Genomic DNA, 114099 nt, shown 5'->3' on the forward strand with positions numbered 1-114099 from the left:
CCGTCAGGTCCGCCGCCCCGCACACATGGCCGATTTGTCCGGCTGGCGTTTATGGCGTGATCGCGGAAGCGAGACTCCACAGCTGACTTGAGAGAGGGGATAATAGCGGGATTCACGGGCACAAAGCTCGTGGCTCTATAGTGTGATGGCGGCAAGTCCTCCACCCTCACATGCGCTGGCGACGGTGTCGCGGGTTCACAGCATCAAACCTCCAAAGGAAAGAAGCTCAACAACGAGAGGAGAGAGCGTGAATGTACCTATCCGACTTTTCAAGACATGCGAACCACGCGGCACGGGAACGTCGCAGAATAGCAATGCGAGGTGTCGTTCCAAATGGCGCGAGCGTCTGGAGCGAGGCTGAGGACGCAACATGCCGCCGTCTGCATCCCGACTACGCCACGCTGGTAAAAGCGCTCCCGAGCCGTACGCGCAGGGCAATCCAGATGCGGTGTGGCATTTTAGGTCTCTGCGCGGGCTCGACGCCATGGACAGGTAAAGAGCGAACACAGTTTCGAAAAATGTATGCCAGCACACCACGCGAGCAACTGCTGCAAGCGTTCCCGAATCGCACCCAGAGGAGCCTAGAAAGACAGGCGGCAAGGATGGGGCTGCTTCGGGCGAAGCCCGGATACAAACCAACGGGGAATGAACTCCTGGATCAACTGCGTGAACAGTGCTTCCGTCAAAAAATCACAATGGTCGATCTGGACACCTTCGCGAACACCAAACGGTATTTCACAGGCAAATGTTGGAGAGGTAACCGGGGGACGTACAATTATCGCGCAATCCTCCAATGCATCAAGGCTTTAGGTGGTCGGCTCACGATCGAATGGATCGACTTATGAGCGCCTTCTTTCGACGCAGGGTCGAGGCGACGATCGAGCACATGATCGGAATGCTGGACGAGATGGATGGCGACACCGATCGAGAGCCTGAGCCTACTGAGGAGCAACACGACCGCGAGGCTGTTCCGCTGGGGGCGTCACCGGATTTCGTCTTGGCCGCGGTTGGACGGCGATATCGAAAAACCCGTCACTGACGGCAACAAGAGACCGGCGGCATGTCCGCCGGTTTTCTATGGCACCGGCCCTGATGCTGCCTCACGGAAATCGAGGGCATTATGATGTCAATTCGGTCGCAACCCCTCAAAACTCATGCCGGCAAAAACGGCAAATCCGCGCGTCGGCCTTCACTAGTTCTGCGCAGTCCGGGCACTTCCTCTCCAATATCGGACCGAAGGTTTTTGATCCTGGGTCTCCCTCTACCACCTGCCCCGCCTGGTATTTGACTAGACCTGGCATTCCCAAGGGCGAGCATGAGGAGACCGGCAAGCAGTGGCGATATGAGAAGCGATAAAATGAACCAGCCGGCGCCGCTGCGGTCTCGTCTGCCGGCGGCAATGCCGACGATCACCGAGAGACCAACCCAGAAGATCAAGATCCCCATCATTTCCCCCTAGCTTCTCGGGAACTCCCGCCGAATCCTCGCGATTACCCCCCTCACTTGGCGCCGAGGCGCCCAGTGATGACGGCCGAAGGTATCTTCAAAGCCGACATCTAGGACATCTTCATCTCTGAGACTTTGGTGTCGGAACCCGAGCCGGGCGCTGAACGTCTCTCCAACGTCCAGTTTCTTGGGCAGTCCTCCGCTGAATGGTCCTTCAGTAAAATCCATCCGATTGGGAAAATCGGCCAGCGGATTCAGCAAACCATATCGACTACCAACTCTAAACAGGGGCCTGAGAAAGTAGGGCAGGCTTCCTTGTTCTTCCTTGGGCCGAATGACCGCTGCGTGAAGTGTGACAGCACCGGGTCCATAGTTTGTGGCATTTAGATTTAAGAAAGGAGGCGACTGACCGGCATTGGAAATCACATTCATTACTGAAAATGAAGTTCGCACCTTCGCCTTCGGGTAGATGAATTTTGACCAGACGTTCCAGATGAAACTGGCCGCCGAAACACTGGCTGACAATAGACTGATGAGTAGCGCCCAATCCGCAGTTGTCACAAGAATCCCCCTAAAGATCACCATCGGGCAACTTTGGCGCGCACGCAAGCCGGCTCCCCGAGGGGAGTGCTTGACGAAATCGGCGAATAAGCGGAACGTGTCCGTGGGCTTGAGAACCCGGATCGCGATAGGCAGAACCAACGATTGGCGTCGTGGGTCTTGCTGAGGCGCTAGAGGCCTTGGCGGGCTTCGATGCGCATGCAACGCCTTGGCGGGCGTTCCACTGGCTGATTTATGGCCGGGTGCGAACGCTATGTCCAGAGCGCAAGCTTAAAATCGTTCGGCCTGTCTCGCGACAGGTTCTCAACCCCGGCTTTCGGTCCGCCACCGATGATTGGATCAAGCGCAAATATGCGCCAGGTCCGCCGGCCTTGAGAAGCTGGTTCTAATCGCGAGAAAACCACCATGACGTACCTATCCATAGCCATGCTGCTTGCCGCAGCGGGCCTCCGCACGCGCCTTGGCCGCGGAAGCCTCGCCTACCTGCTGCTGAAGACGTCGAACGCCCTGCACGACGCTGGCGCCCGCGTGATCGACAACCTGGAGGCCGACCTCCATGGATGACCTCCAGCTTACCAAGAAGGCCGAGGCCTACATCGCCGCGGCGAGCCAGAACGCTCAACCCGAAATAGGCCGCTTTGACGGTGCCCTATACCTGATCATGGCTGACAACGATCGGCGGGCTATAGCAACCTCGATCGAGCGGCTGATCGACATGCTCGACGCGATGTCGCCGGATCCTGACCTCGAGGATGGCGCCGACGACGAGCCGTCGCTTGGTTGGGGATATCGCGGGGGGCAATCTTTCCCGTCGGGCATCGCTCCCAACCTGCCGCCCGGCGACTCATATGACCTTGAGCTCGACAACAGCGACGACGAGGACGCCGGCGACAGTGAGCCGACCATGGGCGCCATCGAACGCCATCCAACGTCACGGGAGAGCCCCTGGGGCCGCTGTGGTGAGTTGACTGTCATGCGCTACGGCAGCAACTCGCAAGAGGACTGGGCGGGCTCCCGTGCCACCGCTCCAGGCCGTGACGAATGCGAGGCGGAAAACGAGCATGGGGGCGACGTGCTGGACGAGCCGCACGACAGGCAGGCCGATGAGCCGTCGCTAGGCTGGACGAACCATATCGACCAGCGGGTCTGCATGAAGGTCGACGAAACCGCGTGGATTGAGGACGGAGAGCAGGACGGCGGCGATATGCGGGAACTTGACGACGAGCGGGAACAGGACGCCACCGACTACGACTTCCCCGGCTTCATCTCAGGAGGGCAAGGCCTGTAATTTATCACGCTGATAAGTTTGGCCCGCTGCCTCACGGTAGCGGGCTTTTCATTTGACCCCTGATAGAACCCCCTGCCCGAAAACGCCAAAATAATCAGTAGGTTTTTGCATACAAATGCTTGATTTTGTTGCATTATTTGGTGAGCGCGATGGGATTCGAACCCATGACCTACTGATTAAAAGTCAGTTGCTCTACCGGCTGAGCTACGCGCTCCCGCGGGCGCGAAAGGCGGCCCTCGAAATTGCGCGGAACATAGGGAGACTGCCTCGACCGGTCAACCGGAAAAAGAGCTCCCGCAAACCAGACTCTTCAAGCACCGCCACTGTGCCTCGCTGGCCGCTCCGATCACCAGCGGCACACTGCTGTCGACGCGATGGTACTCCCTCTCGTCGACGCCGCTGACAGGCCCGAGAAACATTACAAATCAGCAACTTGGCATCTGTCGAGGAACCTTCCCCCACATCGCCCGTTGTCTCGCCACAAGGGACGTCAATCACCCTTTCGAAGGAGAAGACAATGAACAAGATCGTATCGGGTATACTGGCGGCCACACTGTCGGTTTCGTTTGCCGCGACCGCCATGCCTGCCAATGCAGCGCAGATGTTCGTGCCGCAGGCTGCATCAGCTTCGAGCGATGTGCAAACCGTTGACTACAAGCCGTGGATGAAGAAACACCACAATCGCAATTTCAGCGGCAATCGGAACTTTACGCGAAACAGCGGCAACAGCGTCTACTGGAACGGTCATCGCGGCTATCGCGAGTACCATCGCGGCTATCGCCGACATGGCGACAACTGGTTCCCGCTGGCTGCATTCGCCACCGGTGCCCTGATCACCGGCGCCATCATCAATAGCGAGAACAATCGCGTCTATGAAGGCAACGCGCATGTCCAGTGGTGCTACGATCACTATCGCAGCTACCGCTCTTCGGACAACACCTTCCAGCCGAACTACGGCCCTCGCCGGGAATGCCGCTCCCCCTACTGATCCGGGCTGAGCATTGATTGCTGACGAACGAAGGCCCGCGCCGGAAACGGTGCGGGCCTTCGTTATGCGCTCAGCGTCCTGCGCACCGCATCGCGCCAGCCCGCCAGCTTGGCGGAACGCGTCGAAGCATCCATGTCCGGCTGGAACCGTCGCTCCAGCGCCCAGCTTTTCGCGAATTCCCTGGCCCTTGGCCAAACGCCGGCTTTCGAACCGGCCAGCCAGGCGGCACCGAGCGCTGTCGTCTCCAGAATGGTCGGGCGGTCGACCGGCGCGTCGAGGATGTCGGCCAGTCGCTGCATGGTCCAGTCCGATGCCACCATGCCGCCGTCGACCCGAAGCACGGTCTTGGCCGAGGCCCCCTTCCAGTCCTTGCGCATGGCGTCGAGCAGGTCGCGCGTCTGGTAGGCCACGGCTTCGAGGGCGGCGCGCGCAAACTCCGCCGGTCCGGAATTGCGAGTCAGCCCAAAGATGGCGCCGCGTGCTTCGGCGTCCCAGTGCGGTGCGCCGAGCCCGACAAAGGCCGGCACCAGATAGACGTTTTGCGTCGGATCGGCCTCGGCCGCCAACTTGCCGCTCTGCTCGGCCTTGCCGATCACCTTGATGCCGTCGCGCAACCACTGCACGGCAGCACCGGCAATGAAGATCGAGCCTTCCAGCGCATAGGTCGTCTTGCCGTTCAGCCGGTAGGCGATGGTCGTCAGCAGCCGGTTCTTCGAGCGTACCAGGTCGGCACCGGTGTTGAGCAGCGCGAAACAGCCGGTGCCATAGGTGGACTTCATCATGCCCGGCTCAAAGCAGGCCTGGCCGATGGTGGCGGCATGCTGGTCACCGGCGACGCCGAGGATCTTTATTTCGGCACCAAAGAGGTTTTTCTCCGTGATTCCATAATCATCGGCGCAGTCTTTGACCTCAGGCAGCATTTTGGCAGGGATGTTGAGGATAGACAGCAGCTCGTCGTCCCAGGCATTCTCTGCGATGTTGTAGACCAGCGTGCGCGAGGCGTTGGTGGCGTCCGTGGCGTGGACCTTGCCGCCGGTCAGCCGCCAGATCAAAAAGCTGTCGATGGTGCCGGCCAGCAGTTCGCCCTTCTCGGCGCGTTTTCTGGCGCCCTTCACCTTGTCCAGCATCCACGCGATCTTGGTGCCGGAGAAATACGGATCGAGCAGCAGGCCGGTCTTTTTCGTGAATGTCTTTTCCAGCCCCTGTTTCTTGAGCTTGTGGCACAGCGGCGCGGTGCGCCGGTCCTGCCAGACGATGGCATTGTGGATCGGCTTGCCGGTCGCCCTGTCCCAGATGACGACGGTCTCGCGCTGATTGGTGATGCCCAGCGCCGCCATCTCGGAAGCATGCCGGCCCGCCTTCTTCAGCGCCGCCTTCACCGTCGCCACGACGCTCGCCCATACCTCCTCTGGATCGTGCTCGACCCAACCGGACGCCGGATAGTGCTGGGTGAATTCCTTCTGGCCGCTGCCAACGACTTTCATCTGGCCGTCGAACAGGAGCGCCCGGGTCGATGTTGTTCCCTGGTCGATTGCCAGCACAAAACCGCTCATTCCCACGTCCTCCGCCCTCACACAAACAGGGGAGACGGCAACATGCCGCCTCCCCCAATTTCACACGGACGCCAACGCCCGCATAGACAGTCCTATTTCTGCCAGCTCTTCACCAGTTCGTCGTAGTTAATGGTGATCGGCTTTTCCTTCTCGTTCTCGATCTTCAACTGAGGCGCGAGATTGCCTTTCTTGACCGCGTCGGCGTTCCAGTAGGCGAGATCATGCTCTTCGGCCATCTTCGGGCCGATATCGCCCTGGACGCCCGACTTCTCGATGCGGCTCATGACCTTTTCCTGCTCGCCGCACAGCGAGTCCATCGCTTCCTGCGCCGTCTTGGCACCCGACGACGCATCGCCGATCGCCTGCCACCAGAGCTGTGCCAGCTTCGGATAGTCCGGCACGTTGGTGCCGGTCGGCGACCACTGCACACGGGCCGGCGAGCGGTAGAACTCGATCAGACCGCCGAGCTTGGGCGCACGTTCAGTGAAGCTCTTGTCGTGGATCGTGCTCTCGCGGATGAAGGTGAGGCCGACATGGCTCTTCTTCACGTCCACGGTCTTCGAGGTTACGAACTGCGCATAAAGCCAGGCGGCCTTGGCGCGATCCGTCGGCGTCGACTTCATCAGCGTCCAGGAACCGACGTCCTGATAGCCGAGCTTCATGCCGTCCTTCCAGTAGACACCGTGCGGCGACGGAGCCATGCGCCACTTCGGCGTGCCGTCGTCGTTCAGCACCGCCTTGGCGCCCGCGTCGACCATCGAGGCGGTGAAGGCAGTGTACCAGAAGATCTGCTGGGCAACCGCGCCCTGCGCCGGGACCGGTCCCGATTCGGAGAAGGTCATGCCCTGGGCTTCCGCCGGAGCGTAGGCCTTCAGCCAGTCGAGATACTTCTGAATCGAGTAGACGGCAGCCGGACCATTGGTGTCGCCGCCGCGTGCCGTGCAGGAGCCGACGGGCCGAGAATTCTCGTCGACCTTGATGCCCCATTCGTCGACCGGCAGGCCGTTCGGAATGCCCTTGTCGCCATTGCCGGCCATGGACAGCCAGGCATCGGTGAACCGCCAGCCAAGCGACGGGTCCTTCTTGCCGTAGTCCATGTGGCCATAGACCTTCTTGCCGTCGATCTCACGGCCGGTGAAGAACGCGGCGATATCCTCATAGGCAGACCAGTTGACCGGAACGCCGAGGTCGTAGCCGTACTTGGCCTTGAAATCGGCCTTGTTCTTCTCGTCGTTGAACCAGTCGTAACGGAACCAGTAGAGGTTCGCGAACTGCTGGTCGGGAAGCTGGTAGAGCTTCTTGTCCGGAGCCGTCGTGAACGAGGTGCCGATAAAATCCTTCAGGTCGAGGTTCGGGTTGGTAACATCCTTGCCGTCGCCCGCCATCCAGTCGGTGAGATTGCGCACCTGCTGGTAGCGCCAGTGGGTGCCGATCAGGTCGGAATCGTTGACCCAGCCGTCATAGAGATTCTGGCCGGTCTGCATCTGGGTCTGGATCTTCTCGACGACGTCGCCTTCCTGGATGACGTCATGCGTGATCTTAATGCCGGTGATGGCGGTAAAGGCCGGCGCCAGCACCTGCGATTCATACTGGTGCGTGGCGATGGTTTCGGAGACGACCTTGATGTCCATGCCGGCGAACGGCTTGGCTGCGTCAATAAACCACTGCATTTCGGCTTCCTGGTCGGCGCGCGAAAGCGTCGAAAGCGGGCCTATCTCCTTGTCCAGAAAGGCTTTTGCTTCGTCCATCCCCGCGTAGGCATTGCCCGCGCCCAGCAATAGGACAAGGGCAGTCGTTGATGTTAAAAATTGCCGTCGCATGTGTTTCCTCCACTGTTTCAGGTTTCAAGTGCGATCTGGAGCGGCGGCCGGCACGCTGTCGCTCCAACAGTTTCCCCCTCTATACGTAGCGGAACACGCCAATGGCGTAGACTACGGAGAGAGCGAGAGCCCACCACAGGTTGGATCCGACAAGACCCAGCCAAGCGAGATGGATAAAGGCGCTGCCGAGCAGCGACAGGAAAAGACGGTCGCCGCGCGTCGTCTCGAAGCGCAGGATGCCGACGCGCGGATTGCCGCCCGGCGCGGCGTACTCCCACACCGCCATGCCACACAGCAGCAGCAGGATGGTTGCGAAGAAGGCCGCCGTCGGCCACGTCCACGCCATCCAGGTGAGGTCGAAATTCATGGTCATACCCTCCCCAGGGCGAAGCCCTTGGCGATGGTGTTGCGGATGAACTCATGCGTTTGTTTCATCACACTCTCCCCAGGGCGAAGCCCTTGGCGATGTAGTTGCGCACGAACCAGATGACCAGCGCGCCGGGGATCAGCGTCAGCACACCGGCGGCGGCGAGCAGGCCCCAGTCCATGCCGGCGGCCGATACCGTACGCGTCATTGTGGCGGCGATCGGCTTGGCATCGGTGGTCGTCAGCGTGCGCGCGATCAAGAGTTCGACCCACGAGAACATGAAGCAGAAGAAGCAGGCGACGCCGATGCCGCTCGCGATCAGCGGCATGAAGATCCTGACGAAGAAGCGTGGGAATGAATAGCCGTCGATATAGGCGGTCTCGTCGATTTCCTTCGGCACGCCCGACATGAAGCCCTCGAGGATCCACACCGCCAGCGGCACGTTGAACAGGCAGTGCGCCAGCGCCACCGCGATATGCGTGTCGATCAGGCCGAAGGCGGAGTAGAGCTGGAAGAACGGCAGCGCGAACACTGCCGGCGGCGCCATGCGGTTGGTCAGCAGCCAGAAGAACAGATGCTTGTCGCCAAGGAAGCGGTAGCGCGAGAAGGCGTAGGCGGCCGGCAATGCAGCCGCCACAGAAATCACCATGTTCATCACCACATAGGTGATCGAGTTGATGTAGCCCGAATACCAGGACGCATCGGTGAAGATAGTGACGTAGTTGCCGATCGTCGGCGCGTGCGGGTAGAGCGTCAGCGACGAGACGATCTCCGCATTGGTCTTGAAACTCATGTTGATGAGCCAGTAGATCGGCAGCAAAAGCACGATGATGTAGAGCGTCGGCACGATCCACCACCAGCGCGATTCCTCGCCGCGGCGGCGCATGCGCCTGTCGAGATCGCTATGCGACAGCGCGCTGGCGAGGCCTTCCGTGGCGGCGGATCCGTTCATCGCATTCCGCTCGGTTCTTTCATTGGCGCCGCCCATCTCAGCGCTCCGCGTCGTAGTTGGTCATCACGGTGTAGAACACCCATGACAACAGGAGGATGATGAGGAAGTAGACGAGCGACATGGCCGCGGCCGGACCGAGGTCGAACTGGCCAAGCGCCGTCTTGACGAGGTCGATCGACAGGAACGTCGTCGAATTGCCCGGACCGCCGCCGGTGACGACGAAAGGTTCGGTGTAGATCATGAAACTGTCCATGAAACGCAACAGCACGGCGATCAGAAGCACGCGGTTCATCTTGGGCAATTGGATGTAGCGGAACACCGCCCAGCGCGAGGCGCCGTCTATCTTGGCCGCCTGGTAGAAGGCGTCGGGGATCGAGACCAGGCCGGCGTAGCAAAGCAGCACGACGAGACTGGTCCAGTGCCAGACATCCATGACGATGATGGTGACCCAGGCGTCGAACGGGTCCTGCACATAGTTGTAGTCGATGCCCAGCGCGTTGACGTAGTAGCCCAGCAGGCCGATGTCGTTGCGCCCGAATACCTGCCAGATGGTGCCGACGACGTTCCACGGGATCAGCAGCGGCAAAGCCATAAGCACCAGGCAGACCGGTACGCCCCAGCCCTTCTTCGGCATGTTGAGCGCGATGAAGATGCCGAGCGGCACTTCGATGGCGAGGATGATGAAGGAGAAAATCAGGTTGCGGGTCATCGCCTCCCAGAAGCGGCTCGACGACAGCAGTTCCTCGAACCACTCCGTACCTGCCCAGAAGAAGACGTTGTTGCCGAACGTGTCCTGCACCGAATAGTTGACGACGGTCATCAGCGGTATGACGGCCGAGAATGCCACCAGCACCAGCACCGGCAGCACCAGGAACCAGGCCTTGTTGTTCCAGGTCTTGTCCATCTAGGCCTCCATCTCGACACGCCAGGAATCGGCATAGATGTTGATGCCGGCTGGGTCGAACCGCACCCTTGGTTCAGCGGGCACGGTTTCGTCCTCACCGATCACGGCAGAGATATCGCGGCCTTCGAGCTTGGCGCGGACCACCTTGTGGCGGCCGAGATCCTCGACCTTGCTGATGGATACGGACATGCCGTCGCGACCAAGTCTTACATACTCGGGACGGATACCAAGCTCGATGGCTCCGCTGTCTGCATTGGGTGCGCCGGGCAGTTCGATCCGTTGCGAGCCGAGGGTCGCCGTCTTGCCGTCGATCGCCACCGGCATGACGTTCATGCCGGGAGAGCCTATGAAATAACCGACAAAGGTGTGGCGCGGCCGCTCGAACAGTTCGGCCGGCGTGCCGATCTGGACGATGCCGCCGTCATACATCACCACGACCTGGTCGGCGAAGGTCAGAGCCTCGGTCTGGTCGTGGGTGACGTAGACCATGGTGTAGCCGAAGCGGCGATGCAGCTGCTTGAGCTGCGAACGCAGCACCCATTTCATATGCGGGTCGATGACGGTCAGCGGCTCGTCGAACAGGATGGCGTTGACGTCGGAGCGCACCAGACCGCGGCCGAGCGATATCTTCTGCTTCTGGTCGGCGGTCAGGCCCCTCGCCTTCTTCTTCGCCCACGACGCCAGGTCGATCATCTCCAGCGTCTCGCGCACCTTGCGGTCGACGTCTGCTTCCGGCACGCCGCGGTTGCGTAGCGGGAACGCCAGATTGTCATAGACGGTCATGGTGTCGTAGATGACCGGGAACTGGAACACTTGCGCGATGTTGCGCTCCTGCGTCGACAAATTGGTCACGTCTTTGCCGTTGAACAGCAACTGGCCATGCGAGGGGTGCAGCAATCCCGAAATGATGTTGAGCAACGTGGTCTTGCCGCAGCCCGAGGGCCCGAGCAGCGCATAGGCACCGCCGTCCTCGAAGGTGTGATGCACTTCCCTGAGCGCGAAATCGGCATCCTTGCGCGGGTTGGGCAGATAGGAATGCCTGACATGGTTGACGTCGATGCGCGCCATCTCTTTCCCCTCAAGCCGCCAGCTTCGGCGCGCTCACGGCGCGACCGTGCTCGTCGAAAACCATGATGTGGCGCGGATCGATGAACACCTCGACCACCTCGTCGGTCTCGAAATCGCGAATGCCGTGGGTCAGCATGACCCAGCGGACGTCGGCGAAGTCGAGATGGATGAAACTCTCCGACCCGGTGATCTCGGTGATCGTCACCTTCGCCCGCACCGGCACCGCCAAGGCGTTGGGTCGCTCTAGCGATAGATGGTGTGGCTGGAAGCCGACCGTATAGATGGCGTCGGCAATGCCGGAGAGTTCGGCCGGCACCGGCAGGTTCACGCCGCCCTCGAGCAGGAAATCCCGGCCCTTCTTGGCGAGCACGATGGTGTTGAGCGGTGGATCGGAAAACGTCCTGGCCGTCACCAGGTCGGCCGGCTTGCGGAACACCTCGATGGTCGGTCCGAACTGGGTGATGCGGCCTTCCGACAACGTCGCCGTGTTGCCGCCGAGCAGCAGCGCCTCGTGCGGCTCGGTCGTGGCATAGACGAAGATGGTGCCGGCAGCGGCGAAAATCCTCGGCAATTCGGCGCGCAGTTCCTCGCGCAGCTTGTAGTCGAGGTTGGCCAGCGGCTCGTCGAGCAGGACCAGGCTGGCGTTCTTGACGATGGCGCGCGCCAGTGCGGTGCGCTGCTGCTGGCCACCCGACAGATTGAGCGGCGTGCGGTCGAGATAAGGTGTCAGCTTGAGCAGCGCTGCAGCTTCGCGCACCTGGCTGTCGATCTTCGCCTGATCGGTGCCGGCCACCCGCAGCGGCGAGGCGATGTTCTCGTAGACGGTCATCGCCGGATAGTTGATGAACTGCTGGTAGACCATGGCGATCTTGCGCTTCTGCACCGGCACCCCGGTGACATTCTGGCCGTCGAACCAGACCGAACCGGAGGTCGGCACATCGAGGCCGGCCATCAGCCGCATCAGGCTGGTCTTGCCGGAAAGTGTGGGTCCGAGCAGAACGTTGAGCGAGCCGTGCTGAAGCGTCAGCGACACATCGCGGATATGCTCTGCCGCACCGACCGTCTTGGTGACGTTTCTCAGTTCCAGCATGACGCCTCCTCCCAGGCTTTCCGCATCAGCTCCAAGCCTTCTTCATTCGGCAGCCGCGACATGCCGCCGGCTTATCCCGCGCATGAATTCATCAAGCGCCGCCGCCTGTTCGCGGCCGAGATGCAGGCCGCGCTTGGTCCTGCGCCATAGCACATCGTCGGCCGTGACGGCCCATTCGTTTTCAACGAGATAGCGCACCTCGGCTTCGTAGAGATCGGCGCCGAAGCTGCGGCCGAGATCGGCATTCGACCTGGCAAGGCCGAGCAGTGTCCGGGCGCGTGTCCCGTAGAGCCGGGTCAGCCGGCGGGCCATGCGCGCATCCAGGAACGGATAGGCCGACTTCAGTTTCGCCACTTCGGCGTCGAAACCGGTTGCGGGAAAATCGCCGCCCGGCAGCGGTGCGTTTGCCGTCCATGGCTTGCCACGCTTGCCGAGGAAACCCTCGATCTTCTCCAGCATCGATTCCGACAGCCGGCGATAGGTGGTGATCTTGCCACCAAAGGCATTGACGATCGGGGCCGTGCCCTCGCCGCCATCGGCCTTCAGCACGTAGTCGCGCGTTGCCTCCTGCGCCTTGGAGGCGCCGTCATCGTAGAGCGGACGGACCGCGGAATAGGTCCAGACGATGTCCGGCCGCTTGACCGGCTGCGCGAAATACTCGCTCGCCGCGGCACAGAGATAATCGATCTCGGTCTCGCTGATCTTCACGTCGTGCGGATCGCCGGGGTAGTCTTGGTCGGTGGTGCCGATCAGCGTGAATTCGTCCTCGTAAGGAATGGCGAAGATGATGCGGCCATCCTTGTTCTGGAAGAAATAGGCGCGCGGATCGTCGAACTTCTTAGCGATAACGATGTGGCTGCCCTGCACGAGGCGGACATTGTGCACATCGTTCAGGCCGACAACGCCTGAAAGCACATGATCGACCCATGGTCCGGCGGCATTGACCAGCAGCCGTGCCTTGATCTCTTCGATCTCCCCGGTCTGCAGGTTTTCGATCTTGATTGTCCACACGCCACCTTCGCGGCGCGCTCCAACCACCTTCGTGCGGGTTCGGATCGTTGCGCCCCGATCGGCGGCATCCCGGGCATTGAGCGCCACCAGGCGCGCATCGTTCACCCAGCCATCCGAATACTCGAAGGCCTTCTTGAAAAGCGGTTTCAGCGGCTTGCCGGCCGGGTCCCTGGCCATATCCAGGGTCTTGGTCGCCGGCAGCAGTTTGCGCCCGCCAATGTGGTCGTAGAGAAAGAGACCGAGCCTGATCAGCCAAGCGGGCCGCAGGCCTTCGGCATAGGGCAGCACGAAACGCATCGGCCAGATGATATGTGGAGCATTCTTCCACAGAACCTCGCGTTCCATCAGCGCCTCGCGCACCAAACGAAACTCATAGAACTCAAGATAGCGCAGGCCGCCATGGATCAGCTTGGTCGAGCCCGAGGACGTCCCGCTGGCCAGGTCATTCATCTCGGCAAGAAAGACGGAAAAGCCACGTCCGACGGCATCGCGGGCAATGCCGCAACCATTGATGCCGCCACCTATGACGAAAATGTCACGGATCGGAGATGCGTCCACAAGTTCCTCCAACGATTTCGCATTGCACCATTTTTGGCTTTTTACGAAACCGTGGCGGAATTATTTCGAAATAAGAACGAATGTCAAACGAAATATCACAAGCACGTGAGAGGCTCGTAATGACGCCCTGAAAGCCGCTAACCGACGGACGTCTCGATGAGCTGAACCTCCGCTTCCTGGCAGATCTTGCGCACCGACGGGATGTCGCAACGGTCGGTGATAAACGTGTTGACCTGCGACAGATGGCCAATGCGCACCGGCGCCGTACGCTCGAACTTGGTCTGGTCGGAAACCAGAATGACGTGCCTTGCATTGGCGATGATCGCCTGCGCCACCTTGACCTCGCGAAAGTCGAAATCGAGCAAGGCGCCGTCATGGTCGATCGCCGACGCGCCGATCACGGCATAGTCGACCTTGAACTGCCTGATGAAATCGACCGCCGCTTCGCCGACAACGCCGCCATCGGAGCCGCGTACAACCCCGCCGGCGATCACCACCTCGATCGAGGGATATATGCGCATCCTATTGGCAACATTGATATTATTGGTGATGACCATCAGGCCGTTGTGATCCAGCAATGCCTTGCTGACCGCCTCCGTCGTCGTGCCGATGTTGATGAACAGGGAGGCGTTGTCGGGAATCAGCCTTGCCGCCGCACGGCCGATCGCCTCCTTCTCATCGGCGGCGATCTTGCGCCTGGCCTCATACTCCATGTTCTCTATGCCGGATGGAAACAGCGCACCGCCATGGATGCGGGAAAGCAGCCGCTGGTCGCACAGGTCGTTGAGATCCTTGCGTATGGTCTGCGGAGTCACGTTGAAATGGCTGGCCAGATCTTCGACCAGCACGCGACCATGGTCCTTGGCCATCTGGATGATTTCGGCATGGCGTGGCGACAGATACATACGGCAAGCTCCCGTTTTCGTTTTTCTTGTCTATAGTCGAAAACGAAACAGATGAAAAGGGATAAGCCGGCTAATGAAAATCACATGATTGCAAAAGCAAACACCAACGCAATCCCGGCCAGGCCCGATCAAGCCACGCCGCGCGCGATTTCAGTGATGACGACGAAAGCCGCATCGACGTCAGTAGCGGTCGCTTCGAACTGGCCGACCTGGAACCGGATTGCCACCCTTCCATCGACCCTCGTTTGCGTCAGGTAGATGCGACCATCATCGTTGATCGCATTGACCAGCCGCAGATTGTGCTCGTCCGCATCGGCGCTGGCTGCAGCTTTGTGCCGGAACGAAAACAGCGACAGCATCGGCTGGCTGACGATCTCGAAATCCGGCTCCCTTGCCAGCCGTTCGGCAAGACCCTCGCTCCACGCGACATGATTGCGGATCATGGTCCGCAGGCTTTCCAGCCCGTGCGCACGCAGCAGGAACCACAATTTGAGCGCGCGGAAGCGCCGGCCCAGCGGTACCGACCATTCGGAATAGTTGATGATGCCGTCATGGCCGTGAGTCCTGAGATAGTCCGGCTTGATGGCCAGCGTCCTGACATGGCTTTCGGGATCGCGCAGGAACTGGATCGAACAGTCGAACTGCGCGCCCAGCCATTTGTGTGGATTGAAGACGATCGAATCGGCGCCTTCGACGCCGGCCCAGAAATGCCGGTACTCCGGGCAGATCATCGCCGACCCTGCCCATGCCGCATCGACATGAAGATAGAGCCCGTGCCGTCTCGCCACCTCGGCAACCGCCGCAATGTCGTCGGTGCCGCCCGTGCTGGTACCGCCAACGCAGGCGATGATGCCCGCGGGCAGCATTCCGGCTTGCCGGTCGGCGACGATTGCCGCTTCGAGGGCCGCGGTATCCATGGCGCGAAAACGGCCGGCGACCGGGATACGTACGAGATTGTCCTCGCCGATGCCCGACACCCAGATTGCCCGGTCGATCGAGGTGTGCACCTGGTCCGACGAATAGATGCGCAACCGCGCCTGCCCGGCCAGTCCCCTTTTGTTGCCTTGCCAGTCGAGCGCTCGCTCGCGCATGGTCAATACCGCGGCCAGTGTCGCCGACGAGGCCGAATCCTGGATCACCCCCGAGAAGCCTTCCGGCAGGCCGAGCGCCTGGCGCATCCAGTCGACGGTCCGCGTTTCGAGTTCGGTCGCCGCCGGCGAGGTCTGCCACAACATGCATTGGGCTGCCATCGCCGACACCAGATACTCCGCCACCACCGAGACCGGCGCGGCATTCGCCGGGAAATAGGCAAAAAAGCGGGGATGCTGCCAATGCGTCATCCCCGGCAGAACCTTCTCCTCGAAGTCGGCGAAGATCCTGTCCATCGGCTCCGCGTCTTCAGGCGGCGAAGCTTCGATGCTTCTGAATATGTCGCCCGGCTTGACCAGCGGCCGCACCGGCCGGTCGCGCAGTGTGTTGCGGTAGTCGGCGCCCCAGTCAGCGGCGCGCCGCGACCAATGCCGGAATTCATCGTTGTTCATCTTGTCCTCCCGACATGATCCCTCGCCGCCATCCGTCGCGGTTGGGTTCCTCAAGATCAATACATGTGAAATACAAGCAACCGCCAGTCAGGCGCCGCTAGCCAGGGAAATCCGGCAGGCTGGCAAAGGCCGACTTCAGTGCATTCGACCAGCCGTCCGAGATGGTGCGGTAATACTGGTCGTCCTGGCTGATCCGCCTCTTCAACCCGACCTTGAAAGCATCCTTTTCCAGGAAGAGCATGTCGAGCGGCAGACCGACGGACAAATTCGACTTCAGCGTCGAATCGAACGACACCAGAAGCAGCTTCACCGTCTCGGCAAGGCTCATCGTCTTTTCATAGGCGCGGATGATGATCGGCTTGCCGTATTTGGTCTCGCCGATCTGGAAGAAAGGCGTGTCGTCGGTCGATTCGATGAAATTGCCTTCGGGATAGATCATGAAAAGCCGCGGCTCGCTGCCCTTGATCTGACCGCCGAGAATGAAGGAAGCATTGAAGTAGGAATCCGCCTTTTCGCCGGCCGGTGACGAACTGGCGATCACCTCCTTGACGGTATCGCCTACCATCCGCACCGTCTGGTACATGGACGGCGTTTCCAGCAGGGTGGAGTGTCGCTCGGAGATAGCCTTGGTGCGCTCGTCGAGCAGGCTGACCACCGCCTGCGTCGTCGCCAGATTGCCGGCCGACATCAAGACGATGACGCGCTCGCCGGGCTCTTCCCAGACATGCATCTTCTTGAAGGTGGAGATCGAATCCATGCCGGCATTGGTGCGCGTGTCCGACATGAACACGAGCCCGCGATCGATCTTCAGGCCGACGCAATAGGTCATGGAATCTCTTCTAGCGGCAATCCTGGGGGATTACTGCTCCACAGTGACGGTGACCGCAAGCTGTTCTTCCGCCTGTCCCAGTCGAATCCCCGAAACCGGTGTGGCGTCGCGGTAGTCGCGACCAGTTGCCACCTTTACATAGCGTTCGTCTGGAGAAATGCCGTTGGCGGCATCGAAAGCGACCCAGCCAAGACCCGCGACATGCGCCTCGGCCCAGGCATGGCTTGCCGCCTGCTCAACCGTCGCGTCCAGCATCAGATAACCGCTGACGTAACGGGCCGGAAAGCCCATGGCGCGCGCGCCGGCGGCAAAGATGTGGGTGTGATCCTGGCAGACACCGCTCTTGAGCGCCAACGCTTCCTCTGCCGGCGTCGTCGCGGTGGTGCTGCCCGGCGTGTAAGCGACGCGTTCACCGATGATCGCCATCAGCCTGTGCAGCCTTTCGATATCAGTGCCCTTGTCGACCGATGCGGCGAGTCCGCGAATGCCGCTGCCGATCGCCGTCAATGGCGTTTCATGGCTGTAAAGCCAGAGCGGCGTAAAGCCCTGGTGTGGTCCGGAGACGCCGGCGGTGTCGCGCGTCACCACTTCGCCGGCAGCTTCCACCGTGATGAAGTCACGCTCGCCCTCGACGCTCAACAGCCGTGTATCGTTGCCGAAATGATCAACAAAACGAACCTCTTCACGCGCGCCTTCGATGACCAGAGCCCAGGACAGAACGGTCTGCGTCGATCCGCTGACCGGAAGCAGCCGCAGCCGCTGCAACAAATATTGCACCGGCGCATCATAGCGGTACTCGGTCCTGTGGGTGATCTTCAACCGCATGCTTTTTTTCCGTTTGTGAGCATGATCTTGCCCGAAAACCGGTTCCCACTTTTCGCTGACGCGGTCCTCCGGTTCGGGATCATGCTCAATTGAACCGGTAATCTTGCGCGATCTCGTTGCCGAGCTTGGTGTTGTCGCGAATGAAGTTGGCCAGGAACTCATGCAGGCCGGCGTCGAATATGTCCTTGATCGACCCGGCTCTCAGCATCGTCTGCGTCTTCTCGGCCGTCGCGTGGCAGGCATGACGTTCGCCGTAGTCGTCGCCGAGGAACTTCAGGTGTTCGGACAGGAAGCGGTAGCAGAAGGTCAGCGAACGCGGCATGCGGACATTGAGGATCAGGTAGTCGGCAATGTTGGTCGGCTTGTAGTCGGCGTCATAGACCCAGCGGTAGGAACGGTGCGCCGATACTGAGCGCAGGATCGATTCCCACTGGTAGTTGTCGAGCGTAGAGCCGACCCAGGAAATCGACGGCAAGAGCACATAGTATTTCACGTCCAGAATGCGTGCCGTGTTGTCTGCGCGCTCGACATAAGTGCCGAGCTGCGAGAAGTCGAAGATCTCGTTGCGCAGCATGGTGCCGTAGAACGAGCCGCGGATCAGCGCCGTCTCGCGCTTGATAGCGTCGAGCACGCTGGGCAGGTCGCGCTCGTCGATAGGCTTGGCCAGCATCCGTTTCAGCGCCATCCAGGCTTCATTGATGCTTTCCCAGGTTTCGCGCGTCAGCGCGGTGCGCACCATGCGGGCATTGTTGCGGGCTGTCTCGATCGCCGCCATCGTGCTCGATGGATTCGACGTGTCGCGCAGCAGGAAGTCGGCGACGTTGGCGGCGGTATAGTCAGAATATTTCTGGCTGAAGGTGACGTCCGAACCGGCACTGAGCAGCACCGAACTCCACTCTTCCGAGGCGCTCTGCGTGCGGGTCAGCGCCATGCGCAAGCCGGCATCGACCAACCGCGCCATATTCTCTGCGCGCTCGATATAGCGGTTCATCCAGTAAAGCCCGTTGGCGGTCCGGCCTAAAAGCATCCAAAAACCTTCAAATGAAAATCAGTCATCCAGCACCCATGTGTCCTTGGTGCCGCCGCCCTGCGAGGAATTGACGACCAGCGAGCCTTCCTTGAGCGCGACGCGCGTCAGCCCGCCGGGCACGATCTGGATGCGGTCGGAGACCAGCACGTAAGGCCTGAGATCGACATGGCGCGGCGCCAGCCCCTTGTCGGTCAGGATCGGACAGGTCGACAGCGCCAGTGTCGGCTGGGCGATATAGTTCGAGGGCTTTGCCTGGAGTTTCTTGGCAAAAGCCTCGCACTCCTTCTTGGTCGCCGCCGGGCCGACCAGCATGCCGTAGCCGCCGGAACCATGCACTTCCTTGATCACCAGCTCGTGGATGTGCTCGAGCACGTATTTCAGACTGTCGGGCTCGGAACAGCGCCAGGTCGGGATGTTGCCCAGGATCGCCTTGCGGCCTGTGTAGAACTCGACGATCTCGGGCATGTAGGAATAGATCGCCTTGTCGTCGGCGATGCCGGTGCCCGGTGCGTTGGCGATGGTGATGTTGCCGGCCCGGTAGACATCCATGATGCCGGGAACGCCAAGCGCCGAATCCGGCCGGAAGGTCAGCGGATCGAGGAAAGAATCATCGACGCGACGATAGAGCACGTCGATCTGCTTGTAACCTTCGGTGGTGCGCATCGCGACATGGCCGTCGACGACGCGCAGATCCTGGCCCTCGACCAGTTGAACGCCCATCTGATCGGCAAGGAAGGCGTGTTCGAAATAGGCGGAATTGTAGCTGCCGGGCGTCAGCACGGCGATGGTCGGCGCGCCCTTGGTGCCTTGCGGGCGCACCGCCGCCAGCGATTGGCGCAGAAGCTGCGGGTAGTTCTCCACCGGCCGCACTTTGATCTTCTGGAACAGCTCCGGGAACAGCTGCATCATCGTCTCACGGTTTTCCAGCATGTAGGAGACGCCCGATGGTGTGCGCGCGTTGTCCTCCAACACGTAGAATTCGTCCTCGCTGATGCGGACGATGTCGACGCCGATAATGTGGGTGTAGACGCCAGCCGGAGGCCGCACGCCGATCATTTCCGGCAGAAAAGCCTCGTTCCTGGCGATCAACTCCGTGGGAACGCGCCCGGCGCGCAGGATTTCCTGGCGATGGTAGATATCGTCGAGGAAAGCATTCAGCGCCTGCACCCGCTGCTCGATGCCCTGCGTGAGGCGTCGCCATTCATTGCCTGAAATGATGCGTGGAACGATATCGAACGGGATCAGTCGTTCGGATGCTTCCTGCTCGCCATAGACGGCGAAGGTGATGCCGGTCTTGCGGAAGACGCGTTCTGCGTCCTGCATCTTCTCGGTAAGTCTCGCTGGATCCTGCTCCTTCAGCCAGCGATCATAAGCCGAATACGGTCTTCTCAATCCGGAGACTTCCGGAAGCATTTCGTCGAACGCTGCCAATCGCATACTCCCCTGTGACGCCATTTCACTGGCGTCGCCGGAGAAAATCAAGCGCAATCGGTGATTTGGGAGATCCGGACGATCAGTATGTCGCGCCTGCCTAAAGTTTAGGCAGCTGAAATACGACCTTGGTCAGGCTTTGCCTCGTGCCCGGGCAAGTGCGCTCAGCGGCTGGAGCATGATCCCAAACCGAAGGACCGCGTCAGCGAAAAGTGGACCCCGCTTTTCTCGGACAAACGGTTCCCGTTTGTCCAGAGATCATGCTCAAACAAACAGATAGGCCCATCTCGATTCTATCGGGATGGAACAGGTCTAGAAGGCGCGGAACGTGACGACCGTGAATGTGTCCTTGATGCCGGGGAGAACCTGCACCTTCTCATTCACGAAATGCCCGACGTCTTCCTCGTCGTCGACATAGAATTTGGCAAGCAGATCGTAATTGCCGGCGGTGGAGTAGATTTCCGAAGCGATCTCGGCATCGGCGAGCGCGCTGGCAACCTCATAGGATTTGCCCAGTTCGCATTTGATCTGCACGAAAAACGCCTTCATGGCTTCGTCCCGCTAAACTTCCAAGTCCAAGCGGCCCTTCTGGCAGACTGGAGGCGGGCTTTCAAGCGCTGGAATCCGTACTCAGCCGGCGGTGACCGCCGGAGTATTCTTCGCCCAAGCCGGCAAAGGGGCCAAGACGGCAAGGCTGGCAACACCCTTCAGCAAAAAGGCGCCGGTCGACAGGCTGTGTGAACATCCTTCGTCCATGAGCTTAGTGCTCTCGCCGCAGACCACGATGAGCGACCCGCCTTAATGGACGCTGAAGCATAGGAAATGCGCCGAGGCGAGACGAATATTCGCCATTGCTGAAACCGTGAAGCGCCGCCACGCGTATGTTAGGATGCCTCCTGGAACAGCTTTTCTGGAGGCGGCTTTTCGAGGACAACGGAGACAGGCCATGCGCCGCATGTTTTTTGCATTCGCGTTCGTTCCGTTCATCCTGGCCTCGTCGGCCTTTGCCGGCGATGCCGAGGTCAAGGCGGCGCAAGCGGCCATAGACGGCCAGTTGCAAGCGTTCATCGCCAATGACGGCGCCACCGCCTACAGTTTCGCGGCGCCGAACGTGAAACAGATCTTCCCCACCGTCGACACCTTCATGAACATGGTGACCAACGGCTACCCGCCGGTGCGCAAGCCGCGGACCTATTCCTTCGGCAAGGTCGAGGAGACGGGTCCGGGTTCGATCGTCCAGCAGGTGCTGATCGTTGGGCCGGATGGCAAGGACTACGAAGCGGTCTACACGCTGCAGCAACAGCCCGACGGCACGTTCCAAATCACCGGCTGCAGCCTGCGCGCGTCGAATTCGCTCAGCACCTGAGCGCCGGTTACATCGCTGGAATATCGCCCCTCGCCCAGCCTTCGGAAATCTCCGCCGCGCGGGTCTCGAAGGAGCCGGCCTCTATCGCGGCGCGGATGTCCTGCATCAGCTTTTGATAATAGGAAAGATTGTTCCAAGTGAGCAGCATGGCGCCGAGTGCCTCTTGCGAGCGCACCAGATGATGCAGGTAGGCTCGCGAGTAATCCCGGGCGGCGGGGCAGTCGCTTTGCTCGTCGAGCGGACGTGGATCGTCGGCATGGCGGGCGTTGCGCAGATTGACCTTGCCGCGCCTGGTGTAGGCAAGGCCATGCCGGCCAGCCCGTGTCGGCATAACGCAATCGAACATGTCGATGCCGCGCGCCACGGATTTCAGGATATCGTCTGGCGTGCCGACACCCATCAGATAGCGTGGCTTGTCCGCCGGCAGTTCGGGACAGGTGATGTCGAGCATCTCGAGCATCACGGCCTGCGGCTCGCCGACGGCCAGGCCACCAACGGCATAGCCCTTGAGCTCCATCGCGCTCAGCGCCTGCGCCGACCGCACCCTGAGTGCCGCATTGTCGCCGCCTTGCACGATACCGAACATTGCCTTGCCCGGCTGGTCGCCAAACGCCGTCTTGCAGCGCTCGGCCCAGCGCAGCGAAAGCTCCATCGCGCGCTCGATCTCCTTCATCTCGGCCGGCAGCGCCGTGCATTCGTCGAGTTGCATCTGGATGTCGGAATCGAGCAGCCCCTGGATCTCGATCGATCGCTCCGGCGACATCTCGTAGGCCGCGCCGTCGATATGCGAGCGGAAGGTGACGCCCTTCTCGGTCAGCTTTCGCAGCTTCGACAGCGACATCACCTGGAAGCCGCCGCTGTCGGTCAGGATCGGATGCGGCCAGCGGGCGAATTCATGCAGGCCGCCGAGCCGCGCGACACGCTCGGCGCCGGGCCGCAGCATCAGATGGTAGGTATTGCCAAGGATGATGTCGGCGCCAAGGTCGCGTACCTGATCCATGTACATCGTCTTGACGGTGCCACCGGTGCCGACCGGCATGAAGGCCGGCGTGCGGATCTCGCCGCGCGGCATGTCGATCACACCGCGTCGCGCCTTGCCGTCAGTCGCCAGAACCTTGAAGGTGAACGGCTTAGCCATTGAATTCCTTGTCATGTAGTGGCGCACCCGCAGCCTGTTCGTCGAGCGACTGGCGGTAGCGGATGCAGCCGCGCATGAATTTTGGCCACGGCGGCACGGCGATCGCCGGCTCGGTCTTTTCCGGCAGAAGATTCCACAGATCGGGATGATGCCAGCACAGATCATGCCCGGTGGCATCACGATGCTGGCGAATGCCGGCGCGCAATTTCCTGACTTCCACGATCAGTGCGTCTCGGTCCAGGCCGTCGAGATCATCGTCCATCGCTCGTCTCCGCTCGATAAAGCAGGCTTGCGTCGCCATAGGAATAGAACCTGTATCGGTTCTCGATGGCATGCGCATAGGCCGCTCGCATCGTGTCGAGGCCACTGAAGGCGGAAACCAGCATGAACAGCGTCGAGCGCGGCAGATGGAAATTGGTCATCAGCATATCAGCGGTGCGAAAGCGGTAGCCGGGCGTGATGAAGATGTCGGTCGGGCCGGACCAGGCAGCCAGAGTGCCGTCCTCACGCGCGGCACTCTCCAGCAGGCGCAGCGAGGTCGTGCCGACGGCGATGATGCGTCCGCCCCTCGCCTTGGCCACGTTCAGCGCGACGGCGGTGGCCTCGCTGACCGAACCGGTCTCGGCATGCATCTTGTGATCGGCGGTATCGTCTGCCTTCACCGGCAGGAACGTACCGGCGCCGACATGCAAGGTGACGAAGCGGCGCTCGATACCCTTGGCGTCGAGCGCGGCAAACAGCTCGGGCGTGAAATGCAGGCCCGCCGTGGGTGCCGCGACGGCGCCTTCTTCCCTGGCATAGATGGTCTGGTAGTCGGCCCGATCACGCTCGTCATCATCGCGCTTCGAGGCGATATACGGCGGCAGCGGAATGTGGCCGACCGTATGCAGCGCCTCGTCCAGGAAGGGGCCCGACAGATCGAAGCCAAGCAGCGCCTCGCCGCCCTCGCCTTTCTCGATCACCGTGGCATCGAGCTGGCCGAGGAAACAGGAATTGCCGTCATGGCCGAAATGGATGCGGTCGCCGGCGGCAATGCGCTTGCCCGGCCGCATGAAGGCCAGCCAGCGGTCCGGAGCCATGCGCATGTGCAGCGTGGCTTCGACTTGCGCCACTGCTTCGCCGCGCCGTCTGAAGCCTTTGAGCTGAGCCGGAATGACCTTGGTGTCGTTGAAAACCAGCACGTCGCCGGTGCGGAGCAAGGAAGGCAAATCGCCAACCGTCCGGTCATCGAGCCGCTCGCCGGGCTTGACCACCAGCATCCTGGCGCAATCGCGCGGCTCTGCCGGGCGTAGCGCGATGCGCTCCTCCGGCAGATCAAAGTCAAAGAGATCGACGCGCATCAGTAGAGCCGGACGAGCAGCGCTCCGGCCAGCAGCAGCACCGCACCGGCGACGCGGCCGAGCGAGATCTCACGCACCGCGACGCCCAGAAAGCCGACGCGGTCGATGAGCATGCCAGCCAGCAACTGGCCGGCTACGAGAAACGCCATAAGGGCGGCGGCACCGATGCGCGGCGTCAGGATCGTCGACAGCGTGACATAGAAGCCGCCGAGCATGCCGCCGGCCACGAACAGCCATGGTGCCGGCGCCTTCCAGTCAAGTGAGATGCCTTGCAGTTTCACCACCGTGACGGAAATGATGCCGAGCACGACCGCGCCCGACAGGAACGAAAACGCCGCCGCCGCGACCGGGAGTCCCAGGTCGCGCGCCAGCTGCGAATTGATCGGCGCCTGGATGGCGATGAAGGCGCCGGACACGATGCCGAGAAGCGACCAGACGACGCCCATCATTGTCGTTTCGCCTTACTTGACGTCTGCCGCGACCTTCAGCGACACGATCTTGTCGGGATCCTGCACCGGCTCGCCGCGCTTGATCTTGTCGACATTGTCCATGCCTTCGATGACCTGGCCCCAGACCGTGTACTGGCGGTTGAGGAAGGCGGCGTCGTCGAAGCAGATGAAGAACTGCGAGTTGGCCGAATTCGGGTTCTGCGAACGGGCCATCGAGCAGGTGCCGCGGCCATGGTTGGCGTTGGAGAATTCGGCCTTCAGGTCCGGCTTGTCGGAGCCGCCCATGCCGGCGCGCGACGGCGCGAAGGAGGGCTTGCTGGAATTGCCGAACTTGACGTCGCCGGTCTGCGCCATGAAGCCTTCGATGACGCGGTGGAAGACCACGCCGTCATAGGCGCCTTCGCGGGCCAGTTCCTTGATGCGGCCGACATGGCCGGGCGCCAGGTCTGGGAAAAGTTCGATGACGACCTTGCCCTTGGTCGTTTCCATGATGAGCGCGTTCTCGCGGTCCTTGATTTCGGCCATGTCAGATATCCTTTTGAGAAAACAGATTTATTTGTCGGCGGCGATGCGCACCTTGATCATCCGGTCGGGGTCGGTGACCGTACCGTTGTCCGCTTCGTCGCCCTTCTTGATATGGTCCACCAGTTCCATGCCGCTGACGACGTTGCCGACGATGGTGTACTGGCCATCGAGCGGCGGCGCCGGCGCGAACATGATGAAGAACTGTGAATTGGCGGAGTTGGGGTCCTGCGAGCGTGCCATGCCGACCACGCCGCGCTTGTAGTGCTCGGTCTGCGAGAATTCGGCGGGCAGGTCGGGCAGATCGGAGCCGCCGGTGCCGACGGCCTCGGCGCTGAAGCCCTTCTTCATGTTGCCGAACTTGACGTCGCCGGTCTGTGCCATGAAGCCGTCGATGACGCGGTGGAAGGCGACATCGTCATAGGCGCCCTGGCGCACCAACTTCTTGATCTGGGCGACATGCTTGGGCGCGAGGTCGGGCCTGAGCGCAATGGTGACGTCGCCGTCCTTCAGCGTGATGATCATGGTGTTTTCCGGATCGGCGGCGAAAGCCGAAACCGATGCGGTCATCAGACCGGCAAGCACAACGAGGAACGAGGCGAGCTTTTTCAGCTGCATGGTCTTCTCCGAGAAACTTATTTTGCGAATTTGGCGGTGAGCGCACCAGCAACCGCCGCGGGCACGAAGGGGCGGATATCGCCTCCCATCGAGGCAATCTGGCGGACAAGTGTGGCGGTAATGGTGCGCACGGACGGACTGGCGGGCAGAAAAACCGTCTGCAGCTCAGGCGCCATGGTCTCGTTCATGCCGGCCATCTGCATCTCATAGTCGAGGTCGGTGCCGTCGCGCAGGCCGCGGATCATGATCGAGGCGCCCTGTTTCCTGGCGGCATCGATGACCAGCCCGTCGAAGGCGACAACCTTGATGCGGGCGCCATCGTGGCCGAATTCCGCATTGGCAGCCGTCTCGATCAACCTCACCCGTTCCTCGAAGGAAAACAGCGGTGTCTTGCCGGGATGGATGCCGATCGCCGCGTAAACGATGTCGGCCACGGCCAGCGACGCCTTCAGCACGTCGAGATGGCCGTTGGTCAACGGGTCGAAGGAGCCGGCATAGAGGGCGATGCGTTCGATCATGGCTGGTGCTTCTAGCGAGCCTCTCTCGCAAAGGCAAATCCGATTGGCGCGCCGGCCGTGAACCTTTTCCGCCACATGAACGACAGATGAACACGCTGATCACGAAGCCTTCACGCAGCGTTCACTAGGTTGCACCTTAATAAGATGAAACCAAAATCCCATCTATCCGTTGTAAGGCGCAGGAGAACACGCACATGCTGATCTACATGCTCGCCACCGCAATGACCGTCGCCATGCTGATCGCCACCGTATTCGGGCTGCATCAGGAGGCTCAACGCGTCCGCGTCAAGGCCAACACCAAGCGCTTCGAAGGCTTCGGCCCCCGCAAGCCGTACCGTCACTACTAATATCGCCTGAACGTGCTGCCGCGCCGCCCCATGGGCCGGCGTTGCTATGTCAAAACCCGCAGCCGGACTTCACTCCGCTCCATCCGGGCCAGTGTCCGCCACCGGATCGGTCAAGGCAACACCTTCGACACTCTCTTCGGTTTCCTCGTCCGCTTGCGGTTCCGATATTCGTTCGACCGAAACCACCTTTTCACCTTCAGCGGTGTTGAAAATGGTCACGCCCTTGGTGGCGCGGCTGGCGAAACGGATGCCGTTGACCGGCACCCGGATGACGGTGCCGCCGTCCGACACCAGCATGATCTGATCGTCATTGCCGACCGGGAAGGTCGCAACCAGCCTGCCGATTTCGGCCGTCTTCGAGACGTCGGTGGCACGAATGCCCTTGCCGCCGCGCCCCGTCAGTCGGAAGTCATAGGACGACGAGCGCTTGCCGTAGCCATATTCGGTCACCGTCAGCACATATTGCTCGTGTGCCTTCAGGAACTCGTAGCGTTCGTCGGAAAGCTCCGTCTCCTCGCCGACCTCTTCGTTGGTCAGCGCGATCTCTTCCTCTTCGCCGGCGGCGATACCGGCGGCAAGCCGCCGTTCGGCCGCCGCTCGCCTGAGATAGGCAGCGCGTTCGGCCGGCGGCGCATCGACATTCTCGATCACCGCCATGGAAATCACCCGGTCGGTTTCGGCCATGGCGATGCCACGGACACCGACCGAGTTGCGGCTCTGGAAGACGCGCACGTCGCCGACCGAGAAGCGGATGCACTGGCCGGAACTGGCGGTCAGAAGCACGTCATCATTGTCGGTGCAGGTCTCGACGCCGAGGATCTCGTCGCCCTCCTCCTCCAGCTTCATGGCGATCTTGCCGTTGCGGTTGACCTGGACGAAGTCGGAGAGCTTGTTGCGGCGCACGGTGCCCCGCGTGGTGGCGAACATCACGTCGAGCTCGCCCCAGCTCGTCTCGTCCTCGGGCAACGGCATGATGGTGGTGATGCGTTCGCCTTGCTCCAGCGGCAGCATGTTGATCAACGCCTTGCCGCGCGACTGCGGGTTGCCGATCGGTAGCCGCCAGACCTTCTCCTTGTAGACGATGCCGCGCGAGGAGAAGAACAGCACCGGCGTGTGCGTGTTGGCGACGAACAGCCGGGTGACGAAATCCTCTTCCTTGGTCGACATGCCGGAGCGGCCCTTGCCGCCGCGGCGCTGCGCCCGATAGAGCGACAACGGAACGCGCTTGATGTAGCCGGAATGGCTCACCGTCACGACCATGTCCTCGCGCTGAATCAGGTCCTCGTCTTCCATGTCCGCGCCGCCGTCGGTGAGTTCGGTGCGGCGTGGCGTGCCGAACTCGTCGCGCACTGCGGCAAGCTCGTCCTTGACGATCTGCTGGACGCGGGATCGAGACGACAAGATGTCGAGATAGTCGATGATTTCGGCGCCGATCGTGTTCAACTCGTCGGCGATTTCGTCGCGGCCGAGCGCGGTCAGGCGCTGCAGGCGCAGCTCGAGGATGGCGCGCGCCTGCTCCTCGGACAGATTGTAGGTGCCGTCCTCATTGATACGATGGCGCGGATCGTCGATCAAAAGAATCAGCGATTCGACATCGCCGGACGGCCAGCGCCGCTCCATCAACTGCTCGCGCGCCGTCTGCGGATCGGGCGCGGTGCGGATCAGTTTGATGACCTCGTCGATGTTGGCGACGGCGATGGCCAGGCCGACCAGCACATGGGCACGATCACGCGCCTTGCGCAGCAGGAATTTGGTGCGCCGGGTGATCACCTCCTCGCGGAAGGCCACAAAGGCCTTCAGCATGTCCGTCAACGTCATCAGTTCCGGCTTGCCGCCGTTCAGCGCCACCATGTTGGCGCCGAAGGACGTCTGCAGCGGCGTGAAGCGGTAAAGCTGGTTGAGAATGACGTCGGCGACGGCGTCGCGCTTCAGCTCGATCACGACGCGGTAGCCCTGACGGTCGCTCTCGTCGCGAATGTCGGAAATGCCCTCGATGCGCTTGTCGCGAACCAGCTCGGCCATCTTCTCGATCATCGACGACTTGTTCACCTGGTAGGGAACCTCGGTGATGATGATCGACTCGCGGTCGTTGCCGCGCTGTTCGATGTTGACCTTGCCGCGCATGACGATCGAGCCACGGCCGGTCGCATAGGCGCTGTAGATGCCGGAACGCCCAAGCACGATACCGCCGGTCGGGAAATCCGGTCCCGGGATGATCTCCATCAGCGCCGGCAGGTCGATCGCCGGATTGTCGATGATGGCGATCGCGCCGTTGCAGACTTCGCCGAGATTGTGCGGCGGAATGTTTGTCGCCATGCCGACGGCGATGCCGCCGGAGCCATTGACCAGCAGATTGGGGAAGCGTGCCGGCAGCACTTTCGGTTCACTGCCGGAGGCATCGTAAGTGTCCTGGAAATCGACGGTGTCCTTGTCGATGTCCTCGAGCAACTCATGCGCGACCTTGGTCAGTCGCGATTCGGTGTAGCGCATCGCCGCCGGCGGATCGCCGTCGATCGAGCCGAAATTGCCCTGCCCGTCGATCAGCGGCACGCGCAGCGACCAATCCTGCGCCATGCGCACCAAGGCGTCATAGATGGAGGCGTCGCCATGCGGATGGTATTTACCCATCACGTCGGCGACCGGGCGGGCCGACTTCACATACTTGCGGTTCCAGTGGTAACCGCTCTCATGCGAGGCAAAGAGAATGCGGCGATGCACCGGCTTCAGGCCGTCGCGCACGTCAGGCAACGCGCGGCTGACGATCACGCTCATGGCGTAATCGAGATAGGAGCGCTGCATCTCCTCGACGATGGATATCGGCTCAATGCCGGTGGGGCCGCCCTCGGCGCCGCGCGGTGTCTTCTGGTCGGTCAAATCGGGTCACAATCTAATCAGGAATCACTTGACGCTTATATAGGAAGCAAGCCCGAAACTCCAATGTTCGCGGCACTTTTCCAGTGTCATTTTTGGTGGTAATTTCAAAAGGATACCACTAATTGCGACGATATGGCCGAGGTGCTTTTTGCGACCACCGAAGCAAAGGCCAAGGTGGAGCGTGTTTCTCGAGCGAGGACCACAAGCGTGACGAACTGGACCTCGTGGCTGCCGTTCCGCTCGCTGAGTGGGTGGACGCCGAAATATCTCAATGGTGATCTCGTCGCGGGTTTCACATTGGCCGCGATTGCCATTCCCGAGCAGATGGCCACGGCTCGTCTGGGCGGCTTCGCACCCGAGATCGGCTTTTTCGTCTTCGTCGCCGGATCGCTGGCCTTTGCTGTCTTCGGCGCCAGTCGCTACCTTTCGGCCGGCGCGGATTCGACCATCATGCCGCTGTTCGCGGGCGGTCTTGCCTTGCTTGCCGCCAGCGGCTCGCCCCAGTATCTGGCGCTTGCCGCGACACTGGCGGTGATGGTCGGGTTGGTGGTCATTCTTTGCGGGGCCTTGCGCCTCGGCTGGATCGCCGACCTCTTGTCGGTGCCGGTCACGACCGGCTTTCTGGCCGGCATCGCCATCCACATCATCGTCTCGCAACTGCCAGGGCTGCTTGGCTTGCCCGCCGAAAGCGGCGAAACCTTGCGGCGCGTCGGTGAGATCGCCGCCAACCTTCATCTCACCAACCCCTACAGCCTGGCATTGGGCCTCGGCGTGTTCGCCATCATCTTCCTCGCCGAGCGCGTCAGCGCCCGTATCCCCGGCGCGCTGATCGGCCTTGTGCTGGCGACACTGGCCGTCGTCGCCTTCGGTCTCGCGGATCGGGGCGTCGCCGTGCTCGGCGCCTTGCCGCACGGCCTGCCGCGTGCCGGCTTGCCGCTGGTCCGCCTCGACGACATCCAGGCGCTGGTTCCGCTGGCGTTGCTGATTGCCATCGTCGTCATGGTGCAGACGGCGGCCACCGCCCGCTCTTTCGTCCCGCAACAGGGCGAGGCCCCGGACGTCAACCGCGATTTTGTCGGCGTTGGCGCCGGCAGCATCGCTTCGGGGCTGTTTGCCGGCTTTCCGGTCAATGCCAGCCCGCCGCGCACGGCCATCGCCGCCCAGACCGGCGGCCATTCGCAACTGGCAGGCCTCTTCGCCGCCGCAATCGTGCTGGCGCTCGGCGCATTCGGTGGCGGCTTGCTGGCCAACGTCCCGCAGGCGGCCCTGGCGGGCGTGCTGTTGTTCGTGGCTCGGCGTATCCTGCGTTGGCAGGTGTTCGCCAATGTCTACCGGCAGGCGCCGCTCGAATTCCTCCTGATCCTCATCACCATGGCGGCTATCGTCGTGCTCCCCATACAGGTCGGTGTGGCGATCGGCATCGGCCTTTCGCTGCTGCATGGGGTGTGGAGCGCGACGCGCACGCAGCCCATCGAACTGGAGCAGGTTCCCGGCACATCGGTCTGGTGGCCGCCGACCGTCGGAAATGCCGCTGAACGGCTGCCCGGCGTGCTGGTCGTCGCGTTTCAGGCACCTTTGTCCTTCGTCAATGCCGATCGCTTCAAACGCGGCTTCCGTGATCTGGTCGACGCCGGCAATGGACGCGTGAAACTGGTCGTGCTGGAGGCCAGCAGCATCGTCGAAATCGACTACACCGCCGCCCAGGCACTGATCGAAACCATAACGCATTGTCGCAAGGCGGGCGCGATCTTCGCCGTTGCCAGGATGGAGTCACTGCGCGCCCAGGCGGCGCTGGCGCGATTTGGCATCATCGACCTCGTCGGCCCGCAACGGATATTCCACAGCGTCGACGCGGCCGTGAAGGCGCTGCATTCCGGTCAGCAGTCGCCGAAACAGGAGAGCCGGACATGACCACCCAAAGAGAGCATCTGCTGAACGCCGTCGCCGTCAAGGATTTGCGGCCGACGCAGATCACCGTTGGTATGCGGGAAGTGGCCTTGAAACGCCAGATGATCCGGTCGCAGAGTGCCAGGAAGACCGGCACTTTTCTCGGCAGGCACATGGTCCCCGTCGTGCTGGGGCCAAAGAAGCGCAACTACGTCACCGATCACCACCATCTCGCCCGCGCCCTGCTCGAGGAAGGTATCAAGGATGTCTTCGTCACGGTGACCAGCGACCTGTCGTCGCTCGACAAGGATGCCTTTTTCGTTGTGCTCGACAATCGCGGCTGGATGCATCCGTTCGACGAAACGGGTCGGCGGCGCGACTACGGCGCCATTCCGAAAACCATGGCTGAACTGGTCGACGATCCCTACCGAAGCATGGCGGGTGAGTTGCGCCGGCAAGGCGGCTTCGCCAAGGACACGACCCCGTTCAGCGAATTCCTGTGGGCGGATTTCCTGCGCCGGCGCATAGACCCGGACGTCGTGGGGAAAAACTTCGACAAGACGATGAAGGAGGCAGTGACGCTGGCCAAGGGCAAGGACGCGGACTATCTGCCGGGCTGGTGCGGCCCGACGTCGGACTGACCTGGCAGGGCCGCGACGGCGGATGTGGCCGGCAAGGCGCTGTTTGGCCGGCGGGTGCGATAGTCGCCGGGCGTCTCACCCATGACGCGCCGAAAACGACGGTTGAAAGTCGACAGATCGTTGAAGCCGGCCTCGAAGGCGATCACCGAGACCGTCTCGTTCGCCATACGCAGCCGCACCGCCGCGCGATGCAGCCGTGTCCGCAGCAGGAATTGGTAGGGCGTCATCCCGGTGACCTGGCGGAAAATCCGCAGGAAATGATAGGGGCTGGTCGCCGTCTCCTCGGCAAGCGCCGAAAGCGAGACCAGCCCGTCGGCATCCAGTTCGATCCGCCGCACCGCTTCGGCAACCCGTTTCTGATCACGGCGGCTCGGCGCGCGCCTGACAGGCGTGGCGTCGGTGGCGGCCGTCACTGACGCACCTGCGATGCGTAGGGAAAGTTCCTCGAAGGCGTCGTTGTCGGCCATGTCTCGCGCGGCTTCCGCCGTGGCCAGCAGTGGCGCCAAGGCCGGCAAGGGCGGCAAACGTGCCGCCTCGAAGGCCAGTTTCCTGGCGCCCGGCACGTCGGCGGCGATCCGCTCCATGTAGGCCGGCCCAAAATGGAACGAGAGGCAACGGTCACCGCTGCCATGCTCGTGCCCGCACTCGTAGCATGTGCCGGGATTGCCAAGCAGAAGGGAACCGGGCGCCAGCATCGCCGTACCTTGTTGCGCGCGATAACGGAACGTGCCGCTGGTGACCAAGGCGACGCAGAAATCCCGGTGTGTTTCCTCGAATGGCCGGTCGCCGGCTCCGGCTGTGCACACCACGTCCGACACCTGCCAGCCGGGTCCGGATGCGAGTGCGTGCGTGGTCGCTGTCATGGCCGAACTATAGCAATTTTTCCCAAGCCCAGAACCCCGTCACCGCCTACCCTTCCGGGTCTCCTGACAAGAAGAGACTGTAACCATGTTCGACCAATCCTCCTTTGCCCAATCTTCCTTTGCACAAGCCTTGCACAGCCCAGGACCAGCAGAAGGGCTTGCCGAACAACTGAACCTTTACGGCCGCTTCGTCGGCGCCTGGACGTTCGAGGCATCGCGTCATCTCGAGGACGGCACCGTTCTGACCGGGCGCGGCGAGGTGCATTTCGGTTGGGTGCTGGAAGGCCGCGCGATCCAGGATGTGTGGATCCTGCCCGCGCGCGACGCCGGCCCCTCGCCCTCGCTCGGCAAATGGACTTTTTATGGCACGACGCTGCGGGTCTACGATCCTGGCGCGGACGCCTGGCACATTTTCTGGAGCGATCCGCGCAACCAGTATTTTAGCCGCCAGCTCGGTCGCGCCGAGGGCGACACGATCGTGCAGGTGGGCGCCGACGGCACCGGCTCTTCGGTGCGCTGGAGTTTTTCCCGCATCACCGACAGCAGCTTCCGCTGGCTTGGCGAACGCTCACAAGACAACGGCGAGACATGGCGGCTGGAGGTCGAGTTCCTGGCGCGCCGAGCGACAACAACCTGACGCCACAAGGCATTGTATCAATGGAGAAAAATATGTTCGATCACATCTCGATCGGTGTCCGCGACGCGGCAACATCCAAGCGTTTTTATGACGCCGCGCTGAAGCCGCCTGGCTACAGCTGTCTCAGCCAATCCCCGGGCTCGCTCGGCTATGGCGCACAGAGCGTCGCGCTATGGGTCAACGAAGCGCCGCAGCCGGTACCGGCAGACGAAAAGTCCGGCCTGCATTTCTGCTTCGCCGCGCCAACGCGAGGCGGCGTCGATGCCTTTTATGCCGGTGCACTGCGCGAAGGTGGCAGCGACAATGGAACGCCGGGCCTGCGCGCCGACTATGGTGAAAACTATTATGCCGCCTTTGTCATCGATCCGGACGGCTATCGCCTCGAGGCCTATTGCAGCGCTGCCGGCTGAAACCAGTCAAGTCTCCAGTATCGTCGCTCCGACAGTTCCCACCGACCGGGCTTTGCTCTACCAATACCATGGTGCGGGCTCTGCCCGGTGGGAGGGGTCAGAGATGCCGAATTTCGACAGCCTGTTCAACGCCTTCGTCACCATTCTCGTGACCATCGATCCGCCTGGCCTGGCGCCGCTTTTCCTCGCCGTGACACGCGGCATGAACCGCGAGGAGCGCCAGCAGGTTTCCGTCCGCGCCTCGATCATCGGCTTCCTGGTGATGGCGCTGTTCGCGGTCGCCGGCGCCTCGATCCTGTCGGTGTTCGGCATCACGCTCCCGGCCTTCCGCGTCGCTGGCGGCTTCCTGCTGTTCTTCATCGCCTTCGAAATGGTGTTCGAGCGCAGGCAGGACCGCAAGGAGAAGATCGGCGACGTCGCCATCACCAAGGACATGATCCACAACATCGCCGCCTTTCCGCTGGCGATCCCGCTGATCGCCGGCCCCGGCGCCATTTCGGCGACGGTGCTTTTGTCCGGTTCATTCCAGGGATTTGGCGCCCAAGCGGCGCTGGTCGGCATCATCTTCGTCTGCCTCGCCATCACCTATCTGGTGTTCGTGCTGTCGGAACGCATCGACCGCATCCTCGGCCAGACCGGCCGTTCGATCCTGACGCGATTGCTCGGTGTCATCCTGGCGGCGCTTGCCGTGCAGTTCGTCGCCGACGGCATCAAGGCGCTGATGGCAGGGTAGTGCGCGACCAACCCTGAGGCCGGCCCCTACTTCGCCGTCGTATCGATCACTTCGAAATCATGGGTGATGGTGGCGGTCTTGGCCAGCATCGCGGAGGCTGAGCAGTATTTTTCGATCGAAAGGTTGATCGCCCGTTTGACCTTGTCGGTGGACAGCGACCGGCCCTTGACGATGAAATGCATGTGGATGCGCGTGAAAACCCTGGGCTCGGTTTCGGCCCGGTCGGCGTCGAGCTCGACGACGCAGTCCTCGACCGCCTCGCGCCCCTTTTCGAGTATATGCACCACGTCATAGGCCGAACAGCCGCCGGTGCCGATCAGCACCAGTTCCATCGGGCTGGGGCCTGGCGTCTTGCCTTCCGGTCCAAACGCGGTTCCCAGCACCAGTTTGTGACCGCTAGCGGACTCACCGACGAAGGTGCGCTCCTCGACCCATTTGACCCGTGCTTTCACAGAACTCTTCCTTTCACCATATTTCCTTGATCGCTAAGTCAGCGCTCAATTCGACAACGCAAAACCCCGAAAGTCCATGAACGACTCTCGGGGCATTGCGCTTGACTTAAGCCAAAAATGGCGTTCGACGTTGCGATCAGAACGGGATTTCGTCATCCAGCTCGCGCGACGAACCGCCGCCACCCTTGGGAGCGCCGCCGCCACGATTGAAGCCTTCGCTCGGGCTGGACTGGCCGAAATCGGAACCACGGTTGCTGCCGCCACCGGAATAGCCGCCGACCTGGCCACCTTCGCCCTGCCCGCGCGCGTCGAGCATCTGCAGCTCGCCACGGAATTTCTGCAGAACGACTTCCGTCGTGTACTTGTCGTTGCCGGTCTGGTCCTGCCATTTGCGCGTCTGCAGCTGGCCCTCGACATAGACCTTCATGCCCTTCTTCAGATACTGCTCGGCCACCTTGGCGAGCTGGTCATTGAAGATGACGACGTTGTGCCACTCGGTCTTCTCCTTGCGCTCGCCGGAATTCTTGTCACGCCAGCTTTCCGACGTCGCAATGCGAATGTTGACAACCGGCTCGCCGGAGTTCAGCCGGCGGACTTCAGGGTCCGCGCCGAGATTGCCGACCAGAATGACTTTGTTGACGCTACCCGCCATCTTACTTCTCCGCGCTCATCCGAAACAATTTTTTATTGGCGCACCTTACAGGCTCCGGCCGAACCTCGCCTGCTGTGGCTGCCTTTTCCCACAAGGTTTTTGTTCCCTTTTCGTTCCTATATGCAGCACCGCTGATTGTCAAGGAATGGCAGCAATGCCCGAGCCCTCATATGGGTTTCAAAACAGTGCTTGCCAAATCGATAAGTATCGACTTATGTTTTGCCATGATCGAAGCAGAGATTTTCCGGGCCCTGGCCGACCCGACGCGCCGCGCCGTCTACGAGCGCCTCGCCACCAGCGAGATGAGCGTGTCGGAACTGCGCAGCGGCATGACGGTGTCGCAGCCGGCGGTGTCGCAGCATCTGGCGGTGCTGCGCGGCGCTGGCCTGGTGGTCGAGCGGCGGGCCGGCCGCAACGCCTACTACCGTGCCGATCCGCAAGGGCTTGCCCCCCTGCTCTCCTGGATCGAACGCTACCGGACCTTCTGGCCCGAGCGCATCGAGAGGCTGAAGGCGGTTTTGAAGGACATGGATCAATGAAGGACACGGGATCAATGACCGGCGAAAGCCAAAGCGAAGTCGCTCCTGATGCACTCGAGTTCGAATATGACCTTGCCGAGCCGCCGGAAAAGGTGTGGCGGGCGCTGACTATGCCGGAACTGCTCGCCGCCTGGATGATGCCGAACGACATCAGGCCGGAGATCGGCAATCGTTTTGCCTTCGCCGGACCGGGTGCGCCGATCGAATGCGAAATTCTCGACGCCGAGCCCGAACGACTTTTGCGTTATTCCTGGCGCGAGCGGCCGCAGCCAGGCGATGCCGCGCCGCAGGACCCGCTCGACAGCACCGTCACCTTCACACTCGCCCGCACCATTTCCGGCGGCACGCATCTGCGCATTGTTCATGATGGCTTTGCTCGCAAGGCGATGCCCGCTGTTGCCATGGCAGGCGCCGGCTGCCGGCTTTCGCTGGGGTTGCGCAAGGCCCGAAAACCCATCGCCGCGAACACGCCTCTGCTGATGCAGCGCGCGGCCTGAACAAGGACAATGGAGAAGACTATGAGCGGTGTTGCCAATCTGGTGCCGATGGTGATCGAGCAATCGAGCCGCGGCGAACGCGCCTTCGACATTTTCTCGCGGCTGCTGCGCGAGCGCATCGTCTTCATCAACGGCGAGATCAACGACGACGTCTCGGCGCTGGTCTGCGCGCAACTGCTGTCGCTGGAATCGGACAATCCCGACAAGGAGATTTCGCTCTACATCAACTCGCCCGGCGGCGTGGTGACCAGCGGTTTCGCCATCTACGACACGATGCAATACATCAACTGCCCGGTGTCGACCGTGTGCATGGGCTTTGCCGCCTCGATGGCCTCGTTCCTGCTGATGGCCGGCACCGCCGGGCGGCGGATCTCCCTGCCGAACGCCACCATCCTGCTGCATCAGCCGCTGGGCGGATTCCAGGGTCAGGCCTCCGACATCCAGCGCCATGCCGAGCGCATCGGCCAGACGAAGCGGCACATGGCCGAACTCTATGCGCAGCATTGCGGCCGCACCTATGAGGAGGTCGAACGCACACTCGATCGCGACCACTTCATGACGGCCAGCGAGGCCCAGGCCTGGGGCATCGTCGACCATGTTTTCGATACGCGCAAAAAGGCGGCGTGACGGCGCGCAGCCGCCGAGCTGAACCGAGGTCGATCGACCAACGGCGATTTTTGCCGCCGCCGCTCTGGTTTCAGCCCGGTCGCGGCACTATAGTTGGCCAATGCTCCTCAAGGTTTCACGCACTGGTTTGAACCGGCTGATTGCTGGCGTTGCCGCCGCGGCCATGACGTGCTGCGCTGCCTTTGCCGAAGACAGTTCGGCAAATCCACAGCAAGGAGCCCTGCCCGGCGTGACAAGCGATTATCGCATCGCCAAGCCGGCCCCCGAGCCCGAACCCGACGATGCGGTCCCCAGCAATGGGAACGGCCAGTTCAAGATCGGCGATACCGATGTCAGGATTTCCGGCAGCATCACTATCGATATGGGCGCTGGTGCAACCGGGCTGCCGCGTCACTGACGTTGCGCATGCAAGGGGGACTGTAGCGCAAAAAAACAGCCCCGCCGTGCTTTGAGCAACGGACGGGGCTTTTCTGGATCTAAAATCCATATTTTACCGGGAGTGTACTGCCGGCGTTTGATTTCGGATGCTTCGCGGCATTCAACCGACGATCCGACTAGCAGTCTCTGATTTTTGTGGGATATGGCAGGTCACGGTTTGTCGGGCGGCGCAAACGCCTGGCCCTGGCACTTATGCCTGCCGCGGCTCCAGCGACACGTGGAGCCTCAAGGGACTGTCCGGTGGCGTCATGCTCCGCTCCTTGTCCGTTGCGACGTTGTCGTCCCGAAGCGCTAATCGCGAATGCCTGCGGCGTCTCGCAGACCGCCTTTGAGCGGCGAGGCCATCGAAAGACGGCCGGCTCCGTTGACTGTCGGAGTCTGCTCCCCTGAGTCGGGGACGTCAACCTTTCAATAGCCGATTACGAAAAATGTGATCGCCAGGCCCGCCGACCAACATGGGATGCACAGCTTTTGTCAGGAGCATGTTCGGCCTTTGTTCTTTCTGCTTGCCCCTTCGCGCGAAAGACGGTTAAACGCTTCTGATCGAGAGTTTGTGGCGTCTCTCGACGTGGCGGCAAAAAGACCTACATAGGGGATGGCCGGGAGATACCCGCCAATCCCACGAATTCCAGATTTGAGGCGGCGACCGGCGATGGCCGACCATAAGTACCTTTCCATTCGCGGGGCGCGCGAACATAATTTGAAGAATGTCGATCTCGACCTGCCGCGTGACAGCCTGATTGTCATGACCGGCCTGTCGGGTTCCGGCAAATCGTCGCTTGCCTTCGACACCATCTACGCCGAAGGCCAGCGCCGCTATGTCGAAAGCCTTTCGGCCTACGCGCGGCAATTCCTCGAAATGATGCAGAAGCCGGACGTCGATCAGATCGATGGCCTGTCGCCCGCCATCTCCATCGAGCAGAAGACCACCTCGAAGAACCCACGTTCGACGGTCGGCACCGTCACCGAGATCTACGACTATATGCGCCTGCTCTTCGCGCGCGTCGGCATCCCTTATTCGCCGGCTACCGGCCTGCCAATCGAAAGCCAGACGGTCAGCCAAATGGTCGACCGCGTGCTGGCCGTCGAGGAAGGCACGCGCCTGTTCATCCTGGCGCCGATGGTGCGCGGCCGTAAGGGCGAGTACCGCAAGGAATTGCTGGAGTTGCAGAAGAAGGGCTTTCAGCGCGTCAAGGTCGACGGCGTCTTCTATGAGATCGCCGACGTGCCGGCGCTTGACAAGAAGTACAAGCACGACCTCGACGTCGTCGTCGACCGCATCGTCGTGCGCGGCGATCTGGCGACCCGGCTCGCCGACTCCATCGAGACGGCGCTGAAGCTGGCCGACGGGCTGGCGGTGGCCGAATTTGCCGACAAACCGCTCGACGCCAGCCAGACCGGCGAGGATTCGGTCAACAAGTCGAAGAACGAGACGCATGAGCGCATCCTGTTCTCGGAAAAATTCGCTTGCCCAGTCTCCGGCTTCACCATTCCCGAGATCGAGCCGCGCCTGTTCTCCTTCAACAACCCGTTCGGCGCCTGCCCGACCTGCGACGGCCTCGGCAGCCAGCGCGCCATCGATCCCAACCTCGTCGTGCCCGACGAGAACGTATCGCTGCGCGACGGCGCCGTCAGCCCGTGGGCGAAGTCGACCTCGCCCTACTACGCACAGACGCTGGAAGCACTCGGCAAGGCCTATGGCTTCAAGCTCGGCGACAAATTCAAGGACCTGACGGTTGAAGCTCAGGAAGCCATCCTGCGCGGCACCGGCGAGCGCGAGATCACCTTCCAGTATGATGACGGCCTGCGCTCCTACAAGACGACCAAGACTTTCGAGGGCGTCATTCCCAATCTCGAGCGACGCTGGAAGGAGACCGAATCCGCCTGGATGCGCGAGGAAATCGAGCGCTTCATGTCGGCCACCCCTTGCCCGGTGTGCAAGGGCTATCGGTTGAAGCCCGAGTCGCTGGCCGTGAAAATCGCTGGCAAGCATATCGGCGAAGTCACCGAGCTTTCCATCCGCAAGGCCGACCAGTGGTTCACTGACCTGCCGGCGTCGCTCAACGACAAGCAGAACGAGATCGCGGTGCGCGTTCTCAAGGAGATCCGCGAGCGGCTGCGCTTCCTCAACGATGTCGGGCTCGACTATCTGACGCTGTCGCGCAATTCCGGCACGCTGTCGGGCGGCGAAAGCCAGCGCATCAGGCTGGCCTCGCAGATCGGCTCCGGCCTCACCGGCGTGCTCTATGTTCTGGACGAGCCGTCGATCGGCCTGCACCAGCGCGACAACGCCCGCCTGCTCGACACGCTGAAGCACCTGCGCGACATCGGCAACACGGTGATCGTCGTCGAGCATGACGAGGATGCCATCCTGCATGCAGACTATGTCGTCGACATGGGTCCGGCCGCCGGCATCCATGGCGGCGAGATCATCGCCCAGGGAACGCCGCAGCAGGTCATGGCCAATCCCAATTCGATCACCGGCAAGTACCTGTCGGGCGCATTGGAAGTGGCGACGCCCGGTGTGCGGCGCGAGGCCAGGAAGAACCGGCGCCTGAAGATCGTCGGCGCGCGCGGCAACAATCTGAAGAACGTGACCGCCGAAATCCCGCTCGGCACCTTCACCGCCGTGACCGGCGTGTCGGGCGGCGGCAAGTCGACCTTCCTGATCGAGACGCTATTCAAGGCCGCGTCGCGCCGCATCATGGGCTCGCGCGAACATCCCGCCGAGCACGACCGCATCGAGGGTCTCGAATTCCTCGACAAGGTCATCGACATCGACCAGTCGCCGATCGGACGGACGCCGCGCTCCAACCCGGCCACCTATACCGGTGCCTTCACGCCTATCCGTGACTGGTTCGCCGGCCTTCCCGAAGCCAAGGCGCGCGGCTATCAGCCCGGCCGCTTCTCGTTCAACGTCAAGGGCGGCCGCTGCGAGGCCTGCCAGGGCGACGGCGTCATCAAGATCGAGATGCACTTCCTGCCCGACGTCTACGTCACCTGCGACGTCTGCCACGGCAAGCGCTACAACCGCGAGACGCTCGACGTCCTGTTCAAGGGCAAGTCGATCGCCGACGTGCTCGACATGACGGTCGAGGAAGGCGTCGATTTCTTCGCCGCCGTTCCCGGCGTGCGCGACAAGCTCGACACGCTGAAGCAGGTCGGCCTTGGCTATATCCATATCGGCCAGCAGGCGACGACGCTGTCCGGCGGCGAGGCGCAGCGCATCAAGCTCGCCAAGGAACTGTCGCGCAAGGCGACCGGCAAGACACTCTACATCCTCGACGAGCCGACCACCGGCCTGCATTTCCACGACGTCGCCAAACTCCTGGAGGTGCTGCATGAACTGGTCGACCAGGGCAACACGGTGGTGGTCATCGAGCACAATCTCGAGGTGATCAAGACCGCCGACTGGGTGCTGGATCTCGGCCCCGAAGGTGGCGACGGCGGCGGCGAACTGGTGGCGTCCGGCACCCCGGAAGCGATCGTGCGCGAAAAGCGCAGCTACACCGGCCAGTTCCTCAAGGAGCTTCTGGAACGGCGCCCGGGAGGCAAACGCGAAGCGGCGGAGTGATGGTCGAACCGGCTGGCGCCTGGAGAGCTTTTGAATGACCATCAGAAGAGCGCTTGCCGGTGATCTCCAAACTGTCATCTCGCTGACTACGGCGGCCTACGCGCCCTACACCGCGCTGTTCGGTGCACCGCCGATCCCGGTCACCGAGGATTATGCGCCGCGCATCGCGCGCGGTGAGGTCTGGCTCTTGGAGAATGGCGGGGAGTTGGCTGGACTGCTGACGCTCGAACGGCATGACGATCACGCGATGATCTTCTCCGTTGCCGTCGCCCCCGGCTTTCAGGGCAAAGGTTTCGGCATCGCGCTGCTCAAGCACGCGGATGAGCAAACCCGCCTGTGGGGCTTGCCCGAGGTGCGGCTCTACACCAACGCCAGGATGGAGCGGAACATCGCGCTCTACCTGGCCTACGGTTTCCACGAAACGGGTCGCCGGCCCAATCCCTACCGGCCAGGATGGATGCTCGTCGACATGGCAAAACCGGTCGACGAAACCACGACGGCCTGATTTTTCTGAACACGGGAGGATGACATGAGCAAATCGGGAAAGATCCGCGCCGGCATGGGCGGCTGGACCTTCGAGCCCTGGGACACGTCCTTCTATCCCGACAAACTGTCGAAGGCGAAGCAACTGCACTATGCCAGCCGGCAAGTGCCGAGCATCGAGGTCAACGGCACCTATTATTCGAGCTTCAAGGAGCCGACCTTCGTCAAATGGGCAAGCGAGGCGCCGGACGGATTCGTCTATGCGCTGAAGGGCAACCGCTTCGTCACCAACCGCCGCGTGCTCGGCGAGGCCGGCGAATCGATGATGCGTTTCCTTGGCTCGGGCGTTGCCGCACTCGGCGAAAAGCTCGGACCGATCCTGTGGCAGTTCGCGCCGACCAAGAAATTCGATCCCGATGATTTCGAAGCCTTTCTGAAACTGCTTCCGGCAAAGCAGGACGGTGTTGCGCTGCGCCATGCGGTCGAGGTCCGCAACGACAGCTTCATCGTGCCGGAATTCGCCGCGCTTGCCCGCAAATACAAGGCGGCAATCGTCTATGCCGACCATGCCAAATATCCTGCAATCGCCGATGTCACCGGCGATTTCATCTATGCCCGGCTGCAGACCGGTAGCGATGACAATCCGGACTGCTACACGCCGAAAGGTCTCGATGAGTGGGCAGCGCGAGCAAAGACATGGGCAGAGGGCAAGGTGCCAACCGACCTGCCGCGCGCCGATCCCGCCACCGAGGCGCCCGTGCAGCCACGCGACGTGTTCGTCTACTTCATCACCGAGGGCAAGGTCCGCGCGCCGTTCGGGGCGATGGCGCTGATGAAACGCGTGAGCTAGAGGGCGGGGACGACTGCCCTTCAGCTTCTTCTCTTTAGCATCGGATCCCAAAACCGGTTTCCACTTTGAGTCAGATGCTTTGACGCAGCGGAATCGCGCATCTTCGCCCTCATCGTAACCTTATCGATACCTCCTTGCTGCATGAATCCAGCGCGGCCAAGTCGCATATCCGGGACCGCCGCGGGCAAGGAACGAGGGGCATGTCGCTCGACTACAACTCACTTCTGCTGGCAGTTGGTTTTTCGGCTGCCTGCCTGAGCCTGACGTTGTTCGGCACGTGGCTGACCGCTCGTACGGATAAGTTCCTGCTGACATGGGCGATCAGCGCATTGCTGGTGGTCGGCGACGTCTTCACCTACGACGCCTATATCGCCACGCCCGGACGTATCCTTGGGTTGGCCGCCTTCACCTTGCTGCTTGTCGGCTTCTCGATGATGCTTGGCGCTGCCCATCAGTTCAGAAGCGGCGGCTCACCCATGCCACGTATCCTGATGGGCAGCGGCATTTCGCTTGCGGTGACGCTGCCGCCCATGGCGTTAGGCTATGACGGTCTCGGTTTCATGTTCGAGAACCTGTTCGCCGCGCTGCTCTTGTTCGCGACGGCCGCCGAATACTGGAAGGGGCGTGCCGAGGCACCTGCCCTGGCGATCGGTGCCGCCGCGCTCTATTCGGCCACGGCCATATCCTTCGTGCTGTGCGCGGCGGTTCTGGCATGGGATGGCAGACTGATCCTTGGACATGCACCAAGCAACTGGGCAGAGGATCTGAGTCTCATCGTCGTCATCGCCAGCATGACAGGTATCGGCGCATTGTCGCTGGCGCTCAATCAGGGACGCTTGGCCAGGCATCACCGCCGCAATGCGCTGACCGATCCCTTGACCGGCCTGCTTAACCGCCGCGCCTTGTTCGACCTGCATGGCAATGTACCGGTCGGCGCATTCACCGCTGTGGTCGTGTTCGATCTCGACAGCTTCAAGGCCATCAACGATGAATTTGGCCACGCCGCGGGTGATGAAGTCCTGAAGGTATTTGCCGGCGAACTCGCCGCCAATCTTCGGCCGACCGATGTCGCCGCACGCATGGGCGGCGAGGAATTCGCGCTGGTGTTGAAACGGACCTTGCCCGAAACGGTGGAGGCCACCGCCGAGGCAATACGGGCAGCTTTCGCCGCGTACCGCATCGAAACCGAGGCCGGACCCCTGACATGCACGGTCAGCGCTGGATTTGCTTTCGGCACCAAGGAAGGCCTCAGCTTCGACAAGGTGCTCAGCGCCGCCGACAAAGCGCTCTACGCCGCCAAGCGCGGCGGCCGCAACCGGGTCACCGCCTCGGCATTGCGCCGCGCGGGCTAGAGTGGTCGGCCTTATTGCCAATTATCCGTGACCTCCCGCATGGTCACTGCCTCGACCTGCTCACTGAACCGCGAACAATAGAGTTCCATCAGTGCGTCGTGCGTCTCATCTGCAGAACTGCAGATGGCGTCGGTGACGAGAACAACGCGAAAGCCACGATCGATGGCGCCAAGTACGGTGGCGAGCACACAGACGTCGGTTTCACCTCCCGTAATCACCAAGGTATTTACGGCTGAGCCATGCAGTAGGGCGTCGAGGTGCCCTTCAGTCCATGGCGAATAGACACGCTTGTCGACAAGTTTGGCCGGCGGCACAAAACGTCGAAGTTGAGGCATGAGCTCGATCAGACCTGGGTCGATACGTGAAAGCGTCACTTCCGCCCATCGGCGATAGTAGCTCGCCCACATTCCAGGGCCCTCGCCCGGACGCTTGGCGGGAATAAAGCGGGTGAAAAGTGTTCGCTCCGGCTGTCTGGCGACCAGCTCCTCTATGGCCGGCACGACTTTCTCGGTCCATGGCACGGCCCAAGGCCCATCCACTCCGAACAGGCGCTGCATGTCGACGCAGACATGCAGGCAGTTTTCGCCAAGAGGTCCGTGAACTAACCCTCGTGCGGCCACGGCTGGTCTCCATCAACCATGCCCTGCCGACTAGCCTGCCTGGCCGCTCTCGCCTCGGCCACGTCAACCACAGAGGAGCTCGCCGTTTTCGCTGGATACACGAACCAGCCAACCGGACAGATCGTCCGGGCCGGTCTGCAAGTCGACCAGTAGATCGACTGCACAGCGGATTGCCTCCGACCGGGCGGCATCAAGGCTCGGCATCCTGGACGGAGGTATCCGTCGGATGGCCTCTCCGTCGCGATATTCAAAGATATACGCATCACCAATCCCGTCACTTGCCGCCGTGACGGCAAGCTCATCAAAATTGCCGTTGCTATTCGCATCATAGTCGTTAGCGGCAAGGCCGAACGTAGCAGTCTGAACCAGGATCGCCTTGGCGCGAGTTAGCACGTCTTCCTCGCTCTTTCCGTCGGAACCAGCCATGTCCACGATGACACATTCACTGCCCTCACCGTGGAACATGACGCGACGGACCGACCGACCATCTAGGGCCGCGGCATTCGTGACTTCGGTTCGAATGATTTGCACGGCGGACTCCTGTCTTCCTCACAAAATCGGGGCCGACCGCAGCCAAGCCCTATTTGATCTTCAATCCTGATGCTCCGGCATCTCTTTGAGCTGATCCTTCGTCCATGTGGTGACCGCGTGAACATCGCCGGCCTCGTCACGCATGAAGTCCAACTGGTTGGCAGGCACAGCAACAGGTTTTGCCCCCATGCCGAGGAAGCCGCCCACATCGATGACGACCTGGCTGCCGTGCAGATGGGAGACCGTCCCGACCTTCTCGTCGTCGGCGGCGTAGATGGTCGCGCCGTCGAGTATCTCGGAGGTCAACTCATTGCCGGAAAGGCGTACGTGGTTGGTGTGATCCATGGCTGCATCTCCTGTTGTGTGGAACTGTTGCAACCTGCGACACGACGAACAGTTCCGCGTGGATCGGTGCCGCGTCACAAAATTCGGAGGCAGACCTCCATTCTGAGGTCTCGGTCAGCGCCGATGCGTTTCAAGCGCAGCTGAACCAGCGGATCGCTCGGCATCCGGCATGAACCACTTCATCGCCGCAGGCTAAAATCCAACCTGCCAACTCAACGGCGCGCTGAAAAAGCGTTCATACCCTTCTTGATGGCCTTGCGAGCTTCCGCAGCATTTTGCCAACCCTTGAACTTGATGGTTTTGCCGGTCCCAAGCACCGACGAGGCAAAGAACTGCTCGATTTCACGTCGCAAATCCTCTCGAACGTAATCCGCTGCAACGAGTTCGTCGGGAGCATCCTCCCTATGCGGACAGAAGACATAACGGTCGTTGCGCAGGACCTCGCCGCCTTCGTCCTTCTGCTTGACGCGCAAGGCACCTAGCAGGTTGCATTTGATCACCACGCCGGGGGCTGTTGCTGCCTGATGGATGACAAGCCCGTCGAGAGGATCACCATCTTCACCCAACGTCGAAGGGATAAAGCCCCAATCGTAAGGATACATCATTCCAACCGGCAAGGGACGGACATAGCCGAACATCTGCGTTTCCGGGTCGAAAGCCAGTTTCGCCGTCGCGCCACGTGGAGTTTCGATGATCACTCTAATGAGGCCCTTCGTGGTTGCCGGCAGCTTCAGAAAATTGGGCATCCAGGTGCCTCGTCTCGGTTAAGCCCCCATCTTCGCGAGATTCCGTTGCTATTCGCATGGCACGGCGGCAGGCGATGGAACTTCACAACGCAAAAAATGTTCCGAAGAAGAAAGCCCTTCAGGAGAGTCCAGGCATGACAAAAGCTTCTCTGCACCTACTGAAGGGGGTAGGCTATTTGATCTCTACCGCGAGCGTAATCCTGCTCGCCATCGTGAGTTGGTCAAGCGCTTCGGAAAGCGCTTTGCTCACCGCCTGCTTGATTGGCGGCGCAGCGTTCTCCATCGTTGGAATGTTCTGCCGCTGGCTGACATACCAAATTGAAAAGCACCGGAGCGGCGAGTAGAAGACCGAAAGCATCCCTCATGCTGGGGACCATGATCAAGCCGGCGTACAGGATCGGCCGGCATCGCCGCGTGTCCAACAACTATTGCAGGTCGGCGACCAGAGCGCATCTTGTTCAAACGATTGGCTTGCCGCAGGGGGCATGCGCCGGTAACCCCATCGCTTGCAACGATGGGGATCGAAGCGCTTTCTACGCCGCCATCACGATTTCATTGAAGGCATCGAGGTCGACATAGAAGACCTTGGTGATTTCCTCGATCAGCTCGTCGTAGTCGTACCCCTGGGACCTCAATATGTTGATGGCGGTGATGATGTCGACGCGCTCCGTAAGCCGCCGCTTCTGGTAATCTTCGACATAGCGTTCCATGGCTGTCCCTTGGCCTGTGTGCCCAAACGCGTTGAACGACAAACAGATCGCAGGAGGGAAGCTAGGGAGCCTTGCTTGCGTGGAACTTGCCGGCTGGAGCCTGCACCTTCCCCTGATCTGCAACCAACCAGACTGATACGGGAAGCGGCCGACTCACCAAGGCCAAATAAAGACTAACACGCCATGGTCGACGTGCCAGAGTTGCGCAGGGGTCTTTGAAGAAAGATTGGGGCGCCACCGCGCGGGTGACGACCAGACGGACTACACCGTCAGGAATTTGCGAACGTCCGCCCTGTCGAGATCTTCCGCCGGACCAGTGTGGACGATCAGCCCCCGGTCCATGATGTTCACCTCGTCGGCGAGTTCGCGACAGAAATCGAGATACTGTTCGACCAGCAGCACGGCAATGCCGGCCTGGTCGCGCAAATAGCGGATGGCACGGCCGATATCCTTGATGATCGACGGCTGGATGCCTTCCGTCGGCTCGTCGAGCACCAGCAGTTTCGGCCGCATCACCAATGCCCTGCCAATAGCGAGCTGCTGCTGCTGACCGCCGGAAAGGTCACCACCACGGCGACCCAGCATCTGCTTCAGGACTGGAAACAGCTCGAAGACATGGGCGGGCACATTTCGGTCGGCCCGTTTCAGCGGCGCGAAGCCTGATTCGAGGTTCTCCCGCACCGTGAGCAGCGGAAAGATCTCCCTGCCCTGCGGTACGAATGCGATGCCCGACCGGGCGCGGTCATACGCCGCGCTCCGGTCGAGCGCCTTCCCCTCGAAGGCAACACTTCCGCTCGTCAGCCGATGGTGGCCAACGATCGATCTCATCAAACTGGTCTTGCCGACGCCGTTGCGGCCGAGCACGCAGGTGATCTTGCCGGCACCCGCCTTCAGCGACACGCCACGCAGCGCCTGGGCGGCGCCGTAGTGAAGCGTGGCGTTCGAAACTTCGAGCATGTCAGCGCCTTCTCCAGAACCTGAGGAAGGACAAATCGAAGCGATGGAATTGAACCCGCCACACCATGCTCATCTCCCCAGATAGACTTCGACGACGCGCTCGTCGGCCGAAACGAAATCGAGCGTGCCCTCGGACAGTACCGCGCCCTCGTGCAGGCAAGTGACCTTGACGCCGAGCTCGCGAACGAAATGCATGTCGTGCTCGACGACGATGACCGAATGGTCGCGTGCAATGTCCTTGAGCAGCCGTGCGGTTTCCTCGGTCTCGGCATCGGTCATGCCGGCAACCGGCTCGTCGACCAGAAGCAGCTTCGGGTCCTGCGCCAGGAGCATGCCGATCTCCAGCCACTGCTTTTGGCCGTGGCTGAGATTGGTCGCCAGTTCGTCGCGCTTGTCGCCAACCCGGATGATGCCGAGGATGTCGTCGATCTGCCGCGCCTCCGCGGCCGAGCGCCGGTGGAACAGCGCCGGAAAGATCGAGCGCGGCCCCTTAAGCGCCAGCATCAGGTTCTCCTCGATCGTGTGGCTCTCGAAGACGGTCGGCTTCTGGAATTTGCGGCCGATGCCCATCATGGCGATCTCGGCTTCGTCGTGCTTGGTCAGGTCGACCTGGCCGTCGAAGAACACCTCGCCCTCGTCGGGCCGTGTCTTGCCGGTGACGATGTCCATCATCGTCGTCTTGCCGGCGCCGTTGGGGCCGATGATGGCGCGCATCTCACCCTTGTCGAGCACCAGCGACAAATTGTTGATGGCGCGAAAACCGTCGAACGAGACCGAGACGCCGTCGAGGTAAAGGATGGTGTTGCTCTTCGACATGGCCCCTTACTCCGCCGGCTGTGGTTCGGGGTTGGACGAGGACCATTCGCCCGGTGTTCTTGCCGCTGCCCGGACGATCTTCGGTGGCGCCGGGTCGACATAAGTGCCGGCTTCTTCGGCGGCAGATGCCGCCCGCAACGCCCTGGCGTTGCCGCGCCAGGAATCCCACATGCCGATGATGCCCTTGGGCAAGAGCAGCGTGACTGCGACGAACAGGCCGCCCAGCGCAAACAGCCAGAATTCCGGCAACACACCGGTGAACCAGGATTTGCCGGCATTGACGAGCAAAGCACCGACGATCGGTCCGACAATGGTGCCGCGACCGCCGACGGCCGCCCAGATCACCACCTCGATCGAATTGGACGGTTCGAATTCGCCGGGGTTGATGATGCCGACCTGCGGCACGTAGAGCGCGCCGGCTATGCCGGCCATGACGGCCGAGACCGTGAAAGCGAACAGTTTGACGTTCTCGGCCCGCCAGCCGAGGAAGCGCGTGCGGCTCTCGGCGTCACGCACCGCCATCAGCAGCTTGCCGTATTTGGAGCCGACGATTGCCCAGGTTACGAAGACAGCAAGTGCGAGCATCACCGCGCTGGCAGCGAACAGCGCCGAGCGCGTCGCGTCGGCCTGCACGTTGAACCCTAGAATATCCTTGAAATCGGTCAGGCCGTTGTTACCGCCGAAGCCCATGTCGTTGCGGAAAAAGGCGAGCAGCAGCGCATAGGTCATCGCCTGGGTGATGATCGAGAGATAGACGCCGGTGACGCGGCTGCGGAAGGCGAACCAGCCGAAGACGAAGGCGAGCAGGCCGGGCACGGCCAGCACCATGATCGCGGCGACCCAGAAATGGTCGAAGCCGTACCAGAACCACGGCAATTCCTTATAGTTCAGGAACACCATGAAGTCCGGCAGGATGGGGTTGCCATAGACGCCGCGCGAGCCGATCTGGCGCATCAGATACATGCCCATCGCATAGCCGCCGAGCGCGAAGAAGGCGCCATGGCCAAGCGAGAGAATGCCGCAATAGCCCCAGACGAGGTCGAGCGCCAAGGCAAGCAGCGCATAGCAGAGATATTTGCCGGTCAGTGCGACGATGTAGGACGGGACATAGAAGGCACTCGTCGGCGATACGACGAGATTAAGCAGCGGCACGATGATGGCCACCGCCAGCAGCATGAAGATGGTGATGGCGATGCGTCGGTCCGCGCCCGCGGCAAAGAAGCGTCCGGTGATCATGCTTCCACCGCCCTGCCTTTGAGCGCGAACAGGCCGCGCGGGCGCTTCTGGATGAACAGGATGATCAGCACCAGCACGACGATCTTGCCAAGCACTGCGCCGGCATAAGGCTCGAGGAACTTGTTGACGATGCCGAGCGAGAAGGCGCCGACCAGCGTGCCCCACAGATTGCCGACACCGCCGAAGACGACGACCATGAAGCTGTCGATGATGTAGCCGCGGCCGAGATTGGGCGAGACGTTGTCGATCTGGCTGAGCGCGACACCGGCGATACCGGCAATGCCGGATCCGAGCGCGAAGGTCAGCGCGTCGACCCATGGCGTCCTGATCCCCATCGAAGAGGCCATGCGCCGGTTGGCGGTGACGGCGCGCATCTGCAGCCCCCAGGGCGTGCGCTTCATCACATAGAGCAGCACCGCGAAGACGCTGAGCGCGAAAACCAGGATCCACAGCCGGTTCCAGGTGATCGCCAGCTGTCCGACGTTGAACGAGCCCGACATCCACGACGGATTGCCGACCTCCTGGTTGGTCGGCCCGAATATGCTGCGCACCGCCTGCTGCAGGATCAGCGAGACGCCCCACGTCGCCAGCAGCGTTTCCAACGGCCGGCCGTAGAGGAAGCGGATGACGCCGCGCTCGATGGCAAGGCCGACGAGCGCGGCGACCAGGAAGGCGAGCGGCAGGGCGATTACCAGCGACCAGTCGAACAGGCTGGGAAAGGATGTGCGGATCACCTGCTGGACGACGAAGGTGGTGTAGGCGCCGAGCATGACCATCTCGCCATGCGCCATGTTGATGACGCCCATGACGCCGAAGGTGATGGCAAGCCCGATCGCGGCGAGCAGCAAGACCGAGCCCAGCGAAATGCCGTACCAGATGTTCTGGCCGGCATCCCAGAACGCCAGCGTCGAATTGATGTTGCGAATAGCCGCTGTCGCCGCTTCCTTGACCGCGTCCGGGGCGTTCGCCTCGACCGAGGTGAGCAGCGAAACCGCATCGCGGTCGCCCCGTGCGCCGATCAGCGCGATTGCGGCGAGCTTGTCGGCATCCGGCCGGTCGGAGACCAGGACGGAGGCGGCGCGGGCCTGTTCGAGCAGGGCCTTGACGCTTGCCACGGTCTCCTTGGCGATCGCTGCGTCGAGCGGCTCGATGTTTGCGGCATCGGGCGTCTTGAACATGGTGTCGGCGGCGGCGCCCCGCACGGCCGGGTCCTTGGCGCCAAGCGTCAACGTGCCGAGCGCATCGCGGATGACGCGGCGCAGCGTGTTGTTGACCTTGATCTTGGCGATGTCGTCCTTGGCGGCGTCAGCCGACTTCTCGCCGCTTAGCGGGTCGAGCAGCTCAACGCTGTCGCCAGTCTCCTTGCCGACAAAGACCAGGGAATCGGCCTTGCGGATATAGAGATTGCCGTCGGCAAGTGCCGCAAGCGGCCGTTCGACGGCCGGGTCGCCTGTTGCCGCCAGTTCGTGAACGACAGCCCCTGTCTCCGAAAAGCCCTTGGCCGTCGCGAATTTGGCGATGATGCCACGCAGATCGGCTTCGCTTGCACCCGATGACGACAGCGTCGCCAGCAGGACCAGCAGTGTCAGGCCAATCGCACGGAACAGGTTCATTGGCTTCAGGCAGCTCCTGAAAGGTTGATTTCGCGCCCGGGCGGACTGGAGGACGAAGCCCGCCCGGAGCGCTTGGGGGGCACGGACCTGAAGGTCCAGCCCCGGGGAGGATCAGTTTGTGCCCTTGCCGCCGCACTTGCCGGTGGCGACATTGAAGTTGCCGCAGGACAGTGGCGCGCGCCAATCGGAGATCAGGTCCTTGGAGTCAGGCAGGTAGTCGGACCACTCGTCGCCCATCACCAGACCTGGCGTGCGCGAAACCGTCTCGAACTGGCCATCGGCCTGGATTTCACCGATCAGCACCGGCTTGGTGATGTGGTGGTTCGGCATCATCGTCGAGTAGCCGCCGGTCAGGTTCGGGACCGAAACGCCGATCATGGCGTCGATGACCTTGTCCGGATCGGTGGTGCCGGCCTTCTCGACGGCCTTCACCCACATGTTGAAGCCGATATAGTGGGCTTCCATCGGGTCGTTGGTGGTGCGCTTGTCGTTCTTGATGAACTTGTGCCAGTCGGCGATGAACTTCTTGTTCTCGGGCGTGTCAACGCTCTCGAAATAGTTCCAGGCGGCGAGATGGCCGACCAGCGGCGCGGTGTCGAGACCGGCAAGTTCTTCCTCGCCGACCGAGAAGGCCATAACCGGAATGTCCTCGGCCTTGATGCCCTGGTTGCCGAGTTCCTTGTAGAACGGCACGTTGGCGTCGCCGTTGACGGTCGAGACCACGGCGGTCTTCTTGCCGGCCGAGCCGAATTTCTTGATGGCCGAAACTTCGGTCTGCCAGTCGGAGAAGCCGAACGGCGTGTAGTTGACCATGATGTCTTCCGCCGCGACGCCCTTGGCCTTCAGGTAGGCCTCGAGGATCTTGTTGGTGGTGCGCGGATAGACGTAGTCGGTGCCTTCGAGCACCCAGCGCTTCACCGAACCGCCGTCTTCGCTCATTAGATAGTCGACCGCCGGGATTGCCTGCTGGTTCGGAGCGGCACCCGTGTAGAACACGTTGCGCTCGCTTTCCTCGCCCTCATACTGGACGGGATAGAACAGAATGTTGTCGAGCTCGGAGAACACCGGCAGCACCGATTTGCGCGACACCGAGGTCCAGCAGCCGAACACCGCCGCGACCTTGTCCTTGGAGATCAGCTCGCGCGCCTTCTCGGCGAACAGCGGCCAGTTGGAAGCAGGGTCGACGACGACGGCTTCGAGCTTCTTGCCGAGCAGGCCGCCCTTGGCGTTCTGTTCGTCGATGAGCATCAGCATGGCGTCCTTCAACGTCGTCTCCGAAATCGCCATGGTCCCCGACAGCGAATGGAGAATGCCGACCTTGATCGTGTCGTCAGCCGCCTTGGCGGGCACGGACATCAACAGGCCTGCCGCGACCACGCTCGCCGAAAACATTTTTGTAATTGTCGAGAAATTACCCCTCATGCCTAACACTCCCAAGCTGGTTGATTGCACCGCAACACTACGATGCAACCCCCATGCCAATCGCCAAGGTGGTGCCGATGAAGGGATGATAATGCAATATTATCAATTGCTTGATATATTAGAGTTCTGCAAACAAAGAGAGCCGGTTAAAAATTGATTGAGAGAAAATTGCGCAACGCGCAGGGCTTTTGCCTAATTTTCGCCCAATTTGACCACGTGCCTACATTTTGATCGTCAAGCGCGGCACCGCAGACAACAAATGTTGCGGCACAGCGCAAAAATAGGGCAAGCTCGCCGCTCAAGCGAGCACGTCATGGCATACAGAATCTCACGCATTTTCATCGGCATATTGCTTCTTGCGGCGGCGACCGGCACCGCACGAGCCGACTTCAGCGATGGCAAGATGCCGGATGGCACCTATCATTGCGAGGTCTACCTGCTCGGCCTGTTCCTCAATCTCGGCGACATCACCATCAAGGGATACGTCTACAGCGGCCCGGTCACCTTTGGGACCGCCCAGCAGGCTTACAATTATCAGATGGATGCAAACGGCGTGATCTCCTGGCTGGGACCGTTGGGCGGCTACACCGCCGGCGGCAACTCGATCTCGCTGACCCAGGCCACGCTTGACGGCGAGACCCCGCCCTCCTTCGACATCATCATGAAGCAACCCGACGGCGCCTTCACCGCCTCGACCTGCACGAAGAACTGAGACGCCCCATCGAAAAAGGCGCGGAACCTTGTTGGGTTCCGCGCCTGCAGGCGGTCGGGAGGATGCGCTCAGATGGTCTTGGCCGACATCTGCGCAGCGATGTAGTCGGCCTGGCGTATCGCCAGCGACACGATCGTCAGGGTCGGGTTTTCGGCGGCACCCGTCGTGAACTGGCTGCCGTCCGACACGAACAGGTTCTTGATGTCGTGCGCCTGGCCATGCTTGTTGACGACGCCGTCGGCTGCTTTCTCGCTCATCCGGTTGGTGCCGAGATTGTGGGTCGACGGATAGGGCGGCGTCGGGAAGGTGCGCGTGGCGCCGACCGCGGCGTAAAGCGCCGAGGCTTGCTTGTAGGCGTGGTTGCGCATCGCGGTGTCGTTCGGATGATCGTCGAAATGCACGTCGGCGATCGGCATGCCATGCTCGTCCTTCATGTCGGCATGCAGCGTGATGCGGTTCTCCGCGCGCGGCATGTCCTCACCGACGATCCACAGGCCCGCCATATGGTCGTAATGGTCGAGCGCCGTGGTGAACGACCGGCCCCAGCCGCCCGGATCGAGGAAGGCCGCCATGAACGGCAGACCGAGCGACAGCGTCTCGAACTCGTAGCCGCCGACGAAACCGCGCGACGGATCATGGCGCGCCTCGTCGCGGATGATGCCGGCCATGGTGGTACCGCGATACATGTGCACCGGCTTGTCGAAGATGGCATAGACCGATCCGGTGGTGTGGCGCATGTAGTTCTTGCCCACCTGCCCCGACGAATTGGCGAGGCCGTGCGGGAACTTGGCTGATTCGGAATTCAGCAACAGGCGCGGGCTCTCGATGGAGTTGCCGGCAACAGCGACGATGCGGGCCTTCTGTTCCTGCAGCTTGCCGTCCTTGTCGGCATAGACGACGCCGGTCACCTTTCCGCTAGCGTCGTGGTTGATCTTGATCACCATGGCGTTCGGCCTGACCTCGAGATGGCCTGTCGCCTCGCCCTTGGGGATTTCGGTGTAGAGCGTCGACCATTTGGCGCCCCATTTGCAGCCCTGGAAGCAGAACCCTGTCTGTTGGCAGGAATTGCGGTCATCGCGCTGAACCGAGTTTATCGCCATGTTGCCGGTGTGACATTCCTTGTAGCCGACCTTGTCGGCGCCCGCCTTCAGCACCTTGAAGTTGTTGTTGCCCGGCAGTCTCGGCCAGTCGTTGGTGCCGGTCACGCCCATCTTGGCTTCGGCCTTGGCGTAGTAGGGTTCCATCTCGGCCAGCGTGATCGGCCAGTCGAGCAGGTTGGCGCCCTTCAGTTTGCCGTAGGTCGACAGCGTCTTGAACTCATGCTCCTGGAAGCGCAGCGAAGCTCCGGCCCAGTGCGTGGTCGAGCCGCCGACCGACTTGACGATCCAGGCCGGCAGGTTTGGGAAATCCTTGGCCACACGCCAGTCGCCGGACGTGGTGCGTTTGTCCTTCCAGGCGAGCTGGGTGAATGAATCCCACTCGTCGTTGATGAACTCCTCGTATTCGTGGCGTGCGCCGGCCTCCAGGATGACGACATCGACACCCTTCTGGGCAAGTTCGTTGCCGAGCGTGCCGCCGCCGGCGCCCGAGCCGATGATGACGACCACACCGTCGTTTTTGAGATCAAATGAAGCTGCCATGGTTTCCTCCCATGATTTTCTGTTTGCGGGGTCTCGGGACGAAGGGGCTCAGAGCCACTCGATGTCGTTGAAACCGCGCGCGATATAGCCGCCCTTGGAATAGGACTCGCCCTCGTAGCCGAAGATCGGCCATACCTCTTTCTGGTTGTAGAGGCCGACGACGAGACCGCCACGGATGGCCTGGAAGAATGGCGTCGCCTCGATCTGCTTCAGCACCGCGACGCGCTGGTCTTCCCAGCCAAGAGCCCGGTAACCTCCCTCGCCCGACTTCTTGTCGAGATCGGCGATGCCATCTTCGATCATCGCCTTGTGGGCGGCGTCCTTGCCGGCCTGCTCGTCATGGCCCTTCACGGCAATGGCGTAATATTTGTCGGGGACCTGATCGTGCGGATAGATGTCGCGCGCCATCTGGATCAGCGTCGCCATCGTTTCGGGCTTGAGCGCCGATGTCTCGAGGCCCCAGGCATGTTCGGGGCTGATGACGGCGCTGCCCGAAATGACGAGCAAAGCGCCGATGCCACCGCGTTTGAGAAGCTCACGACGTGAAAGTCCAGGCTTCCCGTCATAGATCGTGACCATGTATTCCTCCCTGCTTGCTATTTGCACCCCTTGAGGGTGCCGTTGCTGGCGCCGCGCCTCCCGGTGCGGCTGCGATGTCTCCTATTTGAAGCGGCCTCCGCGTTGCAGAACCTCGATCTTGTAGCCGTCCGGATCTTCGATGAAGAAGAAGCGGGCGATCAGCGAACCGTCGCGGTTGAACTCGACGATCTTTTTGGGATTGAGCCCAAGCGCGCCGAGACGATCATGTTCGCTGTCCAGGTCGACGACCGAGACCGCGAGGTGGCCGTAGCCGTCGCCAAGCACATAGGGCTCCCGCCGCCCCTTGTTCACGGTCAGTTCCACCTCGAACCCTGCCTCGGCATTGCTGAGATAAATGAGCGTGAATGTCTCGAAGTCCAGCCTGTCGGCGACATCGAGCCCGAAGGCATGTCTGTAGAAGTCGACGGATCGGGTCTCCTCGAGAACCCGGATCATGCTGTGAATCGCCTTTGCCAAATCAGTCTCCGCCGTGGTGAACGGAAGCAATTATGGGCGGCGCGGGCAAAAGATGGTGGCAGCCGGTTACCACGCCCAGACTCGTGAAATGTCCCGCCCGCCCCATCAGGGACGAAAGTCCGATTGCCGTACCGGCATTTTTGCCTGAAAGTAGTATTGGGGACGAGCAGTGCGGCAGTGCGGCGCGTCCACCCAAAACCAACAATCATGGGAGGTTTGTCGGATGTGCAGGGTATTTGCGGGCCAGGACCCCGAAGGCTATCGCCAGATCAACCGGTCGATCCGCATTGACGGACATTCGACCAGCATTCAGCTCGAGGCGACATTCTGGGCGCTACTTGACGAGATTGCCGAAAGCCAGGGTCTGACGACGCCGAAATTCATTTCGAAGCTCTATGACGAAGCCATCGAGATCAACGGCGCCATTCCAAACTTCGCGTCGATGCTGCGCACCACCTGCGCCCTCTATCTGCGCGGCCATCGGCCGGGCATGGAGGAGCAGATGGCGCCGAAGCGGCAAGCCGCCTAGACTAGCGTCCCTCTACGGCGACAGCGAGCGCCAACCGGCTCATATCGGTGAAGAGCGTCTGGCGCTCGGAATAGTCGGTTTGTTCGCCGGTGACGATATTGTCTACCACGGTCAGGATCGACAGCGCCCGGGCGCCGAAATAAGCCGCAATGCGATAAAGCGCGGCGGTTTCCATATCCACGGCCAGAGCTCCGGCTGCCTGCGCTTCGACAAAGCGGACACGGCCTTCCGGATGATAGAAGATATCGCTGCAAACCGTCAGGCCTGCGCGGTGGTCGATGCCAAATTCGGCCGCCTTGGCCAAGGCGCGGGCAAGCAGCACCGGATCCGGGCCGGTAACGGCTTCGTAAAGGCCGAAAACCTGACCGCTTTGAGCGCTTTCCGCTCGTGCTGATTGCGAGATGACAAGGCTGCGCAGTTTTGTCTTGGCGGTCAGGCCGCCGCAGGTGCCGGTGCGGATCAATGTCCGGGCACCATAGAAATCCAGCAGCTCATGCGCATAGATCAGAAACGACGAGACGCCGATGCCCGTCGACTGAATGCTGACCGGTTTGCCGCCAAACAATCCGGTGAAGCCAAGGGCGCCCCGCCGGCGATTGATGCAGCGCGGCGCTTCCAGGAATGTTTCCGCCATCCACTCGGCGCGTTGCGGGTCGCCCGGTAGCAACACCGTACCGGCATAGTCGCCCTTGGCTGCCTCGATATGTGGCGTCAACCGCTGCTCCCCCAAGCCCGCTTGCCGTTTCGCCCACAATCATGGCGTTGTCACGGCATTACGCAAGGGCAGAGTATCAGAAGCACCTAGGATTCCAGCACGTCCTTGACGATGGTCGCCAGTTGCTTGAGCGAAAACGGCTTCGGCAGGAAGCCGAAATGCGCGTCTGCCGGCAGGTTTCTGGCGAAGGCGTCCTCGGCATAGCCGGACACGAAGACGAACTTGATATCCGGTTGGCGCTTGCGCAGTTCACCAAGCAGCGTCGGCCCGTCCATCTCCGGCATCACCACGTCGGACACGACGATGTCGACCTTGCCGCCCAGAGCCTCGAACACTTCCAGCGCCTCGACACCCGAGGATGCCTCGTGCACGGTATAGCCGCGCGACACCAGCGCCCGCATGCCGCCCATGCGCACGGCGTCCTCGTCCTCGACGAGCAGCACCGTGGCGGAGCCTGACAGATCCTTGGCCGTATCGACAACCTTCGCCGGCACCGCCGGCACATCGCCGGGTTCGCCCGCCTTCTTCACTTCCGCGATGTGGCGCGGCAGGAAGATGCGGAAAGTTGACCCTTTGCCGACCTCGGAATCGCAGAAGATGAAGCCGCCGGTCTGCTTGATGATGCCGTAGACCATCGACAGGCCGAGGCCGGTGCCCTTGCCCACTTCCTTGGTGGTGAAGAAGGGCTCGAAAATCTTCTTCAGCACGTCGGGCGCGATGCCGCTGCCGGTATCCTCGACTTCGACCACGACATAGTCGGCAGGAGTGAGTTCGCGGTAGGAAAAGGCCTTGCATTCCTCGGCGGTCACATTGCGGGTGCGCACGGTGAGATCGCCGCCGGCCGGCATCGCGTCGCGGGCGTTGACCGCAAGGTTGACCACCACCTGTTCAAACTGCCCGATGTCGACCTTGACCGGCCACAGGTCGCGGCCATGGTCGACCTTCAGCTTGATGTCATTGCCGACAAGACGGGCCAGCAACATCCTGAGGTCGGCGAGCACGTCGGTCAGGTTGAGCACCTCGGGCCGCAGCGTCTGCTTGCGCGAGAACGCCAGCAGTTGCCGCACCAGCGAGGCTGCCCGGTTGGCGTTCTGCTTGATGTTCATGATGTCGGGGAAGGATGGGTCCGACGGGCGGTGGTTGGTCAACAGCAGGTCTGAGGCCATGATGATGGCGGTCAGCACATTGTTGAAGTCGTGCGCGATGCCGCCGGCAAGTTGGCCGACCGCCTGCATCTTCTGGCTTTGCGCCATCTGGCCTTCGAGTGCCTTCTGCTCCGTGGTCTCGACGGCGTAGACGATGGCCGACTCTTCGGCGCCCTCGCCGCCGGTCCCGTCGGCGACCGCGTTGACGTAGAAACGGATGTGCCGTTCATCATTGCCGGGCAACAAGGTGTCGATCGGCTCGATGTCGGCCTGTCGCTGCCGGGCTTTTTCGAAAGCGGAGGCAAAAGCCGGCCGGTCGCGCTCGTGGATCACCGTGTCCAGCCGCACGCGGCGATCGACCGCGTCCCCATCGACGACGGAGGAAAACAGCGACAGGAACGGCGCGTTGGTGCGCAGGATGCGCCCGCTCTTGTCGACGGCGGCAATGGCCATCGGCGTCGAATTGAAGAAACGGGTGAAGCGGACCTCGGAGGCGCGAAGATCGGCGGAAGCATCCTCGCCCTGGGTCCGGTTGAGCACGATCGTGCGCGTCGGGCCGTTGACGCCTTCGCGGCTGGCTGAAACGCGATGCATGAAGCGTACCGGCAACGCCTCGCCTTTCGTTGTCGTCAGATCGAGATCGAGGACCGCGTTGCGTGTGGTGCCCGGATCGGCCTTGACCGAGCGGACCAGTGCCATGCCATCGCCGGCCACGATCTCCGGCAAGGTGACGGAGCCGGGCGTGAAACTGGTAAGGTCAATACCCAGCCATTCGGCAAGCGTCGCATTGATGTAGGTGACACGGCCATCCTGGTCGGCCGAAAAGAAGCCGGCCGGCGCGTGGTCGAGGTGATCTATCGCCTTCTGCAAGTCGAGGAAGAAGCGCTCCTGCTCGGCCCGCTCCTGCGAAATGTCGGCAAGTTGCCAGGCCAGCATCGGCAGCCGCTGACCCGGCACGCTGAAGGTGCGGGCGCGGGCCCGGTACCAGCGGGCGCCTGGTTCGGCACCTGGCCGAATGGACTGTGCGAGCCGAAACTCGCCGTCACCCGGCTGGCCGTCGCGCAGGCCGGACGCCAAGCGATAAATCGTGACGGAAGCTTCGGGAACATCCGAGAGCAAGCCCTCGACCGTCTTCAGGTCAGCCGCCGACGACGCTCCGGTCATGTCGGCATAGGAGCGATTGGCGTAGACGACACGGCCCTTGGTATCCGTCACCAGAAGGCCCTGCGACATCGAATCAACGAATGCCTTCGACAGTTCATCACCTGTCGAGCGTGGCGTGACCTGCACGAAGCCGATCGCCGTGGCGAACAGGAAGCCGACACCGATCATCGCCAGCACGCCGAGCATGCCGAGCAGGAAAGGATCGCCGAGGCGCTCGCGGAAGAGGCCGAAGATGATCGCGGCTCCCGTCAGAACGACGATGAAAATGATAAGCCGGGTGACCGCGCCCGGTCGCGTGTTCTGGTCGACGATCGGTACCGGATAGAAATCGCCGCGCGCTTCCTTGGCCATGTGCCCCCTGCTCGTGAATTCCGGTGTCCGACACCCGCCCCTAGCGGGTTGAATCACATTCTCCTAGTCCGGAAAAGGCCTGGGCGGCAAATGTCAGATAAAAATGATGTCCTTCGGCCTTCGGAGTTTTCAAGCTGTTCACGAGCATGAATGGCAACTTGCGGTAGCCAGTCGCTACGGTCTAGAGTCGCATCACTTCCAAAGTCCAAAGGCGATCAGGGGAAACCAATGCAGTGGCTGGATAGCGTGGCGGGCCCCGGATATGCCGCGGCACTGCTGTGGACCTTTGCAGCTCTTATTCTGCTGGTCATCGTTCTCGTCATCATCAAGCTCGTGCGCAACTTGACCTTCGGAACCTTTGTCGCCGGCGGCAGGAACCGCAAGACGCGGCTGGCCGTCATGGACGCGACCGCCGTCGACAGTCATCGGCGCCTGGTGCTGGTGCGCCGGGATGATATCGAACATCTGATTCTGATTGGCGGCCCGACCGACGTCGTCGTCGAACGCGATATCCGGCTTTCGGCGCCGCGCCGTCCGGCGCTGACCGGAGATGGCGGCTTGCAGCCGGTCCAGGCCACCGCCGCCCCGGCGGCACGGCCGCGTGCGCCTCAACCCGCTCCACCGCCTCCAAGGCAGGCCCCCGCTCCGCAGCCGGTGACCACGGCGGCGCCGGCCCGGCCGCGTCCGGCCGCGCCGGCTCCAGCGCCAGCCCCGAAGCCGGTGACGCAAAGCTACCAGCCAACCAACGTCACGCCGTTGCCCGCCTATGGGTCAGCGAACGCCAATATCATTCGGCAAGTGCCGCCGCCGCCAAGGCAGGACAGCATCGACGATACGCTGATGAAGGAACTCGAAGTGTCGCTCGACCAGCCCCGTTCAGGCGGCCCGGTGGGCAAACCGGCGGCAAAGGCACCGCCGTCGCTCGACGATGAAATGACCAAGCTTCTGGGCGAACTCGCCAGCCAGAAGAGATGATCAGCTCCGGAGCCGCCGCCGGCCAGGGGAATTGGACTGGTCGGGACCTTGGGCTTGCTTTCGCTTGTTTGCACTGGATGTGTGGCATGCCAACGGAAATGGCCGGAAAGCCGGCCATTTCAACATCAACATCGCTGCAAAACTGTCCTGGGCGCAGCCCTTTTTGGGCGATGCGTCAGTCGTCGCGATAGACTTTTTCGCGGCGCTCGTGCCGCTCCTGCGCTTCGATCGACAGCGTCGCGATTGGACGCGCATCGAGCCGCTTCAACGCGATCGGTTCACCGGTCTCCTCGCAATAGCCATAGGTGCCTTCGTCGATGCGCTGCAAGGCGGAATCGATCTTTGCAATGAGCTTGCGTTGACGGTCGCGGGCCCTGAGCTCGATGGCGCGGTCGGTTTCCGAAGAGGCCCGGTCGGCGAGATCGGGGTGGTTGGCGTTTTCCTGCTGGAGAATTTCGAGAGTTTCGCGCGCTTCGCGCAATATGTCATTCTTCCAAGTGACGAGCTTCAGGCGGAAGTAGGATTTCTGCCGCTCGTTCATGAACGGCTCGTCTTCGGAGGGTACGTAATCGGCGGTAACGATGTCGTTCATTCGACTCACCCAAAATGCCCCAAATTTGGGGCCTATATATTCGCCGCCAGACGCCTGCACAAGCGCAATCGGCCGCCGTCTCACGCAATTGTTAATGTCAGGCGGCGGGGTATCAGCGGCGTCTTTTGCGAGATCGATGCGAGCGAATTAACACGTGATTCGTTGTGCTTGATGGGAAAGGGCCATTGTGCGCCCGGCCTTTCTCATGGCTAATCCGGCGACGTCTTGGGCTTCGCTACGCGACACCAACGGGGGTTCGGTGAGCAGACTTTATCTGTTGAGACATGCCAAGGCCGGTTGGGCACTGCCAGGCGTGCGCGATTTCGATCGTCCGCTCGATGCATCGGGCCGCGCCGATGCCGAGGCAATGGGCGCGGCCATGAAGGCCAGAGGTTATATTCCGGACCTCACCCTTTGCTCCAGTGCCAAACGAGCACGCGAGACGCTGGAGGGGCTGGCCAACCAGACCGATACTGGCAAGGTTTTGTTCCTCGATACGCTCTACAGTGAAGACGCCGCCGGATACCTGTCGATAATACGAGGCAATGGCGGCTCAGGCTCGTTGCTGGTCATCGGCCACAACCCGATGACGGAAGATCTCGCCTTGGCGGTTTCGGGCGACGGCGACGAGACGGCCCGGGCGATGCTGAGCCACGGTTTTCCGACTTCGGGACTGGCGGTCGTCCGCTTCGGTGCCGATCTGGCGAAAGCCGCCCAGGGCGCCGGCTATCTCGAGGCCTTCCTGACACCGGCCGATCTCTGATGTCGATCTCCGGCGCCATTTCAAAGCCGGGTTCCAGAGCCTATATCGGACGGACCGAAGCCCGAAAGATCATGTTTTGGCATCATCGCTGACCACCTTCACCGACGAGGCGAAAATTGCGCTCGACACACTGTCGGGCCGCGCCACCGGGCTTTTTTCTCCATCGCTGCGCCTTGGCGTGACGGGATTATCACGCGCCGGCAAGACGGTCTTCATATCCGCCTTTGTTCACAACCTGATCCATGGTGGGCGCCTGCCGCTGTTCGAGGCGCAGAAATCCGGGCGCATCGCCCGCGCCTTCCTTGAGCAGCAGCCGGACGACGCCGTACCGCGCTTCCAGTACGAAGATCACATCGCCGCCTTGGTCAACGAGCGTGCCTGGCCTGACTCGACACGCGCCATTTCGGAGCTGCGGCTGACCATCGAATATGAATCGGCCTCCGGTTGGAGCCGCATGTTTTCCTCCGGCAAACTGTCGGTCGACATCGTCGACTATCCAGGTGAGTGGCTGCTCGACCTGCCGCTGCTGGGCAAATCCTTCGCCGATTTTTCGCGCGAGGCGCTCGAACTGGCCGCTCTGCCGGTGCGCGAGGATCTGTCGCGGGCCTGGCGGGCGATCTCAGCCGAAATCGACCCGAACGCCGACGCCGACGAGATGACCGCGCGCCGTCTGGGCGAAAGCTTCGCCGGCTACCTGAAAGCTTGCAAGCTCGACGAGCGGGCGCTTTCGACCTTGCCGCCCGGGCGCTTCCTGATGCCTGGCGATCTCGAAGGCTCTCCGGCGCTGACCTTCGCGCCCCTGGCCGATGTCGGCGACAGGCGCCCACGTCACGGGTCGCTGCACGCCATGATGGAAAGGCGCTACGAGGCCTACAAGACCCATGTCGTCAAGCCCTTCTTCCGAGAACACATCGCACGTCTCGATCGCCAGATCGTGCTGATCGACGCCATGCAGGCGCTGAACGCCGGCCCTGGCGCCATGGCTGACCTGGAGCGCGCGGTGACAGAGATCCTCAGCTGTTTCCGTCCTGGCCGGGGCAGCTTCCTCACCGACCTGTTTTCGCGGCGCATCGACCGCATTCTGGTTGCCGCGACAAAGGCCGATCACCTGCACCATGAAAGCCATGACCGTCTGCAGGCGATCGTACGGCGGCTGGCCGACCGCGCCGTGGCGCGTGCGAATTTCACCGGCGCCGATGTCGACGTGGTCGCCATGGCGGCCGTGCGCGCGACGCGCGAGGGCACTGTCAAGCAAGGCCGAGAGACGCTTCCGGTCATCATCGGCACGCCGATCGCTGGCGAGAAGATCAATGGCGAAACGTTTGATGGAAAGACGGAAACGGCCATATTTCCCGGTGACTTGCCGGAGAGAATTGATGCAGTATTCGATGTTTCGGGACCCGACCACAGGCAGGACTCTGCCGATCCGACTATCCGCTTTGTCCGCTTCCGCCCGCCAAAGCTCGAACGCACGGCCGAAGGCGTTACGCTGTCGCTGCCGCATATCCGGCTCGACCGCGCCTTGCAGTTCCTGATTGGAGATCATCTGGCATGACCGCGCCCCGCAAGCCGGCTGCATTCCGAATCGAGCCGGAAGCCGTATCAGGACAAGAGGCGCCGGAGGCGCGCCGCGCCCGGGCCGAAACCCAGCGCAAACCCCGCGCGATGAAGGCCGACACCGCGCTGGTCATACCGGCAAAGGTCGACGTCTTCGATGAGCCCGACATTGTCGCCGCCGAACCGCCACCGGCGATCGCCCCCAGAAAACGCTCGCTGCTCGGCAGCATCTTCTTCGGCGCGTTCGGGGTGCTGGTTTCGCTGGCCGTCGGCCTGTGGACCGATCAGCTGATACGCGAGCTGTTCGCGCGCGCCGAATGGCTGGGCTGGCTGGCCGCCGGCATGGCGGCCATCGCCGCACTGGCACTCCTGGTCATCCTGATTCGCGAGTTCCTGGCCATCGCCCGCCTCGCCGAAGTCGAAAAGCTGCAAAAGCGGGCGCTCGATGCCATCGCGCGTGACGATCCCAGGGCGGCACGGTCGGTTGTCGACGAGCTGTCGGCCTTTGTCGCGGCCAAACCCGAGACCGCGGCCGGACGGCGAGCGCTCGCCGAACTGCGCGGCGAAATCATCGACGGCGGCAATCTGGTGCGCCTGGCCGAAGCGGAAATTCTCGGCCCTCTCGATGCCAGGGCAAAGGTGATGATTCTCGAGGCCGCCAAACGCGTCTCGCTGGTGACGGCGGTCAGCCCGCGCGCGCTCGTCGATGTCGCCTATGTCGTGTTCGAGGCCGGGCGCCTCATTCGCCGCCTCTCGGAGCTCTATGGCGGGCGGCCTGGAACGCTGGGTTTCTTCCGCCTGGCACGCAGCGTGCTCGCCCATCTGGCGGTCACCGGCTCGATCGCGGTTGGCGACAGTTTTGTCCAGCAGATCGTCGGCCACGGCCTGGCGGCACGCCTTTCGGCCAAGCTTGGCGAGGGTGTCATCAACGGCATGATGACGGCGCGCATCGGCATCGCCGCGATGGAGACGGCAAGACCCCTGCCCTTCAGCGCCGCCAGGCGTCCAGGACTGGGCGATTTCCTGTCCGCGCTGACATCGTTTGCAACAAAGAAAGACGCCGAAACAACCGAGCCCGGCAAATAACGCCCGCGCCTTCCGCACGGTTACCGGATTGCGGTTTCGATGCCCGGCAGTGACGAAGCATTAACCAATCTTGTTCATGGTCAGACGGGTTTCAAACAGCCTCTTTGTTGCCGGGTGTCGTCGATGAAAAGCGTAATACTGTCCAGCGTCCTGCCCTTGGCGGCCGCGATCACCACAGTCGTCGGTATTGCCTCAGCGGCTTCCGCGGCGGAACCGGACAAGCAGTTCTTCCAGTCGGCCGAAGGCAAGTGGGTCGGCCCAGGCGAAATCGTCGCCGGCAAGTACAAGGGCACGAAATTCAACTGCAGCTTCACCGGCTCGACGCCCGACGGCAAGATGGGCATGACGCTCGATGGCGGCTGCCGGGTCGGCATGTTCACCCAGCAGATGTCGGCCAGGATCGAGCGCAAGGGCCGCGAGGGCTACAGGGGCAGCTTCATGGGTGGAGCGGCCGGTGCCGGTCTTGATATCGTCGGCGGCAATGTGGTCGATGCCCGCAAGGTGGTTTTCACCATCAATCGCAATCAGTTGCGCGGTGTCATGCAGGCTCGCATTCCCGACGACAATTCGATGACGGTGACCGTTGCGGTCCGAGTCTCCGATCAGCTGGTACCGGTGATCGGCATGAGCCTGAAGCGGGTTGATACGGTCCAAGTCGGCTCCATCGCGCCGAACTGAACAATCATCGGTCGCCTGAAACAGAAAAGGCGGCGACCCAACGGTCACCGCCTCGTTGAAACCGTTTTGATCAGGGCGCTTAGCCCTTGATCGCGGCCGTCACCTCGTCATAGGCCTTGCAGGCGTCGGCCAGTGTCGTGGCGCCCTGATACTTGGTTGTCACCGCCTGTACCTTGGCCGTCAGATCAGCCGCCTTGGATGGATCCTTGGTGATCGCCTCCTGCAGCGCGGCAGCCATGTCCTGCGCCTTCTTGGTCGCGATCTCGGCCGTGCACTCCGGCGCCTTCGAACAAGCCGAACCGGCAAGCACCGCCAAGCCGACGGCAACAAACAAAAACTTCTTCATGTCAGTCATCTCCTCAAAAAGGGCACGACTTGATCGTCGCTCGCCCTCCAATGGCCGAAGCCAGTCGTCCTTAGCCTTCGATTGTGGCAACAAGCAACGCGCGTCTGGCGTAAACTTGTGCAACGCGCCTACAACATTGCCGGTGGGATTTGCACTGTCCCCCTGCTGAAGCTCTTATCCCTGCCGATTGGCGCATACCTGTGAAAATCGGAATCGATTTTCGCTGGGATCCATGTGCAAAAACAAAATGCTGCCTTACGAAAATCGGAATCGATTTTCGCTGGGATCATGCGCAAAATTGAATGCTGCAGCGTCATTTGGATGTCCGCGAGGACTGTCTTGTGCCGCAGCTCCGACTGCATAAGGCTGCGGTCCTCAAACAAGCGGAATGGCGGGCATGGCGGTAGAGGCATCGAGCAGCGATCTGGTCCAGGTGGTGGCACTACTTGCTGCCGGCGTCGTCGCCGTTCCCATCTTCAAGCGCATGGGCCTTGGCTCCATTCTTGGCTATCTGGCCGCCGGCGTGGTGATCGGCCCGTTCGGTCTTCGCATCTTTTCCGAATCGGGAGCCATTCTTCATGTCGCCGAGCTCGGCGTGGTGATGTTCCTGTTCATCATCGGGTTGGAAATGCAGCCGTCACGGCTGTGGGGCCTGCGCCGCGAGATCTTTGGCCTTGGTGCACTGCAGGTCGGCGTCTGCGCCGTTTTGCTGACCGGTGTCGGCGTGGCCGGAGGCTTTCCAATCTCGCAATCCTTCGTCGCCGGCGCCGGCTTCGTGCTGACCTCGACGGCAATCGTCATGCAACTGCTCGAGGAGCGCGGCGAAATCGCCGCGCCGAAAGGCCAGCGCATTGTCTCCATCCTGCTGCTCGAGGATCTGGCGATCGTGCCGCTGCTGGCCCTGATTGCATTCCTGGCACCCGGCGGTGCCGATACCAGCCTGGCGGAACGCCTGACCGAGATCGGCATCGGTCTTGCCGCGATCGTCGGACTGGTGCTGGCCGGACGCTATCTGCTCAATCCTTTCTTCCGCATCCTGGCGGATGCCCGTGCCCGCGAGGTGATGACGGCGGCGGCACTTCTGGTCGTTCTCGGGTCCGCGCTCGCCATGCAGCTCAGCGGCCTGTCAATGGCGATGGGCGCATTCCTGGCCGGCGTACTTCTGTCCGAATCGACCTTCCGCCATCAGCTCGAAGCCGACATCGAACCGTTCCGCGGCATCCTGCTCGGCCTGTTCTTCCTTGCGGTCGGCATGTCGCTCGACCTGCATGTGGTGGTCGAGAACTGGCGGCTGGTCGCCATCTATGTCGTCGCCTACATGGTGATGAAGGCGCTCGGCATCTACATCGTCGCCCGCATCCTGAAAACCGGCCACCGCGAAGCTCTGGAACGTGCGGTCTTCATGGCGCAAGGCGGCGAATTCGCCTTTGTCCTCTATTCCGCCGCCGCCGCGGTCGGCATCATCGACAGTCAGGCCAACGCGACGCTGACCGCGATCGTCATCATCTCCATGGTGCTGACGCCACTGGCGATCGTCGCGCTGCGGTACCTCACGCCGCGCGACGAGCAGTCGCTCGATGGGGTCGATGTTGCGGACGGCCTCACCGGAAGCGTCCTGATCATCGGCTTCGGCCGCTTTGGCCAGATCGCCAGCCAGCCGCTGCTGCTGCGCGGCATCGATGTGTCGATCATCGACAATGAGGTCGAAATGATCCAGGCCGCGGCCGATTTCGGCTTCAAGGTCTATTATGGCGACGGCACGCGGCTGGACATCCTGCATGCTGCTGGCGCCGGCCGGGCGCGCGCCGTGCTGATCTGCGTCGACAAACCCGATGTCGCCGTTCGCATCGCCCAGCTGATCAAGGCCGAATTCCCTTTGCTAACGGTGCTGGCACGGGCTTTTGACCGCGGAACAGCGCTGCAGCTCATTCGCGCCGGCGTCGACTTCCAGCTGCGTGAAACCTTCGAATCGGCGTTGGTTTTCGGCGGCTCGGCCCTGGAATCACTCGGCGTCGATCCGGAAGATGTGGCCGACGTCATCGAGGATGTCCGCCGCCGCGACGCGGCCCGCTTCGAGACGCAGCTCGCCGAAGGCATCCGCGCCGGACAGCGCTTCCTGAAGGGCAATATCGGCACACCCATCCCCACGCCCCTCACGCAGCCGCGCCGCGCCGGCCAGGCACTCAACGAAGAGACGGCCGACGTGCTGCACAAATCCGAACCTGCGGACTAAACAAGGAACCAAGCATGGAATTGGACAGCAGAGCCCTGTCGGTCACCAAATTCTGGCGTGATGCCGGCGAGGATGCATGGTTCGAGAAAAACGAGGCTTTCGATGCCGACTTCCGCAACCGCTTTCTCGACCTGCACTATGCAGCCGCGCGGCGTGAATGCGACGACTGGTCGGCGCATGCCGAGGGTTCGCTGTCGCTGATGATCCTGCTCGACCAGTTTCCGCGAAACTGCTTTCGCGGCACCGGCCACATGTACGCGACCGACCAGCTCGCCAGATATTTCGCCGGAAAGGCGATCGCGGCCGGCCATGATCTGGAGCTCGACGAAGAAATCCGCGTCTTCCTCTATCTGCCGTATGAGCATTCGGAACTTCTCGCCGACCAGCAGATATCGGTCGATCTGACGCAGGCCAGGGCCGAACCCTATCTGAAGTACGCTGTCGAGCACCGTGATATCATCCTGCGTTTCGGCCGCTTTCCGCACCGAAACAGGATGCTAGGCCGCGAGACCACACCGCAGGAGCAGGCGTTTCTGGATGGCGGCGGATTTTCGGGTTAGAAGGGTCCCGTTGCCGCCTCGCCTCTGGCCTCAGACCAGCCACCAATCCCGGCCGGATGGCAATCGCTCGATACCAGAGGTGTCGACGGCGACCAGCCGATCCGTGATGCTGCGACCGCCGACAACCAGGCCGGGCGCGATCTCGGCCAGCGGCGCCAGCACGAAGGCGCGCTCCAGCATGCGCGGGTGCGGTACTTCCAGCCCAGTCTCGTGAATGACGCGTTCGCCAAACACCAGAATGTCGATATCGATCAACCGCGGCCCCCAACGCTCCTCGCGCACCCGCTTCAGCTTGTGCTCGGCATCGAGACAGAGGTCGAGCAAGGCACGCGGCGCAAGCCTGGTGGAAATTTCGGCAGCCGCATTGAGAAAGTCCGGCTGATCGAGCTTGCCCCAGGGCGGCGTGCGATAAAGCGAGGAGACGCCGGTGACGCGCGTGTCGCCATCGGCATCCAGCATGCGCAGCGCCGCGCCCATTGACTTCGCCGGGTCGCCAAGATTGCCGCCAAGGCTGAGGTAGACCGTGCTATTCGGGCCAGACAACGGTCACCTCGACGTAATCGAGCACGCCGGGCACCGGGGCGTTGGGCTTGCGCACCGTGATCTCGGCTTTTTTGATCTGCGGAAAACGCGCCGTCAGCGCACGGGCCACTTCGAGCGCCAAGGCCTCGATCAGAAAGCGCCGCTGCCCCGTAATGATCTTTTCGATCACCGTGAAGGCGATACCATAGTTGACGGTGTCCTCGATGGAATCCTCGACGAGGGCCCGGCCGGGATCAACCGTGAGAGCGGCATCGACATAGAAGCGCTGACCGAGCCTTTCCTCCTCGTCCAGCACGCCGTGCCGAGCAAAGAAGGCGCAATTCTTCATGCGGATGACATACATTGCTCAGCAGCCTGCTCGCTCGGTTTCACGCGCCAGCATAGCATCTGCGAGCGCCAGCGCGTCCACGTTGAATGCGACATCATGGACGCGAAACAGATCGGCGCCCTTGAGCCTCAGGATAACGCTGGTCGCCGCCGTCCCAGCAGCTCTGTCGGCCGCGTCACGGCCGGTGACGGTACCGATGAAGCGTTTTCGCGACGTGCCGGCCATCAGCGGAAAGCCGAGCGCGGTGAGTTCGGAAAACCGCGCCATCAGGTCGAGATTTTCCTCGGCCGTCTCCTTGGCAAAGCCAAATCCGGCATCAAGCACGATGTGGTCGTCGGTAACTCCGTGTCGGCGGGCGATCTCCAGCGATTTTCCGAGGAACGCCAACTGGTCGGCGATCACATCCGGCAGCTTCTCGCGATCTCGCCCTGTATGCATGATGACAAGGCCGGCGCCGGTGTCGGCGGCGACACGCGCAATGTCGGGCTCGCGCTGCAGCCCCCAGACATCGTTGACAATATGCGAGCCGGCGGCGACGGCAAGCCGGGCAGTGTCCGCGCGATAGGTGTCGACCGAAATAAGCACCTCGCCGGAGTTCGCCAGCGCCTCGATCACGGGCAGGATGCGGGCCTGCTCCTCGCGGGCCGATATCGCGGCAGCACCGGGGCGGGTCGATTCTCCGCCGACGTCGACGACCAGCGCCCCTTCCCCCACCATTCGGCGTGCCTGGACCAGCGCCTTTTCGGGCGCATCGAACAGACCACCGTCGGAAAAGCTGTCGGGCGTGACATTGAGGATGCCGACGACCACCGCCTTGCCGCCAAGCTCGAGATGGCGTCCATGCGCCAGTTGCCATCGCCTGGCCGTCATTGCTCAGCAACCATGGGGCTCATCAACCATGTGTGATCCGCAGCGGATCAATTCCGTTGCGTCGGCAACGGCCGTAACGCAAGGTGGCCGAAGAGGCAACATGATGAAACGATCCATGCTTTGCATGAAACGATCCCTGCTTGGCGCACTGCTGCTTGCCGTGACCCCGCTCCCGGCGGGCGCCGCCAATCTCGTCAAGACATACAGCTATTTTTCCATTGACGGCAGCACGCTCGACGATATCGAGATGCAGCTCTCCAAACGTGGTCCCGAGGTGAAAAGCACGGGGGGGCGGCACCCGGGCGCCACGCAGATGGCGTTCACGACCCGCACCAGTTATGCGCAGACATCGAACTCCTGCCGGATCGCCGACGCGGTGGTGACCGTCAAGGTGAAGGTGATCCTTCCCAGGTGGCGCCGCCCACGCAAGGCGGATGCCGATGTGAGGCTGTTCTGGGATACGTTGTCCGCCGACATCAAGCGCCATGAGGAGCGCCATGTGGAGATTGCCAGGAACCATGGCCGCGAACTCGAAGATGCCCTGAAAGCAACCTACCCGCAAAGGAATTGCGAGGCGGCCAAGGCCAAGGCCGCCGAAATCACCGCGGCAGTGCTCGCCAGGCATGACCAGGATCAATTGCGGTTCGACCGCGCCGAAAGCGTCAATTTCGAAAGTCGCATCCTGCGGCTGCTGCGCTACCGGACGCAGCGCATCGACAACGGCCGGCTGCCACCGCCGACCTAGGTCGTGGCGATGCGTTCAACGGTGGCGGCGCGAGCCAATTCAGCCGAAGCATGGTGCCAGCTTCGGAAAATTTTCGAGCACCGGTCGAAATCCGCCTATACGGGACGACATATGTCAGGTTCGCGATGCGAACCTCGAAAGATCAATGCGACTAACCCGGTCAACGCACTGGGATGGCTGAATGAGGCCGCCAGCCGCAAGCATACGGATGATTGGACATGGACCAGACTGTCGGCAAACAGACGGCGGTGAAGACGGATGCGCCACTCAGCGAAGGCGAAAAGAATGCCATCATCGGCGGCGTTCTCCTGTCCATGCTGCTGGCCGCGCTCGATCAGACCATCGTCGCGCCGGCGATGCCGACGATGGCGCGCCTGCTCGGTCATGCCGAATATCTGCCCTGGATCGTCACCGGTTATCTCCTGACCGCCACGGCGGTGGCACCGCTCTATGGCAAGATCTCGGACGTCTACGGTCGCCGGCCGACGGTTTATGCAGCGATCCTCATATTCCTTGCCGGATCCCTGGTCAGTGCCATGGCGCCCAACATGCTGGTGCTGATCGTCGGCCGCGCGATCCAGGGCGCCGGCGGCGGCGGCCTGTTTGCGCTGGCGCAGACCGTGATCGGCGACCTCGTACCGCCACGAGAGCGTGCCCGTTACACGGCGTGGATCTCGGGCACCTGGGCGGTCGCCAGCATCGCCGGTCCGCTTCTGGGCGGCACATTCGCCGAACATCTGCACTGGTCTTTGATCTTCTGGATCAACATTCCGCTTGGTCTCGTCGCCATGGCCATGATCAACAAACCACTGAAGAAGTTGCCGATCGCCGCGAAACATCATCGCATCGATGGCCTCGGCGCGCTGCTGCTCGTCGCGGCCACCGCCTTGCTGCTGCTGGCGTTGAACTGGGGCGGCAGCGAATATCCATGGCTGTCACGCGAAATCCTCGGACTGCTCGCCAGCTCGGCGGTCGTCTGGAGCTTTTTTGCGCTTCGGTTGCTGCGCGCCGCCGAGCCACTGGTCTCGCTCGAAGTGCTTGGCAACCCGATCGTCCTTGCCGGCACGCTCTCGATGTTCCTGCTGCAGGCCGCCAATATCGGCCTGGCGGTCTACCTGCCGGTCTACCTGCAGTCGATCCTGGGGCTGTCGGCCAGTGCATCGGGAACCGCAATGCTCGGGCTCATGCTCGGCACCGTTGCCGGCGCGACACTCAGCGGTCGCACGATTCAGCGTTTCGTTCACTACAAGCGGATCGCGATGATAGGGGTGACCTTCGCCATCCTGTGCCTCGGCGTGCTCAGCCTGGTAGCGGGACATGCTTCGCTGCTGATCGTCGAGATCCTGACGACCTGCGTCGGCCTGGGCAGCGGGACGACATTTCCGGTTGCCACCGTGTCGGTCCAGAACGCCGTCGATCAGGCCCATCTGGGCGTCGCCACCGGCGTGTTGACCTTCCTTCGCTCATTGGGCAGCGCACTTGGCGTCGCCGTCCTTGGCGCGGTCGCGCTCGGCTACGGCCTGCCGCTGGCCAGCGAAGGCGTGCAGGCGGCCAGTGCCGCCGTCGAGGCCGCGGCATTCGTCATGATCTTCCTCACCGCGGCGGCAATGTTGTTGATGGCGCTCGTAGCGCTCGGGCTGATGCCGGAGAAGCCGCTGCGCGGCCACCCCGCGGCTCCTGTGCTGGCTGATTAGAGGTCAGGCCTCCACGACGCCAAGCTTCTTCTGCAGGCTCGTGGACGAAGTCGTGTACTGGAACACGATGCGCTCGCCGGGGCTGATGATGCGCTTGGCGGCCTGCGCCATCAGCGCCACTTCGTGGAAGCCCGACAGGATGAGCTTCAGCTTGCCCGGATACCAGTTGATGTCGCCGACCGCGAAGATACCGGGCACCGATGTCTGGAACTTCTCGGTATCGACCGGGATGAGGTTCTCGTGAAGATTGAGCCCCCACTCCGCGATCGGTCCGAGCTTCATGGTCAGGCCGAAGAACGGCAGCATGCGCGTACAGGGCACCTCGACATCGCCGTCCGGCCCCTTGATGACGGCAGATGAGAGCTTGCCGTCGGCGCCGGTCAGCCCGGTCACTTGCCCGACCTGGAACGTCAGCTGCTTCATCTCCTGCAAGGCATACATCTTGTTGACGCTATCGGGCGCCGCGCGAAATTCCGGCCGCCGGTGGACCAGAGTCACGCTCTTGGCCACAGGCTGCAGGTTCAGCGTCCAGTCGAGCGCCGAATCGCCGCCACCGACAATGACGAGGTCATGGCCGCGAAAGTCCTCCATCCGGCGCACCGAATAGAAGACACTTTTGCCTTCATAGGGTTCAATGCCCGGGATCGGGGGACGCTTCGGCTGGAAGGAGCCACCGCCGGCGGCAATCACCACCACCTTGGCCTCGAACACCTCGTTCTCGTCGGTGGTGACGCGAAAACTGCCGTCCTCCAGCTTTTCGAGGCTGGAAACCATGCGGTTGTAGGTGAAGTCGGGCTTGAACGGTGCGATCTGCTCGAGCAGCTTGTCGACCAATCCCTGCGCCGAGATCGAAGGCCAGCCGGGAATGTCGTAGATCGGCTTCTCCGGATAGAGTTCCGCGCACTGGCCGCCCGGCCGGTCGAGGATATCGATCAAATGGCATTTCATGTCGAACAGGCCGAGTTCGAACACGGCAAACAGGCCGACCGGCCCTGCTCCGACAATGAGGACGTCTGTCTTGGTGATGTCGGTCATGCGATGGGCCTCGCTGTGTGTTGTCGAGACACTGCATGAGCAATCCGCCGCTGCCAAGCAGCAGTCGGCAAAAAACCGATGTCTCAGCCCTGGCGGGCGGGCACGCGGACAACCAGGCCGTCAAGCGCGTCGCGCACCTTGATCTGACACGATAGCCGCGAGTTCGGCTGGACGTCGTAGGCGAAGTCCAGCATGTCCTCTTCCATGGCTTCCGGTTCGCCGACTAGCGCCGTCCACGCTTCGTCGACATAGACATGACAGGTAGCGCAGGCGCAGGCGCCGCCGCATTCCGCCTCGATCCCCGGCACCGCATTGCGGATCGCGTTCTCCATGACCGTCGAGCCGTTTTCGGCGTCCATGTCGAAATGTGTGCCGTCATGGGCAATGAAAGTCAGCTTGGTCATTTGTCACCTGAAGGGAGTCCCAGCCGAGATAATCACTCCGGCAGACAAGTCAACTGCCGCGCGAAAGCGCCGCTGCTTGACGTTTTTCCGCAAACCGGGCTCAGCGATTGATGGCGGCTATAAAATCGCGCACTTCGTCGATCAGCCTGCCAAGCCGCCTGAGCGTCTGATCGTCTTCCGGCCGATGCTCGATCTCGGTGGCGCAATCGGCAATGGCAAACGCACCCACGCCCCGTGCCGACCCCTTCAGCCCGTGAGCGAGCAGCAGGCGGTCCTTGATATTGGCGTCGACTATTCTGTCGCGCACCGACAGCGCCTGTTGTACAAAGAGCGCCAGCACCTCCTGTTCGAGGCTGCGGTCGCCCATCGTCTGGCGGGCAAGATGTGCCAAATCGACCGGCCGTGATCGTCTTGGTCCCGATACGTCGCCCCCGGGCATTGAGAAGGCAATGCCGCTTTCGCCACGCATGAACTCGAACTCCGTTTCTTCGACCGCCCGAATACCTAGGCGAATCCAGTGGACAACGGGTTAATGAGTGGCCCGGAAAAATGTTGCGAAAGCGGCGCCGAAATCACGGTTCTGTTAACCTTATATTTAAAGTTTTACACATCTCGTGGAATGCATGTTTTCTTTACCCCCCTGTGTCATTACGATACGAGGGGTCCATTTTCAGCCTCCTGCGCGAGGGTACGACAAACAGAATTATAAGCCCGCGGCAGCTAGTACAGGGTAGCGAAGGCATGGCGAAGAAACCAACGACGACGAGAACTCTCGACAACGACGTGGCCAGGGAACTGGAAAAGGCGCTCGATATCGACCTCAGCGGCGATATCGGCGGCGGCGACCTCGACATCGCGGCTTCGATGGAAGATCTGGAAGCGCAGATATCCCAGGCCGCCGACGAATTGGCGCGCGAGGGACGCAATCAGAAGCCGGAGCCCGCCGTCAATCAGAGCCAGGTTGCGAAACCCGCGCCCCAGGCCAAGCCTGCCGAATTGCGTCCCGTTGAAACACGCAATGGCGCCCAGCCCGCCGGTTTCGCGCCAGCCAATGACGATCGCCAGAAGGACTACAAGACGCTCCTTCACGGCCTCAACAGGCGTGCCTCGAACACCATTTACTGGGTCGTTGCCTTTGTCTCGCTCGCCTGGATCGCCGGCGCCGGCGGATTGGCCAATCTCCTTTTCGGGCCGAGCATCTGGAGAATCCGTACGCTCGACCAGTTTTTTGCCCGTCCCGAACTGATCGGCCTCGCGGTCGCGGCGGTTGTGCCCGTCATCCTGTTCTGGGCCTTCGCGGCGATGATTCGCCGCGCCCAGGAAATGCGCATTGCCGCCCAGTCGATGACTGAAGTGGCGTTCCGCCTGACCGAGCCGGAAAACCTTGCCCAGGACCGCGTCATGATGATCGGCCAGGCCGTTCGCCGCGAAGTCGCGGCCATGGGCGAAGGCATCGAACGCACCCTTGCCCGCGCCGTGGAGCTGGAAACGCTGGTCCACAGCGAAGTCAACCAGATCGAACGCTCCTATTCGGAAAACGAATCCCGCATCCGTTCGCTCGTCGACGGGCTCGGCAGCGAGCGCGAAGCCGTTGTCACCCACGCCGAGCGGGTCCGCGCCTCGATCACCGGGGCGCATGAGACGCTGAAGGACGAGATCGGCGCCGCCAGCGACATCATCCGCGACAGCATCCTCAATGCTTCGACCAAGCTGTCGATGACGATCACCAATTCCGGCGACACCCTCATCGACCGTATCAATGAAAGCTCGATGTCGATCTTCGATTCGGTGGAAGGCCGGCTCGATTCGATCACCGACCGGCTGTCGACCTCGGGCGAGGCCTTCGCCAGCCTTCTCGACACGCGCATTGCCAAGTTGACGGACACCACCGACGGTCTGACACGGTCGTTGACCGACCTGCTCGACGATCGCACCACCGGCATGGTGTCGCTGCTTGGCGGCGCCGCGCGCACGCTGAGTTCCGAATTCGAAGCCAGCCTCAGCGGCATCGAGCGGACGCTGGCCGAACGCGGTCAGGCGCTGATCAGCGAATTCCAGACCCGCGCCGAGGCGCTGGACACCGGAACGCAGAAGCTCAATGCGGCGCTCGAGGCCCGCGCCCGCCAGATCAACGAGACGCTGGTCGAACGCGCCCGCGAAATCGCTCATACCTTTGCCGAGAGCAAGGACACGCTGTCGGCGATGATCGATCAGGGCAAGACCCAGATCGGTGCCGACATGGCCGACATCGTCACGTCGACCTCCTCCATGCTCGAAGCCCGCGCCAGCGATTTCGCCGGCCGCATGGAAGCGGCGCGTCATGTCGTCTCGCGCTCGTTCGACAGCGACATCCAGCGGCTTGCCGATGCCCGCGTCGGCATCGAAGAAGCCGTCGAAAATCACAGCCGCAAACTTTCCGAAAGCCGCGACCGCATGGCCGCGGCCATGGAGGCCGACCTGGCGAAGTTCGCCGAGGGCCGCGCCGGTATCGATGCGGCGGTAACCAACCAGGTGCAGAAGCTGGCCGAAGGCCGCAACCTGATCTCGCGTGCACTCGAAGAAGATCTGCGCAAGGTCAATGAATCGAGGGCAGCCATCGACGCGTCGCTGGGCAGCCATCTCGAAAGGCTGGAAGAAGGCCGCAACAGGCTGTCCAGCGCCTTGAATGAAGACTCCGGGAAATTGGTGCAAGCCCGCACGATCATTGATGAAATGGTTGCCGGACATGTCGGAAAACTGGCTGAAGGCCGCAACATCCTGTCGCGCGCCCTGGAGGCTGATCTCGGCAAATTGTCCGACAGCCGCGCCAGCATCGACGGCCTCGTCGCCGGCCAGGTCGAGAAGATCGCCGAGGGCCGCGCCGTGCTCGCCAAGGCGCTGGAAAACGACATCATCGGCATCAAGAGCCTCATCGAAACCCATTCCGCCAAGCTGGCGGAGGACCGGACGCAGCTTTCCCGCTCGCTCGACGATGATCTGTCCGGCATACGTGGCCTGATCGAGGGCCATTCAGGGCGGCTGGCCGAGGACCGCAGCTTGCTGTCGCAGACACTTGAGGCCGACCTTGCCAAGCTCGCCGAGAGCCGCTCGAGCATCGACGGCCTCGTCGCCGGCCAGGTCGAGAAGCTGGCCGAGGGCCGTGATATCCTCAAGCGAGCCCTTGAATCCGACCTGAACACGATCAAGGGCGTCATCGCCAGCCAGTCGGAAAAGCTGGCCGACGATCGCGGGCAGCTTTCGCAGGCCCTGGAAACCGATTTGCAGAATGTGAACAGTGTCATCGCCGATCACATGAACAGGCTGGTTCAGGATCGCTCGACCTTGTCGAAGGCACTCGAGGAGGACCTCGCCAAGCTGGCCGAGAGCCGCTCCAGCATCGACGGTCTGGTCGCCGGCCAGGTCGAGAAACTGGCCGAAGGCCGCGACATCCTGCGGCGGGCGCTGGAAGCCGACCTCAATGCGGTCAAGAGCACCGTTGCCGACCAGTCGCAGAAACTGATCGACGACCGGGCACAGTTCGCGCGGGCGCTCGAAGCCGACCTCGAAAGCGTCAACGGCCTGGTGAACAGCCATTCCGAACGGCTCGCCCAGGACCGTTCGACGCTGTCGAAGGCGCTCCAGGCTGATCTTGAAAACGTCGGCGGTCTCGTCAACAACCACGCGGACAGGCTCGTTCAGCAGCGTTCGACCCTATCGAAGGCGCTTGAGGACGACCTCGCCAAGCTGGCCGAAAGCCGCTCCAGCATCGACGGTCTGGTCGCCGGCCAGGTCGAGAAGCTGGCCGAAGGCCGCGATATCCTGAAGCGCGCGCTGGAAGCCGATCTGGCCAAGCTGGCCGAAAGCCGCTCCAGCATCGACGGCTTGGTCGCTGGTCAGGTGGAGAAGCTGGCCGAGGGCCGAGACATTCTCAAGCGCGCCCTCGAGGCCGACCTGCAGAAGCTGACCGAAAGCCGCGGCGACATCGACAACGTCATCGCCGGACATGTCGGCAAGCTGGCCGAAGGCCGCAATATGCTGAGCCGCGCGTTGGAAGACGATCTCGGCAAGCTCGCCGAGACCCGCAAGGACGTCGACCGCTCGCTGTCGGGCCACATCGACCAGATCGCCGCACGAAGCACCGGCATTTCCGATGCGATTGCTGCCGACGTCGAGAAGATCGAGCAGGCGTTCAGCCGCCAGACCGGCATCATCGAGGAACGCGCCGGCACCATGGAGCGAGCGCTCTCGACAGGTGTCGACAACGTCCGCAGCGTGCTCGAGAAGAGTGCCGTCTTCGTTGCCGGTGCGTTGCGCGAAAAGGTCCTGGAAGTCACCAGCACGCTGCATGAGCAGGCCGGTGCGGCATTCAGCGACGCCGACCGCAAGATCGCCGAGCGCGCCGAGCAGACCTCCGCCGCCCTGCTGGCGAGGGCCGAAGACATCGCCCGCACCTTCGAGGAGGCCGATCGTCGCCTGCACGCCCGTGCGGAGGACACGTCGAACGCCCTTCTTGCCCGCGCGGACGATACCTCCAGTTCCCTGCTGGCGCGCGCCCATGAAACCGCCGATCAACTGGCCGCTCGTGCAAGTGAGATTGCCGGCACCTTTGACGTGGCGGACCAGAAGCTGGCCGCCCGCGCCCAGGAGACCGCCGATCAGTTGACGGCCCGCGCTAGCGAGATTGCCGGTACCTTCGATGCTGCCGACCAGAAGCTGGTCGCCCGCGCCGTCGAAACGGCACAGTCGCTCGCCGCGCGCGCCGGCGACATTCTGCGCAACTTCGAAAGCGCCGACCAGCGGCTCGGCATGCGCATCGGCGAATCGGCCGAAGCGCTTGCCGCGCGTGCATCGGACCTTGGCCGCATCTTCGACGCCGCCGACCAGCAACTGGTCTCGCGCATCGCCGAAGGTTCCGAAGCGCTGTCGAGCCGCGCGTCGGAGATCGGCCGCATCTTCGACGATGCCGATCAGCGCCTTGTCTCGCGCATCGCCAGCAGCACATCGACGATCGGCGAGCACGCGGAGACCATCGTCGGTGCTTTCGCCAACACCGAGCAGAGGGTCGCCGACCGTGCGCGGCAGACCGGCCAGGAACTGGCCGTGCATGCCCGTGAGATCGAGCAGGCGCTTGCCGGTGCCGACGAGCGGCTCGCATCGAGCGCGGCGGCCGCGGCCGCCCGTGTCGAGGAGCAGATCGCCGGTGTCGAGAACCGTCTCGCCTACACGGCCGAAACGATGGGCCAGAAGCTCAACGAGCAGGTGTCGAGTGCCGAGGCGCAACTCGTGTCGCGCGCCAACGTCATCGCGGAGACCTTCACTGCGGTTGGCCAGCACATCGGCCAGAGCACCAACGACGCCGCCAAGACCATCGGCGCCAACACCCGCGAGCTCAACACCATGCTCGCGGCGCGCTCGGCCGAAATGTCGAAGATCCTCGACGAAACCGCGCGGCCTTTGGTCGAGCGCTTCGCCCAAGGCGGCTCGGAGCTGCAAAAGAGCATGGAAGAGGTCACCGAACGCGCCACGGAAAAGCTGCGCAGCGAGAATGCCGCACTGGTCAATGCGCTCGCCAGCCGCACGGCCGAGACATTGTCGGCCGTCGAAGGCGCTCGCTCGTCGCTGTCCGACAGCGTCGCCGACCTCATTGGCCGCATGACCAAGTCCAGCTCGCAGCTCGGTCAGTTGATCGAGCAGGCCGCGGTCAATCTCGGCCAGGTCGACGAACGGCTGAGCGGCAGCACGCAAAGCTTCGCCGCAACCACGGAGAAGGCCGCGCAGACCTTCGCCAGCTCGGCGCGGCTGGTCGATTCGAACACGACAAGGTTGACGGAACTGTCGTCGTCCACCTTGCGCGAGGTCGCCTCGATCGCCACCAAGTTCGACGAACACAGCCGCCTGCTGTCCAGTGCTTCGGACCTGCTGAGCTCGGCCCAGAGCAATCTCGAGCACACGCTCGAAAGGCAATCGTCGCTCGAGGACCTCGCCGTCGGCCTGGTCAAGAAGTCGGAAGATCTCGAAAAGGTCATGCGCTCGTTCGAAAGCCTCGTCGGCCAGACGCTGCAGAACGCCGAGGGCAAGACGATGGAGTCGGCCGACAAGATCCGCAACGCCATCACCGAAGTCGTCGATTCGGCAACCAAGCGCTTCGCCGATGCGACCGAGGAAATGCGCCGCACCGCGGGCTCGATCAAGAGCGAGCTCGACCTCACCCGCGCCGAGCTCAAGAAGGGCGTCATCGAGATGCCGGAAGAGGCAAAGGAATCGACCTCGGCCATCCGCCGTGCCGTTTCCGAGCAGATCAACGCCTTGAAAGAGCTTTCGGACATCGTTGCGAAGTCCGGCCGCAGTGGCGATACCTCTGAAACGCGCAATCTGCGCCCGGCGCCCCAAGCGCCGGCCGCCCGCGCGCCCGAGCCACCGCGTCGCGCGCCGGCACCACAGCCGGAGCTTCGCACACCTCAGGCGCCGTTGGGCGGCCCCGCGCTGCGTGGCACGCTCGACCTCGAGCGTCCGGCCGAGGCGGCACCACGCCAGCGTGCCGATGCCAGCGCCCGTACGCCGCAAGGCGGCTGGGTCCGTGATCTGCTGAGTGGAGCATCGCGCGAGGAGGAAGCCAGGCCGGCAACGCCAGCGGAAGCACCGCGCGCGACTCCTGCCCAGCGCTCGCCGCTGCACGTCGTGGAATCGCTGAACTCGCTGTCCGTCGATATCGCGCGGGCCATCGACCACGATGCTTCGATCGAGTTGTGGAACCGCTATCGGCGCGGCGAGCGTGACGTGTTCACTCGGCGGCTCTACACGCTGAAGGGTCAGCAGACGTTTGACGAGATCCGCCGCAAGTATCAGGCGGAGGCCGAGTTCCGCGCCGCCGTCGACCGCTATTGCGACGATTTCGAGAAGCTGCTCAAGGATGTCGCGCGCAATGACCGCGACAACATCATGGCTCAGACCTATCTGACGTCGGACACCGGCAAGGTCTACACCATGCTGGCCCACGCCAGCGGCCGCCTGCACTAGGCGCGGCCCTGCAAGAAACAAACAAAAAGGCGGGAGATTTCCCGCCTTTTTCATTTTGATCGATTTGTTGTGTTGGCGCGTACGCAGCGCCGCCTCCCTTGCGGGGCTATCAGCGTTGTCAGAACTGTTGCGCGACCAATCCTTTACGGAGATCAGATCACCGAATCCGTCCAGCGCACGATCTGCTTGGCCGCATCCCCGAAAGCATTGTCGAGCGCGTTGACATAGGCGGGATTGCCGCTGCCCGAAACTGGCGCGGATGAGGTGAAGCTCTTGGAGGCACGCACCTCGCCGTTGCGATCGTTCAGGATGCGCACGAACAAGTCGACCTCGGCATGCTCGCCGCCGTCGACGCGCACTTCGAACGAACGGACCTCGACGATCACCTGATAGTCGATCGCCAGGCCCTCGCCCGGCTTGCCGACGCCGGCAAAGCTGCCTGAGCGCTGGAACGTCTCGGCCAGCCGCGCCTGCACGATCAACGGCAGCCGGTCGGCCCACTGCGCGCCCTTGAGATACTGGATCGAATGATCCGAAGGCTTGATGACGATGTTCTGGCTATCCAGCGCCTTGAGGGCGGACGGCTGGGCGATGAGAATCTGGCGGCGGCTGTGGCCGTGTGCGTCGATCGACGGCGCCGAAAGCTCGAACGTATCCAGCGGCGCAGGCTTGCCGCCCAGCGCGGCGCAACCGGCAAGCGATAGCGCAAGCAGTGCGGCAGCCGATATCAACCCGCTCGTTCTCACCCAAACAGACTTCACGCGCGATCCCCGTTGTCCCCGGATCGTAAGATCAACCCGCATCCGCAGCTCATGTTCTTGGGGCGAGCGGCGGCCGAAGTCAACGCCGCGCCCTGCCATCGAACTGCCGAACCTCGCCATCGCCACCCGAAAGGATGCGCTGCGGGTTTCGGCTGAGATCGGTCACCGCCTGCTCGATGCGGTTGATCGAGCGACGGCTGTCCTGCACCAGCGCCTCGACGTTTGTCAGGCCCTGGCCCGAGAAACGCGCCAGATTGTCTGTTATGACGCCCAGGCGGGCATTCAGCGTGTCGGCAACCTGCTTGAACGACTTCAGAGTTGCCCTGGCGTCAGCCATCACGCCATCGGCTTGCCCCGAACCGAGCAAGGTGTCGACCTTGACGAGGATACCGTCGACACGCACCGAGGCGTCGTTGAGTCGTTGGGCAAGTTGCTTGGCATCCTTGATCGTCTGGTCGATATCATCAGCCCGGTTGGCGAACTTGTCGGTCACCTTGGCGATGTCCGCGGCAGCCTTGTCGGCGTTTTCGCTCGCCTTCTCGATGTTGGCCAGAGCGGTGCGCACCTGCGCCGGATCGATGCCGTTCAGAACACCGTCGACCTTGGCCAGCGTGCCTTGCGTCTGCTTGGCGAAATCGTTGACCGACCCGACCGCCGTATCGACGTTCTTGATGACCGTGTCGAACTGCTTCGAGGTTTCCTTGAGGTTCGACGTCACTGTATCGACATTGGCGACGATGCTCTTGATCTGGTCCTTGTCGACGGCATTGAGCAGGCCTTCCGCTGCCTTCAGCGTGCCATCCAGCTTGCCGGAAACGCCCTTCAACTCGTCGGACAGCGCACTGACGCTGGACAGGAACTTGTCGATGCCGTCGGAATTCTTGGCCAGCGCATCGGAGAAGGTCTGCACGTTCTTGACGGTGTCGGTCAGCGGACCGCGGACATCCTTGGTGAAGCCTTCGAGTTCGGTCAGCACCTTGTCAGCGCGGGTGAAGATGTTCTGCGCGGTCTGCAAGAGGTTGGTGACCGCCGAGGGGTTGGCAACGATCTCGGCGACCTTGCCTTCCTTTTCGGCCTGGTCGAGGAGTTTTACTTCCTTGGGATCGGCGCCCTTGAGTTCGATATTGGCCTGCCCGGTAAGACCGGCAAGGCCGATATCGGCCTGCGTCGACTTGGTGATCGGCGTCAAGCGGTCGATCTCGGTGTCGGCGATGGCGACCGTCGGATTGTCGACATCGATATAGACGCGCCTGACGTCGCCCACCTTGACGCCGTTGAACAACACGAAACTGCCGCGGCCAAGCCCGGAAGCCGAGCCCGGAATGCGCACGCGCAGCAACGTGGTCTCGCCCTTGTCGCCGATCGCCGCCGTCCAGTAGACGAAGGCGAACGCCGCCAGGATCGCGACCAGCGTAAAGATGCCGACAATGACGTAGTTGGCTCTGGTTTCCATTGCTTCACTTATGGCTATGCGCGCGCCGCAAGATCAAGCTGCCGGGCGCGTTTTCCGCGGAAATAGGATTTCACCCACGGCTCCTCGCTCTTCAGCATGTCGTCGATGGTGCCTTCGACCAGCACTCTCTTGTTGCCGAGCACGGCCACGCGGTCGCAAGCGGTGAAAAGCGTGTCGAGGTCGTGCGTGACCATATAGACGGTCAGGTCCATCGTATCGCGCAGCTTGACCACCAGTTCGTCGAATTCCGCCGCACTGATCGGATCGAGGCCGGAAGTAGGCTCGTCGAGGAAGACGATGTCGGGGTCGAGCGCCAGCGCCCGTGCCAGCGCCGCCCGTTTGATCATGCCGCCGGAGAGTTCGGAGGGGAATTTTTGCGCCGCGTCCGGCGGCAGCCCGACCAACTCGACCTTGAGCATCGCCAGTTCGTCCATCAGCTGTCGCGGCAGGTCGAGATATTCGCGCATCGGCACCTGGACGTTTTCCAGTACCGTCAGTGCCGAAAACAGCGCGCCATGCTGGAACAGCACGCCAAGCCGCATGTCGATGCGCAGGCGTTCGGCGTCGCTCGCCTTCTCGACATCGACGCCGAAGAGCTTGATCGTGCCCGACCGCTTGCGCGTCAGGCCGAGAATGGTGCGCAGCAGGACCGACTTGCCGGCGCCCGAAGCGCCGACAAAACCGAGAATCTCGCCGCGCCTGATGTCGAGCGACAACTTGTCGAGGATCACCTTGTCGGCGAAGGCCACGGTGATGTCGTGCGCGGAAAGCACGATGTCGCGCTCGCCCGAGTCGTCCGCGATCGCCTTTGTCCTGCTCCGCAGCTTCATCTCAGAACTCGATCGCTGCGTAGAAGATGGCGAAAAGCCCGTCGAGGATAATGACGACGAAAATCGATTTCACCACCGACGCGGTCACGTGCTGGCCGAGCGATTCGGCGCTGCCGCCGACCTTCATGCCTTCGACCGAGGCGATCGTGCCGATGATCATGGCCATGAAAGGTGCCTTGATCAGGCCGGAGAAGATCGTGCTGAGGTCGATGGCGACGCGCAGCCGGTCTATGAAGGCGGCAGGCGCGATATCCGAATAGAGCCAGGCCGCGAGAATGCCGCCGCCGAGCGCCGCGAAATTGGCGATGATGGTCAGGCACGGCAAGGCGATCACCAGCGCCACCAGCCGCGGAAAGACCAGGACGCCGATCGGATTGAGCCCGATCACCTTCAGCGCGTCGACCTCCTCGCGCATCTTCATCGAGCCGATCTCGGCGGTAATCGCACTTCCGGAGCGACCGGCGATCATGATCGCCGTCATCAGCACGCCGAGCTCGCGCAGGATCAGCACGCCGACGAGGTCGACAACAAAAATGTCGGCGCCGAAATAACTGAGCTGATAGGCGCCTTGCTGGGCAACGATGGCGCCGACGATCGCCGACATCAGCACCACCACCGGAATGGCGCCGACGCCCATACGGTCTATCTGATTGAAGATCGCCGCGGGATTGACGGCATGGCCGCGGCCGAGCTTCATCTGCGCGCCGCGGATGGTGGCACCCAGTATGTTCATCGAGGCAAGGAAGTCGTCTCGCATCTCGTAGACGCGCCGGCCGACCGCCTCCAGCGCGCGGATGACTATGTTGGGCGGCCGCACTGGACCGGATTCGGATTCGCGCCGAACGGCCTCACCCACAGCGTCGAGCAGTATCGAAGCGATCTCGCTTTGGCCCTGCAGCTGGACTTTGACGCCCTTTTTCTCGAAAGCGCTGACCAGCCTGTCTATCAGCCAGGCGCCGGCGGTATCCATCTTCTCGATGTTGGAAAGATCGAGCGCCAAGGTCTTGAAACCACTTCGTTTCTCGATCTTGCGCATATCGTCGTCGATCAATGCGACGGTGCGTGTCGTCCAGATTCCAGAGAAGGCGCAACCCAGAACGCCGTCCTCCTCGCCGATCGCCACGCGCGGTTCGTGGTCAGCCTCCCCCGCGGTCGTGCCGCTTGCGTCGCGCTTGCCGATGGTCAACATGGCGTCCTGTTTAGCCTGATGGAACCAAGCTGTCGATTTGCCGACGAGGCCGTTCTCGCATAGCCGGAGCAGAAAAATATGGCGCGTGTCATTTCGGTTGAGGCCGAACGTTTTCCGATCGCCGGAACCTTCACCATTTCACGTGGTTCGAAGACGGAAGCCGAGGTCATAACCTGCACGATCAGCGAGGACGGTCACACCGGCCGTGGCGAATGCGTCCCCTACAAGCGCTATCGCGAGACCATGGATGGTGTCCGTGAGGCGATCGAGGCGATGCGCGACCGGATCGCGGGCGGCATGGGCCGGACAGCCTTGCTCGATGCCATGCCTGCGGGAGCTGCCCGCAACGCCATCGACTGCGCTCTGTGGGATCTTGAGGCGAAGATCAGCGGAACATCCGTCGCTACCGCAATTGGCGCCGTTCCGCTATCGGGACTCGAGACGGCCTACACGCTGTCGCTGGGCGAACCGGAGGCGATGGCGGCGCAGGCCCGCGCCAATGCGGCGCGGCCGTTGCTCAAGGTCAAGATCGGTGGTGACAACGACATCGCCCGCATCCGCGCCGTCCGGCAAGCGGCGCCCAACAGCCGCATCATCCTCGACGCCAATGAGGGCTGGACCGATGACAACATCGTTGCAAACCTTGCCTTTGCCGCCGAGCAAGGCATCACGTTGATCGAACAGCCGTTGCCGGCCGGCCACGACGAGATCCTGCGCCATATCGCGCATCCCGTGCCGATCTGCGCCGATGAAAGCGTGCACGAGGCGAAGAACCTTGCCGCGCTTGTCGGCGTCTACGACGCCGTCAACATCAAGCTCGACAAATCGGGCGGCCTGACGGCGGCGCTCGTCCTGCGCGATCGTGCCCGTGAACTCGGTTTCAGCATCATGGTCGGCTGCATGGTCGGCACGTCGCTGGCGATGGCACCGGCCGTCTTGCTGGCCCAAGGCGCCGATTTCGTCGACCTCGACGGTCCGCTGCTGCTTGCCCGCGATCGCGTACCCGGCCTTGTCTACCAGGGATCTTTGGTATTACCCCCTGATACGGCCTTGTGGGGCTGAGCGCGCCGCAAGCCCGATCAAGACCAATCCGATCAGGGCGACCGGGATCATGGCAAAGAAGCCGTCGACGCCGAAACGGTCGTAAAGCGGGCCGGACGCCAACGTCACCACCGCCATGAAGAACCCGTTGGAGAAATAGGCGATGCCTTGCGCGGCACCTGTCTGCTCCTCGGAAATCGTCTCGCCGATCATTTTCTGCAGGCCGATCAGCACCAGCGCCACCGAGACCGAATGCAGCGTCTGGACGCAAAAAAACCCGGCAACACCGAGGCCGAGCGGCCAGACCAGGGGAAAGGCGATCCACCGCACGACGGCCCCAACCCCTGCCATCATCATGATCGTCACGACCGAGAACGCGCCGAAGAAGCGGGTGAACATCATGAACATGCAGACTTCGGACACCACGCCCCACGCCCACAGCAATCCGACAACCGAATCGCCGATGCCGATCGATTTCCAGTAGATCGAGACGAAGCCGTAGAGGAATGCGTGGCTGGCGGTGATGACGCCAACGCCGATGGAAAAATACAGGAAATATGGGTTGAGAAGTTTTGGCGCCGACTGCTGGATGTCGGTGGCCGAAAGCGGCGAGGCGCGGCGCGGACGGCCAAGGCGCGGCGCCAGCAAGCCGGCTGCAAGGGTGGCTGCCAGCGATACGAAGATGATCACCGGAACGGCCCCAGGGCCGGTCGCCGACAGGATGAAGCCGCCAGCAACGTTGGCGAACAGGTAGGAGATCGAGCCCCATTTGCGCATGCTGGTGTAGTTCGAACCGAAGCGGCGCACGCCCGACAGCGCAAGCGAATCGGCGATCGGCGAATGCGGCGTCCAGACAATGGTCAGCGCCAGCGACACCGCCAGCACCATGGCATAGGTCGGCGTCAGGAAATATCCCGCCGACAAGAGCAGCGCCGAGGCCACCAGCGCGACATAGACATCGGCGCGATCGCTGGCCCTGTCGGCCAGCGCGGTCAGCAACGGCGTCGTAATCACGCGCAGGAACATCGGTGCCGCCAGGATCACGGCGATCTGCTCGGCGTGGAAACCCTTGGCCTGTAGCCACAGCGGGAAGTAAGGCAGATGCGTTCCGAGCGGCACGAACAGCGTCGCGAAAATCAGGCTGATGCGCAGTTCGAAATGGCGCGGCTTGACGAGCTGTTCGGGCGAAAGCGGCGGCAGGGACATGAATCGATCCAATAACGCTGCACTCGACCAGCCGGCAACGCGTATCGATCCCTTAACATGGGTGAAAACCGGGCGAAACCGGTTGGCCTAATCGATTGATCCCAGAGCCGAAATGAACTCCGGCGCTATGCCGCCTGCCCCACCCGGTCCTCGATGAGCATCGGGATGAAGGGCTCGTCCGGCGCCTCGGGCAGCACCTGCGCCCAGGTCAGGATTTCCATCCGGCCGTCAAAGTGCTCGACAACGGCGGTGCAGCTTTCCACCCAGTCACCGGTGTTGATGTACTGGACATCGCCAAAATTCTCGATGGCGGCATGATGGATATGGCCGCAGATGATGCCGTCGACATGCGAGCGGCGCGCTTCCTCCGCAAGCATGGTCTGGAACGAGCCGATGAAGTTCACCGCCTTCTTGACGTTGGCCTTGGCCCAGGACGAGAACGACCAGTACGGCAGGCCGAGCAATTGGCGAAGCCGCGTGATGACCCGGTTGACCAGCATTGCCGCATCATAGGCGTGGTCGCCAAGGTAGGCGAGCCAGCGCGCATTGTGGACGACGGTATCGAACTGGTCGCCGTGGATGACGAGCAGGCGTTTGCCGTCGGCGGTTTCGTGGATGGCGCGGTCGGCGACGACGATGCCGCCGAAGTGCACGCCCTGGAACTGGCGCGCGAATTCATCGTGGTTGCCGGCGATGTAGGTGATGGTGGCTCCCTTGCGCGCCTTGCGCAGCAATTTCTGCACGACGTCGTTGTGGCTTTGCGGCCAGTGCCAGCTCCGCCGCAACCGCCAGCCATCGACGATGTCACCGACAAGATAGATGATGTCGGCGTCGTGATATCTAAAGAAGTCTATCAGGAATTCGGCCTTCGCCGCCTTCGATCCGAGGTGGACGTCGGAAATGAACATGCTGCGGAAAGTGCGGGGCTCTTGGCCGGACATCGCGATTTCACCGTTGCTTTCGCGCAGCCTATGCCCCGATTCATGCAACAACCGTATGACGGTTGCGATTGGTCCAGCCGAGGGACTAGCTTGCCGCCGGCTCAAGAGGAGAAAATCAACATGGATCTCGGTATTCGCGGAAAGAAGGCTATCGTCTGCGCTTCGAGCAAAGGGCTTGGGCGCGGCTGCGCCATGGCGTTGGCCGAGGCCGGCTGTGACATCGTCGTCAACGGCCGCAACGCCGAACTGGTGGCGAAAACCGCCGCTGAGCTGCGCGAGCGCTATGGCGTGGCGGTGACGGAAGTTATCGGCGACGTCTCGAAGCCCGAGGTGCAGAAGGCGCTGCTCGCCGCCTGCCCCGAGCCGGATATCCTCGTCAACAACAATGGCGGCCCGCCGCTGCGCGATTTCCGCGAACTCGATCGCGCAAAAATCCTCGAAGGCGTCACCCAGAACATGGTGACGCCGATCGAACTGGTCCAGGCCGTCATCGACGGCATGGCGGCGCGTGGCTTTGGCCGCATCGTCAACATCACCTCGCTGTCGGTCTACATTCCCATCCCCGGCCTCGATCTGTCGTCGGGTGCGCGCGCCGGCCTGACATCGTTCCTCGCCGGCGTGGCACGGACGGTGGTGGATCGTAACGTGACCATCAACAGCCTGCTGCCGGGCAAGCTCGATACCGACCGGCTGCGCGGGCCGCATGAGGCCGGCACGGTCGAAGACCCCGCCGCTGCCGCCGCGCGCAAGACCCGCATCAGCGCCGATGTTCCGGCCAAGCGGCTCGGCACGCCGGAGGAGTTCGGCCAGATCTGCGCCTTCCTGTGCTCGGTCCATGCCGGCTATCTGACCGGGCAGAACATACCGGTCGACGGCGGTCTCTACGTCAGTGCCTTTTGATCGACACGCCTGCCAAACAGCAAGACTCATCCGGCATGAAATCCGCATAAGCATTTGATATATTGTTGTTTAGGACGCGCCGCCGGGCAGAGCTGCCGGCGCGTCAATTAGCGTCGCGAAAAAGCTTGGCCGCATGCTAAAAGGACTCTCCAAGCAGATTTCAAGGAGCGGCCGCATGGAAGGCGAGAACAAGAAGACGGCACGTTCGGATCTCGATGAAGCCGCCCTCTACTTCCACAAATATCCAAGTCCGGGAAAGCTCGAGATCCAGGCGACCAAGCCGCTCGGCAACCAGCGGGACCTCGCGCTCGCTTATTCGCCGGGCGTCGCCGCCCCTTGCCTCGAAATCCGCGACGATCCGGCGACCGCCGCCGACTATACGGCGCGCGCCAATCTGGTCGGCGTCGTCTCCAACGGATCGGCGGTGCTTGGCCTTGGCAATATCGGACCGCTTGCCTCCAAGCCGGTCATGGAAGGCAAGGCTGTCCTGTTCAAGAAGTTCGCCGGCATCGACGTGTTCGACATCGAGATCGACGCGCCAGGCATCGAGCGCATGGTCGAGACGATCTCGGCGCTGGAGCCGACCTTCGGCGGCATCAACCTCGAGGACATCAAGGCGCCCGAGTGCTTTGAGGTGGAAGAGCAGTTGAAAGCCCGCATGGGCATCCCGGTGTTCCACGACGACCAGCATGGCACCGCCATCATTGTCGCCGCCGCCGTGCTCAACGGACTGGAATTCGCCGGCAAGGCCATCTCGGACATCAAGATCGTCACATCCGGCGCCGGCGCGGCGGCCCTTGCCTGCCTCAATCTGCTGGTTTCGCTCGGCGCGCGGGTGGAGAACATCTGGGTCACCGACCGTTTCGGCGTCGCCTACAAGGGCCGCATCGACGAGATGGACCGCTGGAAAGACCCCTATGTGAAGGACACCGAGGCGCGCACGCTGGCTGATGTCATCCCCGGCGCCGACGTCTTCCTCGGCCTCTCGGCGGCAGGCGTGCTGAAGCCGGAGCTGCTGCAGCACATGGCGCCAAAACCATTGATTCTGGCGCTGGCCAACCCCAATCCGGAGATCATGCCGGAGGTGGCAAGGGCCGCCCGGCCCGACGCGATGATCTGCACGGGGAGATCGGATTTTCCCAATCAAGTCAACAACGTCCTGTGCTTTCCTTACATATTCCGCGGTGCGCTGGACTGCGGCGCGAGCGCCATCAATGAAGAGATGAAGATGGCCGCGGTGCGAGCGATCGCGGCGCTTGCCCGCGAGGAGCCTTCGGACGTCGCCGCGCGCGCCTATTCCGGCGAGACGCCGGTCTTCGGACCCGAGTTCCTGATCCCCTCGCCCTTCGATCCGCGCCTGATCCTGCGCATCGCCCCGGCCGTCGCCAAGGCGGCCTGCGACACCGGTGTCGCCACGCGTCCGATCACCGACTTCGCCGCCTACATCGACAAGCTCAATCGCTTCGTCTTCCGTTCCGGACTGGTGATGAAGCCGGTGTTCTCGTCGGCCAAGGCCTCGACCGCCAAGCGTGTCATCTATGCCGAGGGTGAGGACGAACGCGTGCTGCGCGCTGCCCAGGTGGTGCTCGAGGAAGGCATCGCCGAGCCGATCCTGATCGGCCGGCCGCATGTGGTCGAGGTCAGGTTGAAGCGCTACGGATTGCGCATCAAGCCCGGCGTCGATTTCGGCCTGATCAACCCGGAAGACGACCCGCGCTACCGCCACTATGTCGATCTGCTGATCGAACTCGCCGGCCGGCGCGGCGTGACGACGGAGGCGGCGCGCACCATGGTGCGCACCGACAACACGGTGATTGCGGCACTCGCCCTGAAACGCGGCGACGCCGACGCCATGATCTGCGGCCTCGAGGGCCGCTTTGCCCGCCATCTGCGCAATGTCACCCTGATCATTGGCCCGCGTGCCGGCATCAGGGATCATGACCTGTCGACGCTGTCCATGCTGATCTCGCAGCGCGGCATCATCTTCCTCACCGACACCTATGTCTCGGTTGATCCGACGGCGGAAGAGATCGCGGAGATGACCATTCTGGCGGCGGAGGAAATCAGGCGCTTCGGCATCGAGCCCAAGGCTGCCCTTCTGTCATTCTCCGACTTCGGCTCGCGCGATGCGCCGAGCGCACTGAAGATGCGGCAGGCGGCGGCGATCCTGGCGCGGATTGCGCCCGAGTTGCAGTGCGACGGCGAGATGCATGCTGACTCGGCCCTGTCGGAGCAGTTGCGCCAGCGTGTCTACCCGCACTCACGGTTGAAGGGCGAAGCCAACCTGCTGGTATTCCCGAATCTCGACGCTGCCAACATCACGCTCACCGCGCTGCGCACGATGATGGATGCGCTGCATGTCGGTCCGATCCTGCTTGGCACCGACAAGCCGGCACACATACTGACGCCGTCGGTGACTTCGCGCGGCGTGGTCAACATGACAGCGCTGGCGATCGCCGAAGCTGCACAGCAGGCACAGGCGATCGCCAATCTGGGCTGAATGCCAATTTCGCGCTAAACTGCGGTTAACCGCGAACACGGTAGCCTTGCGGACGATCAGGCGGAGTTGGGCGGATGACAAGCGGAGGGTGGAAGCAGGCGCATGCTGCCGTGCTGCTTGGCCTCTTGCTTTCCGGCGCCGCGGTCACCGCGCCACAGGCCGCCCCACGGGTCTGTCGCCAGTTGGAGGCCGATCTGGCAGCTGCCTCGCGCGGTGGCGGTGGTGGTCCAGCGCTGATCCGGAAATACGACGCCGCCATCGCCAGGCAACGCGAGCAGATCTCGAAGGCCCGCGGCCAGTCCAGCAGCGCCGGCTGCGGCTTTTCGCTGTTCGGCCGCAACGTCAATCGATGCGCCGAGCTCAATGCCACCATCGAGCGCATGAATGCCAATCTCGACGCCTTGCAAAGCAAACGCGAACGACTGGCCGACGGCGGCGGCTCGCGCCGCGATCGCGGACGCATCCTGGCGGCGCTCGACGCCAATGGCTGCCGCGACGACGACAACACAATTGCTCCACGGGGCGCACCGCTGCAGGAAGCCAACCGCGAAGACAGCAACGCAAACCTGTTCGACCAGCTTTTCGGCGGCAATGGCCGGCAGCTCGATACGCTGGATACACTTGACCAACCTGACGATCCCGGTGAGGAGCGCAACGTCCGCCGAGTGCTCAACCAGCCCGGCATACCGGACTTTCCGAGCATCGGCGGCGAGTTCCACACCACTTGCGTGCGCACCTGCGACGGCTACTTCTTTCCGATGTCGAATGCCGCCTCGGTCAGCGATTTCGAACGCGACCAGAAGAATTGCGAATCGAGCTGTCCGGGCACCGAGATGCAGGTCTTCTATTCGCGCGGCATGGACGACGATTCAGCGAACATGACGTCGTCGGTCACCGGCAGACCCTACAGCGAGTTGCCGACCGCCTATCTCTACAAGCAGTCCAACATGTCGCGGCCGCCGGCTTGCGGTTGCAACGCGGCGCAGAATTTCCAGATCATCGGCGGCAATCCGCCTTATCAGCAGCTGTCGCAGCCCGAAACGGACGCGGCACCGCTCGTTCCGGTCCCGGTTTCCAAGCCCGAGCCGGGCGCCGACCCGGAGACGCTGGCGAACATTGAAGGCGGACTTGACCGCGAAGCGATCAAGCGGCTCTCCGTCAAGCCGGTGACGTCGCCGGTGTCCACTGTGCCGCCGGAGCAGCGCAAGGTCAGGGTCGTCGGGCCAGCGTTCCTTCCCGACCCATCAGCGGCAATAGATCTGCAAGCTCCGGCCCCGAAGGCAGTCCGGTAAGGGCGAGCCTGAGCGGCATGAACAGTGCCTTGCCCTTGCGGCCGGTCGCTTCCCTGATCTTGCCCGTCCAGTCCTTCCAGATCGTCCCGCCCCAGGGCTCCTCCGGCAACAGGTCGAAAGCCTGACTAAGAAAATCGCGGTCGTCATCGGAAAACTCCGGCTTCTCCTGCGGCCCCTCGCGCAGGATACGCCACCAGTTCACGGCATCGGCCAGCCTGTCGAGATTGCCACGAACTGCCAGCCAGAAAGGCTCGGCTTGCTCACCTGAGACGCCAAGCACGATCAGCCGGTCTCGCGCCTCGGAGAACGGCATATGATGCAGCAGCGCCCGGTTGAGCACGAACAGTTCGTCCGGATCGAACTTGGCCGCGGATTTCGATGTCGCCGCCGGATCGAAGCGTTCGGCAAGCTCGGGCATCGTCGGCACCGCAGAAACGTTCTCCGAGGTGCCCACCAGCACGGCAAGCGAAGCGACGGCCATCGGCTCGATGCCGTCCTCGCGCAGGCTCTCTATGGAAAGTGCACCGGTACGCTTCGACAGTCCCTCGCCCGATGCGGTGGTTAGAAGATTGTGGTGACCGAAGACCGGCGGCTCGGCACCCAGCGCCTTGAACAGGGCGATCTGCACGCCGGTGTTGGTGACGTGGTCGTCGCCGCGGATGACATGGCTGACGCCCATCTCGATGTCGTCCACCACCGAAGGCAGCGTATAGAGATAGGTGCCGTCCTCGCGCACCAGGACCGGATCGGACAGCGAGGCCAGATCGACGGTCTCCTCGCCGCGCACCAGATCGTTCCAGTGGACCTCGGTGCGCTCGGGTTGCTGCGGATCGCTCGAAAAATTGGGCAGCAGGAAGCGCCAGTGCGGCCGGCGGCCATCGGCCTGGTATTCGGCGACCTGCTCTCGCTTCAGCGCCAGCGCCTCACGGCCATAGACCGGCGGCAGGCCGCGCGTGCGACGCACCTTGCGCCTGAGATCGAGCTCCTCCGGCGTTTCGTAGCAGGCATAGAGAACGCCCGCCGCCTTCAGCCTCTCGACCGCCGCGTCATAGATCTCGAAGCGCCGGGACTGATATTCCGTGGCGTCCGGGAAAATACCCAGCCAATGCAGGTCGTAGAGGATGGCGTCGGAAAATTCCTGCTTCGACCGGGCAATGTCGGTGTCGTCGAAGCGTTGGATAAAGCGGCCCTTGTTGTTCAAGGCGAACAGCCAGTTGAACAAAGCGGTGCGCGCATTGCCGATATGGATGCGGCCGGTCGGCGACGGGGCGAAACGAACGGTGACTGTCATGAGCGGGGCGTACCGGATGCTTTTGTGATTGACAAGACGCGCCCCCGCGCTGTGCGGCAGACATAGAACATGGCGCGCGCAATGAAAAGACCAGGGGCGGCGTGCGCCTCGGGCGGCTCATAGGCGCCGGCCAGTCCAGCGACGCCGGCCATGACCGAGCGTAGCCAGCCGGTGGAGCCGACGCGGGTCGAGATGATGATGCCGTTAGACGACTGCCGCTCGGTCCGGTCGCCATGGGTCAACGCGGAGAGGGCTGGCGCCGACGAACAGGTCGTTGAAGGCGATCAGCGACCGAAGTCGTCGGAACTGAGGCGGGTCCATCGGTCGCCCATCAACCCACCGATAAAGATGTCGCCGGAGCGGACCGCTTGCGTGACCTCAGCGATTCGCGAGTGGACCATCGTCCCCCCTGCATAGCGGAAGAAGAGATTCTTGTAGCCGAAAAGTTGAGGCATGAATTTGCTCTGCGTCTGCCCGGTGATGCCTACGCATCCCATGTCCCAGGCGGCCGCGACAAGGCTATCCAGCGTCGCGCCCCAGTGAGATCCGGACGCCTGGATTTGCAGCAGGCTCGCGATGTCGCCGGCTTGACCGTAGAAGGCATAACAACCGAGCATTTTGCCCGTTTCGTCGTAAGTCCCACCAAAATGAAGTGGGCCGTCCGCCCGCTTCTCGGCCGCCAGTGCGAGCAGCCGTGGGAGTTCGCCATCCCTCCAACTCGGTCGAAGAGAGCAATCGGAGAGGAGGGTCGGCAGCCGCTCGGCAAATTGCGTGGCGTCGATCGGCTCATGGTGGACCCGTTGCGACGATGAAAGCTGGACCGGGGGCTCGAACCTTCCTTTCGCAAGAGCATCGAATGCTCGCGCGCAGGGATCGAGTGCCAAGCGAGGCAGGCCGGGCCATTTACGACGCAGTGCGGCGGCGGCCATCGCGGCCGGCCGGAAAATACAGGTCCATCCCAGACAATGCACCGGCAGGAGCTGATACTTCATCGGACGCACGAAGGCCAAGGATATCCGGTTGGCCGAGTCGGTCAGTTGCAGATCGAATTCGCCTTGATGCACGGCACGCAGCAATTGCGGTCCGGCCGAACCGTGATCGGTGTCGGGGTCTGCCATGAGCGGACCGATGATGGCCGCATTCAATGCCGCTCCGTTGAGTTCGTAACGGGCTTTCAGAGCGCCGAGGAACCCACCCAGACGACCCTGCCGGTTGATCTGGACGAGAGCGTTGCTCGCACCGGACTGGCCGGCAGGGTCAAGATAAATCTCTCTCATATACTCGGCCGTCTCCGCGATCGCGCGATCGAGGAGGCGACGACGACGCCGGCGAAACTTCGTCAGGAAGAGCGCGGCGACGTGCTCAAGATCTTCGGCAGCGAGCGGCCGAACCGAGCCGTGCTGAGATTCCAGCACCGACGGCGCAACCACCTTTTCCGGAGCGGCATTTGCGGAAACAAGATGCATCGTGAAGCCTATGGAGCACGTCTGCGGAGGACGACATCCCACGCCGATCAATCGGATCCCAGGCCATGCATAGACCACCTTTGGATTGCTTTGCGTAAATGTATATTCAACCAAAGGTAGAACCGGCATATCTCCATTGGTATTATAAACAAACCGTCTCAAAACTCAGGATCTGGAAAGGACTTCACGTGCGGATTTGCTCGGCCGGCATACGCTGAGTGACGGGGGACATGTCACGCCCGTCGATGCGCTCGCAACAGGTTCGGCTCCGCTCTGCGATTGCGTGCCCCGCGCCCGGTAGAGGTGACCTCCGGCCGAAGCTGGAGGCCACCCCAGGTCAGCTGACGAGCCCCTTGGTCAGCTCGAGCGCCTGGCGCTCGAACAGGCGGCGGTAGATGCCGCCCTTCAGCTGGATCAGCTCGTCATGCGAGCCTTCCTCGACGATGTTGCCGCGATCGAAGACCAGCAGCCTGTCGAGCGCCCGCACCGTCGAAAGCCGGTGCGCGATCACCAGTGTCGTGCGACCGACCATCAATCGTTCCATCGCCTGCTGAATCAGCACCTCCGATTCCGAATCGAGGCTCGATGTCGCCTCGTCGAGGATCAGGATGCGCGCATCGGCAAGGAAAGCGCGCGCGATCGCCACGCGCTGACGCTCGCCGCCCGACAGTTTCACGCCGCGCTCGCCGACCAACGTGCCGTAACCCTTCGGCAGGCTGGTGATGAAATCGTGTGCGCTCGCCAGCCGCGCGGCATGCTCGATCTCGTCCTGCGTCGCCGTCGGTCGGGCATAGGCGATGTTTTCGGCCAGCGACCGATGGAACAGGATCGGTTCCTGCTGGACGATGGCGATCTGCCCGCGCAGCGAGGCTTGCGCCACCTGTGAGATGTCCTGGCCATCGATCAGGATTTTTCCCACGTTCACGTCATAGAGCCGCTGGATGAGCTTGACGAAAGTTGTCTTGCCCGACCCCGAATGACCGACGAGCCCGACACGTTCACCCGGCGCGATATCGACCGAAAAGTCGCGATACAGCGGCGATCGATGGTTGCCATAGTGAAAGGTGACGTTGTCGAAGCTGACGCGTCCCTGCGTGATCCGGATCGATTTGACGCCGGGCCGGTCCTCGATGCCGAGCGGTTCGGACTGGAAATCGACCAGTTCCTCCATGTCGTTGATCGAACGCTGCAGATTGCGGATATGCGTGCCGATATCCCTGAGATAGCCCTGCAGCACGAAGAACGAGGTCAGCACGAAGGCGACGTCGCCGGCGCTCGCCTGCCCCCACGACCACAGCATCAGCGCCAGGCCGATCACCGCGGCGCGCATGACCAGCAGCAGCGCCCCTTGCGTGGTGCCGTTGATGGTGCCGCGCATCCAGGTGCGCCGCGTACGCGCACGCCATTTGGCGACGACCCTGGCGAGGCGGCGCTCCTCGCGCTCCTCGGCGCCAAAGCCCTTGACCACGGCGTTGCAGCTCACCGCGTCGGCCAGCGAACCGCCGAGGCGCGTGTCCCAGGTGTTGGCAAGCCTCGCCGCCGGCGCGACATAGCCAAGCGACAGCAGCGCCGTCACCGTGATGAACAGCACCGAGCCTGCGGCAACCACCACGCCCATCAGCGGCCAGAACCAGCCCAGCAGCAGCGTCGAGCCGACGAGCATGACGACCGACGGCAGGAGCGCGATGAGGATGGTGTCGTTGAGCAGGTCGAGCGCCCACATGCCACGCGTCACCTTGCGCACGGTCGAGCCGGCGAAGCTGTTGGCGTGCCAGTCGGTTGAAAAGCGCTGCACGCGGTGGAAGGCATCGGCGGCGATCTCGGCCATCATCTTCAGCGTCAGTTCGACGATCCCCATGAAGGCCAGGTTGCGCAGCACGACGCCTGTAAGAGCCAGGGCGATCAATACCGAAAACGCCGTCATCGCGGCATTCCAGGCAATCGCGTCCGCGCCAGCGCTGCTGGCTACGGCATCGACCAGCCGGCCGGAATAGAGCGGCGTCAAGACGTCGGCCAGTGTCGACAACAGGAACCCGCCCATGATGAGCGAAAGCCGCCACGGCTGGTGCCGCCAATGGGTGAGCGTGAAGCCAAGAACGCTGCGAAAGGCGCTCGCGCGCAAATCGATTCTGAAACGAGCCATGATGTCATTCGGGCGCAAACGAGCCCGATCCCAGAAAGGTCGAAAATTGAAGAAGCCGCGGAGGGCTAATATTTGCCCAGAATGCGGGGTGGCATATTCGGCGTCGCGCCCGCAGTCGGGCGGCGAACGGCATCGACAAAAGCCTATTCTCGATCCGGCTTCGGCACGAAGGGTAAACCCTCGCGGAGCGCCTGATGAGACCTAGGCTTCGCGGCCTCGCATTACCATTTGAAATACTGCCATTCAGACCTCCCGCAAATCAATCGCGGAGAGGCTCTTATAGAGACGCCCTGGTGCATCGCCAAGACGAGCTCACGCCAAAAGCGTATCTGGTCCAACCACTGCGATTATTTTGCAACAACGACTGATCTACCGCGCGCTTGATTGCTGAACGCGATCGACGCGGCTACCTGTGCCCTGCCCGCTATGCCCCGGCCAGACGATGATATCGGCGAGATAAGCGAACATCGTGCGATCCGTGGTCGCCCGGCCGAAGCCGACTTGCAAACGGCGTCTAGCCACGATCCCTGAAACGATTGGTGATGGGATAGCGGCGGTCGCGGCCGAAATTCTTCCGGGTGATCTTCACACCTGGTGCCGCCTGCCGGCGCTTGTATTCGGCGATGTAGAGCAGATGCTCGACGCGCGTCACCGTCGCCCGGTCATGGCCGCGTGCGACGATGTCGTCGACGCCCATCTCGTTCTCGACCAGGCATTCGAGGATGTCGTCCAGCACCGGATAGGGCGGCAGCGAATCCTGGTCGGTCTGGTTCTCGCGCAATTCCGCCGACGGCGCCTTGTCGATGATGTTCTTCGGGATGACCTCGCCCAAAGGTCCGAGCGCGCCCGGCGGCACATGGCTGTTGCGCCAGCGCGACAGCGCATAGACCTGCATCTTGTAGAGGTCCTTGATCGGATTGAAGCCGCCATTCATGTCGCCATAGAGCGTGGCGTAGCCGACCGACATCTCGCTCTTGTTGCCCGTCGTGACCACCATCGAGCCGAATTTGTTGGAGATCGCCATCAGGATGGTGCCGCGCGCGCGGCTCTGAAGGTTTTCCTCGGTGATGCCTTCCTTGGTGCCCTCGAAGAGCTGCGTCAGCGCGTGCAGGAAACCTTCGACAGGCTCGAAGATCGGCACGATATCATAGCGGCAGCCGAGTGCACGGGCGCAGTCCTCGGCGTCCTTGAGTGAATCCTTCGACGTATAGCGATAAGGCATCATCACCGCGCGTAGCCGCTCTTCGCCGAGCGCGTCGACGGCAAGGGCCGCGCAGATCGCCGAATCGATGCCGCCGGACAGGCCGAGCACGACATTCTTGAAGCCGTTCTTGTTGACGTAGTCGCGCAGGCCCAGCATGCAGGCGCGATAGTCGGCCTCCTCCCGCTCGGGAATCTTCGACATAGGCCCTTCCGAGCAGACCCAATGATCTCCTTGCCTGTTCCAGGTGGAGACATCGACCGCGTCCTCGAACTGGCTCATCTGGAAGGCCAGTGTCTTGTCCGCGCCGATAGCGAACGATGCGCCATCGAAGATCAGCTCATCCTGGCCGCCGAGCTGGTTGGCATAGATGATTGGCAGCCCGCATTCGATGACCTGGCGGATGACGACCTGGTGGCGGACATCGATCTTGGCGCGGTAGTAAGGCGAGCCGTTTGGCACCAGCAGGATTTCCGCCCCGCTTTCCGCCAGTGTCTCGCAGATGCCGACATCGCCCCAGATGTCCTCGCAGATCGGAACTCCGATCCGCACGCCGCGGAAATTGACCGGTCCCTGGATCTCGGGTCCGGCCTGGAAGACGCGCTTTTCGTCGAACTCACCGTAGTTCGGCAGATCGAGCTTGTAGCGCTCGGCGATGATCTTGCCGCCATCGGCAAAGACGATCGAATTGTGCGTGCCGCTCTTGCGCTTCAGTGGCGTGCCGATGATGACGCCCGGGCCGCCATCAGCGGTATCGGCGGCAAAGTCCTGTGCCGCCTTTTCGCAGGCTTTCAGGAAGGCTGGCTTCAGCACCAGATCCTCCGGCGGATAACCGGCGAGGAAAAGCTCGGTATAGAGCACGAGGTCGGCGCCCTGGCGGGCGGCGTCCGCCCTCGCCTCGCGTGCCTTGGCGAGGTTGCCGGCAATGTCGCCGACGGTCGGATTGAGCTGGGCAACGGCGATGCGCAGGATGTCGAGTTTCTTGGTCATGCCTGCGGTTTAGCGCGGCAAAATTCGCCGGGCAATGGCGTTCATTTGGGCCACTCCAGACCGATTGACGTATGTCAATCGTGTCGGACAGGATGACATATGTCATTCGTGTCTTGACCGATCGACGGATTTCAATCGCGCTTGGACGACCGGCGTTCAGTCCTGGTCACCCATGTATTCGCGCAAGGATTCCGGCGAATTGTTCTCGCCAATCGACATCGCCAGGATGCGCGAAATATGCCGGCGCGGCAGGCCCGTCTCCGCAGCCCAAGTGTTGATCTGCACCTGGATCTTGTCGAGATCCTTCTTCGAGGTCGGGCTCTCGGCGATGTCGAGGCCCGCGTCGCGTAGCGCCGCCGCCATATCGCCTGAAATGACGAAGGCGTCCCAGCCCAGCCAGCGCAGAAGATACTGCCCGGTGTTGCCGCCAAGCCGGCTGCCATGCTTGCCGAGATAGGCCATCAGCCCGACCTGGTCGCCGGCCGGCCAGTTGGCAAGGAATTTGCCGAAGCCGCCATGCTCCTTCGATACGCGCTCGACGAAGGCGGCGTTGTCACGCACGGACTTGATCTTCTGCGGATTGCGAACGATGCGCTTGTCGGCCGTCAGATCGTGCCAGAAATCATCGGGCTGGAACAAAAGCCGCTTCGGCTCGAAGTGAAGGAAAGCCTCCTCGAAGCCCGGCCATTTCTGTTCGATGACCCGCCAGACGAAACCGGCGGCGAAGACGCGCTCGGCTATCGTCGACAAAATGCGATCGTCCGTGATGTCGGCCACAGCGGCATTGTCGGGCGCCGGCCCCAGCAGCGACGAAAGCTCCGCCTCGCCGCCCTTGCGTTTGGCCGCACGAGCGCGGATTTTTGCGAAATCTGGCATTCTGCTCCCATCTCCATGTCGTGCTTTTGACGACCCGGCATCTTCCTATATGGAAACCAGGCTGCCAAGCCGATGCTTTTGTATGGAGACATCCATGAACAAGACCGTGCCCGAACTGGCCAACCGCTGGCTGAGGCGAAACCCGGAGAACCTGAGCGAGCTTGAGAGGCGGGTGCTGCAAAGCGCCGTCGACCGCAAGCCGGTATCGCAGAATGTCAATGAGAGCCTAGCCGGCCTTCAGGGTGCAGGCGACCGCATCGCCGACGCCATCGCCCGTATCGGCGGCTCGTGGGCGTTCATCCTGTCCTTCATCGCCTTCCTGGTCCTCTGGATCGGTGCCAATTGGTGGCTGCTGGGGCGAGATTCGTTCGACCCCTACCCCTTCATCTTCCTCAATCTCGTCCTCTCGATGATCGCTGCCTTGCAAGCGCCGGTGATCATGATGTCGCAGAACCGCCAGGCCGCGCGCGACCGCATCGACGCCGCCCATGATTACGAGGTCAATCTCAAGGCCGAAATCGAGATCATGGCGCTGCACGAAAAGCTGGACGAGTTGCGTCACAGCCAGATCATCGGCATGCGCGACGAGATCGCGCAGATAGCCGAACGGCTGAAGCGGATCGACGAACGGCTCACTCCCCAGACCCAGCCCTCATGACGGACGCGATCCATCATTTTCATCGAACAGTATGGGCTGCTTGCCGTCTTTCTCGGCTGCGTCGCGGAGGGTGAAAGTGCTGCCATCCTCGGTGGCTTCTTCGCGCACCAACAGGTCTTCGTGCTGTGGCACGCCTTCGTCGCGGCCGCCCTCGGTGCGTTTGTCGGCGACACCTTTTTCTTCATCCTGGGACGAAGCTTTGCCGACCATCGCTATGTCGTCAGATTGCGCAAGCGGCCTGGTTTCCGCCGCGCCTTTCGCCTGCTCAACACCCATCCCAACATTTTCGTGCTGTCGAACCGCTATGTCTACGGCATGCGCCTCGTCGGCGGCATAGCAGCGGGGCTATCGCGCATCCCGGTGCAGCGTTTCGTTATGCTCAACGCGCTTTCATCGATCATCTGGGCCGTTCTGTTCGGCACCATCGGCTATGTTTTCGGGCTGGGCGCCGAACACATTATTGGACAGGCACTGGCCCACCATGAACGGTTGCTGATCGCGCTTGCCATTGGCTTGACGGTTGCGGTCGCTGCCTGGTTCGTCGCCCACCATGGCGCAAGGAAACAGCGCGCCAGGGAGAGCTGATCGTCAGTCTATGCCAAGCGCCCGATCGCCCCGGTCGAGGATCAGCGGGATGATCAGGTCTTCCTCGTCGGCAAGATGCCGGGTCAGCATGGCGATCAGCCGGCTGTTTTCGGCGGCATAGGCGTCGGCGGCGAAGCGCTGTCTGTCCTCACTCTCCTGAAGCGTGTTGAAAAAGGCGTTGGCTGCCTCGGCATTGCGCTCCAGCCCCTCGTGGATGGTGTGATGATCGGCATCGAGAATCTCGAAACCGCGCTTCAGGCGCGTCTCCGCTTGGGCGAAGACCGGAAAATAGTGATGATCCTCGACATTGTGGTGACCGTCGAGATGGCCGAGAAAATGATTGAGGCGCGGCGCGAACCAGCGCGCGAAGTCGGGAGCCGTCAGCCTGCCCTCGCGATAGTCGCCAATGCCGTTGGTCAGCATGCCGCCGAGTTCGCGGAACATGTCGTGCCGCTGCAGCCACATAGTGGCGACGCCATGGATGTTGGCATGGCCCTGCCAGTTTTCACGCGGGTATTTTTCGGCCAGCCAGCGCAAATCGTCCGGCAGCCGCACCCGTTCAAGCAACAGAAAATTGGCGGCCTCGCTCATGACAGTCTCCTTTGGTGACCGTCATGTAGGGATCGAAAGGCTGGAAGGCTATAGCAGACATAGGTCTCGCCATCACCGGAGATGGCGCGTCGTTACGCCCGGTCGGTGGCCAGTGCTCCAGATAGATGCTTGAGCCGCTGGGCTGGCCTTACCGCCTTGGCCTCCTGTCGCGCGGCAGAGCGTTGACGAACCGCTTGATTGCCCCGAGCACCGGTTGCTGAGTGCCCGCAAAGAACCAATGATCATTGCCGTCGAGTTCAACGAATTGAGCGCCAGCGATCTGGCTTGCCATATCGCGGCCTGCCGCAATACGCACGGCCCGGTCATCCCGGCGGTGCAGCACCAGCGTGGGCACGGAAACCCGTGGCAGGAGGTGTCTCACGTCGGTGTCGCGCAACGCCTCGAGCACGGCCCAAATACCGCCGGGACTGGAGGCCGCGCGCAACAGCCCTGCCCACCAGGCCCTCGCTTGGGGATCACGCGAAAGGCTCGGCCCGAAGGTTTCGATCCCGGCAGGGCCACCCCATTCGGTGACGAGTTGCTGGCGCCAGGCGTCATATTGGCTTGCCCGCAGCGCGTGCGGAAAGTCCGGCGCCCAGCAGCCCTTGGCCAATGAGCCGAACAGAATGAGGCCAGCCACGAGATGGGATTCATCGGCCGCGAACTTGATGCAGGCCGGCCCGCATTCCGACGCCCCGAACAGGACGACCCGACGCGCGTGCGCCGCCCGCAGGACGGTGCCGATATCCTCGGCCGTGACTTCGACGCTCGGAGCCGATCCGACCCGATCCGACAGCCCGATCCCGCGGCGATCGAACAAGATCAGTCGCCCAAGAGTCATCAATGAAAGCAGAAATGCCCGGCACGAGGGAAGCTCCCAAAGCCGTTCCACGTGCGACACGAAGCCGGGCATGATCAGGATATCGAGCTCGCCGCTTCCGTATGTCTGATACGCCAAATGTACGCCGGCGCCCTCTACATAGAGTGTTGTCGGAACAGCATCGGCCGGCGGCGCCGTGGTGGACTCCATGAGCGCTTCGGTTGCGGCTTCGGGCGCAATCCCAAGCTCGTCACGCAGCCGCTGTCTCAGTGCCGCGTGGTGTCGTTCCGCCGAACTTCGATCGCCGGCAAGCAGCAGGCTGCGGATCAAATGCCGGCCATACACCTCACTCAGCGGATCGAGTTCGACGAGGCGTCCCGCGTGCGCTGCCGCGGCAAAATGGTCGCCGGCGGCATTCTTGTCGTGCACGAGGCGTTCAAGCCCATGCATCAGCCGCCCCCTGAGCGCCTCGCGGCGATAGAACGCCCAATCGTCGAACTCGGGACAATCGTGCAGTGAGAAGCCCGCGAGGAAGTCACCCCGATAGCGCAGCCAGGCTTCCTCGAAAGCGCCTCCGTCGCAGGCGCTCTCGAACAGATGCGAGTCAACTTTCAGGTCGACCGCCGCAGACCACCGCACGCTGGTGCGGTCGGTCTCGAAAACATGCTGGCCGAGTGCAAGCTCGATACGATGAAGCATGCGCCGCAATCGCGCGCGGGCGGTCTCTTGGGGACTTTCGGGCCACAGCAGCGTGGCCATGACCTCTCGTGCAACAGCGCCCCGGGCCTCGGCGAGATAGATCAGCAGTGCAAGACCCTTGCGCAGGTTCAGCTTGATCGGGCGGCCGTCACCGTGGATCTCCGGGAACCCGAATGTCTGAAGCGAGAACCCAGTCATGAAATCTCCCGTTGCCTGTCGGCTCCCCCAAGGGACGCGCAGGGGACGGTCCATGGATAACAGTCAGGCCTGGTCGAGCCCGCTCGCTATCGCAGACTCCTGCATGCGGCACCGCTGGGCCCGGCACAATAGGGAAACAGTCATGTTCGCACGCCTCCTGATCCTGTTCTACGCCATCCTGAGCTATGCCGTATTCCTTGCTTCATTTCTCTACGCGCTCGGTTTCGTCGGCAACTATCTCGTACCCAAGTCGATCGACGTCGGCGGCCCGACGAATGTGAGCGAGGCCATCGTCGTCGACCTGCTGCTGCTCGGACTATTTGCAGTTCAGCACAGCATTATGGCGCGCCCGGCCTTCAAACGATGGTCGGCCACGCTCTTTCCGGTGGCCTGCCAGCGCAGTACCTACGTGCTGCTCTCCAGCCTGATCCTTCTGCTGCTGTTCTGGCAGTGGCGGCCAATCCCGATACAGATCTGGCAGGTCGACGGAATTACGGCCTGGTTCCTGATCGGGGTCTACTGGCTCGGCTGGTCGGTCGTGCTGGCCTCGACCTTCATGATCGATCATTTCGACCTATCCGGCCTGCGCCAGGCTTTCTTCGCGCTGCGCGGGTCCGAGATGCCCGGTCAATCGTTCAAGACGCCGCTACTCTACAAAATCGTGCGGCATCCGCTCATGCTGGGCTTTCTGCTCGCGTTCTGGGCCGCGCCTGAGATGACCGCCGGCCACTTGCTGTTCGCGATCCTGAATACAGCCTACATCCTGGTCGGGCTGCAATTCGAGGAACGGGATTTGATCGCTGAGTTCGGCACGACCTACCTGCGTTATCGCCGGCACGTTCCCATGCTTGTCCCGCTCCCGGGCCGCAAGTTCGCCGATCCGAAGGACGCCGACGTCTAGGGTCTGGACCCGCTAATATGATCGAAATGGCGCCTGAAATGGCAAAAGGATGCGAGGAGAATCGCGAAGGTCGGGGTCTTTCCCCCGGCCAAGCGGTTCGACGACGCAGCTTGCAGTCATTTCGGCGTCCGAAGGATGTGGTCCATCTGCCCGACTACTTTGTCGCGAAGGACTTGAAAGCCGAATGGCTTCCTGCGCCTTCGCTCCGCGTATCCGAACAGATGGCCTCACTCCATTTCGACCATATTAGCGGGTCCAGACCCTAGATCGGTAGGCCCATGATCCGCTCGATGATGGCGATGCCCCAGACGCCGGCAACGATCAGCACCGAAATCAGCACCGCCAGCGAACCGCAGTCCTTGGCCAGTTGGATGTCGACATTGAACTCGCGGCTGAAGGCGTCGCAGGCCGCTTCGATGCCGGTGTTCAGCACCTCGACCATGATCAGCAGCAGCACCGCACCGATGAGCAGGGCATAGCCGCGCCACGAGATCGAAACAAACCAGCCGAGCGGCAAGGCGAGCGCAAGCAGCATCAGCTCCTGCTGAAAAGCCTTCTCGCTGACGGCCAGCTTGCGAAACGCCCGCACCGAATTGAAAAAAGCGTCGATCAGCCGCTGCATGCCAAGCCCCTTTGCGAATCACCGGCACGGGATAATGCAATGGCTGGCCAGATCAATGGAATAAGGCGACTTGTCCAAGATTCATTCGGCGACCGGTATGGCAGGCGTCGACTTTTCAAATTGCGGCAGCCCGTCATCGATCGAATAATAGTCGCCCTTGTCGCCGACGAAGATATGGCATTCGCCCTGGAGGTCTGTCGGCCTGTCGAACGATCCCGCCATGATCGAAATGTAATCCTGGTCGCGCGGCTTCCAGAACAGCAGCGATCCGCATGCCTTGCAAAAACCGCGCCTGGCGAAGGCAGACGCCTCGTACCAGGTGATGCTTTCCGCACCTTCGACCACGATGTTGGCGTCGGCAACGTTGGTCGCGGCATAGAAATGTCCGCTCTGCTTCCTGCATTGCGAGCAATGGCAATAGACGACGCCGCGCAGCGCTCCGCGCGTTCTGAAGCGAACCGCTCCGCACAAACACGATCCCCGGTGACTGTCACTCACGTCGAGCCCTCCTTGACACTCTGCTTGGCATCGGCATCGTCGCCAGGATTCCAGCTTTACGGCCGCCACACGCGAGCAAATGCGACATGCACTGGTATGACGAATCCGAAATTCGGTTCGATGATGGAACAGCTTCGAATTCAAGGCCACCAAACTGGCGCTGTCTCAGATTGTTGATGCGCGAGTTAGAGCTTCTGCAGACGCAGGCAGAGAAAAACCCGTGCAATCTCTGCGAATTAAGGAAACTTTAGCGCTGCCGCATTTATGGTCGCTGCAAGTGAAGGTCGTGGGTGGGGACCCGTCTCTTCGCAAATTGTTCTGGACTGTCGGGTTGCGTTCCCCTGGTCGGCGACAATTGGAACCCCGGAAATTCCGCGGCGTGCTCCGAGGGGAAGAGTGAATCGAAGATGCAGCCGGCAGCAATCCAGACCGAACGAAGCACCGACATCGCAGCCACGGTTGTCGCCACGATGCGCCAGCTGGGCGTCCTCGGACTGCCGCGCAACTATGAGATCTTCTACGAGGCGCTGAGCGGCACCAATCGCGAGCTCAGCCTTGCCGTCGTTTCGCTGAGCAGCCGGCCGACACAGGACGAGCTTGACCAGATCGGGCGCACCTTCTTTGCACATAACCATGGGCCCAGCATCGTCGAGCATGCGCGAGACGTCATCGCCAAGGAGCTCGAAGACGTCGCGCTGCTGCTGAGAAGCGAACGCAGCCACATCGAGAAATACGGCAGGATCCTCGATGAAACATCGAGCGGATTGAGCAGCCGCAGCCTCCTCTCCCAGGACCTTCTGCAGAAGATCGCCAACGCCATGGCAATTGCCACCAATTCGACGATCGACCATGGCAGGCAGGTCGCATTGACGCTCAGCGACAAGACCGCCGAACTTGAGAGTGTCAAGTCGAAGCTTGAGGAATACAAGCGGCTGGCCGATACTGATCCCTTGACCCATATCTGGAATCGCCGCGCCTTCGACAAGGAAATCACCAGGATCTACAACAGCAACAAGGGTATCCTGTTCAACGCGTTGATCCTTGCCGACATCGATCGCTTCAAGGACATCAACGATCGCTATGGCCACCCGGTCGGCGACAAGATCATCCAGATCATCGCCGACATTTTCCAGACCAGCATCCGCGGCGACATGTTCGTCGCCCGCACCGGCGGCGAGGAGTTCGCACTGATCGTCGAGGGTGCCAGCGAGGACGCCACCTATGAGATCGCAGAGCGCATTCGCGCACTGATCGAGCAGACGCCGTTCACCAGCAGCCAGACCGGCACGAACTACGGCACCGTCACTGTCTCGATGGGCATCTGCATGGCATCCGAAGCCGATGGTCCCGAAGACCTCTATACCAAGGCCGACCGGGCGCTTTATCGCTCCAAGGTCAGCGGCCGCAACCGCGTCACCAAGCACTCGACGATGGCCAGCCGTGCCGGCAAGAGCTGGCTGCTCTACAAGAAGGACTGATACCTTCGGCCTTTGCCGGTCCGCGCCGCGTCCGGCCGCGCCGGGAGCGCGGGTGTTGAGCTGAAAACAGAAAAGGCGCCGGATTTCTCGGGCGCCTCTTTCACCGGTTCATTCGGATCGCCGCGAAAATCAGCCGTTGACGGCCTGCTTGTGCTGGACTGGGTGGCTCTTCTTGAGCAGGTCCGAGACCAGGAAAGCCAGTTCGATCGCCTGGTCAGCATTGAGGCGCGGGTCGCAATGCGTGTGGTAGCGATCCTGCAGCTCCTCGGCCGTGATGGCGCGCGCGCCACCGGTGCATTCGGTGACATTCTTGCCGGTCATTTCGACATGGATGCCGCCCGGATGGGTGCCTTCGGCGCGATGCACCTCGAAGAACGTCTGCACCTCCTTCAGAATGCGGTCGAACGGCCGCGTCTTGTAGCCGGCGGCCTCGATGGTGTTGCCATGCATCGGGTCCGACGACCAGACCACGCTGCGCCCTTCCTTCTTCACCGCGCGCACCAGCTTCGGCAGATAGTCGGCGACCTTGTCGGAACCGAAGCGCGCGATCAGCGTCAGCCGACCGGGTTCGTTCTCCGGATTGAGCAGGTCGATCAGTTCCAGCAAGCCGTCCGGCGTCAGCGACGGACCGCATTTCAGGCCGAGCGGGTTCTTGATGCCGCGGCAGTATTCGACATGGGCATGGTCGGGCTGGCGCGTGCGGTCGCCGATCCAGATCATGTGGCCGGAGGTCGCGTACCAATCGCCGGAGGTTGAATCGACACGGGTCAGCGCCTCCTCATAGCCGAGCAACAGCGCCTCGTGGCTGGTGTAGAAATCGGTCTCGCGCAACGCGTAGTTGGTTTCCGAGGTGATACCGACGGCCTTCATGAAGTCCATCGTCTCGGTGATGCGGTTGGCGAGCGACTCGTATTTCTCGCCCTGCGGGCTGTCGGACACGAAGCCGAGCATCCAGCGATGCACATTCTCCAGGCTGGCATAGCCACCCTGCGCGAAGGCGCGCAAAAGGTTGAGCGTTGCCGCCGACTGGCGGTAGGCCATCTCCTGCCGTGCAGGATCGGGAATGCGCGACTTGGCGTCGAACTCGATGCCGTTGATGATGTCGCCGCGATAGCTGGGCAGCGTCACACCGCCCTTGGTTTCGTTGTCGGACGAGCGCGGCTTGGCGAACTGGCCGGCAACGCGACCAACCTTCACCACCGGCTGTGCGCCGGCAAAGGTCAGCACGACCGACATCTGCAGGAAGACACGGAAGAAGTCGCGGATGTTGTCCGCGCCGTGTTCAGCAAAACTCTCGGCGCAGTCTCCACCCTGGAGAAGGAAGGCGTCGCCGGCGGCGACAGCCGCGAGCTGCTTCTTCAGCTTGCGCGCCTCACCTGCAAAAACCAGCGGCGGAAAGGTGGCGAGCTGCGCTTCCGTGTTCTTCAGCGCGGCAAGATCCGGATAGGCAGGAACCTGCTTGATCGGCTTTGCTCTCCACGAATTCGGCGACCATTTCGTCATCGCTGCACCCAACGTTGTTTCCAGCGGCCTAGACTCCGCCATTCCCGGCCCCATACGGGGGATCGCGGCTCCATACACGAAGCCGATTTCCTATTCTAGACCGGAATTCAAGCGCTGGCGAATGCGCCGGCTGCGCTACGCGGCCTTCTCCACCAGCCGCGCCAGCTGCGTCATCACGACAGCCGAACCTGCCAGGCGCTTCTCGGCCGTTGGCCAGTCGCGCACGAACACGACACTGTGGTCCGGCCGGATCTTGGCCAATGACCCCTGCTCGCCGATGAACCGGACCAGCCCGACCGGGTTGGAGAACTCGCGCTTGCGGAAATGGATGACGACGCCCTTCGGCCCGGCGTCGAGCTTCTCGACATTGGCTTTGCGGCAGAGCGCCTTGATGAAGACGATCTTGAGCAGATGCTTCACCTCCTCCGGCAGCGGGCCGAACCGGTCGATCAGCTCGGCGCCGAAGGCATCGATTTCCTCGGTGTTCTCGAGATCGCCGAGACGGCGATAGAGCGCCAGCCTGAGCTGCAGGTCCGGCACATAGCTTTCCGGGATCATCACCGCCGTACCGACGGCGATCTGAGGCGACCAGCCGCCATCCTGGACTTCGCCGGAATCCTTCACCTCGGCGACGGCTTCTTCCAGCATCTGCTGGTAGAGCTCGAAACCGACCTCCTTGATGTGGCCGGACTGCTCTTCGCCGAGCAGATTGCCGGCGCCTCTGATATCGAGATCGTGGCTGGCCAGCTGGAAGCCGGCGCCCAGCGTGTCGAGTGATTGCAGCACCTTCAGCCGGCGCTCGGCGGTGTCGGTCAGTTTGCGGTTGGCCGGCAGTGTGAACAACGCATAGGCGCGCACCTTCGAGCGGCCGACGCGGCCACGCAACTGGTAAAGCTGCGACAGGCCGAACATGTCGGCGCGATGGATGATCAGCGTGTTGGCGGTCGGGATGTCGAGGCCGGATTCGACGATGGTGGTCGACAAGAGCACATCGTACTGTCCGTCATAGAAGGCATTCATGATATCGTCGAGTTCGCCCGGTGGCATCTGGCCATGGGCCACGGCGACCTTGAGCTCGGGGACGGCTTCCTTCAGAAAATCATGAACTTCGGCCAAATCGCTGATGCGCGGCACGACGTAGAAGGAATGGCCGCCGCGATAGCGTTCCCGAAGCAGCGTCTCGCGGATCACCAGCGGATCGAAGGGCGAGATGAAGGTGCGCACCGCCATGCGGTCGACCGGCGGCGTGGCGATCAGCGACAGTTCGCGCACACCGGTGAGCGCCAGCTGCAGCGTGCGCGGGATCGGCGTCGCCGACAGCGTCAGCACATGGACATCGGTCTTCAGGTCCTTCAGCCGTTCCTTGTGCTTGACGCCAAAGTGCTGCTCCTCGTCGATGATCAGCAGACCGAGATTCTTGAACGAGATCGCGGATCCGAGCAGCGCATGGGTGCCGACCACGATGTCGACCTGCCCCTCGGCGATGCCCTTCTTGGTTTCGGCCAACTCCTTGGCGCCGACCAGCCGCGACGCCTGGGCGACGCGGATCGGCAGGCCGGAAAAGCGCTGCGAGAATGTCTTGAAATGCTGGCGCGACAAAAGCGTGGTAGGCACTACCACCGCGACCTGAAAGCCTTCCATCGCCGCGATGAAGGCGGCGCGCAGCGCCACTTCGGTCTTGCCAAAGCCGACATCGCCGCAGATCAGCCGGTCCATCGGCTTGCCGGCGGCAAGGTCGTCCCGAACCGAGTCGATCGCCGTCTGCTGGTCGTCGGTCTCCTCATAGGGGAAGCGGGCAGCGAATTCGCCATAGAGGCCCTCCGCCGGCACCAGCGCCGGTGCGGCGCGCATCTGCCGTTCGGCGGCGATGCGGATCAGTTGCCCGGCCATGTCGAGCAGGCGTTTCTTCAGCCGCGCCTTGCGCGACTGCCAGGCGCCGCCGCCAAGCTTGTCCAGGGTCGCCTCGGCCGAATCCGAACCGTAGCGCGATAGAAGCTCGATGTTCTCGACCGGCAGGAACAGCCGGTCGTCGCCGGCATAGTGGATTTCCAGGCAGTCATGCGGTGCGCCCACGGCTTCGATGGTGCGCAGGCCGATGAAACGACCGATGCCGTGATCGGCGTGGACGACGATGTCGCCAGCCGACAGCGCCGAGGCTTCGGCAATAAAGTCCGAGGCGCGCTTCTTGCGCTTCGAGCGGCGGATCAGCCGGTCGCCGAGAATGTCCTGTTCGGCGACGACGACCAGCTTCTCGGTCTCGAAACCGGATTCCAGCGGCAGTACGGCAAGGGCCGCCTGCCCGGGCTCGAGCTTTTCCGCCTCCGCCAGCGTGGCGACTTGCTTGAGGTTGCCTAGATGGTGCTCGGCAAGGATCTGGCCGAGCCGGTCGAGCGAGCCTTCGGTCCAGCCGGCAATGACGATCCGGCGGCGCGCCGCGCGTTCGTCGGCAATGTGCCTGACGACGACGTCGAAGACATTGACGTTCGGATCGGCGCGCTCCTCGACGAAGCTGCGGCCGTGGCGCGAGCCGGCATGAAAGACCTTTTTCGCGCCGGCATCAGGCGCGTCGAAGGGCGTGAAGTCTATCGCTTCACGCGGTCCAAGCGAGGCGATCAGGTTTTCTGGCGAGAGATAGAGCAGGTCCGGCGGCACCGGCTTGTAAGGCACGGCATCCCTCAGCGCGCCGTCGGCCTGCTTCCTGCGCGCTTCGTAGTGATCGAGGATCAGCGTGTGGCGTTCGGCGAGCGCTTCATGCGCCAGATGGTCGAAGACGACAGGTGTATCGGGCAGGTAGTCGAACACGGTCTCCAGTCGCTCGTAGAAGAAAGGCAACCAGTGCTCCATGCCGGCGAAGCGCCTGCCCTCGCTGACCGCCGCATAGAGCCCGTCGTCGCGCTGGGGCGCGCCAAAGGCTTCGATATAGGAGCGGCGGAAGCGGCTGATGGTTTCCGGCGTCAGCGCCACTTCGCTCATCGCCTGCAGCGCCATCGACTTGCGCTGGCCGGTGGTGCGCTGGGTGGCGGCATCAAAGACGCGGATCGATTCCAGCGTGTCGCCGAAGAAATCAAGCCTGAGCGCTTCGGCCCAACCGGGCGCGAAAAGGTCGAGAATGCCGCCGCGCACCGCGAATTCACCGATGCCGCGCACGGTCGGCACCCGCTCGAAACCGGACGTCTCCAGCCGCGACACCAGTGCGTTCATGTCGATCTGGTTGCCGGGCCTGGCGTGGAAGGTCTGCGCCTCGACCAGCCCGGCCGGCGGAATGCGCTGCAGCAGCGCATTGGCGGTAGTGAGGATGACGGCGCGATGTGGCTTCTTCGCCAGCGCGATCATGGCGGTCAACGCATCGAGGCGCTTGGCGGCGGCGTCCGAGCCGGGCGAGACGCGGTCGTAGGGCAGACAGTCCCAGGCCGGCAACTCCAGCACTGGCAGGCCGGGTGCCGCGAAGGACAGCGCCTCGATGATCGCCGGCAGGCGCTGGCCGTCACGCGCCACGAACAGGACCGGCTTGTCGGGCGCGATCTCGAGTGCTGCCTGCACCAGCGCGAAGGCCTCATAGCCATCGGCGACACCGTCGACTATGAACTGGCCGGCGCGCCCTTTCGGCAGGCCGATGGTGGGGATGAGGCTCATGAAATCACGTCGTTCAGAATGTCATGGAGTGGCGGAAAGCCAGGATCTTTTGCAGGACGGCACAATCAATATCCGCCGGGACCGGGTGTTCGCCGGTCACCATGGGCAGGAATTCGGTGTCGGGAATGTCGAGGAGCCTCTCATAT

The 114099-nt window shown here is 62.4% G+C and carries 108 protein-coding genes, 1 tRNA gene and 1 pseudogene (1 of these 110 only partly in view); 41 read left to right on the forward strand and 69 right to left on the reverse strand.

All coding sequences use genetic code 11. The annotated features are described in order from the left end of the window. Positions 1-251 precede the first annotated feature (251 nt). Both BLS48_RS34765 and BLS48_RS01185 read left to right on the forward strand, forming a co-directional pair. Positions 252-845, forward strand: a complete 594-nt coding sequence (locus BLS48_RS34765; protein ID WP_143019375.1) for a hypothetical protein — start codon at positions 252-254, stop codon at positions 843-845. Further along, on the forward strand, positions 842-1039 hold the full coding sequence (locus BLS48_RS01185) for a hypothetical protein (RefSeq protein WP_091574921.1): 198 nt from the start codon (positions 842-844) through the stop codon (positions 1037-1039). Before BLS48_RS34765 ends, BLS48_RS01185 begins: the two co-directional genes overlap by 4 nt. A 416-nt stretch (positions 1040-1455) precedes the next feature. On the opposite strand, the gene BLS48_RS34775 is transcribed toward BLS48_RS01185, so the two are convergent. Further along, positions 1456-2055, reverse strand: coding sequence for a hypothetical protein (locus BLS48_RS34775; protein WP_143019377.1), 600 nt, complete (start codon positions 2053-2055; stop codon positions 1456-1458). 357 nt (positions 2056-2412) lie between these two features. On the opposite strand from BLS48_RS34775, the gene BLS48_RS35530 reads away from it, so the two are divergent. Both BLS48_RS35530 and BLS48_RS35920 read left to right on the forward strand, forming a co-directional pair. Beyond that, entirely contained in the window at positions 2413-2571 is a 159-nt protein-coding gene (locus tag BLS48_RS35530; protein ID WP_167364902.1) for a hypothetical protein, read from the forward strand. Further along, positions 2564-3295 carry a hypothetical protein gene (locus BLS48_RS35920; RefSeq protein ID WP_208604569.1) on the forward strand — a complete coding sequence of 244 codons (732 nt, stop codon included), beginning with the start codon at positions 2564-2566 and terminating at the stop codon, positions 3293-3295. The genes BLS48_RS35530 and BLS48_RS35920 overlap by 8 nt, the downstream gene beginning before the upstream one ends. 138 nt (positions 3296-3433) lie before the next feature. Here BLS48_RS35920 and BLS48_RS01200 read toward each other — a convergent pair. Further along, positions 3434-3509: transfer RNA gene (locus BLS48_RS01200), tRNA-Lys, on the reverse strand. Between the two features lie 303 nt (positions 3510-3812). Here BLS48_RS01200 and BLS48_RS01205 point away from each other — a divergent pair. After that, positions 3813-4283, forward strand: a complete 471-nt coding sequence (locus BLS48_RS01205) for a BA14K family protein (RefSeq protein WP_091574925.1) — start codon at positions 3813-3815, stop codon at positions 4281-4283. A gap of 62 nt (positions 4284-4345) precedes the next feature. On the opposite strand, the gene glpK is transcribed toward BLS48_RS01205, so the two are convergent. The 15 genes from glpK to BLS48_RS01280 all read right to left on the reverse strand — a co-directional run bounded on the left by glpK (position 4346) and on the right by BLS48_RS01280 (position 20716). Further along, positions 4346-5836, reverse strand: a complete 1491-nt coding sequence (gene glpK / locus BLS48_RS01210) for a glycerol kinase GlpK (RefSeq protein ID WP_091574928.1) — start codon at positions 5834-5836, stop codon at positions 4346-4348. Positions 5837-5928: 92 nt separating this feature from the next. Continuing rightward, positions 5929-7656 (reverse strand): ABC transporter substrate-binding protein, encoded by a 1728-nt coding sequence (locus tag BLS48_RS01215; RefSeq protein ID WP_091574929.1) that lies wholly within the window; start codon positions 7654-7656, stop codon positions 5929-5931. 79 nt (positions 7657-7735) lie between these two features. Then, positions 7736-8023 (reverse strand): DUF2160 domain-containing protein, encoded by a 288-nt coding sequence (locus BLS48_RS01220; RefSeq protein WP_091575611.1) that lies wholly within the window; start codon positions 8021-8023, stop codon positions 7736-7738. 67 nt (positions 8024-8090) lie between these two features. Next, the gene (locus tag BLS48_RS01225; protein ID WP_208604571.1) at positions 8091-8975 is read right to left on the reverse strand and encodes a carbohydrate ABC transporter permease; all 885 of its coding nucleotides are present in this window, start codon (positions 8973-8975) and stop codon (positions 8091-8093) included. Positions 8976-9012: 37 nt separating this feature from the next. Next, the gene (locus BLS48_RS01230; protein ID WP_091574934.1) at positions 9013-9879 is read right to left on the reverse strand and encodes a carbohydrate ABC transporter permease; all 867 of its coding nucleotides are present in this window, start codon (positions 9877-9879) and stop codon (positions 9013-9015) included. Continuing rightward, positions 9880-10947 carry an ABC transporter ATP-binding protein gene (locus BLS48_RS01235; protein ID WP_091574936.1) on the reverse strand — a complete coding sequence of 356 codons (1068 nt, stop codon included), beginning with the start codon at positions 10945-10947 and terminating at the stop codon, positions 9880-9882. A 10-nt stretch (positions 10948-10957) separates the two neighbouring features. Continuing rightward, on the reverse strand, positions 10958-12037 hold the full coding sequence (locus BLS48_RS01240) for an ABC transporter ATP-binding protein (RefSeq protein WP_091574939.1): 1080 nt from the start codon (positions 12035-12037) through the stop codon (positions 10958-10960). A gap of 42 nt (positions 12038-12079) precedes the next feature. After that, positions 12080-13606: a glycerol-3-phosphate dehydrogenase gene (gene glpD, locus BLS48_RS01245; protein ID WP_091575612.1), complete on the reverse strand. Its 1527-nt coding sequence runs from the start codon at positions 13604-13606 to the stop codon at positions 12080-12082. A 137-nt stretch (positions 13607-13743) separates the two neighbouring features. Continuing rightward, positions 13744-14511: a DeoR/GlpR family DNA-binding transcription regulator gene (locus BLS48_RS01250; RefSeq protein WP_091574942.1), complete on the reverse strand. Its 768-nt coding sequence runs from the start codon at positions 14509-14511 to the stop codon at positions 13744-13746. A gap of 128 nt (positions 14512-14639) precedes the next feature. Then, positions 14640-16052 (reverse strand): pyridoxal phosphate-dependent decarboxylase family protein, encoded by a 1413-nt coding sequence (locus BLS48_RS01255; protein ID WP_091574944.1) that lies wholly within the window; start codon positions 16050-16052, stop codon positions 14640-14642. Positions 16053-16149: 97 nt separating this feature from the next. Then, entirely contained in the window at positions 16150-16881 is a 732-nt protein-coding gene (locus BLS48_RS01260; protein ID WP_091574946.1) for a proteasome-type protease, read from the reverse strand. Positions 16882-16911: 30 nt separating this feature from the next. Then, the gene (locus BLS48_RS01265) at positions 16912-17706 is read right to left on the reverse strand and encodes a transglutaminase family protein (protein WP_091574949.1); all 795 of its coding nucleotides are present in this window, start codon (positions 17704-17706) and stop codon (positions 16912-16914) included. A gap of 85 nt (positions 17707-17791) precedes the next feature. After that, the gene (locus BLS48_RS01270; protein WP_091574950.1) at positions 17792-18733 is read right to left on the reverse strand and encodes an alpha-E domain-containing protein; all 942 of its coding nucleotides are present in this window, start codon (positions 18731-18733) and stop codon (positions 17792-17794) included. A gap of 21 nt (positions 18734-18754) precedes the next feature. Continuing rightward, complete coding sequence (locus BLS48_RS01275) at positions 18755-20167, reverse strand: circularly permuted type 2 ATP-grasp protein (RefSeq protein ID WP_167364903.1); 1413 nt, start codon at positions 20165-20167, stop codon at positions 18755-18757. A 312-nt stretch (positions 20168-20479) separates the two neighbouring features. Next, entirely contained in the window at positions 20480-20716 is a 237-nt protein-coding gene (locus BLS48_RS01280) for an Lrp/AsnC ligand binding domain-containing protein (protein ID WP_091574954.1), read from the reverse strand. A 397-nt stretch (positions 20717-21113) separates the two neighbouring features. Between BLS48_RS01280 and BLS48_RS01285 the strand changes: the two genes are divergently transcribed. Then, positions 21114-21533, forward strand: coding sequence for a DUF4864 domain-containing protein (locus BLS48_RS01285; protein ID WP_091574955.1), 420 nt, complete (start codon positions 21114-21116; stop codon positions 21531-21533). A 7-nt stretch (positions 21534-21540) separates the two neighbouring features. Here BLS48_RS01285 and tgt read toward each other — a convergent pair whose 3' ends face one another. From tgt to coaD, 7 genes are all read right to left on the reverse strand, one after another. Beyond that, positions 21541-22671 (reverse strand): tRNA guanosine(34) transglycosylase Tgt, encoded by a 1131-nt coding sequence (tgt, locus tag BLS48_RS01290; protein WP_091574958.1) that lies wholly within the window; start codon positions 22669-22671, stop codon positions 21541-21543. Next, positions 22664-22933: a hypothetical protein gene (locus BLS48_RS01295; protein ID WP_091574960.1), complete on the reverse strand. Its 270-nt coding sequence runs from the start codon at positions 22931-22933 to the stop codon at positions 22664-22666. Before BLS48_RS01295 ends, tgt begins: the two co-directional genes overlap by 8 nt. Next, positions 22923-24011, reverse strand: a complete 1089-nt coding sequence (gene queA, locus BLS48_RS01300) for a tRNA preQ1(34) S-adenosylmethionine ribosyltransferase-isomerase QueA (RefSeq protein WP_091574963.1) — start codon at positions 24009-24011, stop codon at positions 22923-22925. The genes BLS48_RS01295 and queA overlap by 11 nt, the downstream gene beginning before the upstream one ends. Beyond that, positions 24011-24460, reverse strand: a complete 450-nt coding sequence (locus tag BLS48_RS01305; protein WP_091574965.1) for a DMT family transporter — start codon at positions 24458-24460, stop codon at positions 24011-24013. Before BLS48_RS01305 ends, queA begins: the two co-directional genes overlap by 1 nt. A gap of 12 nt (positions 24461-24472) precedes the next feature. Further along, positions 24473-24985: a peptidylprolyl isomerase gene (locus BLS48_RS01310; protein ID WP_091574968.1), complete on the reverse strand. Its 513-nt coding sequence runs from the start codon at positions 24983-24985 to the stop codon at positions 24473-24475. Positions 24986-25012: 27 nt separating this feature from the next. After that, positions 25013-25552: a peptidylprolyl isomerase gene (locus BLS48_RS01315; RefSeq protein WP_244529503.1), complete on the reverse strand. Its 540-nt coding sequence runs from the start codon at positions 25550-25552 to the stop codon at positions 25013-25015. Positions 25553-25617: 65 nt separating this feature from the next. Continuing rightward, complete coding sequence (gene coaD / locus BLS48_RS01320) at positions 25618-26118, reverse strand: pantetheine-phosphate adenylyltransferase (RefSeq protein WP_091574972.1); 501 nt, start codon at positions 26116-26118, stop codon at positions 25618-25620. 194 nt (positions 26119-26312) lie between these two features. Here coaD and BLS48_RS01325 point away from each other — a divergent pair, with 194 nt between their 5' ends. Then, the gene (locus BLS48_RS01325; protein ID WP_082525247.1) at positions 26313-26465 is read left to right on the forward strand and encodes a hypothetical protein; all 153 of its coding nucleotides are present in this window, start codon (positions 26313-26315) and stop codon (positions 26463-26465) included. Positions 26466-26534: 69 nt separating this feature from the next. On the opposite strand, the gene gyrA is transcribed toward BLS48_RS01325, so the two are convergent. Beyond that, the gene (gene gyrA / locus BLS48_RS01330) at positions 26535-29339 is read right to left on the reverse strand and encodes a DNA gyrase subunit A (protein WP_091574974.1); all 2805 of its coding nucleotides are present in this window, start codon (positions 29337-29339) and stop codon (positions 26535-26537) included. Positions 29340-29471: 132 nt separating this feature from the next. Between gyrA and BLS48_RS01335 the strand changes: the two genes are divergently transcribed. Both BLS48_RS01335 and BLS48_RS01340 read left to right on the forward strand, forming a co-directional pair. Next, positions 29472-31250 (forward strand): SulP family inorganic anion transporter, encoded by a 1779-nt coding sequence (locus BLS48_RS01335; RefSeq protein ID WP_091574977.1) that lies wholly within the window; start codon positions 29472-29474, stop codon positions 31248-31250. Next, the gene (locus BLS48_RS01340) at positions 31247-31867 is read left to right on the forward strand and encodes a ParB-like protein (RefSeq protein WP_091574979.1); all 621 of its coding nucleotides are present in this window, start codon (positions 31247-31249) and stop codon (positions 31865-31867) included. The genes BLS48_RS01335 and BLS48_RS01340 overlap by 4 nt, the downstream gene beginning before the upstream one ends. Here BLS48_RS01340 and BLS48_RS01345 read toward each other — a convergent pair. After that, positions 31831-32730 (reverse strand): helix-turn-helix transcriptional regulator, encoded by a 900-nt coding sequence (locus tag BLS48_RS01345; protein WP_091574982.1) that lies wholly within the window; start codon positions 32728-32730, stop codon positions 31831-31833. The genes BLS48_RS01340 and BLS48_RS01345 overlap by 37 nt on opposite strands. 85 nt (positions 32731-32815) lie before the next feature. Between BLS48_RS01345 and BLS48_RS01350 the strand changes: the two genes are divergently transcribed. The 3 genes from BLS48_RS01350 to BLS48_RS01360 all read left to right on the forward strand — a co-directional run bounded on the left by BLS48_RS01350 (position 32816) and on the right by BLS48_RS01360 (position 34510). Next, on the forward strand, positions 32816-33367 hold the full coding sequence (locus BLS48_RS01350) for a hypothetical protein (RefSeq protein ID WP_091574984.1): 552 nt from the start codon (positions 32816-32818) through the stop codon (positions 33365-33367). 32 nt (positions 33368-33399) lie between these two features. Then, positions 33400-33777, forward strand: coding sequence for a VOC family protein (locus BLS48_RS01355; protein ID WP_091575613.1), 378 nt, complete (start codon positions 33400-33402; stop codon positions 33775-33777). Positions 33778-33880: 103 nt separating this feature from the next. Further along, positions 33881-34510, forward strand: coding sequence for a MarC family protein (locus BLS48_RS01360; protein ID WP_091574986.1), 630 nt, complete (start codon positions 33881-33883; stop codon positions 34508-34510). 26 nt (positions 34511-34536) lie between these two features. On the opposite strand, the gene BLS48_RS01365 is transcribed toward BLS48_RS01360, so the two are convergent. Together BLS48_RS01365 and BLS48_RS01370 are read right to left on the reverse strand one after the other, a co-directional pair. Then, a complete protein-coding gene (locus tag BLS48_RS01365; protein WP_091574989.1) occupies positions 34537-34962 on the reverse strand; it encodes an OsmC family protein in 426 nt (141 codons plus the stop codon). Positions 34963-35098: 136 nt separating this feature from the next. Further along, on the reverse strand, positions 35099-35614 hold the full coding sequence (locus BLS48_RS01370) for a single-stranded DNA-binding protein (protein ID WP_091574991.1): 516 nt from the start codon (positions 35612-35614) through the stop codon (positions 35099-35101). Between the two features lie 224 nt (positions 35615-35838). Between BLS48_RS01370 and BLS48_RS01375 the strand changes: the two genes are divergently transcribed. The 8 genes from BLS48_RS01375 to BLS48_RS01410 all read left to right on the forward strand — a co-directional run bounded on the left by BLS48_RS01375 (position 35839) and on the right by BLS48_RS01410 (position 43974). Continuing rightward, entirely contained in the window at positions 35839-36153 is a 315-nt protein-coding gene (locus BLS48_RS01375) for an ArsR/SmtB family transcription factor (protein ID WP_091575614.1), read from the forward strand. A 14-nt stretch (positions 36154-36167) separates the two neighbouring features. Continuing rightward, on the forward strand, positions 36168-36650 hold the full coding sequence (locus BLS48_RS01380) for an SRPBCC family protein (protein ID WP_091575615.1): 483 nt from the start codon (positions 36168-36170) through the stop codon (positions 36648-36650). A 21-nt stretch (positions 36651-36671) separates the two neighbouring features. Continuing rightward, a complete protein-coding gene (locus BLS48_RS01385) occupies positions 36672-37277 on the forward strand; it encodes an ATP-dependent Clp protease proteolytic subunit (RefSeq protein ID WP_091574993.1) in 606 nt (201 codons plus the stop codon). A 163-nt stretch (positions 37278-37440) separates the two neighbouring features. After that, positions 37441-37674, forward strand: coding sequence for a hypothetical protein (locus BLS48_RS01390; protein ID WP_244529504.1), 234 nt, complete (start codon positions 37441-37443; stop codon positions 37672-37674). A 693-nt stretch (positions 37675-38367) separates the two neighbouring features. Beyond that, a complete protein-coding gene (gene uvrA, locus BLS48_RS01395; protein WP_091574998.1) occupies positions 38368-41289 on the forward strand; it encodes an excinuclease ABC subunit UvrA in 2922 nt (973 codons plus the stop codon). A gap of 34 nt (positions 41290-41323) precedes the next feature. Beyond that, positions 41324-41794 carry a GNAT family N-acetyltransferase gene (locus BLS48_RS01400; RefSeq protein ID WP_091575001.1) on the forward strand — a complete coding sequence of 157 codons (471 nt, stop codon included), beginning with the start codon at positions 41324-41326 and terminating at the stop codon, positions 41792-41794. Positions 41795-41818: 24 nt separating this feature from the next. Next, entirely contained in the window at positions 41819-42622 is an 804-nt protein-coding gene (locus BLS48_RS01405) for a DUF72 domain-containing protein (protein ID WP_091575003.1), read from the forward strand. 200 nt (positions 42623-42822) lie between these two features. After that, positions 42823-43974, forward strand: coding sequence for a GGDEF domain-containing protein (locus tag BLS48_RS01410; protein WP_091575004.1), 1152 nt, complete (start codon positions 42823-42825; stop codon positions 43972-43974). Positions 43975-43985: 11 nt separating this feature from the next. Here BLS48_RS01410 and BLS48_RS01415 read toward each other — a convergent pair whose 3' ends face one another. From BLS48_RS01415 to BLS48_RS01430, 4 genes are all read right to left on the reverse strand, one after another. Further along, a complete protein-coding gene (locus BLS48_RS01415) occupies positions 43986-44594 on the reverse strand; it encodes a cysteine hydrolase family protein (protein WP_091575007.1) in 609 nt (202 codons plus the stop codon). 63 nt (positions 44595-44657) lie between these two features. Next, positions 44658-45125 (reverse strand): DUF6894 family protein, encoded by a 468-nt coding sequence (locus BLS48_RS01420; protein ID WP_091575008.1) that lies wholly within the window; start codon positions 45123-45125, stop codon positions 44658-44660. Between the two features lie 60 nt (positions 45126-45185). Then, entirely contained in the window at positions 45186-45470 is a 285-nt protein-coding gene (locus BLS48_RS01425) for a PRC-barrel domain-containing protein (protein WP_091575011.1), read from the reverse strand. Positions 45471-45682: 212 nt separating this feature from the next. Next, positions 45683-46216 (reverse strand): inorganic diphosphatase, encoded by a 534-nt coding sequence (locus BLS48_RS01430; protein ID WP_091575013.1) that lies wholly within the window; start codon positions 46214-46216, stop codon positions 45683-45685. Between the two features lie 74 nt (positions 46217-46290). Between BLS48_RS01430 and BLS48_RS01435 the strand changes: the two genes are divergently transcribed. Beyond that, entirely contained in the window at positions 46291-46560 is a 270-nt protein-coding gene (locus BLS48_RS01435) for a hypothetical protein (RefSeq protein ID WP_143019378.1), read from the forward strand. 189 nt (positions 46561-46749) lie between these two features. Here the strand turns inward: BLS48_RS01435 and BLS48_RS01440 are convergent, their stop codons facing one another. The 6 genes from BLS48_RS01440 to urtA form a co-directional block, all read right to left on the reverse strand. Beyond that, positions 46750-46926 (reverse strand): hypothetical protein, encoded by a 177-nt coding sequence (locus BLS48_RS01440; protein WP_091575017.1) that lies wholly within the window; start codon positions 46924-46926, stop codon positions 46750-46752. 261 nt (positions 46927-47187) lie between these two features. After that, entirely contained in the window at positions 47188-47883 is a 696-nt protein-coding gene (urtE, locus tag BLS48_RS01445; protein WP_056576776.1) for an urea ABC transporter ATP-binding subunit UrtE, read from the reverse strand. 69 nt (positions 47884-47952) lie between these two features. Beyond that, positions 47953-48699 (reverse strand): urea ABC transporter ATP-binding protein UrtD, encoded by a 747-nt coding sequence (urtD, locus tag BLS48_RS01450; RefSeq protein WP_091575020.1) that lies wholly within the window; start codon positions 48697-48699, stop codon positions 47953-47955. Positions 48700-48705: 6 nt separating this feature from the next. Then, positions 48706-49935 (reverse strand): urea ABC transporter permease subunit UrtC, encoded by a 1230-nt coding sequence (gene urtC, locus BLS48_RS01455; protein WP_091575021.1) that lies wholly within the window; start codon positions 49933-49935, stop codon positions 48706-48708. Next, a complete protein-coding gene (urtB, locus tag BLS48_RS01460; protein WP_091575023.1) occupies positions 49932-51548 on the reverse strand; it encodes an urea ABC transporter permease subunit UrtB in 1617 nt (538 codons plus the stop codon). The genes urtC and urtB overlap by 4 nt, the downstream gene beginning before the upstream one ends. A 111-nt stretch (positions 51549-51659) precedes the next feature. After that, the gene (gene urtA / locus BLS48_RS01465; protein ID WP_091575025.1) at positions 51660-52970 is read right to left on the reverse strand and encodes an urea ABC transporter substrate-binding protein; all 1311 of its coding nucleotides are present in this window, start codon (positions 52968-52970) and stop codon (positions 51660-51662) included. A 313-nt stretch (positions 52971-53283) separates the two neighbouring features. On the opposite strand from urtA, the gene BLS48_RS01470 reads away from it, so the two are divergent. Further along, a complete protein-coding gene (locus BLS48_RS01470) occupies positions 53284-53682 on the forward strand; it encodes a hypothetical protein (RefSeq protein ID WP_091575027.1) in 399 nt (132 codons plus the stop codon). A gap of 68 nt (positions 53683-53750) precedes the next feature. Here BLS48_RS01470 and BLS48_RS01475 read toward each other — a convergent pair whose 3' ends face one another. The 3 genes from BLS48_RS01475 to BLS48_RS01485 form a co-directional block, all read right to left on the reverse strand. After that, entirely contained in the window at positions 53751-55322 is a 1572-nt protein-coding gene (locus tag BLS48_RS01475; RefSeq protein WP_091575029.1) for a GMC family oxidoreductase, read from the reverse strand. A gap of 48 nt (positions 55323-55370) precedes the next feature. Continuing rightward, positions 55371-55901 (reverse strand): Twin-arginine translocation pathway signal, encoded by a 531-nt coding sequence (locus BLS48_RS01480; protein ID WP_091575032.1) that lies wholly within the window; start codon positions 55899-55901, stop codon positions 55371-55373. Positions 55902-55982: 81 nt separating this feature from the next. Beyond that, positions 55983-56378, reverse strand: coding sequence for a VOC family protein (locus tag BLS48_RS01485; RefSeq protein WP_091575616.1), 396 nt, complete (start codon positions 56376-56378; stop codon positions 55983-55985). A 223-nt stretch (positions 56379-56601) separates the two neighbouring features. Here BLS48_RS01485 and BLS48_RS01490 point away from each other — a divergent pair, with 223 nt between their 5' ends. Continuing rightward, positions 56602-56907, forward strand: a complete 306-nt coding sequence (locus BLS48_RS01490) for a ribbon-helix-helix domain-containing protein (protein ID WP_091575035.1) — start codon at positions 56602-56604, stop codon at positions 56905-56907. A 1-nt stretch (position 56908) separates the two neighbouring features. Here the strand turns inward: BLS48_RS01490 and BLS48_RS01495 are convergent, their stop codons facing one another. Both BLS48_RS01495 and cckA read right to left on the reverse strand, forming a co-directional pair. After that, positions 56909-57622 carry a purine-nucleoside phosphorylase gene (locus BLS48_RS01495; RefSeq protein ID WP_091575038.1) on the reverse strand — a complete coding sequence of 238 codons (714 nt, stop codon included), beginning with the start codon at positions 57620-57622 and terminating at the stop codon, positions 56909-56911. An 86-nt stretch (positions 57623-57708) separates the two neighbouring features. Beyond that, a complete protein-coding gene (gene cckA / locus BLS48_RS01500) occupies positions 57709-60282 on the reverse strand; it encodes a cell cycle histidine kinase CckA (RefSeq protein WP_091575040.1) in 2574 nt (857 codons plus the stop codon). A gap of 228 nt (positions 60283-60510) precedes the next feature. Between cckA and BLS48_RS01505 the strand changes: the two genes are divergently transcribed. Next, positions 60511-61257 (forward strand): flagellar biosynthetic protein FliO, encoded by a 747-nt coding sequence (locus BLS48_RS01505; RefSeq protein WP_091575043.1) that lies wholly within the window; start codon positions 60511-60513, stop codon positions 61255-61257. A 175-nt stretch (positions 61258-61432) separates the two neighbouring features. Here BLS48_RS01505 and dksA read toward each other — a convergent pair whose 3' ends face one another. Next, positions 61433-61849, reverse strand: coding sequence for an RNA polymerase-binding protein DksA (gene dksA, locus BLS48_RS01510; protein ID WP_010909647.1), 417 nt, complete (start codon positions 61847-61849; stop codon positions 61433-61435). A gap of 259 nt (positions 61850-62108) precedes the next feature. Between dksA and BLS48_RS01515 the strand changes: the two genes are divergently transcribed. The 4 genes from BLS48_RS01515 to BLS48_RS01530 all read left to right on the forward strand — a co-directional run bounded on the left by BLS48_RS01515 (position 62109) and on the right by BLS48_RS01530 (position 65933). After that, a complete protein-coding gene (locus tag BLS48_RS01515) occupies positions 62109-62612 on the forward strand; it encodes a SixA phosphatase family protein (RefSeq protein WP_091575046.1) in 504 nt (167 codons plus the stop codon). 76 nt (positions 62613-62688) lie between these two features. Beyond that, complete coding sequence (locus BLS48_RS01520; RefSeq protein WP_091575048.1) at positions 62689-64167, forward strand: YcjX family GTP-binding protein; 1479 nt, start codon at positions 62689-62691, stop codon at positions 64165-64167. Then, positions 64164-65255 (forward strand): YcjF family protein, encoded by a 1092-nt coding sequence (locus BLS48_RS01525; RefSeq protein WP_091575050.1) that lies wholly within the window; start codon positions 64164-64166, stop codon positions 65253-65255. The genes BLS48_RS01520 and BLS48_RS01525 overlap by 4 nt, the downstream gene beginning before the upstream one ends. A 123-nt stretch (positions 65256-65378) precedes the next feature. Then, positions 65379-65933 (forward strand): hypothetical protein, encoded by a 555-nt coding sequence (locus tag BLS48_RS01530; protein ID WP_091575052.1) that lies wholly within the window; start codon positions 65379-65381, stop codon positions 65931-65933. A gap of 79 nt (positions 65934-66012) precedes the next feature. Here the strand turns inward: BLS48_RS01530 and BLS48_RS01535 are convergent, their stop codons facing one another. Next, positions 66013-66279: a hypothetical protein gene (locus tag BLS48_RS01535; RefSeq protein ID WP_056582264.1), complete on the reverse strand. Its 267-nt coding sequence runs from the start codon at positions 66277-66279 to the stop codon at positions 66013-66015. A 397-nt stretch (positions 66280-66676) separates the two neighbouring features. On the opposite strand from BLS48_RS01535, the gene BLS48_RS01545 reads away from it, so the two are divergent. Then, positions 66677-68512, forward strand: coding sequence for a monovalent cation:proton antiporter-2 (CPA2) family protein (locus BLS48_RS01545; RefSeq protein ID WP_091575057.1), 1836 nt, complete (start codon positions 66677-66679; stop codon positions 68510-68512). Between the two features lie 14 nt (positions 68513-68526). Continuing rightward, entirely contained in the window at positions 68527-69072 is a 546-nt protein-coding gene (locus BLS48_RS01550) for a DUF924 family protein (protein ID WP_091575059.1), read from the forward strand. Positions 69073-69102: 30 nt separating this feature from the next. Here BLS48_RS01550 and folK read toward each other — a convergent pair whose 3' ends face one another. From folK to folP, 3 genes are read right to left on the reverse strand one after another with little or no spacing between them, the layout of a single operon-like run. Next, complete coding sequence (folK, locus tag BLS48_RS01555) at positions 69103-69615, reverse strand: 2-amino-4-hydroxy-6-hydroxymethyldihydropteridine diphosphokinase (RefSeq protein ID WP_091575061.1); 513 nt, start codon at positions 69613-69615, stop codon at positions 69103-69105. Beyond that, on the reverse strand, positions 69599-69958 hold the full coding sequence (gene folB, locus BLS48_RS01560; RefSeq protein WP_091575064.1) for a dihydroneopterin aldolase: 360 nt from the start codon (positions 69956-69958) through the stop codon (positions 69599-69601). The genes folK and folB overlap by 17 nt, the downstream gene beginning before the upstream one ends. Before the next feature lie 3 nt (positions 69959-69961). Further along, positions 69962-70813 carry a dihydropteroate synthase gene (folP, locus tag BLS48_RS01565; protein ID WP_091575066.1) on the reverse strand — a complete coding sequence of 284 codons (852 nt, stop codon included), beginning with the start codon at positions 70811-70813 and terminating at the stop codon, positions 69962-69964. 124 nt (positions 70814-70937) lie between these two features. Here folP and BLS48_RS01570 point away from each other — a divergent pair, with 124 nt between their 5' ends. Next, positions 70938-71558 (forward strand): DUF922 domain-containing Zn-dependent protease, encoded by a 621-nt coding sequence (locus tag BLS48_RS01570; RefSeq protein WP_167364904.1) that lies wholly within the window; start codon positions 70938-70940, stop codon positions 71556-71558. A 218-nt stretch (positions 71559-71776) separates the two neighbouring features. Next, positions 71777-73252: an MDR family MFS transporter gene (locus BLS48_RS01575; RefSeq protein WP_091575068.1), complete on the forward strand. Its 1476-nt coding sequence runs from the start codon at positions 71777-71779 to the stop codon at positions 73250-73252. A 3-nt stretch (positions 73253-73255) separates the two neighbouring features. Here BLS48_RS01575 and BLS48_RS01580 read toward each other — a convergent pair whose 3' ends face one another. The 3 genes from BLS48_RS01580 to BLS48_RS01590 form a co-directional block, all read right to left on the reverse strand. Beyond that, a complete protein-coding gene (locus BLS48_RS01580; protein WP_091575071.1) occupies positions 73256-74287 on the reverse strand; it encodes an NAD(P)/FAD-dependent oxidoreductase in 1032 nt (343 codons plus the stop codon). An 83-nt stretch (positions 74288-74370) separates the two neighbouring features. Next, entirely contained in the window at positions 74371-74691 is a 321-nt protein-coding gene (locus BLS48_RS01585) for a 2Fe-2S iron-sulfur cluster-binding protein (RefSeq protein ID WP_091575073.1), read from the reverse strand. Positions 74692-74791: 100 nt separating this feature from the next. Then, positions 74792-75160, reverse strand: a complete 369-nt coding sequence (locus tag BLS48_RS01590) for an Hpt domain-containing protein (protein WP_091575076.1) — start codon at positions 75158-75160, stop codon at positions 74792-74794. A gap of 272 nt (positions 75161-75432) precedes the next feature. Here BLS48_RS01590 and BLS48_RS01595 point away from each other — a divergent pair, with 272 nt between their 5' ends. Beyond that, the gene (locus tag BLS48_RS01595) at positions 75433-81687 is read left to right on the forward strand and encodes a kinesin (protein ID WP_091575078.1); all 6255 of its coding nucleotides are present in this window, start codon (positions 75433-75435) and stop codon (positions 81685-81687) included. A gap of 152 nt (positions 81688-81839) precedes the next feature. Here BLS48_RS01595 and BLS48_RS01600 read toward each other — a convergent pair whose 3' ends face one another. Genes BLS48_RS01600 through BLS48_RS01615 form a run of 4 tightly spaced genes read right to left on the reverse strand, consistent with a single transcriptional unit; the run spans position 81840 to position 85920 of the window. After that, positions 81840-82490, reverse strand: a complete 651-nt coding sequence (locus BLS48_RS01600) for an ABC-type transport auxiliary lipoprotein family protein (RefSeq protein ID WP_208604572.1) — start codon at positions 82488-82490, stop codon at positions 81840-81842. A 37-nt stretch (positions 82491-82527) separates the two neighbouring features. After that, complete coding sequence (locus tag BLS48_RS01605; RefSeq protein ID WP_091575081.1) at positions 82528-83901, reverse strand: MlaD family protein; 1374 nt, start codon at positions 83899-83901, stop codon at positions 82528-82530. A 14-nt stretch (positions 83902-83915) separates the two neighbouring features. Continuing rightward, complete coding sequence (locus BLS48_RS01610; protein WP_091575083.1) at positions 83916-84731, reverse strand: ABC transporter ATP-binding protein; 816 nt, start codon at positions 84729-84731, stop codon at positions 83916-83918. A 1-nt stretch (position 84732) separates the two neighbouring features. After that, on the reverse strand, positions 84733-85920 hold the full coding sequence (locus BLS48_RS01615; protein ID WP_091575084.1) for an ABC transporter permease: 1188 nt from the start codon (positions 85918-85920) through the stop codon (positions 84733-84735). A gap of 78 nt (positions 85921-85998) precedes the next feature. Between BLS48_RS01615 and dgcA the strand changes: the two genes are divergently transcribed. Continuing rightward, positions 85999-86982: an N-acetyl-D-Glu racemase DgcA gene (gene dgcA / locus BLS48_RS01620; protein WP_091575087.1), complete on the forward strand. Its 984-nt coding sequence runs from the start codon at positions 85999-86001 to the stop codon at positions 86980-86982. Here dgcA and BLS48_RS01625 read toward each other — a convergent pair. Both BLS48_RS01625 and BLS48_RS01630 read right to left on the reverse strand, forming a co-directional pair. Beyond that, complete coding sequence (locus BLS48_RS01625; RefSeq protein WP_091575090.1) at positions 86953-88167, reverse strand: MFS transporter; 1215 nt, start codon at positions 88165-88167, stop codon at positions 86953-86955. The genes dgcA and BLS48_RS01625 overlap by 30 nt on opposite strands. Positions 88168-88292: 125 nt before the next feature. Next, positions 88293-89075: a UDP-2,3-diacylglucosamine diphosphatase gene (locus BLS48_RS01630; protein ID WP_167364928.1), complete on the reverse strand. Its 783-nt coding sequence runs from the start codon at positions 89073-89075 to the stop codon at positions 88293-88295. A gap of 153 nt (positions 89076-89228) precedes the next feature. Between BLS48_RS01630 and BLS48_RS01635 the strand changes: the two genes are divergently transcribed. The 3 genes from BLS48_RS01635 (at position 89229) to BLS48_RS01645 (ending at position 93800) form a co-directional block, all read left to right on the forward strand. After that, positions 89229-90008, forward strand: coding sequence for an SDR family oxidoreductase (locus BLS48_RS01635; protein ID WP_091575092.1), 780 nt, complete (start codon positions 89229-89231; stop codon positions 90006-90008). Positions 90009-90183: 175 nt separating this feature from the next. Beyond that, positions 90184-92508, forward strand: coding sequence for an NADP-dependent malic enzyme (locus BLS48_RS01640; RefSeq protein WP_091575095.1), 2325 nt, complete (start codon positions 90184-90186; stop codon positions 92506-92508). 74 nt (positions 92509-92582) lie between these two features. Continuing rightward, positions 92583-93800: a DUF2865 domain-containing protein gene (locus tag BLS48_RS01645; protein WP_091575097.1), complete on the forward strand. Its 1218-nt coding sequence runs from the start codon at positions 92583-92585 to the stop codon at positions 93798-93800. On the opposite strand, the gene gltX is transcribed toward BLS48_RS01645, so the two are convergent. The 5 genes from gltX to BLS48_RS01680 form a co-directional block, all read right to left on the reverse strand. Further along, a complete protein-coding gene (gene gltX, locus BLS48_RS01650) occupies positions 93718-95091 on the reverse strand; it encodes a glutamate--tRNA ligase (RefSeq protein WP_091575098.1) in 1374 nt (457 codons plus the stop codon). The two genes, BLS48_RS01645 and gltX, sit on opposite strands and share 83 nt — an antisense overlap. A 284-nt stretch (positions 95092-95375) precedes the next feature. Next, positions 95376-96557 carry a hypothetical protein gene (locus BLS48_RS01660; protein WP_091575102.1) on the reverse strand — a complete coding sequence of 394 codons (1182 nt, stop codon included), beginning with the start codon at positions 96555-96557 and terminating at the stop codon, positions 95376-95378. Between the two features lie 337 nt (positions 96558-96894). Next, positions 96895-98700 carry an ABC transporter ATP-binding protein gene (locus BLS48_RS01665; protein ID WP_091575619.1) on the reverse strand — a complete coding sequence of 602 codons (1806 nt, stop codon included), beginning with the start codon at positions 98698-98700 and terminating at the stop codon, positions 96895-96897. Between the two features lie 514 nt (positions 98701-99214). Next, entirely contained in the window at positions 99215-100891 is a 1677-nt protein-coding gene (locus BLS48_RS01675; RefSeq protein ID WP_091575105.1) for an NAD+ synthase, read from the reverse strand. Positions 100892-101047: 156 nt separating this feature from the next. Beyond that, the gene (locus tag BLS48_RS01680) at positions 101048-101767 is read right to left on the reverse strand and encodes a DNA-3-methyladenine glycosylase I (protein ID WP_091575108.1); all 720 of its coding nucleotides are present in this window, start codon (positions 101765-101767) and stop codon (positions 101048-101050) included. Between the two features lie 94 nt (positions 101768-101861). Here BLS48_RS01680 and BLS48_RS01685 point away from each other — a divergent pair, with 94 nt between their 5' ends. Together BLS48_RS01685 and BLS48_RS01690 are read left to right on the forward strand one after the other, a co-directional pair. Continuing rightward, positions 101862-102425 carry a DUF1003 domain-containing protein gene (locus BLS48_RS01685; RefSeq protein WP_091575110.1) on the forward strand — a complete coding sequence of 188 codons (564 nt, stop codon included), beginning with the start codon at positions 101862-101864 and terminating at the stop codon, positions 102423-102425. Continuing rightward, positions 102422-103010 (forward strand): annotated as a pseudogene (locus BLS48_RS01690) (DedA family protein). The gene BLS48_RS01685 and the pseudogene BLS48_RS01690 overlap by 4 nt, the downstream one beginning before the upstream one ends. A 3-nt stretch (positions 103011-103013) precedes the next feature. Here BLS48_RS01690 and BLS48_RS01695 read toward each other — a convergent pair. Together BLS48_RS01695 and BLS48_RS01700 are read right to left on the reverse strand one after the other, a co-directional pair. Next, the gene (locus BLS48_RS01695) at positions 103014-103601 is read right to left on the reverse strand and encodes a hemerythrin domain-containing protein (protein ID WP_091575113.1); all 588 of its coding nucleotides are present in this window, start codon (positions 103599-103601) and stop codon (positions 103014-103016) included. Between the two features lie 148 nt (positions 103602-103749). Continuing rightward, positions 103750-105318 (reverse strand): bifunctional AfsR/SARP family transcriptional regulator/alpha/beta hydrolase, encoded by a 1569-nt coding sequence (locus BLS48_RS01700; RefSeq protein WP_091575116.1) that lies wholly within the window; start codon positions 105316-105318, stop codon positions 103750-103752. Between the two features lie 142 nt (positions 105319-105460). Here BLS48_RS01700 and mddA point away from each other — a divergent pair, with 142 nt between their 5' ends. Next, entirely contained in the window at positions 105461-106219 is a 759-nt protein-coding gene (mddA, locus tag BLS48_RS01705; protein WP_091575118.1) for a methanethiol S-methyltransferase, read from the forward strand. A gap of 262 nt (positions 106220-106481) precedes the next feature. On the opposite strand, the gene BLS48_RS01710 is transcribed toward mddA, so the two are convergent. Beyond that, entirely contained in the window at positions 106482-106841 is a 360-nt protein-coding gene (locus tag BLS48_RS01710; protein WP_091575119.1) for a diacylglycerol kinase, read from the reverse strand. 81 nt (positions 106842-106922) lie between these two features. Next, complete coding sequence (locus tag BLS48_RS01715) at positions 106923-107339, reverse strand: GFA family protein (RefSeq protein ID WP_091575121.1); 417 nt, start codon at positions 107337-107339, stop codon at positions 106923-106925. A gap of 407 nt (positions 107340-107746) precedes the next feature. Between BLS48_RS01715 and BLS48_RS01720 the strand changes: the two genes are divergently transcribed. Next, positions 107747-108817: a GGDEF domain-containing protein gene (locus BLS48_RS01720; protein WP_091575123.1), complete on the forward strand. Its 1071-nt coding sequence runs from the start codon at positions 107747-107749 to the stop codon at positions 108815-108817. 129 nt (positions 108818-108946) lie between these two features. Here BLS48_RS01720 and BLS48_RS01725 read toward each other — a convergent pair whose 3' ends face one another. From BLS48_RS01725 to BLS48_RS01735, 3 genes are all read right to left on the reverse strand, one after another. Next, positions 108947-110320 carry a class II 3-deoxy-7-phosphoheptulonate synthase gene (locus tag BLS48_RS01725; protein WP_091575124.1) on the reverse strand — a complete coding sequence of 458 codons (1374 nt, stop codon included), beginning with the start codon at positions 110318-110320 and terminating at the stop codon, positions 108947-108949. 135 nt (positions 110321-110455) lie between these two features. Continuing rightward, entirely contained in the window at positions 110456-113953 is a 3498-nt protein-coding gene (gene mfd / locus BLS48_RS01730) for a transcription-repair coupling factor (RefSeq protein ID WP_091575126.1), read from the reverse strand. Between the two features lie 13 nt (positions 113954-113966). Further along, a protein-coding gene (locus tag BLS48_RS01735; RefSeq protein ID WP_091575128.1) for a succinate dehydrogenase assembly factor 2 crosses the window boundary here: on the reverse strand, positions 113967-114099 show its 3' end. The gene runs 170 nt beyond the window's last position; 133 of the gene's 303 nt are visible here — the last part of the coding sequence; its start codon lies off the right edge, out of view — the gene reads right to left on this strand; it ends in the stop codon at positions 113967-113969.

It is taken from the genome of Mesorhizobium qingshengii, from assembly GCF_900103325.1.
In the GTDB taxonomy this organism is placed as follows: domain Bacteria; phylum Pseudomonadota; class Alphaproteobacteria; order Rhizobiales; family Rhizobiaceae; genus Mesorhizobium; species Mesorhizobium qingshengii.

Coding starts and splice junctions, on each gene's coding strand:
- BLS48_RS01225 (WP_208604571.1), bottom strand. CDS start 8,975: ATGAACGGATCCGCCGCCACGGAAGGCCTCGCCAGCGCGCTGTCGCAT.
- BLS48_RS01615 (WP_091575084.1), bottom strand. CDS start 85,920: ATGTTGACCATCGGCAAGCGCGACGCAAGCGGCACGACCGCGGGGGAG.
- BLS48_RS01625 (WP_091575090.1), bottom strand. CDS start 88,167: ATGTCCCTGCCGCCGCTTTCGCCCGAACAGCTCGTCAAGCCGCGCCAT.
- BLS48_RS01600 (WP_208604572.1), bottom strand. CDS start 82,490: ATGCGGGTTGATCTTACGATCCGGGGACAACGGGGATCGCGCGTGAAG.
- BLS48_RS01725 (WP_091575124.1), bottom strand. CDS start 110,320: ATGACGAAATGGTCGCCGAATTCGTGGAGAGCAAAGCCGATCAAGCAG.
- BLS48_RS01355 (WP_091575613.1), top strand. CDS start 33,400: ATGTTCGATCACATCTCGATCGGTGTCCGCGACGCGGCAACATCCAAG.
- BLS48_RS01595 (WP_091575078.1), top strand. CDS start 75,433: ATGGCGAAGAAACCAACGACGACGAGAACTCTCGACAACGACGTGGCC.
- BLS48_RS01685 (WP_091575110.1), top strand. CDS start 101,862: ATGAACAAGACCGTGCCCGAACTGGCCAACCGCTGGCTGAGGCGAAAC.
- BLS48_RS01475 (WP_091575029.1), bottom strand. CDS start 55,322: ATGGCAGCTTCATTTGATCTCAAAAACGACGGTGTGGTCGTCATCATC.
- urtE (WP_056576776.1), bottom strand. CDS start 47,883: ATGCTCGAAGTTTCGAACGCCACGCTTCACTACGGCGCCGCCCAGGCG.
- BLS48_RS01280 (WP_091574954.1), bottom strand. CDS start 20,716: ATGAAGGCGTTTTTCGTGCAGATCAAATGCGAACTGGGCAAATCCTAT.
- BLS48_RS01325 (WP_082525247.1), top strand. CDS start 26,313: ATGCTGATCTACATGCTCGCCACCGCAATGACCGTCGCCATGCTGATC.
- BLS48_RS01590 (WP_091575076.1), bottom strand. CDS start 75,160: ATGCGTGGCGAAAGCGGCATTGCCTTCTCAATGCCCGGGGGCGACGTA.
- BLS48_RS01660 (WP_091575102.1), bottom strand. CDS start 96,557: ATGCATCTTGTTTCCGCAAATGCCGCTCCGGAAAAGGTGGTTGCGCCG.
- folB (WP_091575064.1), bottom strand. CDS start 69,958: ATGTATGTCATCCGCATGAAGAATTGCGCCTTCTTTGCTCGGCACGGC.
- BLS48_RS01435 (WP_143019378.1), top strand. CDS start 46,291: ATGGAACTTCACAACGCAAAAAATGTTCCGAAGAAGAAAGCCCTTCAG.
- BLS48_RS35530 (WP_167364902.1), top strand. CDS start 2,413: ATGACGTACCTATCCATAGCCATGCTGCTTGCCGCAGCGGGCCTCCGC.
- BLS48_RS01315 (WP_244529503.1), bottom strand. CDS start 25,552: ATGACCGCATCGGTTTCGGCTTTCGCCGCCGATCCGGAAAACACCATG.
- BLS48_RS01530 (WP_091575052.1), top strand. CDS start 65,379: ATGAAAAGCGTAATACTGTCCAGCGTCCTGCCCTTGGCGGCCGCGATC.
- BLS48_RS01440 (WP_091575017.1), bottom strand. CDS start 46,926: ATGGAACGCTATGTCGAAGATTACCAGAAGCGGCGGCTTACGGAGCGC.
- BLS48_RS01250 (WP_091574942.1), bottom strand. CDS start 14,511: ATGTATCTGTCGCCACGCCATGCCGAAATCATCCAGATGGCCAAGGAC.
- BLS48_RS01575 (WP_091575068.1), top strand. CDS start 71,777: ATGGACCAGACTGTCGGCAAACAGACGGCGGTGAAGACGGATGCGCCA.
- queA (WP_091574963.1), bottom strand. CDS start 24,011: ATGCGCGTCGATCTCTTTGACTTTGATCTGCCGGAGGAGCGCATCGCG.
- BLS48_RS01285 (WP_091574955.1), top strand. CDS start 21,114: ATGCGCCGCATGTTTTTTGCATTCGCGTTCGTTCCGTTCATCCTGGCC.
- BLS48_RS01545 (WP_091575057.1), top strand. CDS start 66,677: ATGGCGGTAGAGGCATCGAGCAGCGATCTGGTCCAGGTGGTGGCACTA.
- BLS48_RS01240 (WP_091574939.1), bottom strand. CDS start 12,037: ATGCTGGAACTGAGAAACGTCACCAAGACGGTCGGTGCGGCAGAGCAT.
- BLS48_RS01710 (WP_091575119.1), bottom strand. CDS start 106,841: ATGCAGCGGCTGATCGACGCTTTTTTCAATTCGGTGCGGGCGTTTCGC.
- urtA (WP_091575025.1), bottom strand. CDS start 52,970: ATGAGGGGTAATTTCTCGACAATTACAAAAATGTTTTCGGCGAGCGTG.
- BLS48_RS01645 (WP_091575097.1), top strand. CDS start 92,583: ATGACAAGCGGAGGGTGGAAGCAGGCGCATGCTGCCGTGCTGCTTGGC.
- BLS48_RS01480 (WP_091575032.1), bottom strand. CDS start 55,901: ATGGTCACGATCTATGACGGGAAGCCTGGACTTTCACGTCGTGAGCTT.
- BLS48_RS01360 (WP_091574986.1), top strand. CDS start 33,881: ATGCCGAATTTCGACAGCCTGTTCAACGCCTTCGTCACCATTCTCGTG.
- BLS48_RS01255 (WP_091574944.1), bottom strand. CDS start 16,052: ATGAACAACGATGAATTCCGGCATTGGTCGCGGCGCGCCGCTGACTGG.
- BLS48_RS01490 (WP_091575035.1), top strand. CDS start 56,602: ATGTGCAGGGTATTTGCGGGCCAGGACCCCGAAGGCTATCGCCAGATC.
- BLS48_RS01680 (WP_091575108.1), bottom strand. CDS start 101,767: ATGCCAGATTTCGCAAAAATCCGCGCTCGTGCGGCCAAACGCAAGGGC.
- BLS48_RS35920 (WP_208604569.1), top strand. CDS start 2,564: ATGGATGACCTCCAGCTTACCAAGAAGGCCGAGGCCTACATCGCCGCG.
- urtB (WP_091575023.1), bottom strand. CDS start 51,548: ATGAACCTGTTCCGTGCGATTGGCCTGACACTGCTGGTCCTGCTGGCG.
- BLS48_RS01375 (WP_091575614.1), top strand. CDS start 35,839: ATGATCGAAGCAGAGATTTTCCGGGCCCTGGCCGACCCGACGCGCCGC.
- BLS48_RS01610 (WP_091575083.1), bottom strand. CDS start 84,731: ATGAAGCTGCGGAGCAGGACAAAGGCGATCGCGGACGACTCGGGCGAG.
- BLS48_RS01220 (WP_091575611.1), bottom strand. CDS start 8,023: ATGAATTTCGACCTCACCTGGATGGCGTGGACGTGGCCGACGGCGGCC.
- glpK (WP_091574928.1), bottom strand. CDS start 5,836: ATGAGCGGTTTTGTGCTGGCAATCGACCAGGGAACAACATCGACCCGG.
- tgt (WP_091574958.1), bottom strand. CDS start 22,671: ATGGCTAAGCCGTTCACCTTCAAGGTTCTGGCGACTGACGGCAAGGCG.
- BLS48_RS01340 (WP_091574979.1), top strand. CDS start 31,247: ATGACCACCCAAAGAGAGCATCTGCTGAACGCCGTCGCCGTCAAGGAT.
- dksA (WP_010909647.1), bottom strand. CDS start 61,849: ATGAACGACATCGTTACCGCCGATTACGTACCCTCCGAAGACGAGCCG.
- BLS48_RS01270 (WP_091574950.1), bottom strand. CDS start 18,733: ATGCTTTTAGGCCGGACCGCCAACGGGCTTTACTGGATGAACCGCTAT.
- BLS48_RS01305 (WP_091574965.1), bottom strand. CDS start 24,460: ATGATGGGCGTCGTCTGGTCGCTTCTCGGCATCGTGTCCGGCGCCTTC.
- BLS48_RS01350 (WP_091574984.1), top strand. CDS start 32,816: ATGTTCGACCAATCCTCCTTTGCCCAATCTTCCTTTGCACAAGCCTTG.
- BLS48_RS01405 (WP_091575003.1), top strand. CDS start 41,819: ATGAGCAAATCGGGAAAGATCCGCGCCGGCATGGGCGGCTGGACCTTC.
- mfd (WP_091575126.1), bottom strand. CDS start 113,953: ATGAGCCTCATCCCCACCATCGGCCTGCCGAAAGGGCGCGCCGGCCAG.
- mddA (WP_091575118.1), top strand. CDS start 105,461: ATGTTCGCACGCCTCCTGATCCTGTTCTACGCCATCCTGAGCTATGCC.
- dgcA (WP_091575087.1), top strand. CDS start 85,999: ATGGCGCGTGTCATTTCGGTTGAGGCCGAACGTTTTCCGATCGCCGGA.
- gltX (WP_091575098.1), bottom strand. CDS start 95,091: ATGACAGTCACCGTTCGTTTCGCCCCGTCGCCGACCGGCCGCATCCAT.
- BLS48_RS01525 (WP_091575050.1), top strand. CDS start 64,164: ATGACCGCGCCCCGCAAGCCGGCTGCATTCCGAATCGAGCCGGAAGCC.
- BLS48_RS01380 (WP_091575615.1), top strand. CDS start 36,168: ATGACCGGCGAAAGCCAAAGCGAAGTCGCTCCTGATGCACTCGAGTTC.
- BLS48_RS01185 (WP_091574921.1), top strand. CDS start 842: ATGAGCGCCTTCTTTCGACGCAGGGTCGAGGCGACGATCGAGCACATG.
- BLS48_RS01215 (WP_091574929.1), bottom strand. CDS start 7,656: ATGCGACGGCAATTTTTAACATCAACGACTGCCCTTGTCCTATTGCTG.
- BLS48_RS01335 (WP_091574977.1), top strand. CDS start 29,472: ATGGCCGAGGTGCTTTTTGCGACCACCGAAGCAAAGGCCAAGGTGGAG.
- BLS48_RS01585 (WP_091575073.1), bottom strand. CDS start 74,691: ATGACCAAGCTGACTTTCATTGCCCATGACGGCACACATTTCGACATG.
- BLS48_RS01345 (WP_091574982.1), bottom strand. CDS start 32,730: ATGACAGCGACCACGCACGCACTCGCATCCGGACCCGGCTGGCAGGTG.
- urtC (WP_091575021.1), bottom strand. CDS start 49,935: ATGATCACCGGACGCTTCTTTGCCGCGGGCGCGGACCGACGCATCGCC.
- BLS48_RS01235 (WP_091574936.1), bottom strand. CDS start 10,947: ATGGCGCGCATCGACGTCAACCATGTCAGGCATTCCTATCTGCCCAAC.
- BLS48_RS01230 (WP_091574934.1), bottom strand. CDS start 9,879: ATGGACAAGACCTGGAACAACAAGGCCTGGTTCCTGGTGCTGCCGGTG.
- BLS48_RS01470 (WP_091575027.1), top strand. CDS start 53,284: ATGGCATACAGAATCTCACGCATTTTCATCGGCATATTGCTTCTTGCG.
- BLS48_RS01505 (WP_091575043.1), top strand. CDS start 60,511: ATGCAGTGGCTGGATAGCGTGGCGGGCCCCGGATATGCCGCGGCACTG.
- BLS48_RS01550 (WP_091575059.1), top strand. CDS start 68,527: ATGGAATTGGACAGCAGAGCCCTGTCGGTCACCAAATTCTGGCGTGAT.
- BLS48_RS01720 (WP_091575123.1), top strand. CDS start 107,747: ATGCAGCCGGCAGCAATCCAGACCGAACGAAGCACCGACATCGCAGCC.
- BLS48_RS01400 (WP_091575001.1), top strand. CDS start 41,324: ATGACCATCAGAAGAGCGCTTGCCGGTGATCTCCAAACTGTCATCTCG.
- cckA (WP_091575040.1), bottom strand. CDS start 60,282: ATGGCCAAGGAAGCGCGCGGCGATTTCTATCCGGTACCGATCGTCGAC.
- BLS48_RS01700 (WP_091575116.1), bottom strand. CDS start 105,318: ATGACTGGGTTCTCGCTTCAGACATTCGGGTTCCCGGAGATCCACGGT.
- BLS48_RS01265 (WP_091574949.1), bottom strand. CDS start 17,706: ATGCGGTTGAAGATCACCCACAGGACCGAGTACCGCTATGATGCGCCG.
- BLS48_RS01295 (WP_091574960.1), bottom strand. CDS start 22,933: ATGGACGATGATCTCGACGGCCTGGACCGAGACGCACTGATCGTGGAA.
- BLS48_RS01425 (WP_091575011.1), bottom strand. CDS start 45,470: ATGGATCACACCAACCACGTACGCCTTTCCGGCAATGAGTTGACCTCC.
- BLS48_RS01410 (WP_091575004.1), top strand. CDS start 42,823: ATGTCGCTCGACTACAACTCACTTCTGCTGGCAGTTGGTTTTTCGGCT.
- BLS48_RS01635 (WP_091575092.1), top strand. CDS start 89,229: ATGGATCTCGGTATTCGCGGAAAGAAGGCTATCGTCTGCGCTTCGAGC.
- BLS48_RS01205 (WP_091574925.1), top strand. CDS start 3,813: ATGAACAAGATCGTATCGGGTATACTGGCGGCCACACTGTCGGTTTCG.
- BLS48_RS01630 (WP_167364928.1), bottom strand. CDS start 89,075: ATGTTCATTTCCGACGTCCACCTCGGATCGAAGGCGGCGAAGGCCGAA.
- BLS48_RS01580 (WP_091575071.1), bottom strand. CDS start 74,287: ATGACCGACATCACCAAGACAGACGTCCTCATTGTCGGAGCAGGGCCG.
- BLS48_RS01430 (WP_091575013.1), bottom strand. CDS start 46,216: ATGCCCAATTTTCTGAAGCTGCCGGCAACCACGAAGGGCCTCATTAGA.
- BLS48_RS01605 (WP_091575081.1), bottom strand. CDS start 83,901: ATGGAAACCAGAGCCAACTACGTCATTGTCGGCATCTTTACGCTGGTC.
- uvrA (WP_091574998.1), top strand. CDS start 38,368: ATGGCCGACCATAAGTACCTTTCCATTCGCGGGGCGCGCGAACATAAT.
- BLS48_RS01535 (WP_056582264.1), bottom strand. CDS start 66,279: ATGAAGAAGTTTTTGTTTGTTGCCGTCGGCTTGGCGGTGCTTGCCGGT.
- BLS48_RS01695 (WP_091575113.1), bottom strand. CDS start 103,601: ATGAGCGAGGCCGCCAATTTTCTGTTGCTTGAACGGGTGCGGCTGCCG.
- BLS48_RS34765 (WP_143019375.1), top strand. CDS start 252: ATGTACCTATCCGACTTTTCAAGACATGCGAACCACGCGGCACGGGAA.
- BLS48_RS01390 (WP_244529504.1), top strand. CDS start 37,441: ATGACGTGCTGCGCTGCCTTTGCCGAAGACAGTTCGGCAAATCCACAG.
- BLS48_RS01640 (WP_091575095.1), top strand. CDS start 90,184: ATGGAAGGCGAGAACAAGAAGACGGCACGTTCGGATCTCGATGAAGCC.
- coaD (WP_091574972.1), bottom strand. CDS start 26,118: ATGATCGAACGCATCGCCCTCTATGCCGGCTCCTTCGACCCGTTGACC.
- BLS48_RS01675 (WP_091575105.1), bottom strand. CDS start 100,891: ATGACCAAGAAACTCGACATCCTGCGCATCGCCGTTGCCCAGCTCAAT.
- BLS48_RS01665 (WP_091575619.1), bottom strand. CDS start 98,700: ATGGCTCGTTTCAGAATCGATTTGCGCGCGAGCGCCTTTCGCAGCGTT.
- BLS48_RS01570 (WP_167364904.1), top strand. CDS start 70,938: ATGAAACGATCCCTGCTTGGCGCACTGCTGCTTGCCGTGACCCCGCTC.
- folP (WP_091575066.1), bottom strand. CDS start 70,813: ATGACGGCCAGGCGATGGCAACTGGCGCATGGACGCCATCTCGAGCTT.
- BLS48_RS01385 (WP_091574993.1), top strand. CDS start 36,672: ATGAGCGGTGTTGCCAATCTGGTGCCGATGGTGATCGAGCAATCGAGC.
- BLS48_RS01370 (WP_091574991.1), bottom strand. CDS start 35,614: ATGGCGGGTAGCGTCAACAAAGTCATTCTGGTCGGCAATCTCGGCGCG.
- urtD (WP_091575020.1), bottom strand. CDS start 48,699: ATGTCGAAGAGCAACACCATCCTTTACCTCGACGGCGTCTCGGTCTCG.
- BLS48_RS01260 (WP_091574946.1), bottom strand. CDS start 16,881: ATGACCTATTGCGTCGGCCTGAAGATCGATCGCGGGCTCGTGTTCATG.
- BLS48_RS01310 (WP_091574968.1), bottom strand. CDS start 24,985: ATGGCCGAAATCAAGGACCGCGAGAACGCGCTCATCATGGAAACGACC.